Annotated in this window: 107 protein-coding genes, 2 tRNA genes, 5 pseudogenes and 1 other annotated feature (2 of these 115 cut by a window edge); of the genes and pseudogenes, 46 read left to right on the top strand and 68 right to left on the bottom strand. The window is 38.9% G+C overall.

The window, feature by feature from the left end; genetic code table 11:
- A protein-coding gene (gene alr / locus PS1M3_RS13420) for an alanine racemase (RefSeq protein WP_203984856.1) crosses the window boundary here: on the top strand, nucleotides 1–320 show its 3' portion. Its footprint begins 760 nt before the window's first position; 320 of the gene's 1,080 nt are visible here — the last part of the coding sequence; its start codon lies off the left edge, out of view; its stop codon occupies nucleotides 318–320.
- Nucleotides 321–334: 14 nt separating this feature from the next.
- Here the strand turns inward: alr and PS1M3_RS13415 are convergent, their stop codons facing one another.
- On the bottom strand, nucleotides 335–574 hold the full coding sequence (locus tag PS1M3_RS13415) for a DUF2960 domain-containing protein (protein WP_006793714.1): 240 nt from the start codon (nucleotides 572–574) through the stop codon (nucleotides 335–337).
- Nucleotides 575–682: 108 nt separating this feature from the next.
- On the opposite strand from PS1M3_RS13415, the gene PS1M3_RS13410 reads away from it, so the two are divergent.
- Genes PS1M3_RS13410 through PS1M3_RS13400 form a run of 3 tightly spaced genes read left to right on the top strand, consistent with a single transcriptional unit; the run spans nucleotide 683 to nucleotide 2,402 of the window.
- Nucleotides 683–934, top strand: coding sequence for a YkoF family thiamine/hydroxymethylpyrimidine-binding protein (locus PS1M3_RS13410; RefSeq protein ID WP_006793713.1), 252 nt, complete (start codon nucleotides 683–685; stop codon nucleotides 932–934).
- A gap of 34 nt (nucleotides 935–968) precedes the next feature.
- Nucleotides 969–1,592 carry a nicotinamide riboside transporter PnuC gene (gene pnuC / locus PS1M3_RS13405; RefSeq protein WP_008131932.1) on the top strand — a complete coding sequence of 208 codons (624 nt, stop codon included), beginning with the start codon at nucleotides 969–971 and terminating at the stop codon, nucleotides 1,590–1,592.
- Between the two features lie 3 nt (nucleotides 1,593–1,595).
- Nucleotides 1,596–2,402: a phosphotransferase gene (locus tag PS1M3_RS13400; RefSeq protein ID WP_203984854.1), complete on the top strand. Its 807-nt coding sequence runs from the start codon at nucleotides 1,596–1,598 to the stop codon at nucleotides 2,400–2,402.
- On the opposite strand, the gene PS1M3_RS13395 is transcribed toward PS1M3_RS13400, so the two are convergent.
- Complete coding sequence (locus PS1M3_RS13395) at nucleotides 2,399–2,581, bottom strand: hypothetical protein (RefSeq protein ID WP_006793710.1); 183 nt, start codon at nucleotides 2,579–2,581, stop codon at nucleotides 2,399–2,401. The genes PS1M3_RS13400 and PS1M3_RS13395 overlap by 4 nt on opposite strands.
- Before the next feature lie 401 nt (nucleotides 2,582–2,982).
- Here PS1M3_RS13395 and PS1M3_RS13390 point away from each other — a divergent pair.
- The 6 genes from PS1M3_RS13390 (at nucleotide 2,983) to PS1M3_RS13365 (ending at nucleotide 8,645) form a co-directional block, all read left to right on the top strand.
- Nucleotides 2,983–3,059: transfer RNA gene (locus PS1M3_RS13390), tRNA-Arg, on the top strand.
- Nucleotides 3,060–3,281: 222 nt separating this feature from the next.
- Nucleotides 3,282–4,304, top strand: coding sequence for a site-specific integrase (locus tag PS1M3_RS13385; RefSeq protein ID WP_203984841.1), 1,023 nt, complete (start codon nucleotides 3,282–3,284; stop codon nucleotides 4,302–4,304).
- 547 nt (nucleotides 4,305–4,851) lie between these two features.
- Nucleotides 4,852–6,402, top strand: a complete 1,551-nt coding sequence (gene istA, locus PS1M3_RS13380; RefSeq protein WP_008466912.1) for an IS21 family transposase — start codon at nucleotides 4,852–4,854, stop codon at nucleotides 6,400–6,402.
- Nucleotides 6,403–6,413: 11 nt separating this feature from the next.
- Complete coding sequence (istB, locus tag PS1M3_RS13375) at nucleotides 6,414–7,169, top strand: IS21-like element helper ATPase IstB (RefSeq protein WP_203984839.1); 756 nt, start codon at nucleotides 6,414–6,416, stop codon at nucleotides 7,167–7,169.
- Nucleotides 7,170–7,267: 98 nt separating this feature from the next.
- Nucleotides 7,268–7,789 carry a hypothetical protein gene (locus PS1M3_RS13370; protein ID WP_203984831.1) on the top strand — a complete coding sequence of 174 codons (522 nt, stop codon included), beginning with the start codon at nucleotides 7,268–7,270 and terminating at the stop codon, nucleotides 7,787–7,789.
- Nucleotides 7,782–8,645, top strand: coding sequence for a plasmid recombination protein (locus tag PS1M3_RS13365; protein WP_239104458.1), 864 nt, complete (start codon nucleotides 7,782–7,784; stop codon nucleotides 8,643–8,645). The genes PS1M3_RS13370 and PS1M3_RS13365 overlap by 8 nt, the downstream gene beginning before the upstream one ends.
- 46 nt (nucleotides 8,646–8,691) lie before the next feature.
- Here PS1M3_RS13365 and istB (PS1M3_RS13360) read toward each other — a convergent pair whose 3' ends face one another.
- The 6 genes from istB (PS1M3_RS13360) to PS1M3_RS13335 all read right to left on the bottom strand — a co-directional run bounded on the left by istB (PS1M3_RS13360) (nucleotide 8,692) and on the right by PS1M3_RS13335 (nucleotide 14,500).
- A complete protein-coding gene (gene istB, locus PS1M3_RS13360; protein ID WP_008108712.1) occupies nucleotides 8,692–9,444 on the bottom strand; it encodes an IS21-like element helper ATPase IstB in 753 nt (250 codons plus the stop codon).
- Nucleotides 9,437–10,930, bottom strand: coding sequence for an IS21 family transposase (gene istA / locus PS1M3_RS13355; protein ID WP_203984280.1), 1,494 nt, complete (start codon nucleotides 10,928–10,930; stop codon nucleotides 9,437–9,439). Before istA (PS1M3_RS13355) ends, istB (PS1M3_RS13360) begins: the two co-directional genes overlap by 8 nt.
- A 425-nt stretch (nucleotides 10,931–11,355) precedes the next feature.
- Entirely contained in the window at nucleotides 11,356–11,817 is a 462-nt protein-coding gene (locus PS1M3_RS13350; RefSeq protein WP_203984829.1) for a hypothetical protein, read from the bottom strand.
- Nucleotides 11,810–12,343 carry a type II toxin-antitoxin system MqsA family antitoxin gene (locus PS1M3_RS13345; protein WP_203984827.1) on the bottom strand — a complete coding sequence of 178 codons (534 nt, stop codon included), beginning with the start codon at nucleotides 12,341–12,343 and terminating at the stop codon, nucleotides 11,810–11,812. Before PS1M3_RS13345 ends, PS1M3_RS13350 begins: the two co-directional genes overlap by 8 nt.
- Before the next feature lie 16 nt (nucleotides 12,344–12,359).
- On the bottom strand, nucleotides 12,360–12,677 hold the full coding sequence (locus PS1M3_RS13340) for a type II toxin-antitoxin system MqsR family toxin (RefSeq protein WP_203984825.1): 318 nt from the start codon (nucleotides 12,675–12,677) through the stop codon (nucleotides 12,360–12,362).
- A 603-nt stretch (nucleotides 12,678–13,280) separates the two neighbouring features.
- Nucleotides 13,281–14,500 (bottom strand): IS3 family transposase gene (locus PS1M3_RS13335; RefSeq protein WP_223230517.1). Its coding sequence is split into 2 segments (ribosomal slippage): nucleotides 13,281–14,212 and nucleotides 14,212–14,500, totalling 1,221 coding nucleotides; the frame shifts between segments, so codons are not numbered across the junction.
- Nucleotides 14,106–14,222: a sequence feature (AL1L pseudoknot), on the bottom strand. (Overlaps the previous gene by 117 nt.)
- A gap of 133 nt (nucleotides 14,501–14,633) precedes the next feature.
- On the opposite strand from PS1M3_RS13335, the gene PS1M3_RS13330 reads away from it, so the two are divergent.
- The 3 genes from PS1M3_RS13330 to PS1M3_RS13320 all read left to right on the top strand — a co-directional run bounded on the left by PS1M3_RS13330 (nucleotide 14,634) and on the right by PS1M3_RS13320 (nucleotide 17,650).
- Entirely contained in the window at nucleotides 14,634–16,100 is a 1,467-nt protein-coding gene (locus tag PS1M3_RS13330) for an N-6 DNA methylase (protein ID WP_203984816.1), read from the top strand.
- Nucleotides 16,100–16,408 carry a restriction endonuclease subunit S gene (locus PS1M3_RS13325; RefSeq protein WP_203984809.1) on the top strand — a complete coding sequence of 103 codons (309 nt, stop codon included), beginning with the start codon at nucleotides 16,100–16,102 and terminating at the stop codon, nucleotides 16,406–16,408. Before PS1M3_RS13330 ends, PS1M3_RS13325 begins: the two co-directional genes overlap by 1 nt.
- A 61-nt stretch (nucleotides 16,409–16,469) precedes the next feature.
- Nucleotides 16,470–17,650 (top strand): IS3 family transposase gene (locus tag PS1M3_RS13320; protein WP_086007400.1). Its coding sequence is split into 2 segments (ribosomal slippage): nucleotides 16,470–16,728 and nucleotides 16,728–17,650, totalling 1,182 coding nucleotides; the frame shifts between segments, so codons are not numbered across the junction.
- Here the strand turns inward: PS1M3_RS13320 and PS1M3_RS13315 are convergent.
- Entirely contained in the window at nucleotides 17,644–18,180 is a 537-nt protein-coding gene (locus PS1M3_RS13315; protein ID WP_203984807.1) for an Arm DNA-binding domain-containing protein, read from the bottom strand. The genes PS1M3_RS13320 and PS1M3_RS13315 overlap by 7 nt on opposite strands.
- A 464-nt stretch (nucleotides 18,181–18,644) precedes the next feature.
- Between PS1M3_RS13315 and PS1M3_RS13310 the strand changes: the two are divergent.
- Nucleotides 18,645–19,371: pseudogene (locus PS1M3_RS13310) on the top strand (HD-GYP domain-containing protein).
- Here PS1M3_RS13310 and PS1M3_RS20080 read toward each other — a convergent pair.
- A complete protein-coding gene (locus PS1M3_RS20080) occupies nucleotides 19,331–19,654 on the bottom strand; it encodes a hypothetical protein (RefSeq protein ID WP_074210155.1) in 324 nt (107 codons plus the stop codon). The pseudogene PS1M3_RS13310 and the gene PS1M3_RS20080 sit on opposite strands and share 41 nt — an antisense overlap.
- A 284-nt stretch (nucleotides 19,655–19,938) precedes the next feature.
- Between PS1M3_RS20080 and PS1M3_RS13305 the strand changes: the two genes are divergently transcribed.
- Entirely contained in the window at nucleotides 19,939–21,216 is a 1,278-nt protein-coding gene (locus PS1M3_RS13305) for an outer membrane protein transport protein (RefSeq protein WP_039038442.1), read from the top strand.
- Nucleotides 21,217–21,327: 111 nt separating this feature from the next.
- Here the strand turns inward: PS1M3_RS13305 and PS1M3_RS13300 are convergent, their stop codons facing one another.
- The 3 genes from PS1M3_RS13300 to pepA form a co-directional block, all read right to left on the bottom strand.
- Nucleotides 21,328–24,183, bottom strand: coding sequence for a valine--tRNA ligase (locus PS1M3_RS13300; protein ID WP_203984805.1), 2,856 nt, complete (start codon nucleotides 24,181–24,183; stop codon nucleotides 21,328–21,330).
- 53 nt (nucleotides 24,184–24,236) lie between these two features.
- Nucleotides 24,237–24,683, bottom strand: a complete 447-nt coding sequence (locus PS1M3_RS13295; protein ID WP_203984798.1) for a DNA polymerase III subunit chi — start codon at nucleotides 24,681–24,683, stop codon at nucleotides 24,237–24,239.
- Between the two features lie 149 nt (nucleotides 24,684–24,832).
- A complete protein-coding gene (gene pepA, locus PS1M3_RS13290) occupies nucleotides 24,833–26,344 on the bottom strand; it encodes a leucyl aminopeptidase (protein WP_010557831.1) in 1,512 nt (503 codons plus the stop codon).
- Nucleotides 26,345–26,653: 309 nt separating this feature from the next.
- Between pepA and lptF the strand changes: the two genes are divergently transcribed.
- Nucleotides 26,654–27,766: an LPS export ABC transporter permease LptF gene (gene lptF / locus PS1M3_RS13285; protein ID WP_006793703.1), complete on the top strand. Its 1,113-nt coding sequence runs from the start codon at nucleotides 26,654–26,656 to the stop codon at nucleotides 27,764–27,766.
- Entirely contained in the window at nucleotides 27,763–28,830 is a 1,068-nt protein-coding gene (lptG, locus tag PS1M3_RS13280; protein ID WP_203984796.1) for an LPS export ABC transporter permease LptG, read from the top strand. The genes lptF and lptG overlap by 4 nt, the downstream gene beginning before the upstream one ends.
- A 78-nt stretch (nucleotides 28,831–28,908) precedes the next feature.
- On the opposite strand, the gene PS1M3_RS13275 is transcribed toward lptG, so the two are convergent.
- Nucleotides 28,909–29,409: an RDD family protein gene (locus tag PS1M3_RS13275; protein WP_006793701.1), complete on the bottom strand. Its 501-nt coding sequence runs from the start codon at nucleotides 29,407–29,409 to the stop codon at nucleotides 28,909–28,911.
- 327 nt (nucleotides 29,410–29,736) lie between these two features.
- Between PS1M3_RS13275 and PS1M3_RS13270 the strand changes: the two genes are divergently transcribed.
- Nucleotides 29,737–29,821: transfer RNA gene (locus tag PS1M3_RS13270), tRNA-Leu, on the top strand.
- Between the two features lie 218 nt (nucleotides 29,822–30,039).
- Here the strand turns inward: PS1M3_RS13270 and PS1M3_RS13265 are convergent.
- Both PS1M3_RS13265 and PS1M3_RS13260 read right to left on the bottom strand, forming a co-directional pair.
- A complete protein-coding gene (locus PS1M3_RS13265; RefSeq protein ID WP_203984794.1) occupies nucleotides 30,040–31,932 on the bottom strand; it encodes an EAL domain-containing protein in 1,893 nt (630 codons plus the stop codon).
- A 12-nt stretch (nucleotides 31,933–31,944) separates the two neighbouring features.
- A complete protein-coding gene (locus PS1M3_RS13260) occupies nucleotides 31,945–33,075 on the bottom strand; it encodes an FIST signal transduction protein (RefSeq protein ID WP_203984792.1) in 1,131 nt (376 codons plus the stop codon).
- A 268-nt stretch (nucleotides 33,076–33,343) separates the two neighbouring features.
- On the opposite strand from PS1M3_RS13260, the gene PS1M3_RS13255 reads away from it, so the two are divergent.
- From PS1M3_RS13255 to PS1M3_RS13245, 3 genes are all read left to right on the top strand, one after another.
- On the top strand, nucleotides 33,344–34,345 hold the full coding sequence (locus PS1M3_RS13255) for a fatty acid desaturase (RefSeq protein ID WP_203984790.1): 1,002 nt from the start codon (nucleotides 33,344–33,346) through the stop codon (nucleotides 34,343–34,345).
- 227 nt (nucleotides 34,346–34,572) lie between these two features.
- Entirely contained in the window at nucleotides 34,573–35,862 is a 1,290-nt protein-coding gene (locus tag PS1M3_RS13250) for a M20 family metallopeptidase (RefSeq protein ID WP_203984788.1), read from the top strand.
- Nucleotides 35,863–35,970: 108 nt separating this feature from the next.
- Entirely contained in the window at nucleotides 35,971–36,384 is a 414-nt protein-coding gene (locus PS1M3_RS13245) for a GFA family protein (protein ID WP_010557825.1), read from the top strand.
- An 83-nt stretch (nucleotides 36,385–36,467) separates the two neighbouring features.
- On the opposite strand, the gene PS1M3_RS13240 is transcribed toward PS1M3_RS13245, so the two are convergent.
- Together PS1M3_RS13240 and PS1M3_RS13235 are read right to left on the bottom strand one after the other, a co-directional pair.
- Nucleotides 36,468–38,528, bottom strand: a complete 2,061-nt coding sequence (locus tag PS1M3_RS13240) for a TonB-dependent receptor (RefSeq protein ID WP_203984779.1) — start codon at nucleotides 38,526–38,528, stop codon at nucleotides 36,468–36,470.
- A 98-nt stretch (nucleotides 38,529–38,626) separates the two neighbouring features.
- A complete protein-coding gene (locus PS1M3_RS13235; protein WP_203984777.1) occupies nucleotides 38,627–39,310 on the bottom strand; it encodes an ABC transporter substrate-binding protein in 684 nt (227 codons plus the stop codon).
- 119 nt (nucleotides 39,311–39,429) lie between these two features.
- Here PS1M3_RS13235 and PS1M3_RS13230 point away from each other — a divergent pair, with 119 nt between their 5' ends.
- The 3 genes from PS1M3_RS13230 (at nucleotide 39,430) to PS1M3_RS13220 (ending at nucleotide 41,225) form a co-directional block, all read left to right on the top strand.
- The gene (locus PS1M3_RS13230) at nucleotides 39,430–39,678 is read left to right on the top strand and encodes a TIGR03643 family protein (RefSeq protein ID WP_006793686.1); all 249 of its coding nucleotides are present in this window, start codon (nucleotides 39,430–39,432) and stop codon (nucleotides 39,676–39,678) included.
- An 81-nt stretch (nucleotides 39,679–39,759) separates the two neighbouring features.
- Nucleotides 39,760–40,125, top strand: coding sequence for a hypothetical protein (locus tag PS1M3_RS13225; RefSeq protein WP_203984775.1), 366 nt, complete (start codon nucleotides 39,760–39,762; stop codon nucleotides 40,123–40,125).
- A 23-nt stretch (nucleotides 40,126–40,148) separates the two neighbouring features.
- Entirely contained in the window at nucleotides 40,149–41,225 is a 1,077-nt protein-coding gene (locus PS1M3_RS13220) for an endonuclease/exonuclease/phosphatase family protein (protein WP_203984773.1), read from the top strand.
- Here the strand turns inward: PS1M3_RS13220 and PS1M3_RS13215 are convergent.
- The 3 genes and pseudogenes from PS1M3_RS13215 to PS1M3_RS13205 form a co-directional block, all read right to left on the bottom strand.
- Nucleotides 41,213–41,410: pseudogene (locus PS1M3_RS13215) on the bottom strand (IS3 family transposase); the annotation flags it as partial. The gene PS1M3_RS13220 and the pseudogene PS1M3_RS13215 overlap by 13 nt on opposite strands.
- Before the next feature lie 43 nt (nucleotides 41,411–41,453).
- Nucleotides 41,454–42,430 (bottom strand): annotated as a pseudogene (locus PS1M3_RS13210) (IS3 family transposase); the annotation flags it as partial.
- An 83-nt stretch (nucleotides 42,431–42,513) separates the two neighbouring features.
- On the bottom strand, nucleotides 42,514–42,762 hold the full coding sequence (locus PS1M3_RS13205; protein WP_010557819.1) for a hypothetical protein: 249 nt from the start codon (nucleotides 42,760–42,762) through the stop codon (nucleotides 42,514–42,516).
- 352 nt (nucleotides 42,763–43,114) lie between these two features.
- On the opposite strand from PS1M3_RS13205, the gene PS1M3_RS13200 reads away from it, so the two are divergent.
- Nucleotides 43,115–44,071 (top strand): IS110 family transposase, encoded by a 957-nt coding sequence (locus tag PS1M3_RS13200; RefSeq protein ID WP_203984765.1) that lies wholly within the window; start codon nucleotides 43,115–43,117, stop codon nucleotides 44,069–44,071.
- On the opposite strand, the gene PS1M3_RS13195 is transcribed toward PS1M3_RS13200, so the two are convergent.
- Together PS1M3_RS13195 and PS1M3_RS13190 are read right to left on the bottom strand one after the other, a co-directional pair.
- Nucleotides 44,068–46,176, bottom strand: a complete 2,109-nt coding sequence (locus PS1M3_RS13195) for a triacylglycerol lipase (RefSeq protein WP_239104457.1) — start codon at nucleotides 46,174–46,176, stop codon at nucleotides 44,068–44,070. The genes PS1M3_RS13200 and PS1M3_RS13195 overlap by 4 nt on opposite strands.
- Nucleotides 46,164–46,343: a helix-turn-helix domain-containing protein gene (locus PS1M3_RS13190; protein ID WP_203984756.1), complete on the bottom strand. Its 180-nt coding sequence runs from the start codon at nucleotides 46,341–46,343 to the stop codon at nucleotides 46,164–46,166. The genes PS1M3_RS13195 and PS1M3_RS13190 overlap by 13 nt, the downstream gene beginning before the upstream one ends.
- A 211-nt stretch (nucleotides 46,344–46,554) precedes the next feature.
- On the opposite strand from PS1M3_RS13190, the gene PS1M3_RS13185 reads away from it, so the two are divergent.
- From PS1M3_RS13185 to PS1M3_RS13170, 4 genes are read left to right on the top strand one after another with little or no spacing between them, the layout of a single operon-like run.
- A complete protein-coding gene (locus PS1M3_RS13185; RefSeq protein WP_203984754.1) occupies nucleotides 46,555–47,529 on the top strand; it encodes a transposase in 975 nt (324 codons plus the stop codon).
- Nucleotides 47,530–47,561: 32 nt separating this feature from the next.
- Nucleotides 47,562–48,296, top strand: a complete 735-nt coding sequence (locus PS1M3_RS13180; RefSeq protein ID WP_203984752.1) for an ABC transporter substrate-binding protein — start codon at nucleotides 47,562–47,564, stop codon at nucleotides 48,294–48,296.
- A 25-nt stretch (nucleotides 48,297–48,321) separates the two neighbouring features.
- The gene (locus tag PS1M3_RS13175; protein WP_203984750.1) at nucleotides 48,322–49,296 is read left to right on the top strand and encodes a transposase; all 975 of its coding nucleotides are present in this window, start codon (nucleotides 48,322–48,324) and stop codon (nucleotides 49,294–49,296) included.
- Nucleotides 49,297–49,328: 32 nt separating this feature from the next.
- Nucleotides 49,329–50,087, top strand: a complete 759-nt coding sequence (locus tag PS1M3_RS13170; RefSeq protein ID WP_203984748.1) for an ABC transporter substrate-binding protein — start codon at nucleotides 49,329–49,331, stop codon at nucleotides 50,085–50,087.
- Between the two features lie 239 nt (nucleotides 50,088–50,326).
- Here PS1M3_RS13170 and PS1M3_RS13165 read toward each other — a convergent pair whose 3' ends face one another.
- Together PS1M3_RS13165 and PS1M3_RS13160 are read right to left on the bottom strand one after the other, a co-directional pair.
- Entirely contained in the window at nucleotides 50,327–51,475 is a 1,149-nt protein-coding gene (locus PS1M3_RS13165) for a hypothetical protein (RefSeq protein ID WP_203984747.1), read from the bottom strand.
- Nucleotides 51,476–51,822: 347 nt separating this feature from the next.
- Nucleotides 51,823–52,068, bottom strand: coding sequence for a DUF4235 domain-containing protein (locus tag PS1M3_RS13160; protein WP_203984745.1), 246 nt, complete (start codon nucleotides 52,066–52,068; stop codon nucleotides 51,823–51,825).
- Between the two features lie 286 nt (nucleotides 52,069–52,354).
- Here PS1M3_RS13160 and PS1M3_RS13155 point away from each other — a divergent pair.
- Nucleotides 52,355–53,188, top strand: a pseudogene (locus tag PS1M3_RS13155) (mechanosensitive ion channel family protein).
- Between the two features lie 163 nt (nucleotides 53,189–53,351).
- On the opposite strand, the gene PS1M3_RS13150 reads toward PS1M3_RS13155, so the two are convergent.
- The 4 genes from PS1M3_RS13150 to PS1M3_RS13135 form a co-directional block, all read right to left on the bottom strand.
- Entirely contained in the window at nucleotides 53,352–53,567 is a 216-nt protein-coding gene (locus PS1M3_RS13150) for a helix-turn-helix transcriptional regulator (RefSeq protein ID WP_008128810.1), read from the bottom strand.
- The gene (locus PS1M3_RS13145; protein ID WP_008128811.1) at nucleotides 53,567–54,106 is read right to left on the bottom strand and encodes a DUF2975 domain-containing protein; all 540 of its coding nucleotides are present in this window, start codon (nucleotides 54,104–54,106) and stop codon (nucleotides 53,567–53,569) included. The genes PS1M3_RS13150 and PS1M3_RS13145 overlap by 1 nt, the downstream gene beginning before the upstream one ends.
- Nucleotides 54,107–54,120: 14 nt before the next feature.
- Nucleotides 54,121–54,972 carry an alpha/beta hydrolase gene (locus PS1M3_RS13140; protein WP_008128812.1) on the bottom strand — a complete coding sequence of 284 codons (852 nt, stop codon included), beginning with the start codon at nucleotides 54,970–54,972 and terminating at the stop codon, nucleotides 54,121–54,123.
- A gap of 177 nt (nucleotides 54,973–55,149) precedes the next feature.
- Nucleotides 55,150–55,626: a YqhA family protein gene (locus PS1M3_RS13135; protein ID WP_006794802.1), complete on the bottom strand. Its 477-nt coding sequence runs from the start codon at nucleotides 55,624–55,626 to the stop codon at nucleotides 55,150–55,152.
- Nucleotides 55,627–55,724: 98 nt separating this feature from the next.
- Between PS1M3_RS13135 and PS1M3_RS13130 the strand changes: the two genes are divergently transcribed.
- Entirely contained in the window at nucleotides 55,725–56,312 is a 588-nt protein-coding gene (locus PS1M3_RS13130) for an ACP phosphodiesterase (RefSeq protein ID WP_203984743.1), read from the top strand.
- Between the two features lie 51 nt (nucleotides 56,313–56,363).
- Here PS1M3_RS13130 and PS1M3_RS13125 read toward each other — a convergent pair whose 3' ends face one another.
- Entirely contained in the window at nucleotides 56,364–56,672 is a 309-nt protein-coding gene (locus PS1M3_RS13125; RefSeq protein WP_006794804.1) for a hypothetical protein, read from the bottom strand.
- 363 nt (nucleotides 56,673–57,035) lie between these two features.
- Between PS1M3_RS13125 and PS1M3_RS13120 the strand changes: the two genes are divergently transcribed.
- Together PS1M3_RS13120 and kynU are read left to right on the top strand one after the other, a co-directional pair.
- A complete protein-coding gene (locus PS1M3_RS13120) occupies nucleotides 57,036–57,878 on the top strand; it encodes a S9 family peptidase (protein WP_203984741.1) in 843 nt (280 codons plus the stop codon).
- The gene (gene kynU, locus PS1M3_RS13115; RefSeq protein ID WP_203984739.1) at nucleotides 57,875–59,110 is read left to right on the top strand and encodes a kynureninase; all 1,236 of its coding nucleotides are present in this window, start codon (nucleotides 57,875–57,877) and stop codon (nucleotides 59,108–59,110) included. The genes PS1M3_RS13120 and kynU overlap by 4 nt, the downstream gene beginning before the upstream one ends.
- A gap of 74 nt (nucleotides 59,111–59,184) precedes the next feature.
- Here the strand turns inward: kynU and PS1M3_RS13110 are convergent, their stop codons facing one another.
- Entirely contained in the window at nucleotides 59,185–61,173 is a 1,989-nt protein-coding gene (locus PS1M3_RS13110; RefSeq protein WP_203984736.1) for a methyl-accepting chemotaxis protein, read from the bottom strand.
- A gap of 282 nt (nucleotides 61,174–61,455) precedes the next feature.
- Between PS1M3_RS13110 and PS1M3_RS13105 the strand changes: the two genes are divergently transcribed.
- Entirely contained in the window at nucleotides 61,456–62,766 is a 1,311-nt protein-coding gene (locus PS1M3_RS13105) for a hypothetical protein (RefSeq protein ID WP_203984734.1), read from the top strand.
- A gap of 83 nt (nucleotides 62,767–62,849) precedes the next feature.
- Here the strand turns inward: PS1M3_RS13105 and PS1M3_RS13100 are convergent, their stop codons facing one another.
- The 6 genes from PS1M3_RS13100 to PS1M3_RS13075 all read right to left on the bottom strand — a co-directional run bounded on the left by PS1M3_RS13100 (nucleotide 62,850) and on the right by PS1M3_RS13075 (nucleotide 68,367).
- The gene (locus tag PS1M3_RS13100; protein ID WP_008128829.1) at nucleotides 62,850–63,386 is read right to left on the bottom strand and encodes a hypothetical protein; all 537 of its coding nucleotides are present in this window, start codon (nucleotides 63,384–63,386) and stop codon (nucleotides 62,850–62,852) included.
- Entirely contained in the window at nucleotides 63,383–64,276 is an 894-nt protein-coding gene (locus PS1M3_RS13095) for a hypothetical protein (RefSeq protein WP_235591583.1), read from the bottom strand. The genes PS1M3_RS13100 and PS1M3_RS13095 overlap by 4 nt, the downstream gene beginning before the upstream one ends.
- A gap of 79 nt (nucleotides 64,277–64,355) precedes the next feature.
- Entirely contained in the window at nucleotides 64,356–65,747 is a 1,392-nt protein-coding gene (locus PS1M3_RS13090; protein WP_203984732.1) for a transglycosylase SLT domain-containing protein, read from the bottom strand.
- Between the two features lie 13 nt (nucleotides 65,748–65,760).
- The gene (locus PS1M3_RS13085) at nucleotides 65,761–66,537 is read right to left on the bottom strand and encodes an ETEC_3214 domain-containing protein (RefSeq protein ID WP_138740146.1); all 777 of its coding nucleotides are present in this window, start codon (nucleotides 66,535–66,537) and stop codon (nucleotides 65,761–65,763) included.
- Nucleotides 66,538–66,606: 69 nt separating this feature from the next.
- The gene (locus PS1M3_RS13080) at nucleotides 66,607–67,185 is read right to left on the bottom strand and encodes a hypothetical protein (RefSeq protein WP_010555722.1); all 579 of its coding nucleotides are present in this window, start codon (nucleotides 67,183–67,185) and stop codon (nucleotides 66,607–66,609) included.
- Between the two features lie 285 nt (nucleotides 67,186–67,470).
- A complete protein-coding gene (locus PS1M3_RS13075; protein ID WP_203984731.1) occupies nucleotides 67,471–68,367 on the bottom strand; it encodes a LysR family transcriptional regulator in 897 nt (298 codons plus the stop codon).
- A 181-nt stretch (nucleotides 68,368–68,548) separates the two neighbouring features.
- On the opposite strand from PS1M3_RS13075, the gene PS1M3_RS20075 reads away from it, so the two are divergent.
- On the top strand, nucleotides 68,549–68,647 hold the full coding sequence (locus PS1M3_RS20075) for a hypothetical protein (RefSeq protein ID WP_010555724.1): 99 nt from the start codon (nucleotides 68,549–68,551) through the stop codon (nucleotides 68,645–68,647).
- A gap of 105 nt (nucleotides 68,648–68,752) precedes the next feature.
- Here PS1M3_RS20075 and PS1M3_RS13065 read toward each other — a convergent pair whose 3' ends face one another.
- The 15 genes from PS1M3_RS13065 to PS1M3_RS12995 all read right to left on the bottom strand — a co-directional run bounded on the left by PS1M3_RS13065 (nucleotide 68,753) and on the right by PS1M3_RS12995 (nucleotide 87,706).
- Nucleotides 68,753–70,933, bottom strand: a complete 2,181-nt coding sequence (locus PS1M3_RS13065) for a response regulator (RefSeq protein WP_203984730.1) — start codon at nucleotides 70,931–70,933, stop codon at nucleotides 68,753–68,755.
- Between the two features lie 361 nt (nucleotides 70,934–71,294).
- Entirely contained in the window at nucleotides 71,295–71,849 is a 555-nt protein-coding gene (locus PS1M3_RS13060; protein ID WP_203984728.1) for a hypothetical protein, read from the bottom strand.
- 5 nt (nucleotides 71,850–71,854) lie between these two features.
- Nucleotides 71,855–72,340 carry an RNA polymerase sigma factor gene (locus tag PS1M3_RS13055; protein WP_010555728.1) on the bottom strand — a complete coding sequence of 162 codons (486 nt, stop codon included), beginning with the start codon at nucleotides 72,338–72,340 and terminating at the stop codon, nucleotides 71,855–71,857.
- Nucleotides 72,340–73,047 (bottom strand): hypothetical protein, encoded by a 708-nt coding sequence (locus PS1M3_RS13050; RefSeq protein ID WP_203984726.1) that lies wholly within the window; start codon nucleotides 73,045–73,047, stop codon nucleotides 72,340–72,342. The genes PS1M3_RS13055 and PS1M3_RS13050 overlap by 1 nt, the downstream gene beginning before the upstream one ends.
- Before the next feature lie 114 nt (nucleotides 73,048–73,161).
- Nucleotides 73,162–73,953, bottom strand: a complete 792-nt coding sequence (locus PS1M3_RS13045; RefSeq protein WP_203984724.1) for a hypothetical protein — start codon at nucleotides 73,951–73,953, stop codon at nucleotides 73,162–73,164.
- 163 nt (nucleotides 73,954–74,116) lie between these two features.
- Nucleotides 74,117–74,632 carry a DNA starvation/stationary phase protection protein Dps gene (gene dps, locus PS1M3_RS13040; protein WP_058428400.1) on the bottom strand — a complete coding sequence of 172 codons (516 nt, stop codon included), beginning with the start codon at nucleotides 74,630–74,632 and terminating at the stop codon, nucleotides 74,117–74,119.
- Between the two features lie 239 nt (nucleotides 74,633–74,871).
- Nucleotides 74,872–75,234 (bottom strand): DUF2237 family protein, encoded by a 363-nt coding sequence (locus tag PS1M3_RS13035; protein WP_006791812.1) that lies wholly within the window; start codon nucleotides 75,232–75,234, stop codon nucleotides 74,872–74,874.
- Nucleotides 75,235–75,437: 203 nt separating this feature from the next.
- A complete protein-coding gene (locus PS1M3_RS13030) occupies nucleotides 75,438–76,217 on the bottom strand; it encodes a DUF2189 domain-containing protein (RefSeq protein ID WP_006791813.1) in 780 nt (259 codons plus the stop codon).
- A 225-nt stretch (nucleotides 76,218–76,442) separates the two neighbouring features.
- Complete coding sequence (locus PS1M3_RS13025) at nucleotides 76,443–77,204, bottom strand: DUF6515 family protein (RefSeq protein WP_203984722.1); 762 nt, start codon at nucleotides 77,202–77,204, stop codon at nucleotides 76,443–76,445.
- A gap of 275 nt (nucleotides 77,205–77,479) precedes the next feature.
- Complete coding sequence (locus tag PS1M3_RS13020; RefSeq protein WP_203984720.1) at nucleotides 77,480–78,559, bottom strand: methyl-accepting chemotaxis protein; 1,080 nt, start codon at nucleotides 78,557–78,559, stop codon at nucleotides 77,480–77,482.
- A gap of 175 nt (nucleotides 78,560–78,734) precedes the next feature.
- Nucleotides 78,735–79,805 carry a cytochrome-c peroxidase gene (locus tag PS1M3_RS13015; protein ID WP_203984718.1) on the bottom strand — a complete coding sequence of 357 codons (1,071 nt, stop codon included), beginning with the start codon at nucleotides 79,803–79,805 and terminating at the stop codon, nucleotides 78,735–78,737.
- Nucleotides 79,798–82,476, bottom strand: coding sequence for a TonB-dependent receptor plug domain-containing protein (locus tag PS1M3_RS13010; RefSeq protein ID WP_203984715.1), 2,679 nt, complete (start codon nucleotides 82,474–82,476; stop codon nucleotides 79,798–79,800). The genes PS1M3_RS13015 and PS1M3_RS13010 overlap by 8 nt, the downstream gene beginning before the upstream one ends.
- Nucleotides 82,477–82,489: 13 nt before the next feature.
- Nucleotides 82,490–85,234 carry a cadherin-like domain-containing protein gene (locus PS1M3_RS13005; protein ID WP_203984712.1) on the bottom strand — a complete coding sequence of 915 codons (2,745 nt, stop codon included), beginning with the start codon at nucleotides 85,232–85,234 and terminating at the stop codon, nucleotides 82,490–82,492.
- Nucleotides 85,235–85,428: 194 nt separating this feature from the next.
- The gene (locus tag PS1M3_RS13000) at nucleotides 85,429–86,121 is read right to left on the bottom strand and encodes a hypothetical protein (protein WP_239104456.1); all 693 of its coding nucleotides are present in this window, start codon (nucleotides 86,119–86,121) and stop codon (nucleotides 85,429–85,431) included.
- 655 nt (nucleotides 86,122–86,776) lie between these two features.
- Nucleotides 86,777–87,706, bottom strand: coding sequence for an AMP-binding protein (locus PS1M3_RS12995; RefSeq protein ID WP_371816581.1), 930 nt, complete (start codon nucleotides 87,704–87,706; stop codon nucleotides 86,777–86,779).
- On the opposite strand from PS1M3_RS12995, the gene PS1M3_RS12990 reads away from it, so the two are divergent.
- Complete coding sequence (locus PS1M3_RS12990; protein ID WP_024600859.1) at nucleotides 87,676–88,437, top strand: IS5 family transposase; 762 nt, start codon at nucleotides 87,676–87,678, stop codon at nucleotides 88,435–88,437. The genes PS1M3_RS12995 and PS1M3_RS12990 overlap by 31 nt on opposite strands.
- A 29-nt stretch (nucleotides 88,438–88,466) precedes the next feature.
- Here the strand turns inward: PS1M3_RS12990 and PS1M3_RS12985 are convergent.
- A pseudogene (locus PS1M3_RS12985) lies at nucleotides 88,467–89,540 on the bottom strand (AMP-binding protein); the annotation flags it as partial.
- A gap of 183 nt (nucleotides 89,541–89,723) precedes the next feature.
- Between PS1M3_RS12985 and PS1M3_RS12980 the strand changes: the two are divergent.
- Nucleotides 89,724–90,128 (top strand): NUDIX hydrolase, encoded by a 405-nt coding sequence (locus PS1M3_RS12980; protein WP_138740154.1) that lies wholly within the window; start codon nucleotides 89,724–89,726, stop codon nucleotides 90,126–90,128.
- Here the strand turns inward: PS1M3_RS12980 and PS1M3_RS12975 are convergent.
- From PS1M3_RS12975 to PS1M3_RS12960, 4 genes are all read right to left on the bottom strand, one after another.
- Nucleotides 90,118–91,206, bottom strand: a complete 1,089-nt coding sequence (locus PS1M3_RS12975) for a polysaccharide lyase family 7 protein (protein ID WP_008128874.1) — start codon at nucleotides 91,204–91,206, stop codon at nucleotides 90,118–90,120. The genes PS1M3_RS12980 and PS1M3_RS12975 overlap by 11 nt on opposite strands.
- Before the next feature lie 104 nt (nucleotides 91,207–91,310).
- On the bottom strand, nucleotides 91,311–92,267 hold the full coding sequence (locus tag PS1M3_RS12970) for an alpha/beta fold hydrolase (protein WP_033025313.1): 957 nt from the start codon (nucleotides 92,265–92,267) through the stop codon (nucleotides 91,311–91,313).
- A 46-nt stretch (nucleotides 92,268–92,313) separates the two neighbouring features.
- Entirely contained in the window at nucleotides 92,314–93,108 is a 795-nt protein-coding gene (locus tag PS1M3_RS12965) for an ABC transporter substrate-binding protein (RefSeq protein ID WP_008128880.1), read from the bottom strand.
- A 69-nt stretch (nucleotides 93,109–93,177) separates the two neighbouring features.
- Nucleotides 93,178–94,179: an AraC family transcriptional regulator gene (locus PS1M3_RS12960; RefSeq protein ID WP_203984708.1), complete on the bottom strand. Its 1,002-nt coding sequence runs from the start codon at nucleotides 94,177–94,179 to the stop codon at nucleotides 93,178–93,180.
- Nucleotides 94,180–94,273: 94 nt separating this feature from the next.
- On the opposite strand from PS1M3_RS12960, the gene PS1M3_RS12955 reads away from it, so the two are divergent.
- Nucleotides 94,274–94,726, top strand: coding sequence for an SRPBCC family protein (locus PS1M3_RS12955; protein WP_033025315.1), 453 nt, complete (start codon nucleotides 94,274–94,276; stop codon nucleotides 94,724–94,726).
- Entirely contained in the window at nucleotides 94,716–95,561 is an 846-nt protein-coding gene (locus tag PS1M3_RS12950) for a sterol desaturase family protein (protein WP_008128886.1), read from the top strand. The genes PS1M3_RS12955 and PS1M3_RS12950 overlap by 11 nt, the downstream gene beginning before the upstream one ends.
- Nucleotides 95,562–95,603: 42 nt before the next feature.
- Here the strand turns inward: PS1M3_RS12950 and PS1M3_RS12945 are convergent, their stop codons facing one another.
- The 3 genes from PS1M3_RS12945 to PS1M3_RS12935 form a co-directional block, all read right to left on the bottom strand.
- On the bottom strand, nucleotides 95,604–97,793 hold the full coding sequence (locus PS1M3_RS12945; protein ID WP_008128887.1) for a fasciclin domain-containing protein: 2,190 nt from the start codon (nucleotides 97,791–97,793) through the stop codon (nucleotides 95,604–95,606).
- A gap of 131 nt (nucleotides 97,794–97,924) precedes the next feature.
- Nucleotides 97,925–98,302: a hypothetical protein gene (locus PS1M3_RS12940; protein WP_008128889.1), complete on the bottom strand. Its 378-nt coding sequence runs from the start codon at nucleotides 98,300–98,302 to the stop codon at nucleotides 97,925–97,927.
- A complete protein-coding gene (locus PS1M3_RS12935) occupies nucleotides 98,293–98,667 on the bottom strand; it encodes a hypothetical protein (RefSeq protein WP_008128891.1) in 375 nt (124 codons plus the stop codon). The genes PS1M3_RS12940 and PS1M3_RS12935 overlap by 10 nt, the downstream gene beginning before the upstream one ends.
- Nucleotides 98,668–98,862: 195 nt before the next feature.
- Between PS1M3_RS12935 and PS1M3_RS12930 the strand changes: the two genes are divergently transcribed.
- On the top strand, nucleotides 98,863–99,282 hold the full coding sequence (locus tag PS1M3_RS12930) for a VOC family protein (RefSeq protein ID WP_006791832.1): 420 nt from the start codon (nucleotides 98,863–98,865) through the stop codon (nucleotides 99,280–99,282).
- 52 nt (nucleotides 99,283–99,334) lie between these two features.
- Here the strand turns inward: PS1M3_RS12930 and PS1M3_RS20070 are convergent, their stop codons facing one another.
- The 6 genes from PS1M3_RS20070 to PS1M3_RS12905 form a co-directional block, all read right to left on the bottom strand.
- Nucleotides 99,335–100,066, bottom strand: coding sequence for a GGDEF domain-containing protein (locus PS1M3_RS20070; RefSeq protein ID WP_239104455.1), 732 nt, complete (start codon nucleotides 100,064–100,066; stop codon nucleotides 99,335–99,337).
- Nucleotides 100,029–100,523: a 7TM-DISM domain-containing protein gene (locus PS1M3_RS20065; protein ID WP_239104454.1), complete on the bottom strand. Its 495-nt coding sequence runs from the start codon at nucleotides 100,521–100,523 to the stop codon at nucleotides 100,029–100,031. The genes PS1M3_RS20070 and PS1M3_RS20065 overlap by 38 nt, the downstream gene beginning before the upstream one ends.
- An 80-nt stretch (nucleotides 100,524–100,603) precedes the next feature.
- Entirely contained in the window at nucleotides 100,604–101,359 is a 756-nt protein-coding gene (istB, locus tag PS1M3_RS12920; protein WP_008108839.1) for an IS21-like element helper ATPase IstB, read from the bottom strand.
- A 14-nt stretch (nucleotides 101,360–101,373) separates the two neighbouring features.
- Complete coding sequence (gene istA, locus PS1M3_RS12915; protein WP_024600838.1) at nucleotides 101,374–102,918, bottom strand: IS21 family transposase; 1,545 nt, start codon at nucleotides 102,916–102,918, stop codon at nucleotides 101,374–101,376.
- 187 nt (nucleotides 102,919–103,105) lie between these two features.
- Complete coding sequence (locus tag PS1M3_RS12910) at nucleotides 103,106–103,570, bottom strand: hypothetical protein (protein WP_239104453.1); 465 nt, start codon at nucleotides 103,568–103,570, stop codon at nucleotides 103,106–103,108.
- Nucleotides 103,571–103,621: 51 nt separating this feature from the next.
- The gene (locus PS1M3_RS12905) at nucleotides 103,622–104,506 is read right to left on the bottom strand and encodes an AraC family transcriptional regulator (RefSeq protein ID WP_008128897.1); all 885 of its coding nucleotides are present in this window, start codon (nucleotides 104,504–104,506) and stop codon (nucleotides 103,622–103,624) included.
- Between the two features lie 184 nt (nucleotides 104,507–104,690).
- On the opposite strand from PS1M3_RS12905, the gene PS1M3_RS12900 reads away from it, so the two are divergent.
- Nucleotides 104,691–105,836, top strand: coding sequence for an iron-containing alcohol dehydrogenase (locus PS1M3_RS12900; RefSeq protein ID WP_008128900.1), 1,146 nt, complete (start codon nucleotides 104,691–104,693; stop codon nucleotides 105,834–105,836).
- 71 nt (nucleotides 105,837–105,907) lie between these two features.
- Here PS1M3_RS12900 and PS1M3_RS12895 read toward each other — a convergent pair whose 3' ends face one another.
- Complete coding sequence (locus tag PS1M3_RS12895) at nucleotides 105,908–109,009, bottom strand: beta-galactosidase (protein ID WP_203984698.1); 3,102 nt, start codon at nucleotides 109,007–109,009, stop codon at nucleotides 105,908–105,910.
- Between the two features lie 112 nt (nucleotides 109,010–109,121).
- Between PS1M3_RS12895 and PS1M3_RS12890 the strand changes: the two genes are divergently transcribed.
- On the top strand, nucleotides 109,122–109,949 hold the full coding sequence (locus PS1M3_RS12890; RefSeq protein WP_008128904.1) for an AraC family transcriptional regulator: 828 nt from the start codon (nucleotides 109,122–109,124) through the stop codon (nucleotides 109,947–109,949).
- A 5-nt stretch (nucleotides 109,950–109,954) separates the two neighbouring features.
- Here PS1M3_RS12890 and PS1M3_RS12885 read toward each other — a convergent pair whose 3' ends face one another.
- Nucleotides 109,955–111,190 (bottom strand): TMEM143 family protein, encoded by a 1,236-nt coding sequence (locus PS1M3_RS12885; RefSeq protein WP_138740516.1) that lies wholly within the window; start codon nucleotides 111,188–111,190, stop codon nucleotides 109,955–109,957.
- A gap of 197 nt (nucleotides 111,191–111,387) precedes the next feature.
- On the opposite strand from PS1M3_RS12885, the gene PS1M3_RS12880 reads away from it, so the two are divergent.
- From PS1M3_RS12880 to PS1M3_RS12865, 4 genes are all read left to right on the top strand, one after another.
- Entirely contained in the window at nucleotides 111,388–111,972 is a 585-nt protein-coding gene (locus PS1M3_RS12880) for a YqaA family protein (protein WP_203984696.1), read from the top strand.
- A 70-nt stretch (nucleotides 111,973–112,042) separates the two neighbouring features.
- Nucleotides 112,043–112,951 (top strand): GGDEF domain-containing protein, encoded by a 909-nt coding sequence (locus PS1M3_RS12875; protein WP_033025318.1) that lies wholly within the window; start codon nucleotides 112,043–112,045, stop codon nucleotides 112,949–112,951.
- 147 nt (nucleotides 112,952–113,098) lie between these two features.
- On the top strand, nucleotides 113,099–114,460 hold the full coding sequence (locus PS1M3_RS12870; RefSeq protein ID WP_008128909.1) for a hypothetical protein: 1,362 nt from the start codon (nucleotides 113,099–113,101) through the stop codon (nucleotides 114,458–114,460).
- Between the two features lie 117 nt (nucleotides 114,461–114,577).
- Nucleotides 114,578–115,343, top strand: partial view of a DUF2339 domain-containing protein gene (locus tag PS1M3_RS12865; protein ID WP_008128911.1) — the beginning only. 1,901 nt of this gene lie beyond the right edge of the window; the window shows 766 of its 2,667 coding nt (coding positions 1–766); the start codon lies at nucleotides 114,578–114,580; the stop codon falls past the right edge of the window.

Raw genomic sequence — 115,343 nt, 5'->3', positions numbered from 1 at the left:
ATGGTGGGCGTTGGAAAAGCGATAAAGCGACTCAGTTAGCTGTGGTTGCTATGGGATATGGTGACGGTTACCCGCGACATGCAAAAGAGGGTACACCAGTGGTTATTGGCAAGCAGCGCTATGGTATTGTGGGTAGTGTGGCAATGGATATGATTAGCGTAGACATAGGCCAAAACGAGCACAACATAAAAGTAGGCGACAGAGTCACAATGTGGGGCCCAGAGCTACCAGTAGAAGAAATAGCACAGTGCGCCGATACCATTCCTTACGAGCTTTTGTGTAATATTACACCGCGCGTAAGTTATGAGTATCAGCCATAATTAAATAGTGGTAGTTACTCTTTAATAAAGTAAATATCACTAAAGCCCATGCGGGCAAACTCTTGATCACGAAAGTTACGAACAGAAGCTGACCCTTTAGAGGTCATTTCTATTTGCTGTACCATGCTTAAGTAATTCGTTAAATCAATGCCTTCGGCAGCAGCAATTGCTTGATACATGTCGTGGTATTTATCTTTAGCAAAATTTATTTCGCGCGGTTGGTTTTTAAATTTATAGGTTATTCTGCGTGCCATATTACGCTCATTGTAATTGAGTATTAAAGCGATTTTACACTGTATTTAGTAGCGGCTCTAGCATTGAATGACACGATATAACTAGGCACTCAAACCATAGGGTTAATAATGAAATTATCAGTAGAGATTAGTAAGTACCCACTTCACCAAGATTACATTCCTTTTATCAAAGGCTTTATTGATCGATTAAACGAATACGATGGTTTAAAAGTGATTACCAATACACTATCGACACAAATTTTTGGCGATTATGATTTAGTGATGCAAGTACTCAATACCGAAATTAAACGTTCATACGAAGAGTTTGGCAAAGCTATTTTTGTATGTAAGTTTTTGTCTGGCGATTTATCGCCTCAGTAGTTTTTTCGCCACAATTTAACGGTAACAACACACTATGGAATTTATAACAAAAACGTTAAGCGGTTTTACTGCCATGTCGCACTGGGAATATATTGCGGTTGTGTTATCAATTGCTTATTTATTGTTGGCGATAAAAGAAAGCCTGTGGTGCTGGCCTGCTGCGTTTTTTAGTACGCTAATTTATACTATTATGTATTGGAATGGCGCATTGCTAATGGAGTCATTACTCAACTTTTATTACATGTATATGGCTGTATTTGGCTGGGTTGTGTGGCGAAAAGGCAAAGCTAATAATAACAACCTGAGTATTAGTTCTTGGTCTATGGAACGTCATGCGCTTTTAATCATACTTACCTCTATTGCGGCAACAGGCATTGGGTATTTTATGACTAACTATACACATGCTGATTTTGCCTACCTCGATAGCTTTACAACCTGTTTTGCCGTTGTGACGACTTACTTAGTTGCCAAAAAAATCCTTGAAAACTGGTTGTATTGGATAGTCATAGACGCAGCGTCTATGTATTTATATTACGAAAAAGGCTACTACCCAACATTAGCGCTTTTTGTGTTTTACACCATTATGGCAGGGTGGGGATTTAAAACCTGGTATGAAGAATACGAGCAAAGCCAAGCTAAGCCACTCGCACAGCTTTAATTTATGAGTGATTACAATGCACTTATAAACAAATGCCGTGCGTTTATAGCACCAAGTAGCGTTATTTCATGCGTGCCTTTATCACAAGGTTTAAGTAACGAAAATGTGTTAATAAATACGACTCAAGAGAAGTATTTATTAAAGCGTTACAAAGACCATTGGCCAGAATATGCCTTAGAGGCACAGCGTCGCCTGAGTGCGTCAAATATATGCCCTTCCCCTGTATGGCTTGATAAACAAAATCAACTGGCTGTGTTTAATTACTTTGACGGTAGTACCGCAAATAGTCTATCAATTGACGACGTGATTAAAAAACTTGCTACTGTCCATGCTTACTCAGTTAGCACTGAGCCAATGAACATAGCCCAAGAGCTAAGCTGTTATAAATGTTCACCAGTGTATTTGGAGCATCAGCAGCTAATTAGTGCAGCGGTTAACTTTATTACGGCCATGCCTATCGAGCTTGGTTTTTGCCACAACGATTTAATTAAAGATAATTTAATAGTGAATGAGTCAGGCAGCTACTTAATTGATTTTGAGTACGCTAAAACTAACGACGTGTATTTTGATTTAGCGGCGCTAAGTGTTAGCTTTGAGCTAAATAAAAATAATGATGATGCGTTATTAAATAGTTACGCTAAATATAAAGATAAAAAGGTAGGGTTTGTAACATCAACCGATAAGCTTAATTGTTATAAGCTGTTATTTTTGGTTTTAAGTATTGGTTGGTATGAGCAGCGCGACATAAGAGCTCCAGCAAAAAAATTACGCGCGCAGCTGCTAAAACTTATTGCAGCATGTGGCTTTTAAAGGCCACCAAAACGCGCTGCTAACTCTTTATATTTTGCTACTTCATCTGCATCAAACTGCGGTTCGCCGTTTTCATCTTCTGACTTAGCGATTAATAAACTTTCACGTGCAAGACGTTTTACGCGCTCTTCTTTTACACCTAAAAATTCTGCAACTTGCTCCGTAGACATCAAACTCATTATTAATTCCTCTTTTAAATATTTTCATTACTGTGACAATGATAGTTAAAATGTTGCTAAAGCGTAACTATTTTTATCCAATATTAATAAATAACGCGTTTTTATAAAATAGTCACATGTTTTATTCAAAAGTGCCTAATTAGTAATCATATAAACTAATGTCGCTAGCATTTGTGTAAAGATGGCTTTATCATTAGCGCATGCTAACACATTGATATCGCGAGTTGATGTGGAGGCAACAAATGTGCTCTCGTGGTGAAATGGATATCACGTGGCCCTCCGGAAGGAGAGCTATAAGAAAGCGGGAGTACAGTAATAGTGGGCTTACAATACATTTTTGTAAGTTCACGTTACAACTAAAAGTTAGTACCCCTTAACTTTAAAGTCCTTGTTTTTATTGACCGCCCGTAGCTCAGCTGGATAGAGCGCACCCCTCCGGAGGGTGAGGCCAGAGGTTCGAATCCTCTCGGGCGGGCCATCTTCTCTTATAGTCCTTGGGACAGTTTAGGGACACTCAATATTGAGTGTCTTACATTGTCATCATTATGGACATTCTATGTTTTATTCAAAATTAATGCCCCAACACATATTTTTATTAATTGTTTGGGCAAATTTCCAGCTTTTTTTGCCCCAGTATTCCTTTCTTATTTTTGCGATGATTCTCTCTATCGGTTTGGTCGCTTGGTTTGGGGATTTATAAATGGCAACTATTAAAAAGCGTGAAAATGGTAAGTGGCAAGCAAAAATTAGGCGTAAAGGATATCCCGCGCAATCAAAGACGTTTGTAACTAAAAGTGAAGCGACAAAGTGGGCTAGAGATATTGAGTCTGAGATGGATAAATCTACTTTTAAGTCAACAAGCTTAGCTGAACAGAAGAAAATGTCGGATGCACTTGAAGATTACTGGACAGAGGAACTTACGGAAAAAAAATCAGCTAAAACTATTCGTTGTATGATTAATAGACTAAAGCGAGTTTTTGATGGATTAAGTTTACTTGATGTAACTGTACATACTATACGTGAATACAAAGCTTATCGACTTGAAAAGGCGAAAGGTGACACAGTAAGAAAAGAGATGGCACTGATAGGCCGTATGTTTAAGTATGCAATGAATGAGTGGCAAATATACTTACCAAATGGTAACCCCGTAACTTCAGTTTTACTCCCCCCCAAAGGCAAGCCGAGAGATAGGCGCTTTAATACTGGTGAAGAAGAGCGATTACTTTCACATGCTAAAAAGTATCAAGGTATTATTCATGACATTATTATTCTAGCAATCGAAACTGGTATGCGGCGTGGTGAAATGGCTAATGCGCGAAATAAACAGGAACTTGAAAAGTCTGGATATTGTTGCATTTGCTGGGAAGGGTTCAATGCAAAAGATTCAACTCTTTTTTTAAAAGATACAAAAAATGGTGAAAGTAGAGTTGTGCCCTTGTCGCGACGAGCCAAAGAAATCATTTTAAAACAACCTAGAAAACTAAACGGGCCTATTTTTGATATTTTAAGTGACTCTGTAGGGCATGCTTTTAACAAAGTGACTGAGCGAGCTGGAATTGATGACTTTAGGTTTCATGATCTTCGGCATGAAGCAACAAGCCGCTTGTTCGAAAAAGGTCTGCAAATGATGGAAGTCTCAGCTATTACTGGGCATAAAGATTTAGCGAGCTTAAAGCGCTATACACATCTGAGAGCGACAGACTTGGTTAAGAAGCTGATGTAATAAATATTATAACCGAGTGATTACCAAGTCTTACAATTGGATATTCTCCAGCATACTTAAATATTGTGTTACCGCCTTCCGCTTTTTAGTAATTAAAAATGATTTATGTTACATCACATATCTTTTTTAATTTATTAACTGTGTGATCTTTTAAAAATTTAACCCACTAAAGCCTATTGCATAGGCCGCTATGCGGCGGGTTTTTGCTATGCAAAAAAAGTACAGCTAAAAAAGTAACGAAAATGGATCCTGTGATATATATGTAATGAGGATAAAGGAGATACTTATGATAAATAGCACAATAAACGATGAAAGTTTTCGTTTGAAAATTGCATATTCTCTCCAGCTTTGATCACCCAATTGCATTAACTTTGATCGCTTATTCTCATTAAGCTTTGATCACTAAAATCACTTGTAAATGATCACATTTATGCTCTTAATGATTTTGCCGATCAAAGCTTAATACCACTCGTAACCGAGTTCACGTTTTATCATTTTTGTAGGTGTGTTAAACCGTTATCTGAATCGTTTGATGAGGATAACAACAATGACAACAAGACCTATATCTATGAGTAAATTACATTCCATTTTACGGCTGAAGTACTCAGCACAATTATCCCATCGAGAGATTGCCAGAAGTTTAAATATTTCACCTGGTACTGTGGCTAATTACCTTAAAAAGGCCAATGAGTTAGGCTTAAATCAATGGCCAATACCAGAGGATAAACAGCAAAATACATTTTTCAACACCAAACTCAAGCGCTTCTCAACGCGTAAAAAAAGACACCCAACGCCTGACTGGTTAAATATCAATAAAGACTTAAAACAACATAAACACCTAACATTACAGCTCGTATTTGATGAGTTACTTGAAAAAGTGGGTGAGCCTTATTACAGCTACAGTCACTTCTGCCGAGCTTATAAACAATGGTTAGGTACCCAGCGACTCTCAATGCGTCAGCAGCATAAAGGGGGTGAAAAGCTGTTTGTGGATTATTGTGGCCCCACAATTACCATTACTTGTCCGACGACACAAGAAAAGCGCACTGCTCAGATATTCGTTGCTGTACTAGGTGCATCAAATTATACCTATGCTGAAGCAACGTATAGTCAGCAACTTGAAGATTGGGTAATGAGTCATGCGCGTTGCTTTGAATTTTTAGGCGGCGTTCCTGACGTTGTTATTCCCGATAATCTCAGAAGTGCTGTCAGTAAAACCTGTCGCTACGAGCCTGATTTAAATCCGACGTACCACCAGTTAGCCGAGTACTTTAACGTTGCTGTCATTCCGGCTAGACCTTATAAACCCAAAGATAAATCGAAGGCTGAAGTCGGCGTACAAATTGTTGAGCGTTGGATCATGGCACGCTTACGTAACCAAACCTTCCACAGCTTAGCGCAACTCAATCATGAAATAGCAAAGCTACTGGATATGATGAACAATAAGGTGATGAAGCAATATCAACAATCACGCAAACAGCTATTTGATATGGTGGATAAAAACGCATTAAAGCCATTGCCTGAAAAGCCCTATCAATATACACAAATCAAAACAGTACGTGTGCATATTGATTACCATGTTGAAATAGAAAAACATTACTACAGCGTGCCTTATCTGTGGGTTAAAAAACAATTACGCGCACACATATCCAATCAACTCGTGCAGCTTTATTATGACGGCACTTTAATAGCACAGCATCCTCGCTCAAACCGTTTAGGCGGACATACGACACAGACACATCATATGCCAAAGGCGCATCAAAAACAGCATGAGCAGTCACCGATAAATTTACGCTCATGGGCATTGAGTATCGGTGATTATACTCATCAAGTCGTTGAATTATTGCTTAATAGCAAACGTCATCCAGAGCAAGCTTATCGCACCTGTTTAGGGGTATTAAGTTTAGCTAAAACGTATTCAAAAGAACGCCTCGAGCGAGCATGTTACCGAGCAATTTGCATGAATACGACCACACACAGATCTATTAAGCAAATGCTGCAAAAAGGGTTAGACCAACAACCATTACCCACACTCCAAACAGAGCCAGAAAAGCCAATTACACACAGCAACATACGTGGCACAGATTACTACCATTAAGGAATGTAAACATGATAGAAACAATTAATCAGCAACTTCAATTGCTCAAGTTATCGGGTATAAAGCAAGCACTCAAGCAGCAGCTTGAACAGCCAAACCTATATCAAGAACAAAGCTTTATAGAGCGCGTCAGTTTATTGCTAACGCATGAAATTGATACGCGTAACCAAAGAAAAATAGAGCGACTGGTGCGACAAGCAAAATTCCGCGTACCGGGTCAGTTAAATCAACTCATTTACTCGCCGAAGCGTAATCTAGATAAAGCACAAATACGCGGCCTCAGCCAAAGCACCTGGCTGAGTTTACATCAGAATATATTAATTACAGGCGCCACAGGCTGTGGCAAAACCTACCTCGCGTGTGCATTGGGTCACGAGCACTGTTTACAAGGAAAAAGTGTCTTCTATATTCGATTAAAAGAATTACTTGAAAGTCTATTTCTAGCACAGGCCGATGGCAGTTATCGAAAATTATTGGGTAAACTCATTAAATACGACTTACTTATTTTAGACGATTGGGGGCTAGAGCCACTCAGTGCTCAGCAACGAAGCGACTTACTTGAATTAATCGATGCTAGATATGGTTATAAATCACACATCATCATTAGTCAGTTACCACAGGAAAACTGGCACCAAATGATCGGCGAATCAACGCACGCTGATGCTATTTTAGATAGGCTGATTCATGGTGCAATTAAGTTGAATTTAAAAGGAGAATCGATACGAAAACAGTTAAATGAATTGACTGATGATGATCAGTTAAGTTAATTTAAAAATGGCTCTACAAAATGATAAATCAAGCGATCAAAGCTGATGAGAATCGGTGATCAAAGTCATGAGAATACGCAAAAATCACAGAAATAGGGTTGAGAAAACTTTTGATAAATAAGGGTTCTATCGAAGTTTTATCTTACATTACTTCTCTATATGACGAGAAAAATAATGAATACATCAAACTTACAGATGCTAAAAAAGATGAGTATTTATTTAGGCATCTTGAGTTAAATAAATCACGCGAAATACATGATCAAATTGAAAAAGATAAAGTGTACCTTGGTAAAAACTCAGAAAATAAAACTAAATTGATTGAAAAATGGATATTTCATTTAAATAAAATGGTAATACCTACGCTAAAAATGAGAGCTATTTTAATCTGCTCTAAGCTATGGATTGATGAAAGCGTAGAACTAGATTTAAATGAATTAGTTTATGTTTGTCATTCTTTTAAATTAATATCAACATGTGCTTTATGCGAAAATGGTCAGTTTATTGGTGATGGTAATTACTGTAATAATAAATTTACTAATTGCTTAGCTGACGTTCCAAGATCTACTGAGCTTTATGAGAAGTGTACATCGTTTGAGATGAGGCACATTGAGAATGAATAGACAAAAGCAGAGAGCTTTTGCGGCTGTTCGTACTCACTATTACAAAGTTGATAAAGCATACAGTATTTTAGATCACTCAAATGCGAACAGGAACGGGTTTACATGTTCAGCAAACGTAAACCCTAAATTTAGCCATGACAACGTCGGTTTGTATGCAAAAGGCTGTAAGAACGGCACTGAGGCTCTTAATAAAGCATGCGCTCGTTATAAGGAGGTAACGGGTAAAAAAGCTCGAAAAGATTTCAATTTGTTGTTTGAACATATTGTTATACTAACTGAGTGCCAATACATTAAAATTGAGAAAAAATACGGAAAAAGCGAAGCGAAGCAGCTTTTAGTTAATTACTTACGTAAATATGCGGTTCAAATAAAAAAGGAGTTTGGCTTTGAGCCTTTAGGAATTGATTTACATTTAGATGAGGGGCGGTATGAGGGAGGACAGTTTATTCGTAACATTCATGCTCATGTGTCTTTTTTTAACTACGACTTTAAAAACAAAGTAGCTCCTTTACGGCACTTAATGGCAAAAGGAAAAGACTCAAAATCAAGAACTAATCAGCTAAATCCAAATTTTGAAAAGATGCAAGATATTGTTGCTAATACATTTTCACCGTTAGGTTTTGAACGTGGGGAGTCTAAAAATGTAACTGGTCGAGAACATTTACAAAAAGAGAAATTTGTAAAAGAAAAGCTCAATGAAATGACGCAAACAGTCGAAGTGCTTAATAGTCGTAATCAAGAGCTTGAAAGTCAGTTAACTTTACAAAAACATAAGTCAGATCAGCTCTCAAATGAAATTCAGATACAAGAAACCAAAAAGAGTTGGTTAGAAAGTAAAATATCTAGCGTCAATTAACTTGGCCGGTTCCGCGTCAATTATCTTGGCCGGTTGATACCGAATTTTATTTACTCTTATTGAGCGCTGTTTTGCGTCGGTAGCTGTCACCTTCACAATGAATAATCGTGGCATGATGAACCAAACGATCGATTGCCGCGACTGTCATCGTTGAATCTTCAAATAGTTCATCCCATTGCTCAAATGATTTGTTTGATGTGATGATCATGCTGTGTCGCTCATAGCGATGGGCTATCAATTCAAACAGCACGCTCGTTTCCTGTTCAGTTTTTCGAACGTAACCAACGTCATCAACGATTAATAAGCTGTATTTATCGAGCTTTACAAGTTCGTCTTGCAAGCGTAAATGTCGCTTTGCTTGCTGGAGTTGTTGAACAATCGCTGACGCGGCAACGAACTTAACTTTATGGCCCTGCTCGATAAGGCCATAACCGATGCTACTGGCGATATGCGTTTTACCAAGACCACTGGCGCCAAATAACAATATATTGCCACCGTGCTTCAACCAATCCGGCTGATTTATTAAATCAGCAACAAGGGGCTTACTAACCCCATCAACAAGGGTAAAGTCGAAGCTGCTAAGGTGTTTACCCATTGGCAATTTTGCATCTTTTAAAAGCCGCTGAAGGCGTTTGTCATCGCGTGTCGCAAGTTCAACATGGCACAGCTCAGACAAGTATTGCTGCGGGCTCCATTGTTCTTCCATCGCTTTTTTTCCCAGGGTATTCCACTGTTGAAGCATGGTGCTAAGCTTTAATTGTTTCAGCATTAAAGGTAACGAGGCCGTGAAGTTATCCATGTAGACCTCCCGGTATCATGCTGCTATAAGCGCTCAAGCTGTGTTGCTTTATTTTTATTGTGGGTATGTTTGATGCAATCACTAAAAATTGCGCTTCACATTCTCGGATGGCCGGTAATTGTCGCTGAGTAATTGACACTGCTACAAATCGTCCTAATTGACGTTCACACCCACTTTGTTTTGCTAAATGGAGCAGTTTTACCATGTAATAGCTCGCTTCATCCGCTAAAAGATGAGTATTAACGTATTCCCAAATAGCTTTGTAATTGTCGCTTGGGAGTAAGTCGTCACGTAGTTGTGAGTAGCGAAATGCCAATGGTTTTTTAACCAATGCGTCAATAACATGCAAGTAACTAATATTGCGTGCACGGCACCCTTTAGAAGCATAGACACGCGCTAACGTTTGAACTAAATCGCTGCCATAGCGCAGCTCTAAGCGGTTGTCATATAAACGAACAAGTAATCGGCTACCAATAAGGCGTGACGGGACGCTATAGGTAACACGTTTCAATGAAATAGTACTCGTACGTGACACCGTTAGATAATGCTCGGTGTAATTGACGCTCATCGTCCGTGGTAAAGCGTGTAATTGTCGCTGCTCTACTGCGTACTTATCACTTACACGGCGATTACGGCGAGCAACAATGTCTGCAACAAACGATTCATAGACTTCTCTTGTCTGAAAGTCATAACTACCACGGATTTTTAATGCTTGCTCCAGTTGCGATTTAAGATGCCCATGAGGGCTCTCAATAGCCCCATTTTCATGCGCAATACCGCGGTTATTACGGGTCGCTTTAAAGCCATAATGGATAACTAGCTCATTAAAGCGCTCTGTAAAATCATTATCATTAGTATGATTACGATAGGCGGCACTGAGACTGTCTGTACGCACTTCTTTAGGCACACCGCCGGCTGCTTTAAATGCGTTTTGCACACCATCAGAAAAAGCAGCAAAGCTTTCACCGCCGTAAATCACTTGGGCGTAAGCCCAGCCACTGGCGGGCATACGATAATGAAACAACATATGCTTAAGGGGTTCACTAGCAATGGTAACGGGTGACTTCACATGTGTGAAATCACATATACCTAATAGGCCATACTCGTGTGTTTGCAGGAATACGACCTCTTTGCTTGAGCCATACAGTGCCCGCCATTTATGAATTCGACGCTCTAATGTACGCCGTGAGCTCGGGTTAAATTTGTCGGTGTGAAACTCGCAAAGATGATCAAAAATTCCCACTGGAGTTAACGTAGCATCACCTTGAAGTAGAGGGACAACAATACTGTCCCAGATAGATTCAAGTGGATCTATACGTGTTCGCCATTGGCGTTTATTAGACAATGGCTGCTCATCCAGTTTATCAATGCGCCTTGCTGAACGTTCAGAAATACCTGCTTTCGCAGCCGCGATAACTTGGCTATTACGCTTTCTATGTTTCATATAAATAGTGACCTGCTGATCAGTGATTCGTGTTCCCGGCACAGTGAACTCCTCCGTTCTGCTGTACCGAACCTTATCAGATCAACCGGCCAAGATAATTGTCGCTAGACCGGCCACCGTAATTGTCGCTTAATAGTAAAATTAGCAATCTTACTAATATGGCCGATGAGCTTGAGTTGGCAATTAAAAAGCGCTGTAAAAAAACACTAAGCTTTATTTCTAGAAAGGTAGCAAATACTTACAAGTCACCAATGATAAAAAGATAAAGGTTTCTAGTTGTGATGCTATAGAAAGAAGTAGCTTATGTGATTCTCTGCCAGGTTTAATTAATAGAAATCAAGTCAGACAGGCGCATAAGCTCTAATTGTGAATACTTGTAACGCCTCATTAATAGACAAATAATTGTTGGCTATAATTTGGAGCGGAGTGAAACCGGGGAAAGGTTACTTCTACTTTTACACTATTCGTTAGTCCTCTTTTCGATTAGGTTTGTACAAAGAGATAATTGGTGTCGGTAGTTTTGCTTGTGCGGCTGTTCTAAAAGCATGTTCTCTCCAAAAGGGCCAAACATTGTGAACTACATTAAATTTCATAAATTCATTTATAGCTTCTTCTGAAACTTCATTAGCTTGGTGATATTTGGCTACAAAACAAGCTTCAATTTCAGCCAGGTTTGTAACTTCAGAATCGGCATTTTCAAGAATAAACTTTAAACCGAATTCAACTTTTGCGTGTATAAGCCTAGCTGATTCTTTTTCGTCTACAGGTTCAAAAAACTCAGCACTTATAGATACCTTATTTTGCTGAGACATCTCATCAGGGTAATGCTCCGCATCGATATCTTCAAATCGCTTGACAGACATGGAATAAAGATAAATATCCATCAATTCTAAAGATCTTATAGCTTCTCTAATTAACTTCTTATCCATATGCGACGTCTCTTAATAATTCTATAGATTTAACGGGTTTAAAGCGCTCTTGATTAGCTGCTTTCCGTTTAGGATACTGAACTATATTGTCTTCATAACAAAGTTGATTACTGCGTGCTGGTAATCCTGCACTTACCTGTAATTCATTAAAAATATTCGAATGCTTCAAGCAGACTCGTATTAACTTATCCATGGCTGCACTTTGCGTTACTTCTGCTCTTTCGTATTTAGAAAATGCATTTTTACCACCACCGAATACCAGAGAAGCCTGCTCTTGGGTTAACCTTAGAGCCATTCTTGCCTCATAGATTTCGGTAGATGTAAGCATTCCATCTGCAACTTTCTTAGCATCACGCACACGAGCGTCATTATTCAAAATTTGCTGCTTTGAGACAAACTCTCTTTCACAATCATCACAAATAGAATATTCCATAGATACAGATAAAACCGTTCCTTTATAGGTTATATTTTCTATATCAATAAATTGATTAATATTTTCAGATTTACATATTTTGCAATTAGTCATACCAACTCTCCTCAAGTTAATACTGAGGTAAATGAAACGAAGCTAGATCAATAACCAGACAGCCATCGATTAGACAAAATTTGACATATAGTTCGTCAAATTCTTCTTCTTCAGGATCTTGTTTATAGCGGCAGATATATTCATCATCCGGAAGTTGATTCCCATAAGTGTGAGTTTTACGAAAGTCACTAGGATTTAGCTGGCATAGACATGATGATACATCATTTAGGTCATACCCTAAGTTAGCGATATCCCTGCTAACTTTACGCCCTCTATATTCAATATCTAGATTATGAGCTGCTGCCTTTACCTTTTCTAAATCGTATTCAGCCACACACTCTCCATGTAACCATAATGGTTAGTTTAACGGATGTTATCATATTTGCACAATATTTGAATAGTTTTAAATGACTAATGGCGTATTACGGAGACCCCCCGTTAACACTCAATGTGCAGTTAAAAAATGATCGGCATACGCCTTAAATAATCTAATTATTAATAACTTACACATAGACTAGGGCATTACGATTGTTTTATCTGCTTCATAACTGAAAATACACCCAATTACTAAGCGAGAATTTAGCATAAAAAATGGATTAAATATTGATGACTTTCACATGTAGGAAAGTTTAATGAGATATCACTTTAGCTCAATTATGATTAAATACTTATAAAGTGTTATTCCTCACTTACTTTCAATATAATCAGTACAACGCTCAAAGCTGCAATTACTGACCATGATGTAATAAATGTATTTAGTACTTTAATAGCAATTCTCTTTAGGCTTAACCACTTGAATTAAAGTAACGTACTGGGTAATGTTGATAGGCAAAATAAAACCATCGGTTATGTTGCTCAAGCATGGATGAGAATACTAAATACCACTTAAAAGCCTTTATGAATCGCCCCGAGTTCATCGGAGACCAGTTTGTTTAAGTCAGGCCACTTTACCTGACTCGTTTAAATTATCATAGTAGTCTGTTTCATATTGAGCTGGTGAAATATACCCAATTGAAGATAATAAGCGTTGATTATTAAACCAATTGACCCACTCTAACGTTGCGTATTCAACAGCATCAACATTCTTCCACGGGCCATTTCTGCGAATAATCTCTGTTTTAAATAATCCATTTATTGTTTCAGCCAATGCATTGTCATAAGAGTCACCCACACTGCCTACAGACGCTTGAATTCCAGCTTCAGCAAGTCGCTCAGTGTATCGTATAGACAAATATTGGCTGCCTCTGTCGCTGTGGTGAATTAACCCTTCGGGGTTGCCACGATGCCAAATAGCTTGCTCTAACGCATCAAGAATAAGCTCTGTGTGCATTGTCGTTGATACACGCCAACCTACAATGTATCGTGAAAAAACATCTATCACGAAAGCGACATAAACAAACCCACTCCATGTGGCAACATAGGTGATGTCAGCTACCCAAAGTTGATTTGGCTGCTCAGCAGTAAATTGACGATTAACTAAATCAAGTGGCTTATCTTGTTGCTCGTCAGGTATCGTTGTCTTATGTGCTTTACCCCGACGAACACCTTGAATTCCCATAACTCGCATCAATCGTTCGACTGTACAGCGGGCGACTTGATGGTCGTCAAGCTGTAGCTGCTTCCATATTTTTCTTGCACCATAAACTGACATATTATCCTCCCACACTTCGCGAATGAGTATTATCAGCTCAGCATCACGCTTTTTGCGGTTAGACAGTCGCTCAGGCTCTCTTTGTATCTGTTTATGAGAATAATACGTTGATGGTGCAATCGGCAATTCCTTGCAAATTGACTCGACACCGTAATGCTCTCTGCAAGCATCAATAAAATCCACTATTACTTCTGTTTGCGGTCGAGCTCCGCTTGGGCGAAAAAAGCGGCAGCTTGCCTCAGGATATCATTCGTTCGCTTGAGCTCTTTATTCTCGCGCTCTAAGACGGCAAGGCGTTCTTCAGTTGATTGCGTATTAGAAGAGGGTTTAGACGGTTGAGCTTGAGATTTCTTGACCCATGCTCTAAGTGTTTCTGGGGTACATCCCAGTTTATCTGAAATCGATACTAGCGCAGCCCAAAGAGAAGGGTATTCATGCTGTTGTGTGGTAACAAGCCTAATTGCACGTTCACGAAATTCTGATGTATAGCGATTTGATTTTTTCATAGTTCCAGTTTCTCAAGTTATTGAGTCTCTGGCAAACACGGGGCGATTCATTAACGCATCAAATAGTAAGTGGCTAAAATAATTATATAAACATTTAAATAGGCTTTACAGCCTATGCAGGGATAAAACAATAATGTTTGAACAAACCTTTAAAAACATCGACGACATTTTCCATAAAGACTCAGGCTGTTCCAGCGAACTAGACTACACCGAGCAATCGTCGTGGATGCTATTTTTAAAATACCTTGATGATTTAGAGTTTACAAAGTCTCAAGAAGCCGAGCTAATGGCAGAAGACTACCAATACATTATTGATGTAGACTTCCGCTGGAGTTCGTGGGCTGCACCTAAAACCGCTAATGGTGAGTTTGATCACGACAAGGCCTTAACCGGTAGCGACTTGATGGATTTTGTCGATGGCGAGTTATTTCCTTACCTTAAAGGTTTTAAACTACGTGCCAAAGGCCCTGACACCATTGAATACAAAATTGGTGAGATATTTAGCGAGATAAAAAACAAAATCCAAAGCGGTTATTCACTGCGTGATGCGTTAGAGAAAGTAGACGAACTGCGTTTTCGTTCACAAGAAGAAAAGCATGAGCTTTCACATCTGTACGAAGTAAAAATTAAAAACATGGGCAACGCTGGCCGCAACGGGGGCGAATATTACACACCACGCCCATTGATCCGCGCGATGATCGACATATTACAGCCACAAATTGGCGAAACCATATACGACGGTGCCGCAGGCTCGGCAGGTTTCTTATGTGAAGCCTACGACTACCTTCGCCAAGGTGGTGCCAGCAACAAGCAGCTTTCAACTAGCGATTTAAAAACCCTGCAAGAAAACACCTTTTACGCCAAAGAGAAAAAGTCTTTAGCGTACGTTATCGCTATTATGAACATGATTCTACATGGCATTGAAGCACCTAACGTTATTCACACCAATACACTGGGCGAAAACTTACAAGACATTACTCCAAGCAACCAGCACGATATTGTATTAGCTAACCCGCCGTTTGGTGGTAAAGAGCGTAAAGAAGTTCAGCAAAACTTCCCGATTAAAACCGGTGAAACCGCTTTCTTGTTTTTGCAGAACTTTATCAAAATGCTCAAGCCCGGTGGCCGTGCGGCCATTGTTATTAAAAACACCTTCTTATCCAATACCGATAACGCCGCCATTGCCTTGCGCAAAGAGTTATTAGAAAACTGTAACTTACACACCGTACTCGATTGCCCAGCAAAAACCTTCTTAGGAGCTGGGGTAAAAACCGTAGTGTTGTTTTTCACCAAAGGAGAACCGACACAGAAAACATGGTTCTATCAGCTTGACCCTGGCCGCAGCTTGGGTAAAACCAATCCACTCAACGACAAAGACTTAAAAGAATTTATCGAGCTACAAAAGGGCTTTGAAGACAGTGCTAAGTCTTGGTCATTGGCGACAGCAGATTTAGATGATGCAACTTGGGATTTATCGGTTAAAAACCCGAATCAAGCAGAAGAAGCGCCACTGCGTGAACCGCAAGCCATTATCGAAGAAATCATTGCGCTTGATAAAGAGAGCGAAGCAATTCTGGGTAAGATTCAGGAGTTGTTGTGATGGGGTGGCCAGTACTAACTCTTTCGGAAATATGCAGTAGCGTATTTGCTGGAGGTGATGTCCCTAAAGATAGATTATCTAAGTTTAGAACTGCTGAATTTACGGTGCCTATTTATTCAAATGGTGAAAAAAATAAGGGACTGTATGGCTTTACTGATATAGCCCGCGTGACGGAGCCTAGTATTACCGTTTCAGCCAGAGGGACAATAGGCTACTCAGAAGTTAGATTCGAGCCGTTTCTACCAGTTGTGAGGTTGATTGTATTAACACCAAATCTTGAATTGGTTGAATTTGTAGTGGTACAGTGATTTTGGCCACCCATTAAGAAAGAAATGTTATGCTAATAAGCATACAAATTTGGGTGAAAAAATGACGAAATTAAAACGCGCAACGTATTCTGCGGCAATCAAATTAGAAACAGCTCAGCTTGTAGTTGACCAAAGTTATACTCAAGAAGAAGCAGCCAAAGCGATGGGGGTGGGTAAATCAACCGTCAGTAAGTGGGTTACTCAATTAAAGCAAGAGCGGAGTGGCCAGACACCATCTGCTTCACCAATGACGCCCGAACAAATTGAAATCCGCGAACTTAAAAAGCAAATCCAACGCATTAAATTAGAAAAGGATATATTAAAAAAGGCTACCGCTCTCTTGATGTCCGACTCCCTGAACAATTCTCGTTAATTGAGAAACTAAATCAACGAGAGCGTTACCCAATTAGCGTGCTGTGTAACGTATTCAATGTGCATCGTAGCAGCTATAAATATTGGGCTATACGGGATACAACGCCGACGCCAGAGCAAATAAGGCTAGAAGCTGAAGTTAAAGCCATACATGCAATGAGCGGCGGCTCAGCTGGGGCGCGGACAATCGCGGCAATAGCAACGAACAATGATTTTGAATTGAGTCGTTATCGTGCTGCTAAGCTAATGGTTAAATTAAAGCTTGAAAGCTGCCAAGTACCTCAACATTCATATAAACGCGGTGGTAATGAGCACCTTGAAATTCCAAATCTGCTTGATAGACAATTTGATGTTGTTGAGCCAGATACCGTGTGGTGCGGTGATGTGACGTATATTTGGACAGGCAATCGCTGGGCCTATTTAGCGGTCGTTGTTGATTTGTTTGCACGTAAAGTCGTTGGTTGGGCAATGTCGTTGTCGCCAGATACTAACTTAACGCTAAAAGCGCTTGAACTCGCGTATGAAAGCAGAGGTAAGCCAAGTGGACTGATGTTTCATTCAGACCAAGGTAGTCATTATACAAGTTTAAAATATCGTCAACGTTTATGGCGCTATAAAATTACACAAAGTATGAGCAGGCGCGGAAATTGTTGGGATAATGCGCCAATGGAGCGATTTTTTAGAAGCTTTAAAACGGAGTGGATGCCAAAGGTTGGATACGAAAACTTTAAAGATGCTAAATATAGTGTGAGTGATTATATCAACGGGTATTACAACAACGTTAGGCCACATCATTATAATGCCGGTTTAGCGCCAAATGAATCTGAGGTTAGATACCAAGATTCTAAAGCTGTGGCCAAATTTTATTGACCACTACACATAGCCTTTAGAGTTGTAAGCATTTTATCTCTCACTACAGCGCTGTGCTTAGTTTCTATTAATTCTAAATACTTATTAGCTTCACCATGATTGAAGTCTTTTAATAGTATGCTTGGTAATTTGGGATATGTTATTTTTTTAATGTTTAAATGGCGCTCTATAGATTCAAATGATGACTTTTTTATAGAACCTGCCTCAAACCGTGTAGTTATATAAGCAAAGTATTTATCAATAAATGAATAGATAGTTTCCTCTTTAGCATTAAGTTCCTTCCCTTCTTTTATGCTTATAAATATTTTTTGAGCTTTTTCTCTCATCTCTGCAATTGAGTATTCAGGGTAATCACCTAATTTTACCGTTCTTACACGACCATTTATCTTTTTATATAGCTTAAAAGATTTACCTCTCTTACCGATTGCTATTATCAAATAGGGCACTTTGGTATCGAAGTATCTTATCTCGCCACCGCCCGATAAAGGTAAGTTATCTAATGCTGATTTTGTAAAATTAAATGAAGTCATTCGTATTAACTACTTTTTAGCTACTTATTAGAAGTAATTTACGGTAATTTTTGGTAACTTGCAATGATATGATATTGAGGGTTTTAAAAGTAAAGTTATGATATTTAATGTTTATTTGTGTTTTTAGTACAAATCGGTAACTTCTAGTGACTATAAGTCTGATCCCTACCGAGAGCGCCATTTGCGTTTAAAGTATCATTTCCTGTTTCTTCCTCAAAATACCTACAATTATTTAAATTAGTCCGCTGCCTTACATTATTTAATTTTCGATAATAAAATATGTAGCAATCTATTTTATACCTTTAGGCGTATATTCATTGCTGAGCTTATGGTTTATTCTTGCTAGTGCGTATAATTATTGATGTTAATCATTTATTATTACCCTGAACTCAAAAGCTAGACTTTTATAGCTAAATAATGCTATTTAAAGTATATATTCATTAATTATAGAAACCCTCATTTTTATGCTAATCACCTTACCTATATCAGAACTCGTTCCAGGCATGTACGTAAATAGCGTTACTAAGCAGCAGGAGAGTGTGGATGGCATAAAAATTAAAACCAGTGGTTTGGTTCGTGATAAATCAATCATTCAGCGTTTAATTACCGAAGGGGTGCTTGAGCTTCTCATCGACTTTACAAAAAGTGATGTCGCCGTGCCTAGGGTTATTAAAAGGTGGGAAAGGTATCACCTCTTTAATGTTAGATATGATTGTAAATCATCATGAGCGTCTTGATGGTTCAGGCTATCCAAGAGGTGTAGATGGAAGCAAATTAAGCCGCCCAGCTCGGATCATTGCGATTGTAGACGTATACGATGCATTGACAGCAGATAGACCGCATCAAGAGGGTGATGAGCCAATTAATGCGCTTCGCTATTTGTTAGCTAACAAACAGCTGTTTGATGCAGAGTTAGTACAGTTATTTATTAAGTGTTTAGGTGTACACCCAGTAGGGACTATTGTTAAGTTAACCAATGAGCGATTAGCGTTGGTGCTAGAGGGCAATCATTCAAACCCTATTAAGCCAAAAGTTAAATTATTTTATAATGCAAAGCATAATCATCACGTAACGCCTAAAGATATAGATTTGAGTACCGACAACCAAGAGCTTAAAATTTTAGCGAGTGTAAAGCCCATGGATTATCAAATTAACTTATCTCGTTTGTTAAAAGATCATCTGCTCGTTTAGCCTTAATACATCGGCGCTTTTGGTTTGCCTGAGCTGATATAAACGCGCCTAAAAAGCAACTTCCCATTAGTACCAACCACAACAAAGTGCCAAGCTCTACATGTAAAGCTGTGCAGCAAAATATGAGCGATACAACAGCATTTAACATAGCGCCTAGCCAGTAACGATTAACAGGGTTGTCGCATTGTCCGGCCTGTGTGCACGCGCAGTAATTTGCCTTATAAAAGAAAAATACACTGGCTCCACAAAAAATGAGACCCACCATAATTAGAACGATCAGCACAGTTTTAACCCGTTGGTTATTTTAAAAAGAGTTTAAAATGCGGCGTAATCCATGTCAATCTAAATGATAATTAATTACATTTAGAGCAATTACTCTAATAACATATTTCTTGTCCGATGAGTTTTAAATAGTTGTTAAAATGTAGTTAAAAAACGTGTTTTTTAGGTGTTTTTGGTGTGATCATGAAGTTTTTTTCAAAAAATTAATGTAGTGTAGTCGGGTTTTGAATATAAGTAACAACACACATAGCTACCCAAACAGTGAGTTTGGTTAAGGACACAACAATGAAATTTTCTAAAACGCTTATCGCAGCCTCGCTTGCATTTGTTTCAGCTGACTCTTTTGCAGCTGCGTTTCAATTAGCTGAGCAAAACGCATCAGGTTTAGGCCGTGCTTATGCTGGTGAAGCATCTATCGCAGACGACGCGTCTGTTGTTGCACGTAACCCTGCTTTAATGACTTTATTTAAAGATAAGCAACTAAGTGTTGCTGCTATAGCCGTTGTTCCAGATGTTAGCCTTGAAGGCACTGGTACAAACAATGGCATCGACCCGAATGCATTAGATGACGACAGCATTGCGCCTAGCGCCGTTATTCCAGCAACTTATTTCACAATGCCAGTAAACGACAGAGTATCAGTTGGTTTTGGCGCATTTGCTAACTTTGGTTTAGCAACAAAATTTGATGACGACTACGCGGCAGGTCAAATTGCCGGCGAAACAGAAATTGTAACCGTAAATATGAACGCAAGCGTTGCCTATAAAGTAAGCGAGCAGTTCAGCTTTGGTATTGGCTTAAATGCAATTTATGCAGAAGCTAAAATTATTCGTAAGTTTGGTGCTTCAGCTTTACCAATCCCTGCTTCAACAGATGCAGTAAACCTTGAAGGTGATGATATTGGTTACGGCTTAAATGTTGGTTTAATGTACCAATTAGACGAAAACAGCCGTTTTGGTTTTAACTACCGTACAGAAACTGACATCACGTTTGAAGGTGAATACTCAAACGAGCTTCCTTCTGCATTTATTCCTGGTGGATTAGACGGACAACTTGAACTTCCAGGTTCGGTTGAAATAACGCTACCTGCTATTGCTGAGTTTTCTGGTTCACATCAGTTAGACGAAAAATTAGGCTTACATTACAGTGTATTGTGGACTGGCTGGAGCAGCTTTGATTCATTGGAAGCACAAGTAACAGCACCAACGGGTGATAAGTTTAGCGCATTTGAAAAAACAGAAGATTTCTCTGATGCACTTCGTTACTCAGTAGGTACTGACTACCAGTACAACGAAAACCTATTGTTACGTGCAGGTATTGCGTTTGACGAGTCGCCTGTATCACAACAGCATTTATCAATCTCGATTCCAGACACTGACCGCTTTTGGTTCTCTTTTGGTGGTAACTACATCATCGATAAAAACTCAAACGTTGATTTAGGCGTGAGTATTATTCGTGGTAAAACACAAAACTACACTGAAAAAGATAACTTAGGCTCGCAGTGGTCTTTTGAATCTAAAGGTCATGCTACGCTTATTGGCGCGCAGTACAACTACACGTTTTAATGTAGAAGTGCCTTTAGCTTAGTCATTAGGCACAAAAAAGCCGCTCACTTTAATTAAAGTGAGCGGCTTTTTAATGCCTGCTAAATTGCTTTAGCAGGTATGTGACTAAAATTATAAGCTTTCAATCTTCGTTTTTTGCTCAAGCAGCTTAGTTTTAGCATCGGTGAATTCAGCTAACTTAGCGTTTTCTTTTGCAAGAACAGCTTCTGGTGCATTGTTTACAAACTTTTCGTTAGCGAGTTTGTTTTGCACTTGCGCTAGGCCTTTTTCTGCTTTTTCGAGTTGCTTGTTGATACGTGCAAGCTCTGCTTCAACATCAATTAAGCCCGCCATTGGGATCATAATTTCAAGGTTGCCAACATAAGAGGTTGCACACGCTGGTGCGTCGTCTTTGTTTTCAAGCATTGTAAACTCTTCAAGCTTAGCCAATGATGCCAAGAACGATTTATTTTCTTCAATACGGCGCACATCTTCGCTCGATGCATTGGCAAGTAATACGCTCAGTGGCTTGCTTGGGCTAATATCCATTTCACCACGAATGTTACGAATAGCTAAAATGAATTGTTTAACCCACTCTAAGTCTTCCATTGCTTGTGCATCAACGCTTGCTTCATTATAAACAGGGAAGCCTTGTACCATAATGCTAGTGCCCGCTGTTTCAAGGCCTGCAAGTGGTGCAACACGTTGCCAAATAGTTTCTGTGATGTATGGCATCATTGGGTGCATTAAGCGCAGTAGGCTTTCTAGTACCGTAATGAGTGTATTACGTGTACCACGTTGCTGTGCTTCATTACCTTTAAATAATACGGGCTTAGTTAGCTCTAAGTACCAATCACAGAACTGGTTCCAAGTGAATTCGTAAAGTGTGTTAGCAGCTAAATCGAAGCGGTAGTTATCAAGGTGTTCAGTGTACGTTTTAACGGTGGCTTCATATTGGCCTAAAATCCAGCGATCTGCTAGCGAGTACTCTTTTTGTGCATCGTTTGCAAAACCACAGTCTTGCTCCTCTGTGTTCATTAATACGTAACGGCTCGCGTTCCATAGTTTATTACAGAAGTTACGGTAACCTTCAAGGCGGTTCATATCCCAGTTGATATCACGACCGGTAGATGCCATTGCTGCAAGGGTAAAGCGAAGCGCATCGGTACCGTGTGCTTCAATACCATTTGCGAATACTTTGCGCGTGTCTTTTTCAATTTTAGCGGCAAGTTTTGGCTGCATCATGTTGCCAGTACGTTTTTGTACTAAGTCTTCAAGTTTAATGCCGTCAATCATGTCTAGCGGGTCAAGTACGTTACCTTTTGACTTAGACATTTTATCGCCGTTGTCGTCACGTATTAGGCCAGTAACATACACTGTTTTAAACGGCACTTGTGGTTTACCATTTTCATCTTTAATAAAGTGCAGCGTCATCATGATCATGCGCGCAACCCAGAAGAAAATAATATCAAAACCTGTTACTAACACGTCAGACGGGTGGAAGGTTTTTAAATCATCGGTGTTTTCTGGCCAGCCTTGCGTTGAGAATGTCCAAAGCGCTGACGAGAACCATGTATCAAGTACATCTTCGTCTTGGCTAAGTGCTACGCTATCTGCAATGTTGTTATCGCGGCGAACTTCCGCCTCATCGCGGCCAACGTATACGTTGCCTTCGCTGTCGTACCAAGCAGGAATACGGTGACCCCACCAAAGCTGACGTGATATACACCAATCTTGTACGTCGTTCATCCACGAAAAGTACATATTTTCGTATTGCTTAGGCACAAATTGAATGTCGCCGTTTTTAACTGCATCTTTAGCAGGTTCTGCAAGTGGCGCAACACGTACATACCATTGGTCGGTAAGTAGTGGCTCAATAACCACACCTGAGCGGTCACCGTATGGAACGGTTAGGCCGTGGTCTTCAATTTTTTCAAGTAAGCCTAGTTCTTCAAATTCAGCCACAATCGCTTTACGCGCAGCAAAACGATCAAGCCCATGAAAACGCGCTGGAATAGGCGCATCAAGCTCAAGCTCTTTGCCGTCAAAGGTGTAAGTTTCACCTTGCGTTAAAATAGCGGCGTCTTTATCGAAAATATTGATCATTGGCATTTTGTGACGCTTGCCAACTTCGTTATCGTTAAAGTCGTGAGCTGGGGTTATTTTTACACAACCTGTGCCTTTATCTTTATCGGCGTGTTCGTCAGCAACAATGGTGATACGGCGATTAACGATAGGTAATAAAATGTCTTTACCAATTAAATCTGTGTAGCGCTCGTCATCTGGGTTTACTGCAACACCTGAGTCGCCTAGCATAGTTTCTGGGCGCGTAGTTGCGACTACAATGTAGTCTTTACCGTCTTGTGTTTTAACGCCATCGGCTAGTGGGTAACGTAAGTTCCACATGTGGCCTTGTTTGTCTTTGTTTTCAACTTCAAGATCAGAAATAGCAGTGTGTAATTTTGGATCCCAGTTTACTAGGCGTTTACCACGGTAAATTAGGTTTTCTTTATGAAGGCGAACAAATACCTCTTTAACCGCTTCAGATAAACCATCGTCCATCGTAAAGCGTTCACGGTCCCAATCAACTGATGCGCCAAGACGACGAAGCTGTTTAGTAATTGTGCCGCCCGATTCGTTTTTCCATTCCCAGATTTTATTAATAAAATCTTCGCGGCCTAAATCGTGGCGTGTTTTACCTTCTTCAGCATGCAGTTTACGCTCAACCAACATTTGCGTTGCAATACCTGCGTGGTCAGTACCTACTTGCCATAATGTGTTGTTACCTTGCATACGTTTAAAACGCGTAAGGGTATCCATTATTGTATCTTGGAAAGCGTGGCCCATGTGTAAGCTACCCGTGACATTTGGCGGCGGGATCATAATAGAATACGGTACGCCTTGGCCAGATGGCTTAAAGTAGCCTTTTTGTTCCCAGTCTTGATATAGAGACTGTTCAATATCTTGCGGATTGTAGGTTTTATCCATTACACAGAACCTTAAATAAGTACTTAAATTAGTTGGTTAGTTTGCCTGAGTGGCTAGCTATTAATATCTTGCGTGGTGAGATTGGCACCGAGTTGGCGTAGCTTTTTAAAACGCTCGCGGGCTGCTTGTTTAGCAACAGGTTCTACGGGGACAAAATCAAAAACTTGGTTAAATCGGCGAATGTAATCAGGTAGCTGAGTGGCCAAGTTTATTAAAACTTTTCGGTTGCCAACAGGTGGCGTAATACCAATTTCAACAGGGGCTCCGCCTTTAGGGCCTTCACCTTGTAAATTATGTGGTACAAAACTGTCTGGGTCGAATGCCCAAATAATTTCATCAATGGCACAGGCTGTATTGTTATCGTTTACACAAATAAATACACGTTGCCCATTACGATACTGATCGGCCGCTATTTGTGCAGCCAAAGCAAAATGATCATCAGCCTGGGCTTTAGACTCATCATGTTGCTTTAGAACGAAAAATTTAGCGTTCATGTTCATTGTATCGGGCTTTCCCATGACATTGAATGTGCACTAGGTTAATACACATAAATTAAGAGGCAGATTTTGCCATATAACGGGGTTTGCTTCAATTAATACACAAATAAATAAGGCGCCTAATGGCGCCTTATTTTGAACTAAACAGATAATTAATCGTGTGCTGCTTCGCTTACACCCGCTCTGTTCAATAAATACTGAGTTAGCATAGGAACGGGGCGTCCTGTTGCGCCTTTATTTGCACCACTTCGCCATGCAGTACCCGCTACATCTAAATGCGCCCAATTATATTTTTTGGTGAACTTAGATAAAAAACACGCCGCTGTAATTGTGCCTGCCGCGCGCCCACCTAAGTTAGTAAAATCAGCAAATGGGCTTTCTAGTTGGTCTTGATAATCGTCCCACAGTGGTAGCTGCCATGCACGATCGCCACTTTGCTCAGACGCTTTCAATAAGTCGTGGGCAAGGGGGTTATGGTTTGCAAGCAAACCTGTTGCATGAGCACCTAATGCAACAATACATGCACCTGTAAGGGTGGCTACATCTATGACGGTATCTGGGTCAAAACGCTCCACGTAGGTTAACGCATCGCATAATACTAAACGACCTTCAGCATCGGTATTAAGTACTTCAACCGTTTGCCCCGACATCGTTGTTAAAATATCACCTGGTCGGTAAGCATTTGAACTTGGCATGTTTTCACAACCAGCTAAAATACCTATTACGTTTATAGGTAATTGCATTTGTGCCAAAGCGCGCATTGCACCTATAACACCTGCAGCACCGCCCATATCGTATTTCATTTCATCCATGGCTTCGCCAGGTTTAATTGAAATACCGCCTGAGTCAAAGGTTAAACCTTTACCAACTAACACAATTGGCGCTTGCTCGTCGCTTGCACCTTTGTAGTTAATAACTGACATAACAGATTCGTTATCACTACCACGGCCAACCGCTAAATATGAGTTCATTCCCAGCTCTGCCATTTTTTCTTCGCCAATAATATCAACGGTGATGTTATCAAAATTGGTAGCTAGCTCTTGCGCTTGTTCGCCTAAATACGCTGGGTTACAAATGTTGGGTGGCATGTTAGCAACGTCTTTACACAACTTGCTGCCAGCAGCGATAGCTAAACCGTGCTCAATCGCACTTTCACCAATAGTGAGTTCGCGGCGCGTGGGTACGTTAAATACAATTTTACGAAGTGGACGACGCGGGTCTACTTTTTTACTTTTAAGTTGATTAAACGTGTATAAGCAATCTTGCGTTGTTTCAACGGCTTGGCGTACTTTCCAATAAGTATCTCTGCCTTTTACGTGTTGCTCTGTTAAAAAGCATACCGCTTCCATAGAGCCTGTATCGTTTAGGGTATTTATTGTTTTAGAGATAATTTGTTTGTATTGCTTGTCATCAAGCTCGCGCTCTTTACCGCAACCTACAAGCAAAATACGCTCGCTTAATACGTTAGGGACATGGTGCAATAATAAAACTTGGCCAGGTTTACCCTCTAGGTCGCCACGGCGAAGTAAATTTGAAATATAACCATCACTGATTTTATCGAGTTGTTCACCAATGGGGGATAACCTGCGTGGTTCGTACACGCCAACGACAATACATGCGCTGCGTTGTTTTTCTGGGCTACCACTTTTTACGCTAAATTCCATTGTTGCTCCTGGTTGTGAGTCATTTGAGCTAATAAATAAGGCCAAAAATAATATTTTCTAGTCTTAGTAGCTAAGCTTATGTAGAGATAATACTCATTTTAGCTGATTTTTACCGACTCTTACTGTGTAATTGAACTTTATATGCTTAAGGGCTACTAATGCAACATTATATCTTGCACTTAGGTAGGATAATTAATTTTGATGGCTTATAATAATAGCCTATTTGTCGGTATAAACTGTGCAAAATAGCTATTTAACTATTCGACACTCACTATTGTAGTGAAATACTAAGTTTAACAGGGGCGAGCATTGCTTATTTTTCGTTATTTGACCGCTGAGGTTTTAAAATCGCAGGTCGCCGTATTTTTAACTTTAATGACCATTTTTTTATCACAAAAGCTGGTGGTTATTTTAGGTGACGCATCAGAGGGCAGCATTCCTGCTCAATTAGTGCTGTCGATGATTGCGTTAAAATTACCACAACTTGCCTCGTTAATTCTTCCATTGAGTATATTTTTAGGCATTATTTTAGCGTATAGCCGTATTTACGCCGACAGCGAAATGACGGTATTAAAAGCATGTGGTGTGAGTGAATGGTATGTAGTGCGTGTAACTTTAATATCAAGCGCAGGTTTAGCGCTTTTGGCTGGCGCATTAACTATGTACCTAGCACCGTGGGCCAGTGAGCAAGAGTATCAATTAAAAGAACAAGCTAAAGCTGACGCTGGGCTGTCAGCATTAAGAGCCGGTCGTTTTCAAGAAACAGGTAACGAAAAAGCCGTGGTGTTTATTCATAATATTGAAAATGGTGGCAAAGAGCTAAACAAAGTGTTTGTTGCACAGCTACCAAATAGTGATAACGATGAATTAGCTCGACTAGTATACGCAGAGCAAGGCGTGGTAATTGAAGCGCAAAACGGTGAGCAACAGTTAGTGTTAACCGATGGAAAACGATACGAAACCGACGCAACAACACCAGCATTAAACCTGACCGAGTTTGATGGTTACAGTGTGCAAATTCGTGAACAAGAAATAGAACACCAACGCCGTAAGTTAGAAGCTGTGCCGACTAATCAGTTGCTTGCTATTAATACTCCTGAGTCTATTGCTCAATGGCAGTGGCGTATTGCTATTCCTCTTTCTATTCCACTGCTTACTTTACTAGCAGTGCCGTTAAGTGTGGTTAATCCTCGTCAAGGTAAATTTGCTAAATTAGTACCCGCTATAAGTTTGTATCTTGGGTATTTTATTTTATTAAATGCCGCAAAATTCGCGATAGAAGATGGCAAAATACCGCCGTCAATTGGGCTTTGGTGGATTCACTTAAGTGCCTTATTTATTGGTGGCTTATTAATTATTAAAGGCCGCCCAATAGGCGCTTTGCTTAAAGCTGTTGTCACTAAGCGGGAGTTAAGCTCATGATGAAAACACTCGACTGGTATTTAGGCCGCAGCATCTTACAAACAACAGGCTTTGCTTTGTTGGTTTTAGTTGGCATCAGTACCCTAATTAAATTTATTGAACAGTTAAAATCGGTAGGGCGTGGTAGTTACGATTTGATTACCGCCATGCTGTATACGCTATACAGTATTCCTGGTGATTTAGTGGTGTTTTTCCCTATGGCTGCGCTCATTGGGGGCTTAACAGGGCTTGGTGCGCTTGCTTCAAATAGTGAATTAGTGGTTATGCAAGCAGCGGGTATGTCGCGGTTGCAAATTATTGGTTCGGTGATGAAAACCGCCATGTTTATGGCCATTTGTATGATGGCGCTTGGCGAATGGGGAGCACCAGAGGCACAGTTACGTGCAAAAGAAATGCGAAACCAAGCTATACATGGCGGAGATGTGTTTAGCGCACAAAAAGGGGCTTGGGCGAAAGATGGAAATAACTTCATAAATATAGAAGATGTGGATGAAAGCGGTAAGCTTAACGGTTTGCACATGTACTATTTTGATAGCTCACTTGAACTTACTCAAATTACTAAAGCTAAAGAGGCAATTAGCCGAAAAGATGGATGGCTTTTACGTGATGTAAACAAAGTCATTATTACGGATGAGTTAATTACGACTGAACTACACCCAGAAGAGTTTTACCCATCGCAACTAACCGCTGAAAAGTTAGGCGTTGTATCTGTAAAGCCTGAGTCGCTTTCGTTTACAGGATTATGGTCGTACTTAAGTTACTTAGAGCAAAATGAGCAAGATACCAGTACTTATGATCTTGCTCTTTGGCGAAAGTTCATGCAACCCGTGTCGGTTGCGGTTATGTTATTGGTTGCGCTTTCTTTTATATTTGGTCCATTACGCACTGTAACTATGGGCGCACGAATAATTATGGGTGTTGTAACAGGCATTGTATTTCATTTAACAAACGAGATATTTGGTCCCGTGGTAATGGTTTACCAAATACCTGCCATAATTGGCGCCGTGCTGCCTAGTGTTATTTTTATAGGATTTGCGACCTACTTAATGAATAAACGGGTATAAGCGATTACATCTAAAAACAAAAAAAGGGTGACTGTAGTCACCCTTTTTGTTTTTAGAGGTTTTATTAGTGTATATACATTAATCGAGCTCGCGGTATATACGTTTGTTCTCTTCTTTTGAAAGAGCAACAACCTCTGTTTTAGATAAGTAATCTTGTAAGGCTTTTTTGTTTTTAAAATCAACTAACACAACTAAGTTACCTAAACCAAGTAACGCGCCCATGCAGCGAATAACTGATTGCGACCAACTAATTAAATTGCCATCGTTAGTTTGTACTCTTAATCGCCACGCTCGCATACCAATTGTTTGACCGCTTTTGGTCCAAAAGTAACTAAAAAATATAACATTTACGCCCACAAACAACGCACTGCGAATGCCATCTAGTAAAGGTGAATTTTCTATAAATGCAGCAGGGTCTTGACCTTCGGTTTGTTCAATAAGGCCCGTAGAAATTAAAACTTGAATTGCAGCAAAGTACAAAATAGCGGTTAGCATAGATAATGAAATGACGACTAAAGAGTCGTATATTAGCGACGCAAAACGGCGCCAAAAACCAGCACGTGGAAACTCACCCGACATAAAAATACTCTCACTGTTAATGTGTGGCTAGTTTAGCAAAAAAGCGCAAAAATACTAAGCGCTATAGTATGTTGGTATCATTTAACTATTGGTTTAAATAATATCTGTATTTTTAAAGTGCTTTATTTACATGACGCTTTAATTTTTTTAAATGTTAAGAGTTGCCTAAATGTTAAGCGGTTGATCATGCTTATGTAATAAAAGGCTTGCTGCTAACCCTATTGTTTGTATAATGCTTGGCATAGAGACGAAGGCACATAAATAATCCTAAGCTCTAAAGTGGTTTTTCTTTATCTTCTCGTGTTTAGAAGGTTAAAGAAAAATGATGCCAGCGTGATGAAATTGGTAGACATGGGGGATTCAAAATCCCCTTCCGAAAGGAGTGCCGGTTCGAGTCCGGCCGCTGGTACCACTTTTTATAACCTCTGCTAGATTTAGCAGAGGTTTTTTTATGTCTAAAATTTGTGATGACGGACTCGAGCGGCACTCAAGTGCGCTGCTATAAGTTAAGGTCCGGCCGCTGGTACCACTTTTTATAACCTCTGCTAGATTTAGCAGAGGTTTTTTTATGTCTAAAATTTGTGATGACGGACTCGAGCGGCACTCAAGGTGATATTCTAAATAGTCATATCACTTTGCGTGGCTGTTTTTTCGTATTAGCTTTGTAAATGAATCAGAGGGCATAGGGCGGTACATAAAAAAACCTTGCGCCATTTCGCAGTGAGTCTTTGATACGTAATCAAGCGTTTCTTGATCCTCTATTCCCTCTGCAATAATAGCTAAATCTAAGTTATGACCAATATCGATAATACACTTGGCAATGGCAGCGCTTTGTTCATCAGTAATGACATTTTGTAAGAACGATTTGTCTATTTTTAAGTAATCGATAGGCAATAACTGTAAATAACTAAACGACGAGTAACCTTTACCAAAGTCATCCAATGCAAACGCAACACCATAGTGTTTGAGCTTATGCATGGTTTTACTCATCTTCTCTTTATTTTCCATAAAAATAGATTCAGTTAACTCAATAATTAATTGATCGCCACTAATTGATGAGTTTGAAATACTTTCAATAATGTAATCAATAAAATGCTCGTCCTGAAATTCAATAATTGATAGATTAACCGCAAGCTTTAAAGGCGCGATGCCCTCTAGTTGCCATTGCTCTAATAGCGATATAGCCGAGCTAATAGCAAACTCACCTATTTTTTTTATTAATCCAGTTGATTCAGCAATAGGAATAAATAAATCGGGCGGTATAGACTCTCCGCTAGCCGTAAACCAGCGCATCAACACTTCAGCCCCCAAAATCTGATTGCAGTCTAAACCTATTTTAGGCTGTAGATATATTTCTAATTCTTGGTTGTCAATCGCTTTGCGAAGTTCGCGCTCAATATCCATTTGTTCACGGGCATGAGCTTCTAATTTCCTATGATAAAAACGGTAGGCATTTTTGCCATTATTTTTGGCATCATACATCGCCATATCGGCGTTACTAAGCAAGGAGTCGGGCGTAATACCATCTTGTGGATACAATGCAATTCCAATACTTGATGATACATATTGAGGTCGACTATTTATAATAAATTCTTTACTTATTGTCTCTAACAACGCCTCGCACAAGTTTTCAATATTATTTTTTGACTTAACAAGCTCAACAAGTATTACAAACTCATCACCACCTATTCGGGCGAGTGTGTCTTGCTTTCTTAAACGGTGGTTAATACGCTCTACCATTTTGATTAGTAGTTCGTCGCCGCCTTTGTGGCCCTCAGTGTCGTTAACTCGCTTAAAGTTGTCTAGGTCTAAAAAGAGCACTGCGGTCATCGAATCATCGCGTCTTGCGAGTGTTAGTGAATGCTCAAGACGGTCCATAAATAATTGACGGTTTGCTAATCCAGTTAGGGCGTCATGGTAGGCTTGAAAATGAATGATTTCTTCATGTTCTTTTTCAACGCTGATATCACGAATACAAAATACACGACCAATAAGTTGGCCATTTTTAAGCTGAGGGAGTGAGCGGTAACTATAATGTTTGTCGTCGATAGATTCAAACTCGCCACTCAATGCCTGTTTTGAGTCTGCTTTTAATTGCGCGATAATATCGGCGCTTTTGTTGCCTTTTTTTATTACTTTATCTATTTGGCTAAAGTAATTATATGCGTTTAAATTAAAGCGCTCGAAGAACTCTCTGGCCATTATATTGGCGCTCACAACGTTACCTTTTAGGTCTAGCACAGTAACTTGTTCGCCTATAGCGTCAAATGTTGCATTAAGCACGCTAATTGAATGTTCTAATTGTTGCTGTGTATCAGAAAGCTCATTAAGCTGGTTTTTAAGTAAATCATTACGTTCGTTTAATTCGTTAGACGTAATAAATAATGAGCGCTCTAAAATATTGATTTCGCGCTCATTCAGTTCATAAGCATCAGATACCCGCGATATAATATCGGCATACTCTTGAACAAAGCTTTCATCCACCTTACTACGTTTTAACTGGCGTGCTAACAGTTTATGCAACTTGTAAACCTCCTAGTCTTCACTTAATAAAGTCAGGGTCATGGTTTGATTATGTAAATGACACGGCCCCAGTGGTACATGAGGCGATAACTCGCCGTAAGAGTAAAAGCCGGTTCTAGTACAGTTTTCGGGAAGTAAGTCTGCAATTGTTTCAAGCTCTTCTTCAATTAATTGGTCGAGTATTATTCGTCGGCCAACACAACTCACTAAAAGCGCAAGGCTAGGCTGGTTGCTGCCCATCATTTGTATGGCTGCTTCACCTGCCTGTTGTGCTCCATCAATCAGATTTTCGTAGTTTGCGCGCATTAGTTGGCATTTAGCACCTTCAGGAAGATTACCTGCAAAGGTCATGCTTTTTTTATCTTCATCAATACTTAAAATGGTTCTGACTACGGATTGTTCTTCACCAACTTCTTGCATAGATAGCGGGAATAATAAAGCAGAGCTTGGCAGCCCGTCAGCGTATTCACCTAGCATCGTTTTGTACAATTCCAGTGAAGGACTGTGGTCTATTTCATAAAGGGTATTTTTAGTTGATTTGGTAATTTCGCGTATAGGGCCAAATGGTTTCCACCCGCCCATGGTGCCATGGCTAATATTTAACTTTTCGCCATAAAACCCAACAAGAACTACCAAGCCTTTAGTTACGTTATCATTGTGCCATACTATGGTTTCTTTAAAGCGAGCCTGATCACCCGCTAAGCCACCAGTTACAAGTACGTTTTTAGGTAATGCGCCAGTAATACTCTCAATGAGCTCGCTGCCATTTATAAGCTGTCCATCAGAAACAACAAACACATAACGTAAGCCATTATGATCTAATTGATTTACAAGTGCGGTGCCCAAAGAGCTTGAGTCGGCATAGTTACTAATGTTATCTGACTTGGCAACAACATGACTTTTCTCAAAGTGGACGGCGGTCAGCGCTATGCTTTCGTCGTGTATTTCACTACCTTGAATTTCTCCGCTGGTAGAGCACCCTAAGATTTCAGCCTCAGGGAAAGATGATTTTAATTGAGACAACATGTGTGATGTTGCCATGGCATGTCTGTCACCAAAAGCAAATACTAATGCAGCATCAGATTTTTTAGGTAGCGACGTTTGCCATTTGCCTTCTTTATAAATAGATTGAAAAGTGTTCATAATTTAAAGGCTTTCCCGCACAGCTATGTTATTAATAATATAGATTATAGGGTAAATGCAGGTAAATTCACATTTGTTACGTTTAATTAACGCTCTTTTGAAGTGCTTACCACTTTATATATTAAGTATTTAACCCTTTTAGATAGGAAATTAGACTTAACATTTAAAAGTTGATTTTTTGCTTAAATACAATGAAATCCAACTTAAATGTTTTAGCGTATAATGTAATTAAGTATCATGTTTACAACACGGTTTTAAGAACGTTCATATGACTCAGCTAAGTGCCAAACAAAATATTCAAGCAATTGTTAAAGCTATAAAAGCCGAAGAGGCAGTACTTCGCCAAAAATACCCTTTGCTTGCTCATCAAAATACCATTGGGCTTGTTATATTATTGCTCTCGTTGAGTGCTTTAATTGGTGTTGGTGTTTTGTATTACCTTGCCATTATACCTGCATGGGCTTGTATTATTTTGGCAGCTATGGCGGCTTCGATTTCTCACGAACTTGAGCATGATCTCATTCATAAACAGTATTTTAGTAACCAGCCTTTAATCCATAATTTTATGATGTTAACTGTTTGGTTAATGAGGCCAAACACCATTAGCCCATGGTATCGCCGCAAAATGCATTTACATCATCATAAAACATCAGGTACGGAGCAAGATCTCGAAGAGCGCTTAGTGGGCAATGGCATTAAAAATCCATTTATGCGTGCGCTTGTTATTGTGGACGGTTTACTCGGTTTAGTTATTAATACCAAACGTTTTAGTAAAGAAATTAAAGGATTTAGTTTTTTAAGCGTGTTTAATGCGGGCTTTCCAGTAACAACTACATACTTCATTATTTTGTATAGCGTAATTATATTTCACACAGTTAACTTTTTTGTACCCATTGAAGCAAGCACTCCGGCACTAGCGTTAGAGGTTTTAAATGTGTTTGAATTTATGATGATTGTGTTAATTGTGCCTAATATAGTGCGTTCAAGCTCGCTTAATTTTGTCACATCAAGCATGCATTACTATGGCGGCGTTAATAACATGCTAGAGCAAACTCATGTACTAACAAGCCGTTTATTTATGCCGTTTCACTTGTTTTGTTTTAATTTTGGTAAAACGCATACCATCCATCACTTTGTACCAAATCAGCCATTTTATTTACGCCAAATGTTAAGCAAAAAAATACTCGACGTAATGCGCCAGCATAATGTACGGTTTAATGATTTTAACAGCATTAAAAATGCCAATGCTTATAAAGCCCAAGCTAATTAATGCAAAAGCAATTTGAGCTTTATTTTTAAAACCAATCGTATTTGCGATTGTTTTTTTTTAATTACATTTACCAATTTAATTAAGTTGTAGTATCGCAGAGTAAATCTATGTCGTCTGTGCGATTTAAGGATAGTGCATTTAAAATGGTGTAGGCTATAACTCAACAGCACTTTTCGATAACACTAAATCGGTTGTTGGGCTTCATTAAAATAATAAAGGAAAACAGGATGAAAAAATCACTACTTTCAGTGGCATTAGGTTTTGCTGCACTTGGTACGGTTAACGCGCAGGCAAACCTTGATCAACACGTTAAAAATGTAGAGCAGCAGGTAATTGAATGGCGACGTGACTTTCACCAAAACCCTGAGCTTGGTAATCGCGAAACACGTACCGCAGGCATTGTGGCTAAACACTTAAAGTCGTTAGGTATGCAAGTACAAACCGATATTGCTTACACCGGTGTTGTGGGTATTTTAAAAGGCGCAAAGCCTGGTCCTACGGTAATGCTACGCGCCGATATGGATGCACTACCGGTAACAGAAAAAACAGATGTGCCATTTAAATCAACCAAAACCACAAATTTCCGCGGTGTAGATGTGGGTGTAATGCATGCCTGTGGGCACGACACGCATGTAGCCATGTTGATGGGCGCAGCACAAGTATTGGCCGATATGAAAAGCGAGCTGCACGGTAATATTATGTTTGTGTTTCAGCCAGCTGAAGAGGGCGCACCTATTGGCGAGGAAGGCGGTGCAGAATTGATGCTCAAAGAGGGGATATTTACCAAATATAAACCCGACGTGGCATTTGGTCTTCACATAACATCGAGCTTACACAGCGGCAAAATTGGTTACAGAAGCGGCCCTGCTATGGCCAGTTCTGATAGGTTTGAAATTACTGTTAATGGTCGTCAAGCACATGGTTCAGCACCGTGGACTGGGGTTGACCCTATTGCAGCGGCTGCACAAATTGTAACGGGTGTTAATCATATTGTGAGCCGCCAAGTAAATATAACCAAAGAGCCCGCAATTGTGTCGTTTGGCAAAATAGCAGGTGGAGTGCGCAATAATATAATTCCTGAAAAAGTTGAAATGGTAGGTACAATTCGCAATTTTGATATGAATAATAGAGCACAGATTTTTGAAAAAATAAAAACAACGGCTACACATATTGCTAAGTCGTCGGGAGCAACTGCCGATGTGCATATTCATGAAGGTTACCCAGTAACGGTGAATAACCCTGAGCTTACTGCGCAAATGCTGCCAACCCTCGCAAAAGCGGCGGGTAAAAATAACGTAGTGGAAATGAATAAGATTACAGGTGCAGAAGACTTTTCGTTTTATGCATTAGAAGTCCCAAGTGTCTTTGTATTTTTAGGTGGTACGCCAAGTAGCCAAGATTTAAAAACGGTACCAAGTAATCATTCACCTTATTTTTATGCTGACGAATCATCGTTTAAAGTAGGGACTAAGGCATTAAGCCTGCTCGCTGTAGATTACTTAGATAGTAAAAAGTAGGCTGCTAACAATTGAGTTAGTAAAAGTCATAAGCTAACTCAATGTATTTTAAGCGCAGTACGTAAAGATGTGTGAAGGCTCTATAGGCCTATGTTAGAGGATTACTATATGAAAATCACAGGAAGCTGTTTTTGTGGCGATATAACTTATGAGGCCACCACACAAAATAATAACGTAGTAGTATGTCATTGCAGTGATTGCCAACGGATGTCGAGTGGACCATTTAGAGCCGTTGTAATTGCAGATCCTAATTCGGTTGATTTTACAAAAGGACAACCGAAAGAGTATGTAAAAACAGCGCAAAGTGGCAATAAGCGAGCGCAAGGTTTTTGTGCAAATTGCGGTACGTCACTTTATGCAACAAATGAGTCTCCTATCGATCGTATATATGGGTTGCGTTTAGGTTCGATTGATCAGCGCGATTTGTTTAAACCTTCAATACAAATTTGGACAAAGTCAGCATTGCCTTGGCTTGATGATTTACATCATGTTGATGCATTTGATAGCACCCCAAAGAATTAGTCTTATAAATGCTTTAAACCTCATTCCTGCAGTAAATAAAGCGACTTATACGTATATAAGCCGCTTTATTTTAATAGCTTTATTTACCAAGTATACGATGCCGATAACATGGCATTGCGTGGTTTACCCGGAAAATATCTATCGCCAGTAAAACTGGTGTAATCAGCTCGCTCTGCATACGCTTTATTGGTCACATTTATAATACGAGCCATAACTTCAATATTTTTTGTTGCTTGCCACTGGGCGCGTAAGCTAAGAACCGAATGGCCTTCGTATTCATTTAAGTTCTCAGGGTCTGTGTAGTAATGGCCAACATGATGCCATTGAAGTGCAAATTGGGTGTTGTTACGTGCTTGCCACGTAATATCAATATTAGCAATGTTGCGTGGTGCGGTATCTATGTCGTTGCCATTTATGTTTAGGCCGTTAATAACTTGGTTGTTAGTGTAACTATGTTTAGCATGTGTACCTGCAAAGTTAACCGACACGTTATTGGGTAATTGATAATTAAGTTCAAGTTCCACACCTCGATGGCGAGAGCTGCCATCATTTACAGTGAAAAAGTCGCTATCACGGTAAATAGTATTGTGTTTACTCATAGCATATACAGATAAGCTGTAATTAAATGCACTGTATAATCCTTTTATACCAAACTCAGCGTTATTAGCTATTTCTGGGTTTAAATTAGCGGTGGTCTGCTCGCGTTGTAATTGATATAACTCAGCAGCTTGTGGCGCTCGGTAACCGCGAGAAAAGTTAGCGTAAAACGTGTTATTACTGTTGTATTGGTAACTTATTCCAAGTTTAGGTGAGGCATTACTAAAGCTATTTTTAGTGCTGGCAGGACGACTGTATCGGCACCCACCAAACCCGCACTCGCTACCATCTTCTTTTGTTCTGCCCGCAAGCATATTATTTGTGTAGTCGTACTGCATGTGCTCGTAACGAACCCCGGCCGTTAATAGCCATTTATTTAATTGCCAATTCACGGATGCAAATGGTGCATAAAGTGTGGCATTGACGTTGTAATCATAATGTTTACCCTGTGGCACGGTAGCCACTAAAAATGCCGAACCTTGCGTTGCCTCGTTTTGACTTTGTAAAAAGTCGGCTTGGGTGTACTCGCCATCTAAGCCTAAGTTCAGAGTTACATTGTTATTTATACTGTGCTTATAAAGCGATTGAACACCAATACCTGTTTGGCTGTTTTTTTCAAGCGGTGTACCTGGTAAAAAGTGCTTAAAAAAGTCCATACTTTGATCGCGCATATACACAGTGGTAGAAAGTACATCGTTATTGGCTAATTGCCATGTTGCATTGCTCCACGCTCGCAAAGATGTTGCCTTTCTAAATGCATCAGGATCGAAGTTTTGCTGTGCTATATCTTCATTTTTATAGCTTTCAAACCCAGTAATAAAACCAGCTGTTTGCTGATCTAAATGTGTATAAGTTATACCTGATGTGAGCAATAGATTATCGCGCTCTAGACGATGGCGTATATTTACTTTTTGTTGCTTAACACTTTCATCATCACGGTACCCTGTATCGTCAGTAATACTGGCGTTTATGCCAATTCCGCTGTTTCCATAGTCTTGCCCTGCACGTAATTTAACGCGTGCATAGCCATATGAGCCATAATCTACGCCAAATAAGCCGCCGCCTTGAGTTGTGTCGGGTGTTATTACATTAATAACACCATGCACAGCATTTGAGCCGTATAAAACTGAGCCCGGCCCTTTTAACACCTCAATACGTTGGGCCATTTCACTATGCGATTCAAAAAGCTCATTTATATTACAAAAGCCCGCAGCGCGAAGAGGAATACCATCTTCTAAAGTTAGCACACCACCACATGCGCCAGCCCCAGACAAAACTGGCGAGCGAAGCGCAGGCAAATATTCTTGTCCATTGCCGCGCTGTACATTAGCACCAGCAACGCGTTGCAGGGCTTCTTCAATGTGAGTGGGTGCAATGCTCTTAAGTTGCGCCTCGGTTAGGGTAGAAATAGACAATGGAAGGGGTGTAGAAAGCGCTTCGACCCTCGATGCTGTGGTGGTAATGACTTCAATTGAGTCTGTACTTTTCTGATCAGCTACAACAGTTTGGCTAAACGGCAAAATGAGCGGCAAACAATAATATTTCATACATACCTAAAACGTTTGGGGAAATAGCTTGGTTAAATGATATGTGGTTTTTATAGGCTTTTAAACTTGTTGCGTTAAAGTGCATGTATAACCGTAAATTATTGTTCGTAATATTGCTTTATTTGCTTATCAATTAAATTTATATCGACTACACCCGGCTTAAATGCAATATAAACAGGTAAGCTGGATTCATGGAACTGACGAGCGTGAATGCCGACACTATTTTTTGCAAACCAAAGCCCAGCTTGATAATTAGTGATTATAAAATCAACACGCTTTTTTTCTAATAACTTGAAAGAATCTGACGTTGAAAGTGCATGCATTATATTTTTAGGCAATATTTTGTATTTATCAGCTATTTCATTAGGTAAGGCAACGCCTCGGAGCATAGCTATTCTAGTGCTAGAAAAGTCCTTGTTATTTAGGGTACTTTTATCTAAAGCAAATAATCCAAATTTGGTGACATGTGTAGGGTGCTGAGTAAACTCTAAATGCTTCTCACGTAGGGTATTTGTTGCTAAAGAGAAATAACAGTCGTAATAGTTAAGGGTCATTTCTTTTTTTACGCGTGCCCAAGGTAAGTGTATTACTTTAATGTTTAAGCCTAAACTTTGATTTAAGTAATTTATCAGATCAATGTCTGAACCCGTAAATGTGTTTTTTTGCTCATCAAAAATAGTATAAGGCGGGTAGTGAGTTGTAACGCAGCGTAATGTTTTACCTGACTCGGCAACTGCTAACGATGACGCCATTAAAGCGAAGATTAATAAAATAAAACGCATGACTAGCAAATCCATTTTCTTTTAAGTATATAAGCTATTTTTAAATTTTAAAGTGAGTGATGAAATTGATGATCTACGCGTTTTTAAGTCGCGTATAAGATTAATTTTTGGAACACACCATGTTTAACGCAGAGCAGCAATCACGCATTATAGAAATGGCGTGGGAAGATAGAACGCCATTCGAAGCCATTGAACAACTATACGGATTAAAATACCCTCAGCTCGTCGTTTTTATGCGAGAGCACATCTCTAAAGGGAGCTTTAAAGTGTGGCGTAAGCGCCACGCAGGGCGTAAAACTAAGCACTTAAAGTTACGCGATCCCGCTATTATGCGCAGTCATTGTAAAACTCAGTACAAACACCGTTAACACCGTAAATTTAAGCGCTATTTCATTTGATGTTCATCCTAGCTTGTTAGTCTTAGATGACTATTAGCACTGGAGATACTTATGAAAGCAGCTATTTATATCACACTCATCACACTTGCGCTGTCATCTGTTGGGGCACAAGCTAACCCAAACAAAGACAATCATGGCCAGCACCAAGGTAAAAAGGTTGGCCATAAAAAGCACAAGCATCATGATCATAACTCTCTTTCTAAAAAAGAGAAAAAGCAGTTACTTCGTGCAGGGTGGACTCCGCCAGGGTTAACTAAGCGTTACCATAGAGGCGATTACCTAGACCGCAACGTATATAAACAAGGCCGCGTTATTGAACGTTCTAGAGATAATGGTACAGTAAGTATAAAAATAGACAGTACAGTTATACACATGGTGCACGATACCCGAGAAATACTTTCAATTTTAACTCGTTAAGTACAATTTATAAGGATATTTAAATGCTCATTGCACTGGCTATAATCATTGGCTTTTTTTTATTAGTGACCTTGTTACCTATGTCGTACAGTCAGCACTACTTAGTGCGCAGCTGCGACTTCGTTCGACTACAGGTATTTTATATAGCCAGCGCTGTTGCAATTATATCGTTGTATTTACTGTGGCAAAGCGGCAATAGCGGGTATTTGTATACTGCTTTAACCGCATTACTAACCATGGCATTACAAGGTAAGTGGATATTTCCATACACTTGGCTTGCTAAAAAAGAAGTTAAAACGGCCTCAGTGAGCGAAGCTCACAGTGTTAGAATCATGTCGGCTAATGTGCTTATGTCAAACCATAATAGTGAGCAACTAATCTCACTGGTTGATAAACACCAGCCCGATTTATTAATTACCCTTGAAAGCGACAGCTGGTGGGAAAATAAATTAGCTGTTCTTAAAAAAAACTACCCCTATTATATTGAATGCCCTAAAGACAACCGCTACGGCATGCATTTATACAGTAAATTTAAAATTCTTGATGCGCAAATATGTGAGCTCATTGAAGATGATATTCCTTCAATTCATATCCTGTTCGAAAACAATGAAGGTCTTGAAATGCAAGGGCACTTTATACACCCCGCGCCACCAAGCCCAACTGAAGAAGATTCATCGCGCCCACGCGACTCAGAACTAATAATGGTTGCCAAAGCAGTTAAAAACCCAACTCGTCCAACAATCGTAGCGGGCGATTTAAACGATGTAGCATGGTCGCGCAGTACGCGATTATTTATGCAAATAAGTGGCTTTTTAGATCCTCGTAAAGGTCGCGGCTTTTATAACACATTCCACGCTGGTTACTTTTTTATGCGCTGGCCGCTCGACCACCTATTTCATAGCCAGGGTTTTAAGGTTAAGCGTATTGAGCGCTTAGCTAAATATGGCTCAGACCACTTTGCGCTGCTTACCGAGCTTTCTTATGAAAATGCCAGTCAGCAGTCATTAGAGGACAAACCCGACGAGTTAAAGCAAGAAGAAGTAGCAGAACTTACCATGAGCAAAGCCGATAAGCGAAAAGTCCCCAGGTTTGAAAAATAGTAATTGTTATTAGGTATATAGGTCGGATAAGCGAAGCGCCAACGACTAAGCATTAACAGATAAATATCTAGCGCCTCGGCAACGTCCTTTGACATGACATCGTCTCATAAGCTTAGTTCGACTGCTTTAATTTTGAAGTTAGCTGGGTAAAACCATGCTTTTCTAGATTGAGTATACCTAGGCATTTTAGCCTCCTCAAAGTAATGAGGAGGTGTCCACTAAAACGGGTGAGGAGCAGTTTTTGCTAGCCAAATACTTTTGTACAACGTGAGCACGGTATTCTGCGCCTCGGTCAGTGTGAAATAATACACTTTCTGTTGGCTGTCGTTTTTTTATCGCAAGCCTTAGGGCCTTTAACGTAAGCTCCGTTGTTTTGTTTTTACCAAACGCCCAGCCGATTACTCGCCGTGAATATAAGTCGATAACCACTGCAAGGTAATGCCAACGAGCACCGACTTTTAAATACGTAATATCGCCAGACCACTGTTGGTTGATTGCCGTGGCCTTTTCACTATCTTTGCGTTTATTTTCTATCTCTTTATAAAAGAACTTAACCTTCGCCGGTTTGCTGTAAGTCTTAAGCGCCCTAGCTCTTAAACCGTTTTCTCGCATTAAGCGGGCAACACGTTTTTGGCTTGTGTTTACACCTTCTTTTTTTAGCGCATGAAATACGCGTGGGCTACCATAGGTTTGATGATTGACATTGAAGACGTGTTTTATCTTCAGCAACAAATTAGCATCTGACAGCGCTCTAGCTGACACTGTACGCTCACGCCAAGCATAAAACCCACTACGCGACACATTAAGCCAAGAACACAAGTATTTGACGCCTAAGGCTTGTCCGAACTTTTGGATGAATCCAAATCGTTCTGATGTACTTCCGCCAGATACCGTTGCCACTTTTTTAGCAGGTCATTCTCCTGCTTGAGACGCTCATTTTCTTTCTTAAGCTTTTGAATGTTATCCAGCTCTTTTTTTGTTGGGAGTTTACTCATTGTTTTGTTGTTGCTTTGATAGCGCGGCGTGTTTTTAAACTTACCTTCTCGATACTCTTTTCGCCAACGACTAAGCATTAACGGATGAATATCCAGCGCCTCGGCAACCTCCTTTGACATGACATCGTCTCGTAAGCTTAGTTCGACTGCTTTGATTTTGAAATTAACGGGGTAAAACCATGTCTTTCTAGGTTGGGTATATCTAGGCATGTTAGCCTCCTCAAAGTGATGAGGAGGTGTCCACTAAAACGGGTGAGGAGCAAACCTCCTTGAAATTCCTTGTTATGTTTACACTACTTCCATGGAATCCATGATTTTGGTGCATGACCTGTTACCGCAACTTTTAAAAATAATAGAAAGCAATAAGGAGCTGATAACATACCGAATACATCCCTAAAACCTAGGTTATCAAAATTGACATTACCGCGTTCAAAAAGTGCAAATAACAAGCTACAAAAAGCAATAAGCCCACAAATAATAAATATTATTGCCAAAATTCTAATAAACAAACTAACTTTTTCACCGTTCCATGGTGCTTCCATAAAACCTCCTTCTAAACATAACGCCCGCTTCAGCTGCGCCGGAACCGGAGTTTTTTTGTGTTAATGTTTGAGCGCAGCGAGTAACACAAAAACACGGAGGTTTTGGCGTCAGACTGGAAGCGCTTGTATGGATAATACATCCATCTTAATTACTATTTAAACCCCTTTCGGGTAATGTGAGACCCAGGCTTAAGCAGCAACTTAAGCTTTCCTTGTCGTAGTTCGATTGAGCAAAGGCTCCTCTGTTGAGAGACCGATAACAAGAACGAACGCGACAAAGGACTCCAAGCACCACACTCGAATAGTCTACTGGGTCTCGAACCCGCATTATGCAAGTAAGAGTTAGCTTATTATGAATACAAAAACAAAGCAAAACATAAACGTAGGTGTTGATACCGGAAAGTACCAACTCGATATTTATATCCGTCCATTGGACATTTACTTCACTGTTCCAAATGATGATAAAGGCATTAAAGAAGCCGTCAAAACGATTAAGAAATACAAGCCTGAGCGCATCGTAATTGAAGCCACTGGTAGGCTTGAAATGCCCTTTATTTTGGCTTGCGCTAATGCCAATTTACCTTTCACAATCGCTAACCCTATTCATGTTAAACGGTTTGCGGGAGCAATAGGTCAACGAGCCAAAACCGATAAGCTTGATGCGCAATTAATTGCGCATTATAGTGAAGCGATTAAACCTAAATTATCACAGCTTAAGCCAGATACCATGCAGGTAATGAGTGATTTAGTGACTCGACGTAACCAGTTGCTTACGATGCAAACAATGGAGAAAAATCGCTTACAAATAATGCCCAAAGCATTGGCGATGACAATCAAACCAGTACTAACTTTATTTAATAATCAGATAAAAAAGATTGAAGAAAAAATCGTTAAACTCATTGAAAGCTGCCCTGAGTACCAGGCTAAAAATATGATATTACAGAGTATGACTGGTATTGGAAAAATAGCTGCTGCATCAATCATCAGTAACCTACCTGAGCTGGGTTACATCAGCAGCAAACAAGCAAGTAGCCTGATTGGTGTTGCCCCAATGAACCGAGAAAGTGGTCGATATAAAGGCCATCGAAAAATTCAGGGTGGTCGACCTCAAGTGAGAACGGTTTTATACATGGCGATGATGTCAGCGATGCAATCAAACCCAGTTTTCAAAGTAACATATCAACGTTTATTAGCAGCAGGGAAACCCAAAAAAGTAGCCATCATCGCCTGTATTAGAAAGATGATTGTGATATTAAATTCGATGCTAAGAGACGGTGTAATGTGGGAAGCGCCAAAAGTTAATAATTAACTATTGACGCCATAGTCTCTTGTTATTTCGGTAAATTGCTTATTTTTTCGTGTACAAAACTCAGGCTGTTTAGCTAAAGCTTCAATGTGAAATAAAGCTTCTTTCGTTGAAATAGGTGCTACATTATTAAGTAATATCCAAGCAAGTTTACTTTTGCCTTTTGTATATAGTTTATATAACAGCCCATTTTCACTTAACCAATCATTAACGATGATTTTAGCTTCTTCACATTGAGGTAGGTAGCCTAGTCTCCTAGAAAATGACTTTAATAATCGCTCGTTTGTAGATTCATTAAAGTTACTGGAAATAATAGCGGAACTTATATTTTCTAACGCATATTTGGCTAACCTATTAGCAATAGGGTGGGGTAATACAGCCATCCACTTACTACGTTGCTGAACTAAGTTTCGACGTTTTAGTTCTATAGCCGATTCAAACATAGTTTTTGAAGGTATTTCTGATAGGTTACTGAGAAATGTAATATCATCACTATATAGCTTATCACTATTAATTTGGAATGAATAAACTAGTGAAAGATATTGAGCTGCCTTTTCGAGTGACTTTTCATTGGTATGGCGTTGATAAAATAGCCTTCTAAATAGTTCTTCATCCCTTAGACTTGAAATGTTTTCGTCTTTACCTATTGTTTCAGCCAAAGCCAAAGCTATTCTTGAGTTGCCGCCTGAAAATTCACTAATTGTTCTAGAGTTTTGCTGACCTAGGTGCTGATATCTAGCGTTAAGTATTTTTTCTATAAGCTCGATTGAAGATGGCTCTAAAGAGAATACTTCAGTCTGCTCTGGTTGGTCTTCTCTTAAATCATATTCGACAGTCAGTAAGTTGGTGTTACTGCTTTCAACGCTGCATAAGGTTGTAAGAGATCTATGTAAGTCAGGTGGGCAGTTATCTATAATTAAAACTGCTTTACGGCCTTCTCCAGCGATTTTTTCTGCTAGAGCTTGTGGCGTTGGTGTTGGAGTGTTGGCCATATCAGTATAGAATACAGCCCTATGGGGTAATGGATTTTCACCAATACGCTCATCAAATAAAGCTTGCACAAATCTAGTTTTTCCAACACCAGATAAACCGACAAGTCTAATAGATGCTTTTTTTCCTAGTAATTTACCGCGAATAAGGCTTAAGCCGTCTAAACCTTTATGTCCTTCATTATTGTTTGACGATGAATCAAGTAACCTAACCTGTTCATCAAAGAAATATTCACCGGATGTTCCATGGGGGCAATTTGCCCAGTTACTATATCCTTCCCATGAGTTTGTATCGTTATAAAACCTAGAATTTATCCATAGCTCATGAAATTCTCTTTTTTTTTGAGATATAAAGCCTTTTATATGAGTGTAAATCTCGTCATTTTTATCATTTGGCTTACAAATGTTTTCATGGCTAACAGCAATAGGAATAGCTCTAACTCCTGCTATTCCTGGATCGGAACTGTCAGGTTTAACAACAGTGATAATACCAAACATTTTTTCAGTTTCTGTTAGGATAAGGTGCCTGATTGCTTTGTGCTGGCACCAACCTCGATACCAAGTATTTAATTCTCTTAGGTTAGGGTCATTTCGACTTAAAGATGCAGCAACAATAGATGGCTGTTTAAAAGTTAGGCACCTTAATAGGCCTTTGGCAATAATATTATGACCATGAGTCGCAATATCTGCACCTAGGTGTGGGGTGCCTAAAAAAGCTACTCCAGAAACTCTGCCCAAAAATTTTTGTGCTTCTTCTCTATCAGTTTGATCATTAGCAATTCGAAGTATTTGCTTTGTAATTAGTCCACCAAGGCTATGACAAACAAATATTATTTCTCCTTCCGCTAATTCGGAGACTCTTAATATGTGTTCAAATATATTTATAGCAAGATCTGGAATACCCATTCCTGAGCTATTAAATTTTAGTTTGGGAGCGTCATATTCCACTGTCCATATATTTAGGTCGCAATTATCTTTAGCTAACCAAATTGGCCAAGCTTCATCTTTAGAGCCATTTTTAAGCCACGTGCCATTTGCGTCCCCTCCTAATCCATGTAGAAAAATAACATGAATATCTTTTATCTCATCAGAATCTGACCTAAGTACTATTTTTGCCACTGTTTTTTCTCTTCAATCCATTGTTCAATATCTACACGCTTAAAACGCCAGCTACCATCAGCTTTAAAGCCAGGGAGTTTACCTTCGCTAGCTAACCGGTACGCCGTTTTTTCGTTGAGTTCTAAATAGATCGCTAACTCTTGAGTAGTGAGTATATCGTCAACCATTCACAATGTCCCCTTAACTTAGATTAATCCTATCATATGAGAAACTAAAGGGGTCACCCATTAGAAAGTACCGGTCAAGCAGGCCGCTGTTTTTTTTGGTCTGTTTATTCAAAACTAAGAACCAAAGGGGTCAAGAACCAAAGGGGTCAAATCTTGACTTCAGACATTAAAGGTCTAAATTTATAATTTACTACTTTTTGAATTGATTGCTATGTCTAGGCCGTTGCGAATAGAGTATGAAAATGCGTTTTATCATGTGATGAATCGTGGAAGAGGGCACGAAAATACCTTTTTGAGCGATGACGACTTTAAGTATTTTTTATACTGCATTGAGCAAGCAAGCCTTCGGTTTAATATTGAAGTGCATTCGTATTGTTTGATGACCAATCATTATCATCTGATAATAAAAACTCCCGATGCTAACTTAGGCCGAGCCATGAAACATATTAATGGCCTTTACACTCAATACTTTAATCGAACACATAACACAGATGGTGCAATGTTCAGGGGCCGATACAAAGCCGTGTTGGTGGATGCTGATAACTACTTATTGCATGTTAGCCGGTATATTCATCGTAACCCAATTGAAACGAGCACCCCATTGGTAGATGACCTTGCTAAGTATAAATGGTCTAGCTATTCAGCTTTTATTAAAAGTGGTGCGACACCTACATGGTTGGTTCGAGATTTTATATTTTCGCTGCAAGGTAAAAAGCGTAAGTATGTTGCGTACAAACAGTTTGTTGAATATAAGTGTAATGAAGAGATAAGCGCTTTTTATGGTGCTAAAAAGTTATTGTCGGTGCTAGGCAGTGATGACTTTATTGAAAGCATTAAAGGCTATATTGCAACATCGAACTATGAAAGCAAGCTTGTTAGTAAAAGGCACTCAGTGAATGATGTAATTACCTACTTGGCTAACCACTTTAATGTTGAGGTAGATGATATAGTAATGGTTAAAAAGGGACGAAAAGAAAAAAACTTACCCCGATGGTATGCTATTAAATTGTGCCAAGATTTAACGGGATTAAATTTGCAGGCATTAGCAGATGTTTTTAATGTTAAACACTATTCTGCCATATCACAAGCTGTTGGTAGATTAAATGCATTAATTATTGAAAATAAGCAGGTTAAATTACAGTGGGAAGCGCTTCGAGGTTGTTTGATGTCTGAAGTCAAGATTTGACCCCTTAATGAGATCTTTAATAAGAGGTTACTATGATTTGTAGGGTGTTTATTTTACTTTGCATTTTTTGCTTTAGCATTGGCTCGTTAAATGCCAGTGAAAAGGGTAAAACCATTACGTTTGCGGTTGGTCACGATCATGACAAAATGCTGATGGAGAATTACCCAATTTATCGTGCTAGTTGGCAATTTTTAAATCAAAGTTTAGCTAAATTAGGATATGAAGTAGACGCCATTATTTTACCATGGGCGAGAGCTAACTATTATACTCAATTAGGAAAAGCTGACGGTCTATTTTTAGCTGCTAACCTGCCAGGACGAGAGCAATGGGCGGTTTTATCAAACCCAATTGGAATGGGAGTATTTGGTGCTTTTTATCATAAGGATAGAAAAGACGAACATGCTATTATTGCGGGTGTTCGTTTAGGTGTGCATGACAAAATATTAACTGGCTATAATACTTATGAGTTGTTAGAAGTTGCCACAGCTCAGCAAGGGTTTAAACTGCTTTTTAACCAAAAGGTAGACCGCCTAATTATGTCAGAAAGTTATGGCAAGTATTTGTTGAGCACTGAGTTAATTGAATTTAAAAACGACATATTATTTGACTCCGATGTAATTGAAAAACGTTCAATTCATGTTGCATTTGCAAAAGATATTGCTGAAAGTTTGAAGGCTATGGCGGTAGTGAATAAAGCGATTGATTTAGGTATGAGAAACCAAAGGGGTCAAATCTTGACTTCGGACATTAGTGATCTAGATTTATAGCTTACTGCTTATGGAGTGAATTGCTATGTCTAGACCATTGAGAATAGAGTATGAAAATGCGTTTTATCATGTGATGAATCGTGGAAGAGGGCACGAAAATACCTTTTTGAGCGATGACGACTTTAAGTATTTTTTATACTGCATTGAGCAAGCAAGCCTTCGCTTTAATATTGAAGTGCATTCGTATTGTTTGATGACCAATCATTACCATCTGCTAATAAAAACTCCCGATGCTAATTTAGGCAAGGCCATGAAGCATATTAACGGCCTTTACACTCAATACTTTAATAGAACACATAACACAGATGGTGCACTGTTCAGGGGCCGATACAAAGCCGTGTTGGTGGATGCTGATAACTACTTATTGCATGTTAGCCGGTATATTCATCGTAACCCAATTGAAACGAGCACCCCGTTGGTAGATGACCTTGCTAAGTACAAATGGTCTAGCTATTCAGCTTTTATTAAAAGTGGTGCGACACCTAAATGGTTGGTTCGAGATTTTATATTTTCGCTGCAAGCTAAAAAGCGTAAGTATGCTGCATACAAACAGTTTGTTGAATATGAGTGTAATGAAGAAGTAAGCGCTTTTTATGGTGCTAAAAAGTTATTGTCGGTGCTAGGCAGTGATGACTTTATTGAAAGCATTAAAGGTTATATTGCAACATCAAACAATGAAAGCAAGCTTGTTAGTAAAAGGCATTCAGCGAATGATGTAATTACCTATTTGGCTAACCACTTTAATGTTGAGGTAGATGATATAGTAATGGTTAAAAAGGGACGAAAAGAAAAAAACTTACCCCGATGGTATGCTATTAAATTGTGCCAAGATTTAACGGGATTAAATTTGCAGGCATTAGCAGATGTTTTTAATGTTAAACACTATTCGGCCATATCAAAAGCTGTTGGTAGATTAAATGCATTAATTATTGAGAATAAGCAGGTTGAATTACAGTGGGAAGCGCTTCGAGGTTGTTTGATGTCTGAAGTCAAGATTTGAACCCTTAATGAGATCTTTAATAAGAGGTTACTATGATTTGTAGGGTGTTTATTTTACTTTGCATTTTTTGCTTTAGCATTGGCTCGTTAAATGCCAGTGAAAAGGGAAAAACCATTACGTTTGCGGTTGGTCACGATCATGACAAAATGCTGATGGAGAATTACCCAATTTATCGTGCTAGTTGGCAATTTTTAAATCACAGTTTAGCTAAATTAGGATATGAAGTAGACGCCATTATTTTACCATGGGCGAGAGCTAACTATTATACTCAATTAGGAAAAGCTGACGGTCTATTTTTAGCTGCTAACCTGCCAGGACGAGAGCAATGGGCGGTTTTATCAAACCCAATTGGAATGGGAGTATTTGGTGCTTTTTATCATAAGGATAGAAAAGACGAACATGCTATTATTGCGGGTGTGCGTTTAGGTGTGCATGACAAAATATTAACTGGCTACAATACTTATGAGTTGTTAGAAGTTGCCACAGCTCAACAAGGGTTTAAACTGCTTTTTAACCAAAAAGTTGACCGCCTAATTATGTCAGAAAGTTATGGCAAGTATTTGTTAAGCACTGAGCTAATTGAATTTAAAAACGACATATTATTTGACTCCGGCATGATTGAAAAGCGTTCTATCCATGTTGCATTTGCAAAAGACATTGCGGAAAGTTTAAAAGCAATGGCGGTAGTGAGTAAAGCCATTGATTTAGGTATGAGCGACGGTACATACCGTGACGTTATGATTAAAAATAAAGTACCTGAAAGTATGTTTTTGCCTAGCCTTGATAAATAGTAATTATATTTTATGTGTTTTTAAGAAAGCCCCGTTGGGTCAGTTTTCTGCTGTTTAATGAGTGAAAATGTAGACTTGCCCTTAGTAACTCTATTTAACCGTCCTGTTGAAGTAAGAGTTGATTAAGAATCTCATAAAAAATATTTTTCTATTTAACGACCCATAAGCAATTTTTAACTAGTTATAAAAAAGGGCAATAATATTGCCCTTTTTTACGCGCTTAAACTTATTTTGATAACTTATAGCGCGACTAGGCTTTGCTCTAGCATTGCCTTTATTTGGTTTACTATTTTAGCTTCTGTTTCGGGTTCGAATTGTTGTATACGTGGGGTATGAATATGCCCTGTAGGTATACTTGAATTAAGCGCATCACGAAGGCGAATACTTCGGTACGATATTTCGTTAGACAAGTATCCACCGCCGCCGCCATTAACCGCAATACTGTTTTTTAGCTCGCCATACGAAGGCGCTTTATAGGTTTTTTCAAGCGTGGTGACTTCACGATTGTCGATAACTTTATAGGGGCCTTTGGCTTGTTGCATGTAATTTACAGGCAAGCTAAATTTTACAAACTCGTTGCCTGGGAGTGGTCGGCCATTAAGTTTTGGTATTACTGGGCTTGTTTGTGTTCCGCCATACACAATATTAGCGTTATCGGGCGCGGTTACACTTCGGCGTTTACCCGGAAAGTGCTCTAAATCAAATTGTGTTCTGCCCATACTAACGGTTACAACCATGTCTACATTATTAAGTGCGTAGTAGGGGGCAAGCAGTGATTCTATTATGCCTTGATCGAAGTCTTCGTAGCGCACAGGCACCATAACGGTGTTAATTTCTGCGCTTATGCCGTTGTAATTAATAACTTGCCCGTCGAGTAATAACGCTGCAACACCTGAGGGGTTACTTTGGTTTATGTTTCTATCGAGTAAAAATGGGTCAAAGCCTGTAAGTAATATTTTTTTAGTGCTGCCTGATGAAAAAGTAAGGTCGGTGCGGCCTCTGCTGCCTTCCTCAAGTAGGGTTAGTAACGTATTGAGTTGAGCCTGCGTAATTGAAAATTTAGGCGGTGTTGTGCGTATTACTTTACTTGAAAGCAGGCGTGCCCAGTAGAGCTCTCGGTCGTCGTAGTTATTGGTATTTATTATGCGTTGCTTGGCGTTTTCCCACAGTTCAAAGCTAAAACGTTGTACTAATGTTTTTGCACTTTTAAAGTTGTTAAGTTCTTTAAATTGTTGCTCAAAACTTGTTACCTGTGGGGTAAATGCTTTTAAAACATTGGGCATTGCCGATTGGGCTTTGTTGATACGCTGTTCTTCAACAGTTAAAGGATTACTTAAAGCAGCGAATGAAGAGGCGATTAAGCTGGTCGCTAATAATACTTTGATCATAATATTCCTAATATAAGGCTGTTGTTTTATATGTAATTTACTATCCTACGATTGCTAGCTTAGAGCAACCTATTAACGTTGAATCGACAGATATTTGCTTTTGTGATTAACTCACTTAGGTTACTGGATTTATAAAGCCAGCATTGAGTCTTTTTTATAAGAAAGTAATTGTGATGGTTACCTTTTACTCAGGTCATATAAATTATGTGGGTAATCGTACACAGTCTATTACAGGAATATAGTAAGCGTTCATATCTATATTGTTTAGGGTAATTATGGCTGGTGGAGTGATAGGAAGGTTAAACCTCTTGTAAACACTAATATTACAAGAGGTATTAATTTAAATCTTATTTGGATTGACGTTTGTCGAGAATATAACGCACTGCCATTCTTGCTACGCCGGCTCCAATGCCTGAAACTACCGCCCATGTTACTGCTTCTTTAAGATCGGTATTTTCACTTGGCTTGTCTTTTGGGGCTGGTTCGTTGGTAACCTTTTCCCACGATTTTTGTAAAGTTTTCCTTGTTAACATACCGGCAGATGCAGCAGCAAGTCCTATACCTAAGGTCGTAATTAGTTGTTTATTACTCATAATGTTCTCCTTTTAATAACTATAAATAGACGTTATTTATGTTTAATTTTTAAAGTATGAACATGCGTAACAGCAAGTTACGTTCCGAAAGGCAACATTGCCTATATTAAGTCGTGTTGAATATTGTTTATATAGTAAATACTTTTGCCCTATGAAAACTTGTTTTGTTAAATGTCATGCACCTACAGTCAAAAAATAATAATTTACTATTTTTGGTTGATGAAAAGTTAACAAAGTGGCTTTGTAATGACTGGGATAATTTACATTTCATGACACAGGAATAATAATGAATGATTTAATAAACGATATTGATGTTAATCAGTATCTACCCGCCGCACTTGAATGGTCTACTAATATTTTACTCGCAATTGTAATACTGCTAGTAGGTTTATGGTTTGCAGGAAAGGTTAGAAATTTAATTGTTGGCTTATGCCATAAATATACTCATTTAGATGATACGCTATTTCGCTTTTTAGGCAGTATGGCCCGTTACATTATTTTAGCGTTTGTGTTTATTGCAGTGTTAAATCGTTTTGGTGTACAAACGGCTTCAATTATTGCGTTATTAGGCGCTGCAGGTTTAGCAATTGGTTTAGCACTACAAGGTGCTATGTCTAACTTGGCTGCAGGTGTAATGCTATTAATATTTAGGCCTTATAAGGTAAATGATTTTATTGAAGCCGCAGGTCGTTTTGGTAAAGTAACATAAGTGGATATGTTTACGACTATTTTGCAAACGTTCGACAATCAACAAGTTATTATTCCAAACAGCCAAATTTGGGGTGCACAAATTATTAACCACTCGCATCACCCTATTCGTGGCGTAGATATGCATTTTGGTGTGGCTTACGATGAAAATACAGATGCAGTGCGTAGAGTTATTGATAGCGTGTTAGACAGCCATCCACATATTTTAAAAGATCCGGCCCCATTTGTTGAAGTTGAAACACTTAACAATAGCTCTGTCGACTTTTTAGTTCGCCCTTTTTGTAAAGGTGAGCACTACTTTGAAATTTTATATACTGTGCCAGAGCTAATTAAAAAAGCACTTGATGAAAACAATATTGAGATTCCATTCCCTCATCGTAAAGTTATATTAGTAAACGAAAACAAAGATTAGTTAACCAGTAAGCCAATTTTAAAGTGCTTTTTAAGTGTTGAGCCTGGCTTACATAATAACAGTTGATAAAAAATAAAAGCCACTTTGCTAATAAATTTAAACAAAGCGGCTTTTTTATTACTTATTAATAACAAACTCTAATAGCCACTCAGTTTGTTTAGGGCTATTGCACTTCTTCGTCAGTGAATCTAAGTATATCGCCCGGTTGGCAATTTAAATGCTTACAAATGGCATTTAACGTGGAAAACCTGACTGCTTTTGCTCGTCCTGCTTTGAGCACTGATAGGTTTTGTGCCGTTATGCCAATAGCGTGCGCAAGTTCACTTGATTTCATTTTTCGTTTAGCAAGCATTACATCTAAATCAATAATAATAGGCATTAAATAACTAATTCTTGGTCTTGTTGAAGTTTATGGGCTTGTTTCATTATCCATCCGATAACGTAAATAATTAACCCCGATATAAGGCCTATTATATCGGTATCGCTAATTGAAACTACACGCTTAAGCTCTACGTCATCAATAATATTAATGATACTGAAAATTAAGGCAGGGTATAAGGCGACTATAAAAAACTGTAAAACCATTACTGCGCCTAACCATGAAAAACATTGACTATTCTTAGGGCCAAAAATACTGCCATTTCGATACAAGCTAAAAAGGCGTATTAAAATCGCATTTACCAGCAGTAAGAATGCGACTTGAACAAGTCCCAAAAATATAACAGGGTTGTAATTATTGCTTTTAAGGTATGAGGCTGCCTGTTGCCATGAGCCACTTACTTCTAGACCAATCCACATTTTTGTACCACTTTCGCTGCTATAATTTAATAGCTCTGTATTGCTCATTAATACCATGGCACTGCTGACCAACGTTATTAAAAAACCAAAGGCTAATAAAGTTAAAATAAAATTACTCATATATGTGATCTTTTTCATTGTGGTACGTTATTTTTTGTTATTTGAGATAATAGTACAGCATATTTTGATTTTAATTCAGCCCCTTTTAATGCATTACCGTGATGCATCCCTTTTGCTATATATAACTGTTTTTGACTCGATATAGCCTCTTTGTAGAGCTCCTTGGCTAATGAAATAGGTGTTTGCATGTCATTTTCACCCGTCATTATTAGTAGTGGTGATTTATAATCTTGCACCATTTTTAAATTGTTGATGGTTGTTAACTGTTTTGAAAAGTTAATATTTATAAATGGCTTTGCATACCATGGTATACGTGCGCTGGTCATTTGCTTTACGTTTGTAATACTGCCTTCAAGGACCAGACCATCAACAGGGCGCTGTGTTGCAATGTAGCCTGCAATCATGCTGCCCAGCGAGTGACCATGTAAAACGATTGGTATATTGCTTTGTTGTTTAGCAAAGTCGTAAATATCTAGCGCATCTTGTTTCATATTTTTTATGTTAGGTATGCCACTACTTTGCCCATACCCGCGATAATCTAACATTAAGATATTTACTTGCTGCTCGATTAGAATAGTGGCGGGTCCAGCGCTGTTTCTCTGAATAGTAAATTCGTTACCACCAAAATACACAACAGTAGCTTTTGGGTTTGCAATACTTAAATACGTGCCGCGAAGTGTATTTCCATCGTGTGCAGATATTTCGATAGGTGTTATTTGTACTGAATTATTGATGGCTGAAAGTGTGCTTAACGTTATGTTTTTATTTGGTTTAATAAAGTGGGACTCACTAATATTAATTGTTTTACATGCTGTTTGGCTAAGTATTAGTAGTATCAAGATGATTAAATGTAAGGAGTGTTTCATATTTAGATCCATTAAATTAAAACACTAAAATGGCATTTTTATTATTGATAATCAATGTTTAATTATCGTTATTCGATAATTAAATGGTGCAGCTTTTATGATGGGTGGAAATTTTGTTACTTGCCACAGTATTTATACACTTAATATTCTATGAAGCGTTTTTAACATTATTTATAGCTAGTCTTTCATTGAACGCCATGCAAATGTTGAGGCAGCTATAACAATTGCAATGGCTATTCCTAAGTACAGGGTTTCTATTGTGCCGCCAAATTCAACTGCATGTTCTAAAAATAGTATGACAAGAACAACTGAGGTTACTTGTACGAGGGTTATTTTTAAATCATGAAAGTCTTTAATATTAAAAGCGGCTAAAAACTTACTTTCTTTTGATTTAGCAGGCGATATGAATAAGCGGTATAAGCTAATGGCAATTACTTGTAGGGTAATACCGATTAATAGTAAATCGAGAATTTTAAGTAGTTCAACTATGAGGGCTTTACCTGCTTTTGCAGAATCTGGTAGGTCGAGAATGGTTGAAACCACTATATTAAAAACAATATTAATACACGAAACATAAACAAGAAGCGATGATAATGCTGCGGTAATAACCGCGATGACAACTAAAAAACGACTGGTTTGGAATATATTTTCCATGCTGCTCAACTTTATAATTAGACTTAACTTATACGAAGCATAGTATATGTTAGCTCCCTAAGTTACTATTTAAACAGAGTAACTAACGCGAGAACATATTGAATTACTTAGCCCATCTTTATTTTGCAAAGCCAACGGCTGATTCTCATTTTGGAAACTTATTGGGCGATTTTGGTGGCCACAGGCATGTGGCGCAACTGAGTGAGCCTGTAAAAAATGCGCTTAGTAATCACTATTTAGTTGATAAATTTACCGACTCTCACCCAATTGTTAAAGAAGCAAAACAGTATTTTTCACCAATGCGCAGGCGCTTTGCTGGTGTGGCAGTAGATGTTGTGTTTGACCACTTTTTAATTATGCATTGGGAACAGTTTAATGATCAGCCCTTGAGTGATTTTAAACGTAACAGTTTTGGGCTTTTAAATCAGCGGTTAGCGCACATGCCGCCGCGTATGCAGCGGGTTGTTACTAGCATAACTAAACACGATTGGTTTAAAGATTACGAAACCATTAATGGTGTGGGGGATGCGTTGGATAATATTGCTGATCGTATTCGTTTTGCCAACCAATTTACTGGCGCTGCTGAAGATATAAAGCGCCATTACAACCAATTAGATGCCGCTTTTTTAGCGTTTTTTCCAGAATTAATAGCGCATGTAAAAGAGTTTAATACTGAACGCACTTGAGCCTAGAGTGCTTTATTTGTAATTACAGGCAAAGGTTTTTGTTAATGCTGTTTAGTCGTCTGGGCCGTTTAAGGTAAATTTTAGATGCTTTCGCATATCTTTTAAAATAACGCCTTTTTTAAGCATTGCGCCGCTTAATCGTTTTTGCCATTTTAATATGTCAGGCTCGGCAGCATCGAGGGTTTGCTGGTTTTCAAACTGAAAGCACATAAGTAACGAGCCCGGGAATAAGTGATACTCCACGTCAAACCAACATTGCAGCATACCGGGTAGTTCGGCTCGGCCTTGCTCTTCTATTTTATCGGCAACGTTAAGCACAAGCGCTTGTTGTTTTTCTTGCACTTTAGATAGTTTTTTCATTGTAGTGTTCCACTTGAGGGCATAATAATAGCCAGAGTGAGTCATTATACATAAGCTTTTAATGGCCAACACCTTAAAGCTAAGTTAATAATAATTTAGGTATAAATATAAGCTTAAACGCAGTAACTTTACTCGCTGCTTTTAGCATGGTTAACTTGGCGCTGCTTTGTAAAGTGGGGTAAACACGTAAACAATGGTCATTAATTACGCCTGTTTTGTGTATAACAATAATAATTGCAGCCACTAAAGTGTTATTAATTAATGATTAAGTGACGTGATAACGCAAGTTAAACGTAACGCTATGGTGGCAGCTTTAATATGTATAAAGGCGTTGTTTTTTAAATTTAAAAAGGAAGTTGTGTTGTGAAAAATATGGTTGTTTTACTTTTAGGTATGTGGTTTTTAAGCGGGTGTACGACTACTAACAACATTGAGTTTCCTGTTGTTGAAAACAATGTTGCTTACTCTAAAGTAGCGTCGCTTAGTTTTGTAAATGCTAATGAAAAAGTACCTTACGGGAGTGATGAATCACAATTTGCATTACTGTGGCGCGCCACGCAAGCTGAGCAAAGTACATCAAAGCCGTTAGTTGTATTGCTACATGGTGGCTGTTGGCTAAGTGCATACGATATAAAACACAGCTATGCATTAAGCACAGGCTTAGCACAAGCAGGATTTAATGTGTGGTCGATGGAATATCGCCGCAGTGGTAAAAGCGGTGGCGGCTGGCCTGTAACTTTTGACGATATTAAAGCTGGTATTTTAGCATCCAGTGTCTACAACAGTGGCGAATTTAAATTGAATAATACAGTGGTTATTGGGCACTCGGCTGGTGGTCATTTAGCGTTACTAGCGGGTGGACAAATGAGTGAATTAAAAGGCGTCATTGGCCTTGCCCCCATTACCGATATTAAAGCCTATGCGGCAGGTACAAATAGCTGCCAAAAAGTCACTAAAGATTTTATGCAAGGTATGCCAAGCGATAAACCTAACGAATACACTCAGGCCAACCCAAGTGAGCAACCATTGCATCAACAAAGCATTATTTTACAAGGTGCGAATGACAGTATTGTTCCTGCGTATAATTTAGAGCAGCTTAATCGACCAGTAGATTTACTCGAAGGGGTGGGGCATTTTGATTGGATACACCCAGGTTCTGCTGCTTTTGGTACCTTAGTTAAACATTTAAACGGAATCGATAAATGAATTTTGATGATATTGTAGCGCTTGATAAAGCTGATGTGCTGGCAAGCAAGCGTGATGAATTTGATTTACCCGCTAACACTATTTATTTAGATGGTAACTCACTAGGTGCTTTACCTAAGGCGGTTAAAACCAGAGTGGCACAAGTAGTGAGCGAGCAGTGGGGAAGCCATTTAATTAGGAGCTGGAATGATCATCAATGGATTGATTTACCTACTCAGGTTGGTGAAAAAATAGCGCCCATAATTGGTGCTGAAAAAGGCCAAGTAATTTGTTGTGATTCGATTTCAATAAACTTATTTAAGCTTTTAAGCAGCGCGCTTATGTTAAACACTGGCCGCAGCAAAGTGTTGTCGACAAAAGATAATTTTCCGACCGATTTATACATGGTGCAAGGTTTAAGCGATTTATTAGGTACTGACTTATGCCAATTAAAACTAGTTGAAGAGCAATATATTGAACAAAACTTAACTGACGATATAGCGGTATTGTTACTTACCCAAGTTAACTTTAGAACTGGTAAGCTTTTGAATATGCAAAAGCTCACTGAGCTTGCCCATCAAAAAGGTATTTTAGTAATATGGGATTTAGCACACAGTGCAGGTGCATTGCCGGTTGAGCTGGATAAATGCAACGTTGATTTTGCAGTAGGCTGTGGCTACAAATATTTAAATGGTGGTCCTGGCTCACCTGCCTTTTTATACGTTGCCAAGCGCCACCAAAGTGCCGTTAAACAGCCATTGAGTGGTTGGATGGGGCATGCAAAGCCATTCGCGTTTGATGCTCAATACGAGTGTGCAGCAAGTATTAATCAGTATTTATGTGGTACGCCAAGTGTGATTGCTATGAGTGCGTTAGACGCTGCACTTGATGTGTGGGAAAGCGTAAAAATAAGCGATGTGAGGGCTAAGTCGATTGCTTTAGCCGATGTGTTTATTGCTTTAGTGCATTCGCATGCTAGCTTGGCTGATTTGCGCTTAAGCTCTACTGAAGATTCAATCCAACGCGGAAGCCAATTGGCTTTTTCGCATAATCACGCATTTGCTATTTGCCAAGCATTAATAGAAAAAGGCGTTATTGCTGATTTTAGAGCGCCTAATATTTTACGGTTTGGTTTTACGCCTTTGTACACCTCGTTTGAAGATGTGTGGAACGCGGTAAATACGTTAGTTGATGTAGTTACAACAAAGTTATACGCCGAGCCACGGTTTAACTTGGCGGGTAAAGTAACTTAATAAAGCGGGCTAATTGCTTTGGTTTATTTTGCTTAAGCAATTAGCCTCTAGCAGTATTACAAGGTTGCTAGTAACTATTGAAACTTAAAGTTTTTCATTGTGTGTTGCAGGGTTTCAGTGTTGAGTCGCATTTCATTAAATATTTCTTCTTGCTTACGTGCTGCTTCAACTTCGTGGTTGGCGTATTCAAATACGCTTGCAGCATCCACTGCTATATTTGACGCAACTGCCGACTGTTGTTCTGCGGCTGATGACACGTTCATGGCTAAGTTTTCGAGTACTTTACTTTGTGCATGTACTTGCTCGGATACCGCTCTTGCTTGATCAAATCGCTCTAAAGTGGCTTTTGATAATTTAGTACTTGCTACAATAGAGCTAACTACTTGGTCGCTGATAGACTGTAACTCGCCGAGCAAAGACGAAATTTTTTCTGATGATTCTTTACTGTTTCCTGCAAGGCTTCTTACTTCGTCGGCAACAACGGCAAACCCTCTACCATGCTCACCTGCTCTTGCTGCTTCAATAGCGGCATTGAGCGCGAGTAAATTAGTTTGCTCGGCAATGCTACTAATTGAATCTAAAATGGACGATATGCTCGCTACCTGCTGATCCATTTTACTTACCACTTCTTCTACGTCAGACATCCCCGTTGCAAGCTCAGTAATTGAGCTTTGGCTGAGTTTGTTATCTTCTATCAATAGACTGGCTTGTTTGTTTAACTCGTCACTAGAGCTGAGAGTTTCAGAAGCTGAGCCTGCTATTTCGCGGCTTGTTGCGGCCATTTCTTCTATTGCGGTGGCTATATTACTCGCCATAGCCAATGTTTTGTTTGAATCATCAAGGACTGTTTTTGTTGCATTACTCATATCGTCACTGAGTTTTGAGCCCGAATTTATTGAGTGGTCGAGCCCTAATAGCAGGTCTTTAAAAGCGAAAATAGTATTGTGGATAGCATTTGATATTTCGCCGAGTTCATCTTTACTTTTGAGCCTTATATCTATTGTTAGGTCGCCTTTTTCGGCTTTAAGTAAGAGTGACGTTAGTTGGCTTAGTTCCTTTTTGAGAGTACTTAATAAATGAAAGTTTAAGTATGCGATGATCACAAGTGTAACCAAAAAGTAGATAATAGTGAGTGTAAGCGTTGTATCGGCCGCTTCTTTTAGTTCAAGGCCATCTTTGTCAACAGTACTCCATTGGCTGTCTAGTACTTTTTTAATTTGAGTTATTTGTTGTGTTGCCATAGGAAACCACACAGAGGCTGCCGGCAAAGCTGTAAAGTTGGGCGATTCTGTGTTGAGCAATGTGTTTGTTATTGCATTAATTTTACGTGAGTCAGCACTTTGTATAATGCTGTTAAAGCTTTGTAATTGTTGGCCTTGCAAATTAGCTATTAAATATTGGTTGAGTAAATCTATTTCTGAATTGTATAAGGCAATATTTTGCTGTGTAACACTCGTTAACTGCTTTTTAGCTAAAGTGCCATTTATTTTTCCCCTATTTTGGCCCAAACGTTCTTTATATTGCGCGAGCAAAAAAGCAATATTTAGATCTTTAGATAATACCGGATGCTTTATTTGGCTACTCAGGTTAGCCGCTACATCGAGTGCAATTTGATTTAATTTACTGTAAAACGCGAAGGCACCAGGGGCTGCTTGTTTATCAACCTGGGTACGTAATGCCGCTTTTTTTGCATTGTGATCAAAAAGAATACTTAAATTTTTAGAGACCTTTGTAGAGTTTTTAGTTAGTTGATCACTTACCGACTTTAAATGCTGTATTGAACTATCTGCTTTTTGGCGTTGCGCGAGTACTTTGTTTTTAGCCTCGGCTGAACCACTTCCTAAAAATCCTGCAGTTAAGCCTCGCTCTACAGCATGGTTATGTGCCACTTTTTCCAGTGCATCTAACAAGCTAATTAATGCAATATCTTGCTGTAGTGTTTGCGACTCCTGCCATTTATTCGCTATGTTTTGTATCAACAATATAAAAATAAAAACCATTAATATGATTGATGTTAATAAAGAGAGCTGAATGATAGATAGTCGGCCAAGTAAGCGATTCATAGGGTTAGTCCTGTTGTGTATTTATCTCGGTATTTTGGCTAAACAAGGGTTAAGCAAATAAATAGTCATTAACTATTTAATACATAAAGCGTAGTGCAGTTTTTAATAAATTCACTTGAACAAGTGAGTTAATTTAGTAAATGGTGTTATGTGTGAGGTACTTAATCGCGGCTTGTTTACAAATTATTGCAATTTTGTAACCGTTTTGGTGGTGGCTATCTTGTTATTGCTTTTGCTAATTAGAGATAATGCTAGGTGAACCAATTTAACGGACTAATTAAAATGAATAAATTTATACTTACCCCGCTTGCTATTACACTTTCTTTAACGCTTAGCGCATGTGGTGGCTCTTCATCAGAAAGTAGCTCTGGCGGCTCGTCAAGCGGTGGCAACACTGCCCAACTTCAAACTATTGCTTTACAAACATTAACTCGCGAATGCGGGGCTGATTCTGCGTATCAAGCAGATGTTGTTTTTCATAATGATGATGGCGGTGCTATCGGTTCTGTTAAAACCGATGCAGAAGGTAAGTTTTCAGGTGAGTTACCCTCAGGCACCAAGCATGTATCAGTATTAGGTGATGTGTTTGATGAAGAAGACGGTGGTTATAAGCAAATTATCACTGAGCTTGATATTGATAATAGAACTAATTTAGGCACCTTTTATTTTAATGACTTCACAGGTGACTGTGGATGTACTGAATATAGTGTTGATACAACAGCGCTAAGTACGATTGCGTCTGATTACACAATATATCAATCACAAGGTAACGAAGTTTCGGGGTCTGTAAATGTTTGCCCGAATGATAATAAGCTTTATTTAACGGCGCTTTCTAGTTACTCAGTTGATGCAAAAGCTGCCGTTATTGATATACCGGTAAACTCATCAGTTATTACCCTAACAGATGAAGATTTTATTCATGACGGTGTTGAAGTTCCTGTTCAATTAGATATTGATGCTGATTATGCTAGTACTCGAGGTTATATAGAAGCTGATAATGCGTATAGGTTTGTTCAATATAGTGGTTCTGAAATATCAAACACGCTTTTTGTATTCCCAACAGTAACTGAGCATAATTTTTATGTGCAACTTGATTTTATGTCAGACCTTATGAATGTAGATGGTGTTGATGTTGAGTTTCAAAGCTATGCCCGAAGCGCAGTAGATACTAATGGTGATTATCAGCTGACCACACTTCCGATCGTTACTGACGATTTAGGGTTTAGTTTACTTCAATTTGCTGAAAACAATGATTCAAGTTTTGACTTTGGTAATGTTGACAATCGGTTTGCTCGCACAATATGGGGTTACAGCTTTTTAGTTGATGATTCTGCTGAAAGCCGATTTGATTGGACAATAAAAGCGGGCATAAGTGGTCAAATTCCAGATTTGTCTTTTGGTAGTGTGTTCCCTGAACCCACTGATGAGGTTATTTTAGAAGAGTTAACGGTATTGCTTTATGGCTATGCCGGTAATGCAACCGATGCAAACAGTTATGCAAAACTTTTAGATACGATGTCTGAAGGTGGGCATTTAACTAAGCCAGAGTTTAGTAATTATGTATATACATTTGTGAGTGCTGAAATATATTAGTCATTGCGTTTAGTTATGTATTAAAAGGCCACACTTGTGGCCTTTTAAAAATAATGTTTTAGCTTTCGGTCGACGTAAAAAGTTTATTGGGTAAAATCAATATTCTCAATTAGGTGTACCGTAACATCAGCACTGCACGTTACTGTTAAGTTACTTGCTTTAGTTGGTAGTGTTTGGCATTGCAAGTTTTTTACTTGTGCAATTCCAGCTGTTTGTGCGACGGCCTTTTCAGAAAAATCCTGTCTTGAATAGCGTGTGTTACTTTTGTTTGAGTCAACATTAATAACAGTCGTATTAGTCTTCGATGTTGAAGCAATAACAACACCGTTTACTTCCTCTGTAGCTAGTTGAACTATTTCTTTTTTGGCGCGTTCTCTTAAGCTTTTTACAGTTTCCTCATCATTACCCATCACCGTGGTAGATCTGTTTAATGTTTTAACGATAGGGTTATTATTAATATCTTTTTTGTAATGTATTTTAAAGCTACCACTCGATTTTTCGGTTTGCTGAGGTTTTATTTTATTGCTTTCAGCTAAAGGAATAACGATGTCGTATTCATTATTTTTACTGGAAGCACACCCCGCTAAAAAAGTAATTAGGATTAGCGGTAATATTTTCATTTTAGGCCTCTTTGTTTTTTATGCGCATCACTTAATACTTTGTAGTCTTCCACCTCTTTTATTGAATCAAGAATATCAAAGTTTCTAGGATCAATAAGATTCGCTTTTGTCATTAAGTCATAAGCTTCTGTATGTTTGCCCTGCATTAATTTTATTAAACCTTGGTTGTGAAGGGCTATGGCTTGATCTTCAATTGAATTACTATTTTGAGCAACTTGTTCAAAAATACTAAAAGCTTGGCTTAAACGGTCTTTTTTTACATACTCTATACCTAAATCAATATTTTCATCTTCCCCATTTAGGTAATTAAGTTTTACTAAAGAACGATATGGGGAAACTTGTTTAACAACAAAGTCAGCCGCCTTTTCTATTAAAAAGTCAGCAACTTCAGAGTCGGTCCGGAGCTTATCTTTTGCTTTACTTCTATTTTCGCTTGAGCTTTTTTCTTTACTGTAAGTAAATGTTTCAGAGGCACTATTTAGTGTTTGCTGGCCATAAATAACGTAATAAGTTAGGGTTAAAGTTTGTTTAACCGATGCATGATAGCTGTACCACGTTTCTTTTTTTCCTTCATGCTTTTCACTCCATGAATTACGCTCTACTCGAGATGGTGAGATTTCACCAACCAGCTTATAGGGGGAATTGGCATGTACCTTTACATATCCATGCCTCATTAATTTAGATTTTATTTTTGCCGAAAGCGCATTTCCCTTAATGTTATATTTATCGCCGTTAAAACCAACTACAGCAATATGATCAAGAGCAAGGCCTGACTTACTAGGCATATTCATTGTTGAATCAATTTCAACTTTTGAAGCGCAGCCAGTAAGTACAGCCAATAAACTAAAAAAGTATAATGAATGTGTGAATGTTTTTTTAATATTTAGCATCGCTTTTTCCATTTCCATGTTGAATGTGAAACTAACGCCTTTTTTGCTGGAAAGGCAATTAATCACCCGATAAGTGGTTTTAAATTTGGTCCATAGACTTATAAATAGGTTGACGCTCTAGCACCTTTTGTAAATACTTTTTTGTTTCTTCGTATGGAAGGTCTCTAATAAGCTTGTTATAGACCTCTTCAGGCGTCATTTTATTTATTATGTTAGAAGCTTTATTGATATTTCTTGAGTTATCGGTGTTAAAGGCTTTAGCTACGTTCCCTGCACCGGTGTTGTAAGCTGCAATCATGCAATAAAACCGACTTTGCTGATTACTTATTTTAGCCAAATAGCGTGTGTTTAAAAGGTGCATATATGCAACACCTGTTTCAATATTATTCTTTGGGTTGAATAAATACTCCTTGCTCATGATGTTCTTTTTCTTATGTAAAAAAAGATTAACATCAGCTCCTGCACTTATAGGCACAATCTGCATTAAACCAAAGGCGGGGATTGGAGATTCTGCTTGAGTATTAAAGTGACTTTCAGTATGGATAATCGAAAAAAGCAAACTCTCGGGCAACCGCCAATGCTTACTATGCTTACTAACGATATTTTTATAGGGGGCTGCTTTTTTTATAAAACTGCGATGGGCAAGCGGTATGGTGTAGGTGGTAACTCGTTTATTTTTTAGCTTTTCTCTTTGTTGCATCGCGTTAGCTCCTACTTGCGACGCTTTTAAGCTTTTTATACGCTGTGTTTTTTCTGATTCTATTTTTGCTATTTCTGAAGTCAATTTCTTTTTAGCGAGTGAATTTTCGCTATCTAGCTGAACAGGTGATGATACTTGTAAAGACATATCAAACACTTTTTCAACTTGTTGGCGAGCTTCAATAGCTTGCTTATTTATTTTATTAATTTCTTTTTCTATCAATGCTTCAGGCTGTGTAATCAATTCAACCTGCGTTTCAACGGGAGAGATATTTTCTATATTTTTTTTAAGTATCTTAAATGAAGTGCTATTTATTTTGCTCGCTACCACTTCATTAGTATTTAACGCACTTTTTAGAGCGTTACTGATATCTTTTGTAGAAACATGTTCTTGCTCGTTGTGCAAAATGCTAATACTTATCTGGTCATTCTCATAGTCAATAGTGGTTTTTGCTTTGTTATCAGGGCTATAGTAGGTCGTTTGACTAGAAAGCTGAGGATCTGTTTCACCCCACGTGTTAATGAGCTTGTCGCGTATATCATCAAGTTTTTTAAAATGTTTGCGTCTAAAATCTTGATATTCAGATAAGTAGGTTTCTTTCCAGTCGTTAAACTCTTTTAGTTCTTCTGCACTGCCTTCTTTTTCTAAAGCGGCCATTTCTTGCTCTAGCTGCTCAAATGGGTCATTTGTTTGTTGAGCTGAAACTTCCGTTACATTTAGCATTAAGGTGGTAAATAGTGGTACATATAAATTAAGTTTGAATAAACTCATAAAAAAACCTTTATCAACTTTTTGTTAATGTTTGGTACTCAAATCGGGTGAGTAAGGACTCTGCAACAATTTTGCTCTCTAATTCACTGACTGCATAATAGTTGGGCTTTATCTTCGCTCGTAATGATTCAACTTCCTTTTTCAACTCATTAAGGTTATCTGAATAGGTAGCCAAAGAATCCATCGTGTTAATACTTGTTTTTATTGTTGCTAAATACTTCTCTGGTACTTTTACGGAGCCAGGAACTGCGGCGTAGCCAATAAACCCTTTGGATAAAGAAAGAAACATTTTTTCTTTACCAAGATTTTGAGATTCTAGATAATAAGTCAAGTTACGATTGTCAAAGCTGTATTCAAATTCACTTGAATTTTTCTCTAAAATTGTTGATTCGCCCAGTGGGCCCGAGAAAGGTATCTCAGGAGAAAAATCTGAAATACGTGACACTACGGAGTAACCATTAATACGCTTGTCAGAGGTGATGACAGTAAAGATAAACTTTTTTCTAATGTAATAGTAAAACTCAACATCAATATCTATTCGTGACCTTTTTACTGCGTTAGGCTCCCCTAGAAATGTTTTGATGTAAGCGATGCTATTACCTATGTTAACTTTATCTATCTGCTTATACTGAACTTTATGTGTAAAGTTCTCTACGAACGCAGAGTAAGCACTTTTAAGAACATCTTTTGTATCACCCCACTGTCCAATAGAAATCAATATAGCGGCTATCATTAAGATAGAGCTTTGTACTTTTTTCCAGGTTGATGTTTGATTATTATTTTCTGTCATATTTTTACTTATAATAGAAAACTTCACGCATAGTAATTTGGTGAAGTTTTTTGACCGACAACTATGCAATTAATTGGTTAGTTTTTTTATTTCTTGATCTAGGTCGTTTTCGGCTTTTTTGGCTTTGAATTCTTGATACAAAAACTTTTCGTCAGCGGGGTTTATGGTTCGTTGACTTTGTTTAAGAATGTCATTGAATAAGGATTTTGTTTGATTTGGTTCAAGGGCTGTAAGTACACAAAAATGATCTTTTCCAGATATATTAACAATATCCGATTTTATTAGCCTAGAGCCCTGCAATTTTTGCTTGGTTAGTTGCTTTGAAACAGAACTAAAGCTTGTACCAACAGTAGTATCGTCGTTTGCGTCTGTACGATTGCTATATGTTTTTTCAAGCCCTTCAATACGTGTTTCTATTTGTTGTGCTAGCGCTAGACGACTGTTTGCTGTTGCGAGTTTTTTATCAATAGATAAGTTGCCTGAGAACTTCACACAATCTGTCGCGGCAATGCCTTCACTTACATGAGGGTTTAAAACCCAGTCAGGTAGATTTGAAACAGGTGTACTTGCGCTTTTTTCTGCAACTGTATTACAGCCAGCAATAACAACAACGGCAACAGATGTTAATAATGTGCGGGATATTTTCATATAGTCACTAACCTTGTAGTTAATTTAGGTGAAAATTTAAGCAGACACTAATTGTATGTTTGTAGAATAGTTTTATTTGTGTAAAGGAGGGAATGAAAAACTGCATTATTTGATTGCCTCCATGCTTAAATCGCTAGTTTTAAAGAATAAACCAAATTATTAATAATTAATATAGATTAGTGTTTTTAAATAATTTTTAATACGCACAGGTATTTAAATTCTTTAACAGAAACAACTTTATGTTTTTAAGTACTATACCTAGTTGAAAGTTTAAGAGCGTGCCACTTACGCCGTTTCCCAATATGGGATTTCGCCATAATACTTTATAAAAAAGTCGATAAATGCACGTACTTTTGGTGCAAGCAATCGGGAGCTTGGGTATACAGCCCAAATAGCGGCATTAGAATCCATGGGGTAATCTTTCAGTATTTGAACTAGGGTGCCTTCTTTTAATGCGTTTTGGGCGCACCAAATAGACGAAATAGTAATACCTGCATCATTAATACACGCATCCCTGATCGACTCTCCATTATCAATACGAATACTGCCTTTTATCTTAACTTTTTCAATGCCATTTGGCGTTTTAAAGCTCCAGTAGTCAATCCCAATTAATTTAATACAATTATGGTTGAGAAGGTCCTGTGGTGTTTTTGGTTCTCCGTGTTCTGCTATGTAGCCTGGTGAGGCGCATATAATTCTATGGTCGCGGGCTAACTTTCTGGCTACGAGGGTTGAATCGTTAAGCTCGGCATTTCTGATAGCGATATCAAAACCACCTTCTACCATGTCTACAATACTATCGCTTTGTCTTAAATCCACTTTAAGCTCAGGGTGCTGATCAACAAAAGCTTTAAGTGCGGGCACTATATGCATACGACCAAATGAGGAAGGGGCTGCAACACGAATCGTGCCTTGGGGGGTAAAAGAGCCTGCGCCTACAGCTGCTTTTGCACTATTTATAGCATTTAATATTTCTTCAGCGTGAGGTAAAAACTCTCGGCCTTCTTCAGTTAAAGATACTCGCCTTGTTGTACGGTGAATTAGTTTTACACCAAGCGATTCCTCAAGCTTAATAATATGCATGCTAGCTACCGGCGGCGAAAGGCCAAGTTCCGCGCCTGCTGAACTAATATTGTGTGTAGAGGCGACTCGAACGAATAACTTTAGGTGTTCATTGTTCATTATTAAAGCCTATTATTAATTAAATTTTAAAACTAGCTGTTCATTTGAGTGTATTATCATGGGTATCTCTTGTAAATATACTGGCTGTTTAAACTAAACAAGGGGGTACCGTAAATGCCAGCAGCATGGCGAAATACTAGCTAACCCTGCAACAATTATTGATGAAGGGCGCCTATTGCCTGTGTTAGACAACATTGAATTTAATCTTGAGGATGCAGGTAAAACGCATGATGGCCTTGCTAGTGGTGAAGGTATGGGGAAAGTGGTTATTTCACTATAAATTGTCGTGTCGGCTTAAGCCGAGCACTTATTAAATGTGCCCGGCTTTTTTATTATTTATAGGCAAAATTACTCTACAAAGGTTTACGGTTTAATAGTCATAAGTTCAATTGAGATCTATTTGTTTTGATAAAAATAACGTAGTTAAGTCTGTTATTTTTATCAGGGCTTCTTTATCTGCGTGGGTCCATGATATTTTCGATCCAATACTTTCACAGCAAATCACGCCTAGTGCCTTATTATCTTTAAAATAAATGTAGTCAAGTAGTGAGTAAATATCGTATGGCTCAAAATAGCTTTTGGTAAAGCCTTTTGTAACTTCGTGATTTCTTGCATCGGGGGCATCAAGTATTTGGTGGCTTAGTATGTAGTTAAAGTAATCTGGGTAGTCTTTTGCTGTTAATACTGAGTCAAGAATGACTTCATCGTTCTCATCAAGGCACATTAAGCAATTTATCTCAGAGTATTCTTCATTAAACAGCCATAAGCTGACTCTGTTGGCCGCAGGTATTAATCTTTTTAGTTCACGGCATGTTTGTTTAAGTTTATGTTCTCTTTTAATGCTCGGGTCACTAATTTTTATTGCTAAGTCTTTGAGATTTTCGTTGTTTGGATTGTAAACATTAAGCAAGCTGTTCAAGCTATCTTTATTAAATGGCTTAGTTAAATAACCGTCCATGCCAATATTTAGGTAATGCTCAATATCTTGTTTCATTGTGTTGGCAGTCATGGCAATGATAGGTATTGATTTACCGTTTTTCAGTGCTCTTATGGCCTTGGTTGCTTCAACTCCATCCATTACTGGCATTTGAATATCCATAAAGATTAAATCAACGTGGTTGTTAACAAAGTAATCAACACACTCTTTACCGTTTTCAGTAAAAATCACTTGAGTGTTGTGCGCTTTTAACATTTTATTGACGACGATTTGATTTATTTTATTATCTTCCGCAACTAAAATAGCACAGCCTTGTAAATCAGTTACTTCTTTGTTTTTCTTTAGCAAACTATCTAAAATCGATGCTTCAAAGCTTTGCTGATAAATAAATGTAGAGCCTTCATTTTCTTGGCTGGTAAAACTGATTTTCCCACCCATTAAATGACTTAACTTATTACAAATGGAAAGGCCTAACCCTGTACCACCAAATTTACGAGAGGTAGATGAGTCAGCTTGATGAAATTCTTTAAATAAGTTTGCTTGTGCTGCTTTGTTTATCCCTATACCTGTATCTATGACCTTAAATGCTATGTTCTGTGTATTTAAAGAGTGGCCTTTTAAGTTAATTATTAAATCAACGTGCCCAGCTTGAGTAAATTTAATTGCATTTGAGCATAGGTTATTTAATATTTGCGATATTCTTAGTGGGTCACCTTTTAATGTTTCAGCCACTTTTTTATCTATTGATACATTAAACTTTATACCTCTATCAGAGGCTTGTTTTTTTAGTGGCTCAATTACACCATTAACAACGTCTTTAAGGTTAAAGTCGATATGTTCAATATCTAATTTTCCAGCTTCTATTTTTGAAAAATCTAAAATATCATTCACTATATTGGATAAAATATTGGCTGAGTTTAGAATACTTTTTAGCGCAATATCTTTTTCACTATTACTGCTGTCAGATAAGCCAAATTCGGCCAAGTTTAAGATACCGTGAAGTGGTGTTCTTAGCTCATGCGACATATTAGCTAAAAATTTACCTTTTAAATTATTGGATGTATCTGATTCAGCTTTTAGTTTTTCAAGCTCTTGAATATGAGTTTTTTGCTGTTCTAATGCTTTACTTAGTTCTCTGTTTTTTAGCCTTAACTCTAATTGGGCTATTACCTCTTTACTTAAAATAGTTAACGCACTAATTTGTTTTTTAGTTAATTTTTTAGGTTTATCACTAATTACACATAAAGTACCAATTGTACTGCCTTGCGGTGTGATAAGGGGGGCACCTGCATAAAAGCGAATGTTTGGATCGTTGGTTACTAAAGGGTTGTCGTGAAAACGCTCATCAAGTAAAGCATTTTGTATTTCAAATACTTGGTCTTGCAAAATAGCATGGGAGCAAAACGCAATATCACGCTCTGTTTCAGTCGCATCAATACCGTATTTTGATTTAAACCATTGTCTTTGCGGATCGACTAAGCTTATAAGTGATATGGGGGTATCACATATATCTGAGGCAAGTTGAGTTAAGTCATCAAATACTTTTTCTGCTTCTGTATCTAATATTTCGTACTCATATAATGCTTTTAATCGAGATTGTTCATCCGCTGGAATTCGCGCTTTTTGCATAGTAATACCTAATGTTTATATAGCGTTACTATAGAAGTAAAGTGAACTGAATGACAACTTTTAACTACAAGTTACAATAAAGAGACAAATATTCGTTAGCTTTATTATAGACAGCCCGCCATTTACAAAAAGTTATTGATTTACATTAAGCTCAATAAAATAAGTTGAAAGGTTAATTAATCAGTTATAAAAATTTACGGCCCCTTATTAGTGACAAGAACGGTAAGCACTGTACCTTTGAAATTAAACCAACCAAGCATTCATATATTGTTTATTTTAATGAATTTTAAATGTCATTAGATATTTCATTTAGTTTACAGTTTTGGTGTAACCCCTTATTGAGTAATTTAAGTTGGCAAATCTACTTTAAACTTTCAATTAGCTTTAGCTTACTTTTAAAATTTAACTTTACATGAATGTAGCGAGCTAGTGTGGCAATTAGTACCAAAGTGCCAATACCTACTTGTGTGAGCCATATTGTTGTGTAGTTGTACATTAAAATGCTCACGGCCGCAGTGATGCAAAGTGCTGCCCACAAAATGGAACAGCCTATAAGGTTTAAGCGCCAATAGTTTATTTGATTAATGAGCTGCTGCTTTTTAAAAAGTAGTAAACCATTAACATCTAGGGTGTGTGTTTTTATTAGCTTTTTGCGCTGAATAAATGCCCATACTGAAAACCCAATTGGTAACGGAGTTAAAATTGCATATAACACTTGCTCAAGAGTGCTAGTTGCTTCAAAAACTAATGCATAGATACAAAATAAGCTAACAAATGCGCCAGCAACAAAGTCTAACCATGCTTTAATTGATTGTTTTTTTCTAGCCGATGTAATTTGGCTCAGTAGTGCGGCAGTATCCAGTTTTGGAGTCGCATTTTTATAGTCTTTTTGCCATTGTTCTAATAGTGGATCCATAATTATTATTGCTCCATTAGCTTTTGAAGTTGCACACGTGCGCGGCTAGCGCGCTTGGCAACGTTCGCTTCGTTTAGACCTAACGTATGTGCTATTTCGGCTTGGTTAAAACCTTCTAATTGAAGAGAAATAACTTGCCTAAATTTTAATGGTAGCCGTCTCATCGCTGTCATTAAATCATACGTGTTATCGCTGTGTTGGTGAGAATCAGTACTAACCAAGTCAAGTAAAGGGTCGCTTAAATTATGACGATCTTGGCGACGTGTTTCTTTTAAAACATGATCGACAGCACGGTTGTGTGCGACCCTAGCAATAAAGGTCTTCATACTTGAATCGCCTCTAAAGTTTTCTACTGCATGCCAAACAGCTAACGATATATCTTGCAGTAGGTCTTCTCTAAGTGCTTGGTCTGCTTCATGTGTTGTAGCAATACGCGCCATTAAAGGTGCGTATTGCAATAGTATCTCATGAATATGATCCCTTTTTTCCACTAGTCTTCCTTGTTTTTGATAAATACACTTCTATAAGCAATATAGCTTATACACGTGAGTATAGGACCCGTAATAATCGCACTTAATAAAAAAGTATAAGGAGCTAACAATAGACTTAAGAAAGAAATTAGCGCGATTAAACACATTGGTTTAAACGCATAGAAAAAAGCATTTAGGCTACTTTTTAATGCTTGCAGTACATTTTTATCACCAAGTAAAACACAATAGCCTGCAAAACTGACAGGCAGTGTAACAGGAATAACCGAGGCAAAAATAATACCTAGTTGCCATTGGGTAACTTCAGTAGGCTGCGAAAATAAAAGTAAATTTATGCCATCATTTCCTAGTAAAAGCTTTGCTACAAATAACTGAATAAAAAAAGCAGATGCTAAAATTGCTGAAAGCGGAATCATGCTTAGCCAGTTTTTAGCTTTAAAAATCGACTTCAATGAAAATACTTTTTGAGTGGCCAAATGGTGAATGACGATAACAGCGCTACTGCCCACAAAAGTGGCAGCCCATTTGGAGGCTAGCATGCCATAAGGGGCGGGTAATATTTGAAGAATACCTTCAATAATTAAAGGAAGCAGTAAAAATAAAAAAAGTTTTACAGGTGCTTGCTTAAAAAGTGAAAAACCGTCTTTAAGCCATTGATTAGCTTTATTAGCGGGTAAACTATGTAGTGGAGTTACTGTTAATGTATTCATAATTACTCTCCTTTTGATTGTTATGTTATTAGTCGATAACAATGAGAATAACCTGACATTTTATTTTTAATTAAAGTAAAAAATTTAAAACACAAAAATAGATTTATAATTAGATTAACTTACACCACAAGCAGGATATAAATTAAGCACTTCAGTAACTACTTGACCAAATAGAGCTTGTTCTTGCTTTGACAAATTAATAGTTGGGTCAAATTTCATGATATCTGCGGGTCGTGAAGTAATTATTTCTGAAAAAGTCATTGCTGTTAATACATTGCCTGCATAAGAGGCATGGTTGCCATCATCCATATGTAGTTTTGCATTTGGCATTAACACTAAAAGCCTGTTCCAAACAAGGCCAATAGGAGCTACGCAGCTAGGTTGTTTAGCGCTTATTGATAAATGTAAGTCGTATACACGCTGGCCTTCTTCAGGGTTGCCTCTTTGTGGGTGTTCAGGAAATAAAATAGGTGTGATATTTTGTGCCTTAGCTGATGAAATTAAATGCTCAGCGGCATCAGTAGGGTAAGTTGTTAAACCAGACTGAGAGTATTTTTGGCCTTGAAAAATGGCATGGCTTAGATTTTTGTTTTTAAGTTTGTCTACGTTTGCCCTAATACTCACAATATTATCTAAAAAAGGTCCCGACACTGTGGTTGTTTGAACTGACTTATCTGGGTATTGGTTTTCGATTATATGCTCAATGATCCGCCCTAACTGACTGCTGTGACTATTGCCATAAATAATAATGTTGTAATTATCTTCGATATTGTTTTGTGTAATTGGAGTCGGACTTTCACTTGTATTTGATTGCGGAACTTTGGTATTACTGCTGCCTGAACCGCAGGCTGATAAAAATATTAAAGAAAAAAGCCAAAATTGTTTAGGGGTATTAAAACTTATCATACTAATTTGTACCAATATTGAAAACTACTTACTGATACTAGTAGGTTAATTCTTATGCCACAAGTTCTTGCACGGCTCAAATACCTTAGTGATATTTTGTTTTATGATTTAAACAAAAAGCCCAGCAAAAATGCTGGGCTAAGGTACTTAGGTAATAAAGGTATTATTGCGTTAATTCACCAGTAGCTGACTCTATGTGTGCTCTTACAAACCACTGAAATTGCTCAAGATCGGCAAGTTGGCTTATTAACATATCTTCAGATACTGGGTCTAAATCTGATACCGTTTCGATGGCTTTACGGTGATCGGCATTAATGCCGTTGTACACTTTATCTAACGCGCCTAAATGCTCGGTAACAAGTCCTTTACCTAATGAATATTCGTTCCATGTACGGCGGTCAACAATTGACTTAGGTGTCCCTACTGGTATGCCGCCTAAAGTGGCAATACGCTCGGCTATTGTATCTGTCATTTCGCGCACAGCTTCAACCTGAGGGTCTAGCATTTCATGCACACCTATAAAATTAGGACCAACAACATTCCAATGAATATGTTTTAGTGTTAATTGAAGATCTATAAGTGCAACCATGCGGTTATCTAAGGCTGCGATAGTTTTTTCAGCTGATTCGTTGCTCATACCTGGTGCAGTAAATTTAGCTTGCTTATTTGTATTGCTCATAACTTCTCCTACTTAACTATTTAATATTTTCACGTAGTCCTTTACGTAATAAATACGTGATAATTGTATGAAGCAATCAATATGCCGAAAGTTAAACTAAATAAAATTGTTTTAAATCAGTTGCTTGTGTTTTTGCTTTTGTTTGGTTTTTTATTAATATGAGGTGGTTATGAAAAGTCTGCATCTTTTTGTAAAATTTGCAGACCAAACAGATTTGCTGAAACTAAACTAGAATATTTTTAACGGGTGTATTCATGTGCCTTTAGTAATTCAAGCGGTATTACTTCAAGCGATTTTTTATTAGTGGCCTGCAAGATTACTGGCGGCGCAACGTTTGCTTGTTGCGCATGGAGCCATCTTATTGCGCATAAACACCATTTGTCGCCAGCTTTTAAGCCTTCAAAATCGTAAAGTGGATTGGGCGTTATGAGATCATTACCTTGTGACTTCGAAAACTGTAAAAATTCTTCGGTCATAATTGCACACACACTATGATTACCGCGATCAGAGTCTGGTACATAGCAAAAACCCTCGCGAGTATACCCGCCATTCCCACAGCATAACTGTAACCGGGTATCCAGAACGTTAAATTGATTTGCCATTAGGTGCCTTAAGTCATTATGTTTAATACAGTAAAAATTACTTTATCAGGCGCTAAAAAGTATAGCTACTAAAGTGAGGATGTTTAATTATGACTTTTTAAAAAAATCGGGGCACTTAAATGCAGGGAGGAGGGGAAAAGTATTATTTGTGCCACAAACTAATTTCACTAGATCGTGGCACAAGTTAAGCTAAAGTTTGTTAACTATTCGTATTTTCTGGCTTTTTTAGTTTTGATTACTGCAATGTATGCGTGCCAGCTTGCATAGCTAAGTAGTGGCATAATCACAATAAACCCAACAGCCCCAGTTACAAAGCCAAGCGCAACCATTAGGAAAATGCATATTGACCAAACAACCATTGGCGCAAAATTATTTTTAACGGCATTAATAGATGAGACGATAGCTGTCATTATGTCTACGCGTCTTTCCATCATAATTTGTGGTGTAAATGCAGACACTGAAAAAACAGACACGAGTAAAACGCCACCTGCAATTGTACCAAGCGTTAAAAATGCTGACAGTTCTTCAAATGTTGGGTTAGCGTAGTTAGGGTATAAAGCATGAACAAGGGCGGCAATGCGCATCCACGCAATCATTATTACGAGTAATAATATTGCAAATCCCCACTCTCCAACTGGGTTTCTAAACATCGACTTTAGCGAATGCCTAAAAGTGGGTTTGTGGCCTTTTTCGAGTTCCCATGCTACGTCGTATAGGCCGGCTGCGAAAGCGGGTCCAATTAAAACAAACGCAACAGTGGCGGGTAAAATTACAAATACGCTTTGTGCAAAAAATGCAGAGTAGATAATAGCTGCAGGAATAATACTAAACACTAGGCCATAAATTACAGTAAGTAACGGGGCTCGGGTCATATCTTTAAACGCAAGTGCTAACCAGTGAAAAGCAGCGAACGTATCTACTTTGTTACACTCTATACAGCGAGCAAATTCGGTATTTTTTTCAATTGTTTTTGTTGTAGGCATAAGTGGAGCTCCTCTATAAAGCCTCTATTTAGGTTTAGGTCATAAACGCTTTATTTACAAATATTAAACATACATACGGAGCTAAAATTAAAATTGTTCACTAAATAAACGTTTTATGTTTTTAGAAGGGGGGATTACAAAAGGAAATTTTATAGGAGGATTGCTGAAATCAATATTAATAAAGTACTACTTAACCTGTAGGCAGGTTAAGTAGTTAAATAATGCTCAGCCTAAGCTGATTGCTAGGTATTGTATCTCGTCACCATTTATTTGTGGCAAAAAGTAAATATCGTTGTATTTAAAATATTGCTGAGAGTTTATGGTAACTGGCTCAGCTGACGATGGTAGTTCATCGTAAACTTGCCCTAAGCTATAGTCGAAGACGTTGCCAATTTTAATAGCTTTGTTGCGCTGGATTATTGGCGCATCTACCACTTTATAGCCGCCGTTATCAGCAATATAAAAAACGTTCTGATAAGCATAATATGTGGTGTTTCGATGTTTCATACGCGAATAATGTCTAGGAAGTTTTTTAATGCGCAGTCCGCGAGGTGGCATCACAGCGTGATAGCCTTTTTTAGCTTTTCGGTAGTAAATGCCGTCATTAAAGCTAAATGAAATTCCATTAAACCAAATAGAGGTACTTCTTCTTGGCAAGTGCCTTATGTATCTATTTTCTTTGTAATAACGCGGCTTATACCTATTAGTTAGGTAGTTATATTTATGATTGTCGAAACGTAGTTGTTTACGCTTTTCTTGCTGCTTTTTTTGCTTGTTCTTTTCTTTTTTACGGTCTTGGCGCTTTTCTTTTTTATGCTCTATGCGTAGTTTTTTTTCATGGCGACGTTCATCGCGCTTATACTCAATGCGTTTAGGGTTTTCGTGCTTATAATTTTTATGATCTTCTCGCTCGTTGGGCGCTGCAATTGCGGTGCTTGAAAGCGCGCTAATGGCAATTATACCCGATAGTAAAAATGTAAGTTTCATAGTGTGCCTCGTTTATGTTGTTACATAACTAGGCTTAATATTAACCTCTGAAACTGAACATTAACTGACCTATTTAATGTTTGGACGTTCCTTTACATTGCTTTACGTAAGCTAAACAGTTTCTTACTTATTATTACAGTTTTAAACAGGGCGCTTTAAACAATCTATACATGTGATAAAAAAAGAGTGCAGGTTAAAATTAAAGACTAACTTATAAGCCAAGCTATTAAAATTTAAATCATTTTAATAGCTTGTTCATTAGTGCTTAGCTGAGGTTAACAAATCTCATCGAGTAAATGCATCACACGTTCGCTGGCTGCTTCCATTTTATGAATATGCTTAATTGCAGATTCTTTATCGCCATTTTGAATTGAGTGCAGAGCCGCAACACCATTTTTATGTACTTCACTATGCGGGTTTTCTAATTGTTTAAATGCATTGGTGTGTTTAAATTCGGCAGACTGCTCTGAACTATACCACTGGCCTAATCGGCACATTGTATGATCGCTAAAGTCATTAACTGACTTGTTGCTTTGGCCATTTGCTACTGCGTAAATGTCACCTTTCCATACAACATGATCTAGTTTAACGGTTTGAATAAACGACAACGTAGCAGCCTGAGAAATCGTATTTTTCATGTTGTTACAAAAATCGATAATTGAAGTGTAATCGGTATTCAGTGCATCAAAATTATCACTTAGGTGCGAACTATTTTCTTTAATACCTTCTACTGATACCACTGTTTCATCTGTTTTGTTAATAATTTCTTTTACTAGGTCGGCCACTTCTTGCGCTGACTTATTCGTGTTTGTTGCTAGCACCCTTACTTCATCTGCTACAACACTAAAGCCTCGGCCAGCTTCACCCGCACGGGCAGCTTCAATAGCAGCGTTAAGTGCTAATAAATTTGTTTGATCTGATATTTTACTAATTGTTGAAACAAACGTACTGATTGTACCGGCCATGCTAGCTAGGCCTGAAATGTTTTCAGTCATGCTTCCCATTTTACTGGTCATTAAATCCATTTCTTTGACAATATGATTTAGCGAGCTATTTGATTTTTCGAGCAGGGTGTTTATCTTATCGCTTACTTTGTTTTCTTCATCAATTTTAGAGTAAGAGCCCAATACGGTTTGTCTTATATCTTCGATTTGAGCAACACCATTGATAGAGCTGGAAAGTAATGAGTGAGTGAAACTATGATCTTCATTATTATTTGGGTTATTTAACTCTTCAATTAGAGAAGTATTTTCATTGATAAGCGTTGTATTTTTATTACGTAAACTCTCAATTTCTTTTTTTAGTTGGTCATTTTCGTTTTTCAATATCGAGTAGGTTGAACTTAAAACAAACATATTTAGACCTTGATTTTTAAAAATAATTTACATTTAGTTATTATTATAGAGGTAAAATTTTATTGAGCCTATATTTATAATCACTGTTTTCTTTCAATGAACTCATATGGTGATAAATTTTTGTTAATTCTCACCATACATTATTAAGTTCAAAGTCCTTGGTTAAAGGTTGTTTTTATAAAATCCGTAAAAATGCCACTAGGTCTGTTTGTTCTTGCTTGGTTAAATTAAGCTTTATAAGCAGGTCGGTGGTTTTAGGGAAGTGTGGGTCGTTTAGTTGGTTTTTTCGTGGTCTTGGTCTAGCTCCGCCATGGTTATACATACTTACGATGCCTGATAAATCTTCAAATAAGCCGTTATGCATCCACGGAAATGTTTGCATTAACCCTAATAGTGATGGGGTTCTAAATTGGCCAATATGCTCAGAGTTGTGGGTGGCATCGTAGCGGCCTTTATCTTCAAAACGGCGGCCGTAATAATGCAGCCCTGTGCCATGGAATTGGTTGTCGCTGAGTAGTGCGCCGTTATGGCAAGTCATGCATTTAGCTTTAGTTCTAAATAGGTGAAGGCCATTTAACTCACTATCACTTAGGCTATTAACTGCTTGTATTGGATTTTTATTAAGCTGCGTTAAAAAAATTTTATAGCGGCTATTTGGCGGTGCTAATGTGCGCTCAAACGCAACTAAGGCTTTTGCCATTTGCTCTGAAGTGAGGGTATTACTATTAAAAGCGCTTTGATTAAATGCACGGTAACTCTCATCTTTATTTACTCGGGCTAAGGCTATTTTTGGATCTAAGTCCATTTCAATTGGGTTTTCTATTGGCATAAGTGCTTGCTGCTCAGCGGTGCTTGCGCGTCCATCCCAAAAAAAACTTTGCCATTGATCAATACCAAAAATAGCGGGGGTGTTACGCGTGCCTACTTGCTCGTCAATGCCTATGGCAGTTGTACGGCCATCATGAAAGCCTTTGTCGCGTTCATGGCAGGTGGCGCAGCTAACGGTATTATTACGTGAAAGCTGCATATCATGAAAAAGCTTATCGCCTAAAGCAACATGCTCAGGTTTTGGCGATGCTACAGGCAAAAGCGACATGGGTTCAACGCTTCTTCCGTCACTGGTTTGAATAGCAGGCCAATGAGCTTGGCCTTTGCTATAAAGTGAGCGTAAATCGTTACTGTTTAAAGCTTTAGAATCAGCCGTAAACAAGAATACAGCAAGGGCTACAAAAATAACTTTAATCATACTTGTAGCTCAGCTCTAACCAAAACACTCGACCAGGCTCAATACCTGATGCGCCCTCTGCAACGGTATACGTTCTATCATTTAATAAATTAGAAATATCAGCACGTAACTCTAAGCTTTGGTTGCTGGTCAGTTTATGTTTGTATTTTAAACTTAGGTTTAGCATTGTCCTGGCACGTATAGTCTGTTCTTGGTAAACATCAAATAAAGTGGAAACAACTGGGCAGCTAGCACAGACATCTTCTATATCAATACTTTCGCTTCCTCCTGTACTTACAGCTGTATCGTAGCTTCCTGAATATGAGATATTTAATCCAGTGCTAAATGAATCGACCCAATCTACGTTCCAGCCTAAGGCTGCTGTAATAGGTGCTCCAAAATTAGTTCGTATCTGAGATAGTTGACTTAATGTGACCAGTGATCCTTCATCTTTTGCATTAACATAGTAAACGAGCTCATCAAGTGGGGTGTTATTTACGGTTGCATTATAATTGTCATTTGATATTTCGTTCTCGGCATACGATGTATTTGCCCATACTGAATGGGCACCAAATTGTGCGCTCCATGCTAGTGAAATACGTTCTGAACTTCCCGTTCCTTCATTACTAATATCAATATAAGTGTACCCATCAAGATCTGTTTCGTCTGAAGTAGTGCGAGAGAACTGCTGATGTTTTTTACGTTTTATGTATTTTAAAGACACATTACCCATTGTCTCAAATGCGTGAGCGATACCCAGTGCAAGTTCATCATCGTAAGGGGTATCCACGTCATTAAATCGATATTTAAAGCTACCAGTGTAATTTGAATCTAACCAGTTTTGTAAATATCCACTTTCGATAGGTCTGTATTGCAGGTACGAAAACTGCTGTTGCTCTTTTATTTTATAACTGATAATTGCAGAGTCGTAATAGCGGTTAAGGCCGGCACTAATAATGGTTTTTTTATTATCAAATACGTCGTAACCTAATGAAATTCGCGGTGCTACATCATGGTTTTGTAAAAAGTCATCATAGCTGTAGCGCATACCTAAATTCACATCCAGTTTGCCATAGTTAATATGGTCGGTAACGTAGAGTGCGTTGCGATTTAAATTTACATCTATGTATTCAGCAGGGCTAACAGTTCGGCCATTAAAAAATTGCGCTGTAGTAGTTATATTATTACTGTATGCGGTGACGTGCTCCGAGTTGTTAAAGTCAATTTCCCCACCTAATTGCTCAGCTAATTCTTCTATAGGGATGAGAGTTTCGAGTGCTTGACAATCAAGTGAATAACCACTGCAATTAAGGGGTGTAGTCGCACTAGACCATATAACAGGCGAACTGTAGTTATAGCCATCTTGAAAACGCTCACGTTCTATTTGCTGATATTTAATTTCTGCACCAGCCACAACTGAGTGGGTTAATCCTAAAGATTTAAAAGTTTCTAGATTAAATGTATTTTTCCAATTGGTAGTAAATTGGCGGTTATCTAACACGCCATAACCACCTTGGCGTGAAAAGCGTTCGTCTGCATCACCTTGGTTAGCGTATTGTCCCCAGTCTTTTCCTTTTGTTTGTAGCCAATTATAAAAATGCGCTGGGCCATCTCGGCTACTATCACTTATGTTAAAGCTTAAATTACTTGCCCATGTTACATATTTAAAATCTTGCTTTAATTGTATTGCGCTACCATAAGCGCCACCTTCTAACTGATAGTCACTATCAAGTGCATCAGTAATAAAACCATTCACCTCGTAGGGAGAGTAGATCATACTTATCGTAAAATTATCAACCCAGCCGTTCTTATAACCATATTTAAATATAGCGTTAATGTTACGGCGGCTTTGGGTTTTTGTTTGCCCTAGTGATAAGTCACTTATATCACTGTTGAGGTAATTTAAACTAAGCATTACACCGTGACGTTTATTAAGTTGCTTTTTACCGCTCAATGAATAGCTTATTTTTTCGTATACTGGAGCCTCTAATTCAGCTTCATCTGTACTGCTTTGCTCAGTTTGATCGTCGGCTTGAATATAATGATAATCAGCCCAATCACTGTGATTCCCGCGTACAGTAAAGCTAAAACTATCTTTGCCAAACGTTTCTTTTGTTTTGGTATCAACAACACCGCCAGAAAAACCACCAAATTCAGCCGGAATATTATGATCGTACACAGTGATTGACTCAACTACATCAGAGTTTACATTCATGCTTTGCACACCGCCTGACACGTCATTACTTGATGATGTTAAGCGGCTACTACTGGCAGGATCAATACGATTATTGTAGTTCATACCATCAAGTGAAAAACCTGTTTGCCAAGGCTGGGCGCCTGAGATGGATATTTCTGGCGCACTTATCTCTGCTAAGCTTTCAATGCTGAATGCCTCATTGCTTAATTGTACGCCAGGTAAAAGGGCAATTAGCTCATTTATGTCGCCATTCCCTTTGGCTGTTGCATCAATAAAACTGCGGTCTAAATACGAACGACCAATAACTTCAGGAACTTCTATTCCTATAAATTGGCCTTTGACTTCAATGTGTTCGATAGCTTCACATAAACTTTTTTTTTCATCAGTGAGTGTGCTGCAATCTTCAGGTGGGGGAGGAGTCTGTTTTTGCTCGGTCGCACCATATGAATTATGGGCAAGCAAAAACAGACACGCATAAATATAACGTGTCTGCATTGTTTTCTCTTATTTAGTTGCCAATTGGAGTGCTGTCTTCGCTATCAGCAATACCATCGTTGTCAGCATCTTCATCGGCTGTTAAACCCGAAGCGGTAACATCTTCATCAGTTACATTTGCTAAGAAGAAGTTTGGAAGCCCGTCGTTATCAGTATCAACACTGGCAACACGGTTATCTCTAAAGTCATCTTTGCTTGCAATTAATTCAGCCATTGTGGTGTAAAGGTCAAGTTGGTCGGCTTCACCATTTACCTCGTTAGTGACAAGCGCTGTCGCTTGCTCGTATTCGCCAAGTAAGGTATGTGCTTCGACTAAATCTTCCATGGCATCAATAATGACAGTATCGGCTTGCGCTAAAATAAGCGTTTCAATATCAGCGAGAAGTGCTGAGGTTTGTGTTTTCACACTACTGTAAGTGCTGGCAAAGTCAGTAATACTGCCGGCATTAGCCCCCATGCTAGAAAGCATGCTGTAACGCTCCCAAAAGCCAGTTGCAGACGGACTAAGTAGTATTGTTTCGTTTTTTAGTGATTCGAGTACTTCAAGTAGTTGGTTACTTGTTAACGTGCTTAAATTTTCGTTTACTTCAACTATTGCACTATTAAATGTAGTTAAGGCTAAGTCGGTAAACCCTGCGCTTACTAAATAGCCTAATGTTTCTAATCGGTATTCGAAGCGGTCTTCAATGTCATCTAATACACTAATTTTACTAAGTAATTGCGTGTTTATTGCGGGGATTTCGTCAGTTAAGCCTGCGCGGTCAAGTGATACCATTACATTGCTGTGAACAACAATTGCAGAAGTGTCGGTTAAAGTTCGTAATGTGCCTGTATTTAGTTTATTTAACATGGTTAAACAGCGATTTGCTGCAGCAGCAGTATCTGCGCCGACTTCTCTACTAATGGTGACTAGTAAACCACAGCCTTTATAGCCAGCTAAGAAAGAAGTAGATGACTCTGCACTTATGTATTCGTCAGATGCAATAAACTCACCCGCATACGTTAATACGTCTTTCGCTTGTTCGGTATACCCGTACTGATATAAAATTTGCACTGTGCCTGCGTTGTTGTCTGTTTCGACTAAACTTCTAAAAAATTCATTATAATCACCTTCCTCGGTAAAAAAGGTAAAGGCCTCAGCGGCTGCATCGTCCACTGAAGAGCCCGACATAATGCTTTTAGCTACGCTAAAGCTATACATAATTTGATTAGCACCACTGATATCAAAATCAGATGAAAGTAAGGCAAACGCAGGGTTTTCCTCAAGATCGTACAGGCCTTCTAGTAATCCGGCCAGAGTTTGTAGTGGGTAAGTATAAGTACCTAAATTGGCCTCAGTGTATTCTGAAGCAGCAAAGTCATAGTTGCTATCTATGCCCGTTACACCATAAAACGACAACGCTAGATTGACGTATTCTCGAGCTAACTCAAGCGAGTTTGCACGAAATAAAATCTCTGCTGCCCATGCGATATAAAGCGCTTTTAGTCTTTGTGTTTTTTTACCTTTAAATTCACCGCTTTTGTGAATTTGGTAACCTGTGTTACTCGAAATGTTTACCAGTGCAGCAGCGAATGTTTGTGCTGTAAGCTGATTGGTATCAGTTGGGTCAGCTGCATATACGTCTAATGCACCTTCGGCTGCATTTTTAAACGCTGTTTGAAAGTAACCATACGTTTTTGTGTACTCTTCTTCACGTACAATCTCTGCGTAGCTGTTAATGGTATTTAGTAGGGTTTCTGCTTCTTCAGTTTGCCCTACATCCATATAATCATTTAATAAACCAAGTAACCAAGACGCATCACTACTGTTTATATTTTCAAAGCCCTTTTCAGCTAAGTACTGGTTGTAAGCGGCTAAAGCGCGTGAGCGATATTGTGCACCTTGCTCTTTTTCATTGATGCTATCTAACGCAACACCTACATCTCTTAGGCCTCCAGCAAGAGCTGTTTGCTCGTTAATGAGTAATAAATAGTCTTCGGCTGTATCTAAAAACCCAGCACGTGCATACGCCGCTGCTTGAACTTGGTATACGGTATAACGTGAAATTTCATCGTTAATGCTTTCGTTTACAATATCGGCTTGTTTTAAGTGTGATTTACTAGAGCTGTAGTAAAAATTACGTTTGTCTTCATTTGTAACATAAGAAGGGCTTAGTGTAATACTGGCCGTAATTGGTTCATCAATTACGCCATCCGTATAGCTTATTACGAATGCTTCATTAACTGAACTTAATGTTTGCGCTTCAAAGATAAACTCGCCCGTGCTTTCGTTTATTGTAATTACACCATTTTCAGGGGAGGTTATCAGCGTAAATGTTATTTCATCTCCATCGGCATCAACTACATTAATAGTCCCCTCTGTTGTTGATGATGAGGTAACAAATACGTTTGTTGTTTGTAATACCGGCGTATCATTAACATTTTCGACCGTAAAGTTTAGCGTTACATTTGAACTAAGAGAGCCATCGCTAACTGAAATTGAAGCACTATCGCTACCAAAAAAATCGACGTTAGGGGTATAGGCAAACTTACCATTTGCTTCTACCTGTATAGTCCCGTTACCTGGTGCATTGGCAAGCGTGTAGCTTAAGGCGTCATCGTCGGTGGCTGTTACTTGGCTTGAAAAAGTGGTGTCTTCGTTTACAGTAAAACTTAAATTAGGTTGAGAAAACTGTGGAGCAGTATTACTAGAGCCACCGTCACAACCTGCCAACGCAAGCGCGCATAATATTGGGGTAAATTTAATTAGCTTGTTCATTATTGTTAATATCAAAAGTTAATGATGTTGCGAATGATAATGCATATCAATTAGATTTTAAAGTGCGAAGTGTTTGTCATACTAATAGTGAGTATCCATAAAGCACTTATAAGGCAGCTAAAACACAAAACCCTGCTATTAACAGGGCTTTATTGTGAGTAAAAATGAGATTAGTAAAGAGAGGGGGGGGGTTATTAGTTTAAGTCGCTAATAATAAGCAGCGGAAAATTTTTAACTGAACGAGGTTGCCAATTATTATAGCTAATATTGCTAATTCCAAAATAGTTAAGCACCTTAGGTGAATACGTCCAGCCACGCGCATGTTGCTTTATGGCGGCGCTGCGTAAACTGGGTTTTAGCCCTACAGTGAGTAGGTCGTGATTTACATTTAACTTTGTGTAAAAGGCTTTTTCGCGCAGGCTTGCTTTATTTATCACCTCATCGTAATGGGCGCGTAATGTCTGCCATTTTTGGCTTTTTTGTGGCTCTTTTAAGTGCTTTACCATGGCATCAATATCACTATCTAACCATTTAGCTGAGGCAGCATCCCCATGCCAGCCGATAATCGTATTGGGCTCAATTGTAGTAGGGTGCCCAGCAAGCAACACATAATTAGCACACGACGAAAAGCAAAACTGCTTTATGTTTACCGTTAGCTTATGCGCCAAAATTAATTCGGCTAAGTCCATCCCTAAATCTATGTTTCCGCCGCCGCTGGTAATCGTAAATGTATTAATTGTAGGGTCAGTTTTTAAAAGCTCAGCTGCCGTATTGTTATTTTGTTTGTTGATTTGGCCACTATATATAATTGTTTTATCACTTAAGGTTACTTGGGCCTGCAATAACGTGGGGAGTATTAAAAAAAGGGTAAAAATTAATTTATGCATATGAGTTTTAAGTGAGTATTTTTGCCAAAGGCTACGTAATTTGGCTAAAAGTGGCAAATACTAATTTGGCTAAAGTAAGTTAACCCCTTTTGACCCATCCTTAATCCTTGGCCTAATACACTATCTGTAATGATTTAAATTAGGCACAGTTAAATGGTTTATTTTAAAAAGCGGCTTTACGTAGTGAACGTTAAGCCGCTTTTTATGATTATTAGTAGGGCGTATTACTTATAATACCAACCTGCAATAATACTTAATCATTTTGAGGGGCTAAACGAGTCGCTATCTGCGTTAAAAATACTCTCATTTACGATTACATGGATACAGAAGGTAGAGCAATGCATGAGCAATTACCGAGAACAACTAAATAGCGAATTTTTTGCCTAGCTATCACCACGTTTTTCCATCCTCAAAATAGATCATTTAATTAAGCATATTGTTAATTCAATGTGAATACGTATGCACTTATATTTAGACAAAAAATACACTCGCATACAGTTTATAAATCGCGGTGCTATTGCCTAACGCCGCGTTTAGATTATTTCTAAGTTAAATTGTTTTTAATACTGTAAAACTAATAGGCCTTAGTTTATTTAAAAGAATAAATAAAAAGCCATTATAAAATGGCTTTAGATAATTAATAGGTTGGTTGGGTTTAACGCAGGGTGAGTTGTTGGTTTATTTCATCAAAAATACCGGCGTCGTCTATGGTTGAAGGGATTTGCAGTTCGTCGCCATCAATAAGTTGGCGTAAATTTTTACGTAGTATTTTTCCGGAACGAGTTTTAGGTAAGCGCTCTACGCTAACTATATTTTTTAAACACGCTATGGCGCCGATTTGATTGCGCACAGAGGCAATAAGTGCTTTTTCGACTTCTTCGCTTGACCCTGTAAAGTCATTTTTAAGTACAATCATGCCCATTGGGAGCTGTCCTTTTAGTGGGTCGTTAACACCAAATACAGCGCATTCGGCAACCGCAGGATGAGCCGCTACAATTTCTTCCATTTCGCCAGTAGAAAGTCTGTGGCCTGCAACATTTATAACGTCATCAGTGCGGCCCATTATGAATAAGTAGCCGTCTTCATCTATATATCCGCCATCGCCAGATAGGTAGTAGCCCTCGTATTCACTTAAATAACTGGCTTTAAAGCGGGCTGTGTCTTGCCAAATAGAGGGTAAGCATCCGGGTGGTAAAGGTAGTTTTATAACTACGGCCCCTTGTTCGTTAGCTGCGCACTCATTACCGCCCATGTCGAGTATACGAACATCAAATCCCGGTGTAGGTACGGTTGAGCTGCCAGGTTTGGTTGTTAATGTTTCTATTCCTACTGGATTACACGCAATGGCCCAGCCTGTTTCGGTTTGCCACCAATGATCGAGTACCGGAAGTTGAGTTTTCTCTTTTAGCCAATTGTATGTGGGCGGATCGAGGCGTTCGCCTGCTAAAAATAATCGTTTTAAACTAGGGCGTGTTGATCTTTGTGGTATGAAAAACAAACAGCATGAAGATAAGGTATAATTGAATTCGCCAGAAAACTTTACACCGAACCTACATGCCAAGATTAATGCTAACAGACGGGACATGGAATGTCTTATCAAAAGTAATGTACTTAAGTGGTCGAATTTATAATAAGCCCGACCATAGAAAAACGCTCGAAGGCATACTGTATAAGATGCGCACAGGTATTCCATGGCGAGATTTACCTTCTGATTTTGGCCGTTGGAGTGCTATCTACAGACGGTTTAATTTATGGTCCAAAAAAGGGATTTTGAATGAACTGTTTCGCGCATTATCTCGTGATGCGGACATGGATTGGGTCTTCATTGATGGCAGTATTGTCAGGGCTCATCAACATAGTTGCGGTGCAAGAACTGCTGACAATGAATCAATTGGAAAGAGCCGAGGTGGAAATTCTACGAAAATTCATCTTGCAGTCGATAGCGGAGGGTTGCCTGTTTATTATGAATTATCCTGTGGAAATACGCATGATATCGTCCATGCAGAGTCACTCGTAGCTAATTGCCCAACAAGTAATATGGTTGTCGCAGATAAAGGCTACGACAGTGAAAAACTGAGAGCGTTTGTTCGTGATAATAACGCTACACCCGTTATTCCACGTAAGGGCAACAGTTTAGTAGGCAATGAAGATATTGACTGGTGCATGTATAAATATCGGCACTTGGTTGAGAATGCATTTGGCCGTATTAAGCAATATAGAGGGATAGCCACGCGGTATGAAAAGCTTGAACGAAATTATCATTCAATGCTCGCTTTAGCATTTACTATGATGTGGCTACCAATGTGGGCTGATTGATATATGTACTACAAAGATCAACAGCCCCTAGAGGTATTATATTTTTTAAAGCCTTCAGCATTAGGATCTTCTTTTTTGATTGCTCTAAATGCTGTGGGGGCACTAAATAAGGCGCTTACTTTATATTCTTCCACTACTCGCCAAAAAGCAGTGGCGTCGGGAGTGCGCACAGGTTTGCCCTCATATAATACGGTTGCACATCGGTACATTAATGGTGCATACACAATATAAGAGTGCCCAACTACCCAGCCAATATCTGAGGCGGCCCAAAATACCTCGCCCGGCTCCATACCGTAAACAGTTTTCATACTGTAGTTCATCGCTACGGCGTGCCCGCCATTTTCACGTACAACCCCCTTTGGGGTGCCTGTTGTACCTGAAGTATATAAAATATAAAGTGGATCGTTGCCATTTAAAGGTGTTGGATCTGCCGCCTGTGCGGTTTGCATTGCGTGTGTCCAATCAATATCGCGTTCGTTGACCATATTGGCAGTAACTTGGTCGCGCTGATAAATAATACAGTGATCTATTTTATGATTGGCAAGCTCTATGGCGTCATCAATAAGTGGCTTGTATTCAATGATGCTATCGACCTCTACACCGCAAGAAGCGCTCAGTATCAGTTTAGGTTTTGCATCGTCTATACGCACAGCTAGTTCATGCGCTGCAAACCCACCAAATACTACGGAGTGTATAGCGCCTAAGCGAGCACAAGCTAACATACCAATAACAGCTTGTGGGATCATGGGCATGTAAATCACTACACGATCGCCTTTTTGTACACCAAGTGCTTTTATTACGCCTGCAAATTTAGCGACTTCTTGTTGTAGTTGATTGTAAGTATAAGTTTGCTTTGTATTGGTAACAGGCGAGTCATAAATCAGCGCAGTTTGGTCACCAAAGCCTGCAATTACGTGTTGGTCGAGCGCTAGAAAGCTGGTATTTAATTGTCCATCGCTAAACCAATGATAAAGGCCGTCTTTATCCTGCGTATATGCTTGGTTTGGTGTTTTGTACCAGGGGATGTTTTTACTTTGTTCTAGCCAAAACTGGGCTGGGTTTTGTTTAAAGCTCGTGTATTGCTGTTTATACAGGCCTGACATAATAGGCTCCTAAAACTAAATATGTATGAGAGACCTTACAAAAGGTAGGCTTTTTTATGTGCCTAGGCTATTCGACCTTGGTCGGCTAAAAGTTAATCACATGGTTAATACGCAGCAGCAGTGAGTTTGACAAATTAAGGCGCGCGGCTCAGCATGGCCTAATATTTGTAAGGAATTAATTGTATGAGTAACGACGTTAGAGTGGGTGTTGCCGTAATTATTATGCGACAAAACACTATTTTATTAGGTGAGCGAATTGGTGCGCATGGTGCAAATACATGGGCAACGCCGGGTGGACATTTAGAATTTGGCGAAAGCGTTGAGCAGTGTGCAATACGCGAGGTATTTGAGGAAACAGGGCTGAATGTTAGTCAAATAACTAAGCTTGATTTTACTAACGATATTTTTAGTGCTGAAAACAAACACTACATTACTTTGTACGTAAAAGCTGATTACGATGGTGGTGAGCCTGTGCTAAACGAGCCAAATAAATGTATACAGTGGCGCTGGTGCGATATTAATAACTTACCTTCACCACTGTTTACATCACTTAAAAACTATTTAACTACAGCAACACTTACGGCTTAGTTGATGGGCTTAATATTAACTTTTTAAAGCTCACTTGAGCGTAGTCACCGTTTTGTTTGTCGAGTGCCCACTCGCCTGTGCCTAAACAGCCAGGGTACCAAATACCTTTAGACGATTTAGTACTACATTGGTTATAAGCACCAGCCTTGAAATAATGCCAATCGGCAGCATAACCATGCGGGTGATCTTTGTCGTCCACTTTGCCGTAGGCATCAACATTGTTTCCTAAGTTAATTGAGTAGTTAACATCCTCTTTGCCTTTTGCGCTAAAGGTAAGGTGCATTACATTACCATGTACGTTTACGGTATAGCTAAAATCTTCACCAAGCGCTATACCTTCAACACCCGGATCATTAGGGTTTTCCCACGTGTTTCCCCATACTGGGTATGTAATATCAGTTCGGTTAGGATCTGTTTTTGGTAAGTTACGTTCGTAGTTCCAAAAAACGGAGCCCATTTTATGGCCGGGCCATTTTTTGTAATAAATTTTAAGTGGTTCGTTACCCCAGCCAAAACCCAGTTTTGTATCTATTAGGGCTTGATCTTTACCTGCGTGAATTTGCCCTACCACCACAGAATAAGCGGCTTTTTTATTAGGATCGTTAGCGCGAAGCGCGACATGATCCACCTTTAGCGTGGCTTCCATTTTTCCGCCTACCGAGCCAAAGCGCTCCGATAGAGGGTGTACAGCTAGGGCAAAGTTATTCTTTGAATTTTTAGTTTTTATTTTGGTATTGGTGCCGCGGATCATTTGTCTTAGTTCACTGCGGGTATTAGTAGAATTGGCGCTGGTAAGCGCTTTATTTGGCGAGGTAAATACCATATAACCTTGATCATCAAGGTAGAAAAAATCAGGGTGCGCGTAAGTTTGAATTTCTTCAACATCAATTGTGTCTATTTTACCGTCGTTGTTTAAATCAACAGGTACGTTTATTTTCCATTGTGATAAATCAAACTTTGATGCAGGAACAGGTGTATTGCTATCAATAGGTGTGCTTGTATTTGCGCAGCCCATAAACAGCAACGGAGTAACAGCAGCCAGTGCTGTGAGTTTAAAAGTAGATGTTAGGTTTTTCATTGTTGTCTCTGTGTGATGATGTTAATGAAGGACAATATCGACCTTGATTAACGTTAATCTAACATACCAATTTAAAATATCAACATTACCAATTGCTGTGTTTTTTATTTTTTACTTTTATATTTGGTTATACCAATGTGGTTTTTAAGCTTTTTTTTAATGTATTTACGTTGTGCCTTTTTAATATGCTTTGTGAGCCATTTTGTCATTTTTGGCATGAGCTCTGGTGCAAAATTATGACCCATACCAGGCACTATTTTTAGTTTTGCCTTTTTTATTAGCATGGCCGTTTTTTTACCTTCATCCACACTAATGACTACATCATGACTACCATGAATGACCAATGTAGGTGTTTTAATTTTTCGAATTAAATGTTGCCTATCTTTACTGGCAGCCATTGCAATGAGCTGGCGTTTGTAGCCATTAGGGTTGTTTGAACGCTCAACTATTTGTGTTGCATGAAGCCGAAGGGCGGCTTCTGTTTGTGGGTAAGCTGGGCTGCCAATTAGTTGGTTTAGTTTAATGTTGTAATTAATTGCTTCATCACGGCTTGGTGTTTTTGGTTTTAATTTGGCAAGCTTAATAAATACGCCAATGCTTTTGGCACTCAGCCTTGGCAAGCTTGAACTTGACATAATAGCGGTTAAGCTCAGTACCTTTTTTTTATGTTGCGCCGCAATTAGCTGGGCAATCATTCCACCCATGGATGCGCCAACAAAATGGGCTTTTTTAATTTTAAGGGCGCTCATAAGCGCCAATACATCGTTTGCCATATCGTCGAGCAAATAAGGAGTTCGGCTTTGTATGGGAAGGCGCTTACTCAGCCAAGATTTCATTAAACTAGGAGAGGGGTAATGATCCAAATGAGTCGACAGTCCGCTATCACGGTTATCAAAACGGATAACTCTAAAGCCATTGTTAACCAAACCATAGTATAGTGAATCTGGCCATACGGTCATCTGAGCACCCAAACCCATTATTAGAATAACGGTAGGAGAGTGTTTATTGCCTTCATCTTGATAGTTAAGCGTTATACCGTGCGGTGTTTTAATTGTTCGCATAGCCAAGTTAGGTTATCAGCTTTACTAAAATTGTAGTGCGTATTTATTACAGTTTATTGGCAGTGGTAGGAAGCGGAAGTTTCCATTTGTTTAAAATTGCTTCGTACTCACCGTTTTGCTTAATTATTACAAGTGCTTGCGATATGGCGTTGGCTGTACTTTCTTCAAGCATTTTATTACTGGCAAAATAAAGCATTGAAGGAAAGTCATCTAAGTGAATGCGCTTGGTGATAAGGTTTGGATCTAAGCCCGACATTTTTAACTCGTTTTCTAATGTGAGTGTATTCATTAAGGCAAAGTCGATACGTTTTTTGTAAAGCATTTGCCAAAGTTGCTGGTAGTAGCTCACCAATACTAAATTTTTGTCTTCTTTAAAGCCCATTTGCTTTAAATACTTAGCACTTGAGTACCCGCGAATAGTGCCTATTTTATAAAACTTAGTGTGGTTTAAGTGTGTGGCTTGTGCTTTATTGCTTTTTAAGCTAACCACGTAAGCGTCGGTAAAATAAACACTGCCTAACCATTTAAAGTTATTTGTGCGCGTAGGAGTTTTTAATAAAGAAAGTAAAATAGTGTTTGGATTACTTTCAAGCTCGTGAAATGCGCGCGCCATGGGCATTATTTCAAATTTAGCGTTTAATGGTGTGATTTTTAAAACGGCTTTGGCTATATCAACAAGTGCGCCATCGGCTTGGCCATTCTCGTTTTTAAAGTGATAAGGGTGCAAATCTTCGGCAATAAAGTTTACTGTACTCATTGCATTTACCGCAGTACAAAACATAAATACAAAGGCGCTAATTACAACACGCAGGTACATAAAAAAGTCTTTTTTAGCCAACATTGGTTGAGTTTAAATAATATTGTCTGAAATATAAACTTAAATGTTTAATAAAAGTAAATCAAAGTAAAATTACCCCTTCTTCGTTTTAAAGTATTCTAGTGGGCTGCACGAATACCAGCGTTTAAAAGCACGATTAAAAGAGCTTTGATCTTTAAATCCGAGTAGCAATGCTAGCTGTGCTAAATTAGGTTTATTAGGCAGTTCGTTAATACGTCGCTTTCGCTCGTTTTCAAGCATGAGGGCAAACGTTGTACCGTGCAATTTTAAGTGCCGTTGCAAGGTGCGTGGTGTCATACTTAGGGCATTTGCAGTGCGTATTAACGTACAGTTTTGTAAATCGAGCTTTGCCATTAAAATTTGGCTGACATTTTCAGTTATATTTTGCTGGTTAGTAAAATGACTTAATTGCTGATCAGATACTTGCTTTAGTGCTAAATAAATAGCAGCGTTATCAGTTTTAAAGTTCAGGTTTAAATAGCTACTCGGAAAACAAATTTCGTTGTGTTTTGCATTGGTTAAAATTGGGCAATTAAACCATGTTGCTAGCGTATTTATTTGCGCTTGAGTAAAGTGATATTGAAAGCTAACTTGTGTCGGTGATAATTCGTTATTGAGTAATTGGCGTACAACACTCACCCAAGCTGTCATATTTCTTAATACTACTTGTTCATTACATTTAGCATGGGGAAACCAGCGGATAGTTGCCTGGCTTTTTTGTTGCTCAAATTGTGCTTGACCTATATTGGCCACTAAGCGGTCGTAATTTAAAAGCGCTTGTATAGCGTTGCCTAATCCGTTACTTGACTCGACTAAATATCCCAAAACGCCATAGTCAGCCGTACGAATATGCTGACCTAGTCTAAAGCCAAATAAAGGATCTTTAAGTGTATTTTGAGCATAATTAAGCAAGGCGTTATAGCTTTTTAGGCTTATGCGTGGTGATAGTTGTTGTTTTGTGCGATTACTAAATTCAGTAAAATTAATTGCCTTTAGAGCATCTTGATTATTTAAACCTTGGCTTTGTAAATAATCAAGAATACTAGAAAAGTAATGATCGGCAATGGTTTGCATTTGTCGCCTAAAGCTAAAAAATGATCGCGTATGAGCAAGTTTGCCACGTTAAATTTTATTATGCTAGAGGCCTTATTTTAAGTATTGGTCACTTATGGTTTCTATAAATTTAAAATGCACTTTATTTGCTCCGCCTGAGAAGGTGGCGGCTGTATTGCTGGAACATGCCTATTTAGGGCGTTTTTTTAATGCTCAATTTTCACAATTAAAACCCCACAATAAAGGTGAAATGAAAGGTGGGGCAGGTGCCATAAGGCAAGTTAAAACGCCGCTTGTTGCTTTTAATGAACAAATTATACACGCCAGCAGTAATCATATTTGTTACCGCATAATGGGTGATAAGCCGGTGGAGAATCATCAAGGAGACATATATTTAACTCCCATTGAGTATGAAGGTAATACAGCTACAGCGCTTAGGTATTGTATCGCCTTTAGGCCACCATGGTGGATGCCGGATAGCTTAATAAAGTTACTTGTTAAACATGATATATCGCAAGCACTTAAAAGATTACAGCATTATTTTAAGAGGGCACAATATGACCATTGAAGTAATTTTACTTGCACTTAGTCCCATTTTTTTAGTATTTGTTAGTGTTGAATTTATTAAATACAGGCGTTTTTACGATATAAAAGACAGCATGGCGAATACGGCCTTGGCGTTATTGCACCAAGGTGCTGATGCGGTTTCTTTAATATTACTGATGCCATTATTTAATTGGTTATATGAATACCGCGTGTTCGATATAGAGCTCTCGGTATTTACTGTTTTGTTTGCCTTTATATTTCAAGACTTTTTGTATTATTGGTTTCATAGGGCGTCGCATAACATTCATTGGTTATGGGCTGCACATGTTGTGCATCATAGCTCTACAAAAATGAATTTTACAACGGCATTTAGGCAAAGCTTAATGTATCCCTTAGCAGGTATGTGGGTATTTTGGTTACCTATGATTTTAGTCGGCTTTGATCCTATAACGGTACTTACAGTTGTTGCGTTAAACTTGGCATATCAGTTTTTTGTGCATACACAAATAGTTAAAAAACTTGGGTGGTTTGAAAGCGTATTCAATACGCCGTCGCATCATCGTGTTCATCACGCTATAAACCGAGAATACTTGGATAAAAATTTTGCAGGCGTACTTATAATCTGGGATAAGTTGTTTGGTACATTTGTTGAAGAAGACTCTAATAAGCCATGTAAGTATGGCATTGTGGGGCAGTTAAATAGTAATAATCCAGTCACAATTACATTTCATCAATGGTGGCATTTAATTAAACAAACTTATACAGCAAAAGGGTTTAAAGCTAAGCTAAGTATTTTATTTGGCTACCCAACTAGTTCGCAGAAAAACAATGATAATGACGTGAGTTATAAAAGTTAAGAGTGGTTATCCACTCTTAACTTTGTTGTCTCAGGAAAGAAACTATTGTGCAGTAGTAATGACTGTATCAATCAAGTGAACCACGCCATTGCTAGTGTATATGTCGGTAGTTGTTACGTTACTACCTGCAACTTGCAATGAAGTTGCAGGTAAGCTTACTTGCCACCAAACATTGCCTACACCTTGGCCATTTTCATCGCCAGGAGCAGTATCGCCTGAGTAGGTGTATAATGGACGACCTAGATATGCAACCTGCATAGTGCTATCTGCACGAGCAATAAGTGATAAACCCGGTATGTTTTCAATAGAGTCCGCTGTGCCCAGCACTGGTGGCCACGTTGTAGCACATGTATCTTCACATACGCTCATTGACTCACCTAAGTCGTTGTCAAAAACGTAAAGCGTTTTACCCGCAGTGCTATCAGCCATGCCTGTTACTAAGCGTGCGTTGTCTGCATCGTATGCAACACTGTCTGTTGCAGCATTGGTGGTACTAGTAAAGTCGACAATGTTTACACTTATCATGTTTTCAGCAAGCGTAGTGACCATTTTACCGTTTGTTGCAAACGCATCTGTACTACCTACTTGAGCACCTAAAACGTGCTGCGTTAATACGCCGGTTAATGCATCTGTATCAGCGAGTAGCGCGTTTAAGGTATCCGTTGGGATTTTATTAAATGCGGCGTTTGTTGGAGCAAATACGGTGAACGATTTTGTCGTATCATTAAACGTATCAACTAAGTTAGCAGCTTGTAAGGCTGTCACTAATGTTGAAAGTGCGTCTGTTTCTGTTGCAACAGTAGCAATTGTTTTGGTAGGTGTGCCTACTTCGGCTGGTGGCATAATAACCTTATTGAGTACATGAATTACACCATTATCGGCTGTTACATTTGCCGTAGTGACGGCAGAGTCGTTGATAAACAGTGCGCTGTCTACGTATGATAGGGCGGCCATATCGCCATTTGCCATTTCCACTTTATTATTTTCGCTATTTGCAATGGTGACTGCTGCGTCAGATAAAACGCTTGCATCAGCAACTACATGGTAAAGTAAAATATCACGAAGTGTATCAGTGTCTGCAAGTAGTGCATCAATAGTGTCTTGGCCAAGCGCTGCAAAAGCGTCATCGGTAGGAGCAAATACTGTAAATGTATTGGTAGGATCAGCAACTAAAGTGTCTAACCCTGTAGCACCTAGTGCGGCAATCAGTGTTGTAAAGTTACCATTATCGCTGGCAACATCAGCAATTGTACCAAAGCTTTCTGGCAGTGTTACATCAGCCACAATAACTGAATCGATTACATGAATCACCCCGTTAGTTGTAGCAATGTCTTTAACCACAATATTGGCACCGCCAAACATTAGCATGTCTGTTTCGGCATTAATTGTAATTGGAAGAGCGTTGCCTAGCAGCGTTTCTGCAGATTGACCATTTAATGACATAGCAGTTACCGAATCAACCGCGCCAGTCAAAACATGTTGCTTTAAAATGTCGCCAAGTACATCTGGGTTTGCTAAAAGCGTATTGATCATTTTGCTACCAACGGCTTCAAAGGCCGCGTCGGTGGGTGCAAAAACAGTGAACTGTGCTGATTCGTCGCTTAATGCTGCTGTTAAACCCGCAGCGTCTAATGCAGCAAGTAACGTGGTGAATCCACCTGCCTGTTGTGCTGTTTCGACGATATTGGTAGTTGGTGCTGCTTCAGCAGTGGCGATAGGCATAAGTACTGCATCAATTACATGAATGATGCCATTGTCAGTTGCAATGTCAGTCATGGTTACTGTGCTTGTGTTTATTAACAAGCTATCGCCATTTAACGATAAAGCGACTTTGCCGCCGTTTACAGTGTCAACCGTTGTACCAGCAAGACCAATTGCTGCTTCAGCGTTAACGCTACCTGAAACTACGTGATAAGTAAGTATTGAACTAAGTGTATCTGTATCTGCTAGCAATCCGTTTATTGTGTCTTCGCCAAGTAGCGAAAAGGCATCATCGGTAGGAGCGAAAACAGTAAATTCTTGGCTAGTGTCGGCAAGAGTATCGTCTAAACCTGTTGCCTCTAATGCTGCAACTAAAGTGGTAAAGTTACCCGCGTCTCTTGCTACATCAACAATGGTTGAAGATGATTCGGGCTCAACTTGTACAGGGGTGTTATCGTCATCATCGTCATTACACCCTTGTGCTAGCAACAAGGGAAATGTAATGAGGCATACCTTCAGTAATTTGTTCATGACCTGATCCTTCTGTGTGAGATGTAATTAACAATCTCGTAACGTTACGGGCGTTTTTTTACAATGGATCAGGTTTTTTTGGGTGTTTTTTGAACGTTTGCATCTGTGGAGTTTGTTAGGGATTAAACTATTTATCGCTTTTTACTACGTGGCGCCCCAAATAAAATAAATATATGACAAGCACATACAGATAAAAAAGCACTAATACCCAGTGCTCCGCCATAATTATTAATTTTAGGAACTAAATATTCAAAGAAGATCGCAAAAATCATTGCTGCACTGGTTATTGTATACACACCAAAACGCTTTGGCGCACTCATACCAATAAACGTACCACCAAAAAAAATGGCACTATAAAGCTCGGGTTGTAAGTTAAAATAATAAAAAAAATAGTAAGCAATTATAGATAAGCTGGAAGAGGCGCTAACAGGGCTAAAAGGCTTATGTTTGGCAAATAAAAATGTTAGTAAAGCGCCGCAAAATGCAATGGCAGGGTATTCTATTGCCATAAAAAAGAACCTTTAGCTAGAGCAAATACAGCAACGCTTACAAATGCAATACTTCCTAATTTCCCCCCAAAGCCAGAAAATAAATTTAAAGTAAGTACATACAAAAATGCGCCTATAAGTGAAATAAACCCCAGTTCCCAGTAGCTGCTAATTAAACTCGATGAGCACATGCCTGCAAAACTCCCTGCATAGATAGCAGCGCTCGGGTGGTTTTTAAATAACTGAGAAAAAGGAATAAATGAGCCCGCAAGCCCTACTGAGGATGCAGCAATAACTGCAGGTATATTAAATACAGAGTGCAATACAAAGCACAGTAAGCAGCCAATAAAAAAAGCGATGAATTTTACGAGGAAGAATTTAAGCATAGGGCAATTAGTTTAAAGTAACTCGGGAATGTTTAAAAGCAGTGCTTACTATTGCGAGTGAATAGTTAAAAAAATCAAATAAAGCTACCGTAAGGTTTAAATATGCTCAAAAAAAGTGTTTTGTGTAATGTAAATTACAATTTATGTATAATATAGAAAACTTATTAAAGATTAAGAAATAACCAAAGGTAATTTATGTCTAATTGTTTGCATTTGGCAATTCCGGCCGGCGACTTAGAAGTAGCTAAAACATTTTATTGTGACGTACTCGGTTGTAAAACCGGTAATAGTGAAGAGGGTCGTTGGGTCGACATCGACTTTTGGGGTAACGAACTTACATTACACCAAAGCGTTGAACGATTACCTACTGTTCGCCATGATGTAGATATGGGGGCGGTGGCGGTTCCTCATTTTGGCATTCACTTATCTGAAGATGAATTTAACAATTTAAAAAAACGTATAGAAGATGCTGGCTTAGAATACCTAGATAAGCCATATCGTCGATTCATTGGCGATGAATTTGAGCAAGAAACATTTTTTATCGAAGATACTAATGGCAATGTGCTCGAAATGAAAACCATGGTTAACCCCGAGGTTTTATTTAAAAAAGTATAACTTTTATAAAAGCCACTTTTAGTGGTTTTTTTATGTGAAAAATTTGACGATTTTATAAATCGACTAACGTAAGCGGTGTTGCTTTTCTTTTTAGCTTTTCATGGTACATAGCAGCATCGCCAGCTTTTAAAAGGTCATCAATATTTCTAGGTGGGTCACTAAATACAGCACTACCAACACTCGCTTTTATGGCTAATTGTTCAGTATTATGATCAATAAAGAGTTTGGCTAATTCAGTTTTTAAAAAATGAACTTTTGGACTTACCTGAGCCTTAGTATAAAAGTGCGCTAGCACTACAAATTCATCACCTCCTAAACGCCCTATGGCATCGTTACTGCGCACAATAGCTTTTAAGTGGTGAGCAACTTTACACAGTGCTTGGTCTCCAACGGCGTGACCGTGATTGTCATTTATTTGTTTAAAGTCATCTAAATCTATATAAATTAAACAGAGCACACCGCCACTTTTTATATGATGCTCTATTAAATCTGCCGATTTTTTACACCACCCCCTACGGTTTAAAATACCGCAAAGGTGATCATAATCGGCTTCGGTTTCGGCGCGTTTTTTTGCAATCCTCATCCGACTAATACGCCTTGAAACCGCCACAGCGAGTAAAAACGACTCTACAGCAAAAGCTATAATTAACCCGTAGCGACGCATAAATGGACTTTCGTCTATTAATAATATTCTAAAAACCATACTGACAAATACAAAGCTTAGAGCAATAAACACCAGTGTTGCTTCACGAATGCCTTTGCGTGCTTGCAAAGCAGAAAGCACAAAAAAAACACCCTACAATACAAAGCGTTACATAGCCTGTAGCTTTACTTAAAAGAGCCCATACTTGAGGGGTTTTAAACAGTATTTGTAAAACGCTAAATAACATGACAACTGCAGCAAAACACTTTAAGGCAGTATCTACTTTTGGCCAGCTTGTTTTGATTTGTAAAAGAGCGCAAATAAACCATGTCGCGCTTAGAACACATAGGCCAATAAATAAAAGGTATATGTTAAATAAACTGCTACTGTGCTGCGAGGTTAAAAATAAATACAGCTGCCCTTCTTGCATAAGAATAAAGCCACCAATACAAAAAATGTATAAGCTGTAGAGCTTAAATGTATCGTCGTTAAGGCGGCTCCCCATAATTAATACATACAATATAAGGGTGATACACAAGCCGTAAAACAGCCCTAAAATTAGGTTTTGTTGTTGGCTTTTTTGTATAAATACAGGCATTGCGTATTCCGGTGATGGTGAACACCGATTCCGGTTTTATCGTGAACACTTAAATTCCACGCATTGGGTTCATGACATTTTTAACCTAAGTGTTCACGATGGTCAATTTTAGATTGAATTTTTCTCATAGACTCCCCCTTTAATTTTATCCGATGAGCATTGTGCATTAGTCGATCTAAAATGGCATCGGCTAAGGTATTATCGCCGATGGATTGATGCCATTCTTCGGTGGGTAATTGACTGATGATGGCGGTTGATGAACTGCCGTGCCTATCATCCATGATCTCCATTAAGTCATTTCGTTGTGCCGCTTTAAGTGGCTCAAGCCCCCAATCATCTAAAACGAGTAAGTCGATCTTAGCGAGTGACTGTAACATTCGACTGTAAGTGCCATCTGCTTTGGCTTGTGTCAGCGCAAGCATCAACCTTGAGAGTCGGTAATATTTAACGCTGTAGCCTTTCATGCATCCTGTATGCGCAAGCGCACAAGTGATATAGGTTTTACCGCTACCGCAAGGGCCTGTGATCAGTAAGTTTTGTGATTTATTCAGCCAATCACATTGCAGTAGCGATGCCATCATCGATTGATTGAGACCTCGCGGGTGATGATAATCTATGTCTCTGGCGTTAGCGGCTAATTTAAGTTTTGCCGCTTTAAGTAAGCGTTGTTGTTTTCGGCTCTCTCGGTCTTGGGCTTCACTGTCTGCTAGCAGTTGTAGTCGCTCATCGAAGGACAACCCTTCATAAGTACTTGGTTGTTCCATTTGGCTCACTAAGGCGTTGGCCATACCACTGAGTTTGAGTTGACGAAGCTGAGTTATCGTTTGTTCTAACATAGAATTTCCTTACCTTAATGGAAGCTTTTAGGACCACGGATATTTTCATGGGATTGTGGCAATAACGTCGACGGCTCTTCTTGCGTTCGCGGCAATTTATCTTGGTTGCTACTGAGTATGTCTTTGATATGTTTTAACCGATATAAACTGTATTGATTGGCTATCGCACAGGCGTTATTGAGCCGATCGGCGGGATAGCTTCTTGATAGGTTGAGTAAGCCTAAGCACACACGATACGCTTGTTCTTCATGTTGTTTCTGTGCCAATTGTGCTTTCACCCAGAGCAAAACGTCATCTCCAATATCTTTCGCCCAATTCATTAAACGCCCTGGTGACCATTTATGATGCTTCTCATGCTTTACAGGCATGTGCTCGGATGTGGTGGTCATGCCCGGATGATATTTTCTCGGGTGACTGGTGATGCGTTTATGCTTGAAATAAGCCTCAATCAAGTTGTCTTTGGCATGAAGTTCAAGCTTTTCACCCACCAAGTGATGGGGTACCGAGTAAAGATGGTTATCATACTGAACGTGATAATCAATATTCACTTTGACGTGTTTAATATCCGTGAATTGATAAGCTAGTTTGGGCATAGGCGCGAGGGCGGGTTTGTCGATTGACTCGAACCATGATTGTCGTGTCCCACTCAGTTGCTTAAAGGGCTTATTATTGACCTCAAGCAGTAAGGCTTTGATGCAATGGTTTAGCTCAGCTAATGAGAAAAAGGTTTGGTGTCGTAACTTGGCGAGTATCCAGCGTTCAATGATTTGCACGCCCACTTCGGCCTTGGCTTTATCTTGTGGTTTTCTGGGACGAGCAGGCACAATCACGGTGCCATAATGCGCGGCCAATTGCTGATAACTCGGGTTAACATCAGGGTCGTAGCGACACGCTTTACTGACACCACTGCGTAAATTATCGGGGATAACCATGTCAGGTATACCGCCGATAAATTCAAATGCTCGCACGTGACTGCCGATCCAGTCGGGTAGACTTTGGCTCCAGGTTGCTTCACAAAATGTATAATTTGATGCGCCCATCACCGCCACGAATATCTGGGCGAACTTCACTTCACCCGTCGCATTACAAACAATGGGCATCGTTTGACCCGCATAATCGACAAAGAGTTTTTCTCCTGCTTTATGCACTTGTCGCATCGAACGTTTTTGCTTTTTAAGCCAGGTCATATAGCGATCGCAGAACTGAGAATAGCTGTAACAACGATTCGGATATTGCTGAGTATATTCTTCCCAGAGTAAGTTCTTGGTGACGCCTTTGCCCGTTAATTCTTTTCGAATGGCTGGCCAATCTGGCACTTCAAATCGCTGGGATGGCCGAGTGTCGGCGCGAGGATAGAACTGACTAGCAAGCACAGAATCATCAAGCTCGTCGGGCAGTGGCCAACTTAACGATAAAGCTCTGGCTTTAGTGAGTAGTTTTTGAATACCACCGACACTGATCTTAGTGCTGGCACTTATTTTTCTGACACTGAGTTGGGCAGCAAAATGTAGCCTCAACACTTCTCGAATTTTACGCATTGTGATCCTCTTAGTCGCCATATCCCTTCCTCAGTAATACAAAAAGGAAATAGCTTAACAAAGTAATTAATAATCAATGCGTTGAAATTGTACTGGTTTGGTGTGAACACCGATTCCGGAAAATCAGTCAAAAGTGTTCACGATAAAACCGGAATGAGCGTTCACGCTAAAACCAGAACGGGTGTTCACGATGGGCCGGAATCACTGTTCACGATGCTCCGGAATATGCAGGCATTGGTTGCCACTTAAATACCGGGCGAAACTCGACTGGAGAATACAAAGTTAATAGGGCGGTTGTTGCACCTGAGTCGATAAAATAAGCTGGTTTGTTGTATCTAATTGGGTTGTGTATTTCATCGTTTTGACGCCACTCAAAGCGCTCAAGGGTAGAGCGGTTAAAGCTAAGAACACCAGCTTGCTGTAACTGGCAATTTACAGCGTATTGAACTCTGCCAGATTGAATTTTTAGTCTTAAAGGCGTTTGTTTATTTAATGTGTTTACTGAAGTGATTTGTGGACTAATTTGGTTAATTTCACAATGTTGATTTGCAAATGCAGACTTATTAAATAAAAGATTAGAAAAAACAAAAATAAGACCTAACAGCAAATACCTTTTTAGTTGCGTTTTAAGAGTGTTAGGTAGAAAAAGTGCATTAAACTTTTTGTAAGCCATAGGCGCAAGATAAAAATACTACATAATTTTATATTAGCAGAGCCCACTCATTTAGCTATTTAATTGAGGTACGACCTCGCTTGGCGTTTTATTAAAGTGGCGCTTAAACTCACGGCTAAACTGCGAGGGGCTGGTGTAACCTACCTTTAATGCGGCCTCATTTGCTTTACTACCGTTGTTTGTAATGAGTTCTTTTGCTTTTGCTAAACGTACCTTTTTTAAGTATTGCAATGGCGATTCAAAGGTCACTTGTTTAAAGGCACGATGAAACGACGACACACTCATATTTACCTCTTCAGCCAAGCCTTCAACCGTAATTTGATCTGCATAGCTTTTATGCATAGTAGAAAGCGTTCGTGCTATTCGGGCGTAGTGCCCATCGTGCATAGCAAGGCCAATTAAGGTATGACCCTGAGGGCCACAAAGTACACGGTATACCAGCTCTTTTATTATGTCTTGCCCAAAAATTTCGGCCTCTAAAGGGTTATTAAGTGCGCTTAATAAACGATGAGTTACTTGCTCCATAGCACCATCTATTTTTGCTGATTGTACACCGCTCATTTGCCCAGAAGTAAACGGGGTATATTCGCCCATTTGGTTTACTAACTTATGCAATGTTACTGGGTTTATATCTATTACTACGCCCATTACCGGTAGGCCATTATCAGTAAAGGCTTCGCACTCAAGGGGGACGGGGACACCCAAAACAAGGTAGTCGCCTGCACCATATTTTATTTGATGATCAGGAAAATGAATAATTTTATGCCCTTGACCAACTAAAATAATACCAGAGTTATAAATGAGTGGCTGACGAGGTGAGCTTTTACTCGCACGATGAAAATAAACACCGGGAATAATCGTTTTCGTTACGCCTTCAAAGTTGAGCAAATCATTTTGTTCGGCGTATTGCTGCAACATACTGGCTATAGTGGGCATTAAAAAACCTTGTGTCGTACAAATTTTGCGTAAAATAACAACATTGGCAGTATTAGGCAAGCTTTAGGCATTTATTAGGCTTTTTTAATGTTTGTTTTGCCACTAATATGCACTCATTGAAATTTAGTTTAGTGAGTAACTAAGTACTCTACTTAGTATTTAACCGTCACCTAGGAGCAAAATAATGAAATTTAGCTACGTAAATCCAACACTTATTCAGTTCGGCCAACAGCAAATTGCATCACTAACTGATTTGATCGCAAAAGATCAAAAAGTATTAGTCGTTTACGGCGGTGGTTCTATTAAAAAAAATGGCGTGTACGACCAAGTTGTTGCCGCACTTGAAGGTTTTGATTGGGTCGAGTTTTCGGGCGTTGGTGCAAATCCAACTGTTGAGGTACTAGATCAAGCCGTAAACATTTGTAAAGAACAAGATATCGACTTTGTATTAGGTGTAGGCGGCGGCTCTGTAATTGATGGCGTTAAATATGTTGCAGCGGCCGCATTATACGACGGTGAAGGCTGGGATATATTAACGGGTAAATACAAAATCACAAAAGCTCTACCTCTGGGGGCTGTACTTACGTTACCTGCAACGGGCTCTGAATCAAATCAGAACTCGGTTGTTAGTAAAGAAGCGACACAACAAAAACTACCGTTTGCATCACCTGAAGTACTGCCTAAATTTGCGATTATGGACCCAGATGTAATGAAAACATTACCGCAGCGCCAACTTGTAAACGGGTTAGTTGATGCGTGGGTACATACCTGTGAACAATACTTAACTTTCCCACAAAATGCGTTAGTACAAGAAGGTTATGCAGAGGCACTTTTAAGAACGCTTAAAACGCTGGGCGATAACTTTGAAAACCAAGACGATGCATGGCGTGCAAACTTAATGTGGGCTGCAAACCAAGCACTTAATGGTTTAATTGGTTCAGGCGTTTCACAAGATTGGGCAACACACATGATTGGGCACGAGCTTACAGCCGCTTACGGTGTTGACCATGCACGTTCACTTGCTATTGTTCAGCCTTCTTTGCTACGTAACCAGTTTGACGTTAAGAAAGCGAAGCTAGAGCAAATGGGTAAAAACGTATTTGGCCTAGCGCAATCTGATGATTTAGCAGAGCAAACAATTCAAGCAATTGAGGCGTTTTACCACAGCTTAGATGTAGCCACTGTGCTTACTGAACATGGCGATGACAAAGCCGCCGCTATTGACAATATTATTGGTAAACTTGAAGCGCATGGCATGCTAGCACTTGGTGAAAACCAAGCAATTACGCTAAAAGAAAGCCGCGAAATTTTAGAGCAAGCAGTTGCTTAAGCACTTATAAGTATTATAAAACTAAAAGCCGCTAACTTTTATGTTAGCGGCTTTTTTTATACTAAAAATCTTTAGTCTTTAGCAGAAAAGGTAAGTGAATAACTGTACTGTTTTTGCTCTAGTAAATACTCTTTATGGGTACTTGGGCTCCACGAGTCATCGCCGCCAACCCCCATATGTTGATGGTCAATATGTACATGTAAGCAATCATCAGCTACTAGCTCATTGGTGTGCTTTGCTTGTGTAAGCATGCTTTGAGAGTATTCACTGGCGGCAAATAAAAATGTACCGGTTACGGTTAAATTATTAACGCTAAGTAATTGGCAATCACTACGCACGCCGTTATCGGTTGGAAATATATACGGTGTATGCAGCTCATTAAGTTGCGCGCTGTAATAACCTAAACGCGCAGCCGCTTTGCGATCTGGGTAGTTTTCAAATGGGCCTAAACCAAGCCAATTTATTTGTGTATCGCTTTGTTTATTAAGCGTTGTACTTAACCCTATGCGTGGCATAGGTGGCAAAGTATCGTTTAGTTGTACATCAACATTTAAGCTAATTTCACCGGTATTATTAAGTGTATAAAGCCAAGTTGTTTTTGCTTGTACTGCGCCATTAAATTCATAACTAAATACACATTTAATACGTATATCTACTTTTGATTGCACTACTTCAAACGAGCGACATGTACGCTGCCACTGCCCAATACCCGCTCTTAACCAGCGTGCTTCCCATGCATTAGGGTCTAGGTTGTCTACTTCGCTTACGCCTATGTCGTTATCAAGCGGGGCGCGGTAAAAATTATCAAGCAATGGGCTTTTAATAACTTGGGTTTGATTGTGTAGCCATTGCTCAATAAGGCCTGATTGGCTATTAAACACAAGTTTAAAGGTGCCGCCTTCAATACTAAGCTGTGTGTCGGTTTCACTAATATTTACAGTGCCATGTGCTGAGGCGTTTGCTAAAGCAGGTGAAAATGCATCAGCGCTTAAACTTTGGCAATTTATAAGCTTAAATTGCTCGGTGTTTAATACATGCTCGGCAGTTGCAAAGCTTGAGTCGTTAATTAGTGCTACATCTAAATTAAGGTGATATTGCGCACCTGCTTTAAACACCGTTTTTGTATTAATAGTTAGCGTTTGCGTGCTTTGCGGAGCAATATTAATAACTTGCTCGCCTTGCTCTACACATTGGCCATTTTCTATTAACTGCCAAACCAGTTTTTCGTTATCGGTTGCCCTAAATACATAATCGCTAAATACATCAACGGTGTATTGGTTTTTAGTTTGCTCACGCAGTGTAAATTGTAAATGTTGCTGGCTGTATTTAGCTTCAAACAGGCTTGGATGCGGTGTGCGATCTGGAAATAATAAGCCGTTTATACAAAATTGGCGGTCGTTTAGTTCATCATCAAAATCGCCACCGTAAGCCCAGTAGTGCTTACCGTTTTCATCAGTTTTAGATAAACCTTGGTCTACCCAATCCCAAATAAAGCCGCCTTGCAGGCGAGGGTATTCTCTAAATGCTTGCCAGTAATCATCAAAGCTACCTAGGCTGTTACCCATTGCATGGGCGTATTCACATAAAATAAGTGGACGCGTTTCGCCTGGTAGGCTTAACCATTTTTTAATAGAATATTTAGGTACAGCATCGTCTTTCAAGTCGCTATCGACACGGGCATACATTGGGCAAATAATGTCGGTAGCGGTAGTATTTGCGCCGCCACCTTCGTATTGCACTGGGCGCGATGGATCAAAGCTTTTTGACCAACCGTACATCGCATCGTGGTTGGCACCGTGCCCGCATTCGTTACCCAATGACCAAATAATAATAGAGGCGTGGTTTTTATCGCGCTCAACCATTTGCGTATAGCGCGACATAAATGCGCCAGCCCACTGCGGATCGCTTGCAAGCCTACCCATTGGGAACATGCCGTGAGTTTCTATATTGGCTTCGTCTACTACGTATAAACCTAGCTCGTCACACAGCTCGTAAAAACGAGGGTGGTTAGGGTAGTGAGCGGTACGTACTGCATTAAAGTTATTTTGCTTCATTAGCTTAATATCTTCAATCATGTCGGCGGTGCTTACTGTGTGGCCATTTTCAGGGTGGTGTTCGTGGCGGTTAACACCGCGAATAAGCAGCGGTTTGCCGTTTAAGCAAAGCTGCCCGTTGAGCATTTCTACTTTTCTAAAGCCAATGTTGTAGGCTTCTACGTCTACTGAAATGCCTTGCTCATCTAGCAGGCTTACAACACAGCGGTATAAGGTTGGGGTTTCGGCGGTCCATTTTTTAGGGCTTTGTATATCAATTGTTTGAAAAACAACATCGCTCCAGCCGCCTTTTTCATCAACGCGTTTATTGTTAGTGCTTTGTATTTGTGGCTCACACAGTGCCTGTTCACCATCAAAAACCTGTACTGCTACTTGGTAGTTATTTGGCGCATCTATTGCGGTTTTTATATGCAAAGTGGCATCGCGGTAGCAGGCGTCTAAATCTGGGGTTATAAATACATCGCGTATTTGGTGTTGCGGTTTAGTAAGTAAATTAACATCGCGGAATATACCGCTTAGCCACCACATGTCTTGATCTTCTAAGTAACTGCCATCGCTCCAGCGAATAACCATAACCGCAATGCGGTTGGTGCCAGCCACTAACAGCTCGCTTAAATCAAATTCGCTGGGTAAGCGGCTATCTTGCGAGTAGCCCACCCATTGTCCGTTACACCAAAGGTGAAACGCCGAGTTTACGCCTTCAAAAATAATATGGTTTCGCTGAGCTAATTGCTCCGCCGTAATAGTAAACTCTGTGCGGTAGCAACCTGTTGGGTTATCGCTTGGTACAAATGGCGGGTTTACGGCAAATGGGTATTTAACGTTGCAGTAAATAGGTTTATCAAAGCCATGTAGTTGCCAGTTAGAAGGCACAGGAATACTTTGCCAGTCGCTGGCGAGTGCCTCACTTAGTAATGACTCATCAACCGCTTCGGGTTTATCAAATAATTTAAAATCCCACAGGCCGTTTAAACTTTGTTTTTGTGATTGCGTGTTTGTACGGGCATGGTCAACGCTTTTAAAACCATTAAGTGGGCTGTGTGCTTTTACTTGATTAACTTGCATCGAAATAGGGTTTTCCCAATCGCGGCGGTTAATTATGTGCTGTAGTGAGTTCATTAGTGTCCTATTGCATGTGTGGCAATTATAGTGGCTTAAATATAGCTAAAATAATGTGTTGCGGTTATGCTTAAAGCTCTCTTTTATTTATCCAAAACTATCATTTTAAATTATGCGCAACACCATTTTAGATGTACTCGATATTGGCCCTACTTGTATAGAGCGGTTTATTGACGTAGCGGCTTTAGCACAAGCCTCAGATTTGGAACTTACGCTAGCTGGGTGCTCTAACTTATCTGGGCGATATTGTGTTGCGCGCTCATCGCCTTTGGAGCACACACTGTTTTATACGTTATCAGGTCAAGGAAAGTTGGTTACAGAACATAACCAATATACATTGACAGCGAATACGCTCATTGTGTTACCTGCCAAGCAAGGCTTTGAAGTTAAAATTGATGCTGCGCATTGGGATGTTATTTGGTTAAACCTTGCAAATACTAATCGTTGGAAACACTTAAACTTAGTTGAGGCGCTGGTACTTTATGATCAAAAATTACAGCCGCTGCACTTTGCAATGGAGTTTTTATACAGCGAAAGTAACGCTACTTTACGTGAAGGCGTTATGCCTATTTTAAGTCACTACTTAAACACTACGTTGCAAAGCGAGCCGCAAATAGGCGGGCACAACCGGTTAACTAGTTTGTTTTTAGAGGTAGAAGAGCGCCTGCAGTTTGATTGGACAATCGACGCCATGTGCGAACAAGTACATTACTCAGCACCGCATTTACATAGGTTATGCCAAGCGCAATTTGGTAAAAGTCCTATGCAGCAGCTGATTTATTTACGAATTAAACGGGCTAAAAACTTGTTACTAAATACTCGCTGGCCTGTTGCCCATATTGCCGCTTATGTGGGATACCCTAATATATTTAATTTTTCAAAACGGTTTAAAAAATCAGTGGGTGTATCACCTACTGATTTTAGAAATAAGTCGTTTTAAATATTTTAATTATATTGAAACAGGTTATCCCAGCGCTCATCCAAAATGGTTTTGGCATGATCTAAATTTATTGCGCTATACACATTGTTAGTGCAGGTTACTAAACGCATTCGAGTGAGCTTTTCAAGCGCATCGCTAATTTCAAAGTCGAGTTCGCATTTATACTTTGATTTAAACCATACCTCTATTTGCTCATCAAGCATTTGTGCGCTTAGGCCACTTTTTGATTTTAGTAAAAATGTATAGGCCAGCAGGGCTTCTTTTATGTCTTCTTCTTCGGCGGCGTCGATAAGAGTATGAAAAACACCGGCGTTGTTATCGAGGTTTTTAAAGTAAAGGTTATCGCTTAGGGCTTTCATAAATTTAATTTTACGGTTTTTAAATTTACTCCACTCTTTAAAAATAAAGCTGCCAAATACTCCCATGCCAATAGCAAAGGTAATAAAGTGTTGCTGGGTCATTTCTACGGCTTCACTTCTAAAGCCACCCCAAAAAGCAAACAAAGCAAATAATAATAAAATTGATGCGCCAAGCTTTGTAATTAAAACAACAGCACCGCCAATTAAAGCCGATGAGCCAATAATCACTTTATCAATAGGGCGCATGCGTACTTCGCTATTAGGAAATAGCATTTCAAGATCGGCTTTGGGTACATTTTGAAATAGCTTAACTATGGTCGAGCTTGGCTCAAACCCTAAAGGCGCTTTATTCTTAGCCTCAAAGTAGGCTTTATCTTTAAAACGAATAAACACCGCAACGCGGTCGTAATTGGTAAAGTGCAGCGGCTTTTTACGTAGGCCCCAAAAGCTGGTTATTGTTTCAGTAAGTTGTGATTCGCCACGGCGATAAAAAACAACTTCTTCAAAGTCGTCAAACTCTACCTCAAGACGTACTTTAAATAATGACTCCTCATTTAAAGCATCTTGTAAATCTTCGTTGGTAATGACTTCAAAATTAGCGGCATTTAAAACCTTAGCAAAGTCTTTGGCAAATGCGCGTTGGCACTGCGCTTTTTGATCGCTCGATACAGGCGCTAAAGAGCGTGTATCGCTATTAGGATCAAAGGGCGCATAGTTATTTTTTAGCGACTCAAGCGTTTCGTGATAATCATAATGAATAAGGCTAGCAAGTAGGTCACAAAACTGTTTAAACGAGGTTTTTTGTGTATTACTCTCAAGTTCATTGCTACACATTTCAATAATATCTTGCTTACGAAAGGGGATAAAACGCGCATTTTGCATAAATTTTTAACTGCTTTGGTAGGTATTTAACTGCATGGGCACATAATAAAATATTCTTATAAATATTGCTATTTTGTTAACGCTATTGCTAAGTGATTGTTTATTGCTTTTTAAAGCGTGTTTCAGGTTGTATTAACTTAACTATGTCAATATAAGTACGTAAATACAGGGCAATGGGTAATAAGCAGGAGCGACTTATGGCTTTACAAAAAAAGCTAAAGCAAAAAACACGTAATTTTATAGAGTCAAAGCATATGCTCAGCGGCATTACGATTGCGTCGTTTTTAGAGTCGACTATTGTTCCCATTCCACTTGAGGCTGTAATGGTGCCACTTATGCAGGCACAGCGAGAAAAGCTGTGGCTGATTGCACTAATGGCAACGCTGGGTTGTGTTGTGGGGGCATTATTTGGCTATGCCCTTGGTTATTATTTATTTGATGCTGTTGGCGATTGGGTGATCAGCGCTTTTTCAAGCCCAGAACAGTTCGAAAATGTTAAACAAAAAATGCACAACCAAGGTTTTTGGTTTGTTATTACTTTAGGAATAGTACCCATCCCATTTCAAATAGCGATGCTTGCTGCGGGCGCTACCAAGTACTATCTTGGGTTATTTTTATTGGCCAGCGCAATTGCGCGTTCAATTCGTTACTTTGGGCTTGCTATTGTTGTGTATTACGCAGGAAACCAAGCTGAACGTATAATAAGTAAACATAAAGTTAAAGCCATGATTAGTTTAACTATTTTAGTTTTACTGGGGTGGGGTATTAGTACCTTACTTTAAGGCTAAATTTCTATCTTGTGTTATAATTCTTAAAGATGATTTATTAGCTCAAGTGTAATCTATTTATATGATGAATGTTGAAACTGTCAGCCTTAAGTTGACCCGCTTTACTCGTATAACGCGGTTGAACAAATTACTTATGTTTGCGCTGCTAGTGTTTATAGTGGTTTTCACTATTTACAACTTCACCTATTTCCCACTGGTAGGTGCTAAAAAAAGCATACCTGGTTTTGCTAGTGAGTTCATAAATCTTATTGTCATAATGACGGTTTTTTGGGTTGTGCAGTGTTCTAAATTAGCTAAAAAAGCATACCAGTATGTCACCATTGGATTAATGCTATGGATAGTTGGAATGACTGCCGATGTGCTTGACGAGCTTGTTGTTCAACCACAATGGGTCACGTTGTACATAAAAGACTTATGTATTTCTGTAGGGGTTGTTATTACTGCTTATGGCTTATTTAAAACTATGTTATTTATGCAAAAAATGCACAATAGACTAGCCCAAGAATTTATAGTTGACGATCTTACCCAAGTTTACAATCGCCGATGTTTTTACGAATACGTTGAAAACGAGACAGACGAATCGTATGCAGTAATCATTATCGATATTGATCATTTTAAATCTATTAACGATACCTTCGGCCACGACAAGGGCGACAAGGTGCTTAAAGCTTTTGCTAGTAAAATAGACGCTCTGTTTGAAGACGGCAATATTTTTGCGCGTATTGGTGGTGAGGAGTTTGCAGGCTACCTACCAAACTGCACTTTAGAACAAATGCAGGCGTTTGCTGAGTCGGTGTTAGCGAGTGCTCGCACTATTGAGGTTACCGACGAGCTTTATACTAGTGCCAGTATAGGGGTAGCTAAACGTTTTAAAAATGAATCATTTGACAGCGTAATGAAACGCGCAGACCAAGCTTTATACAAAGCTAAAAATAGTGGTCGCAACCGATTCGTAATCGCAACAAAGCCGTAAATAGCAGGTCCTTATTGTTTGCACATTTACTACACTTTTTTACGTTTTCGTAAGTAAGTGTCAGCTTAGGTAATACTTTGTAAAGCATGAAATTAAATTAAAATGTAAAGGTCGTAGAGGGGATATTAATAATAAGGAATCCCTTTGATGACCAACCCTCTTTTAAAAGTTGCTTTACCTCTTACTTTACTTGGTGTTTTATCTGGCTGTGGCTCTGATGATAGCGCAAGCTCTACAGGTTATATTCAAATGTATAATGGCTCATACAACAGCCCTTATACGCGCTTGTTTGTTGAAGAAACAGAGCGCTCAGGCGCCGACTTTGCAGAAGTCACCACCCGCCATAATTACAGCACTGGCACATTTGATGTTAGCTTTGAATATTTAGACGCTAACGATAGCTACATTACTATTAGCGACCAAGAAATTTCAATTAAAGGTGATAAAACGCAATTAGTTGTCATGAGTGGTGATTTTGCTGAACCCACCTTTACAGAGTTAACGGTGCCTATTAGTAGCGATACGGGTGAGTTTAATCTTGGCTTTTTTAATATTACGGGTGAAGACACCAGCTACGATATTTATCTTGCAACAGACGATGGCGTATTTGAAAGCGCGACATTGTTTGCATCTGCGCAGTACTTAAGTGAATTAGACTTACAAAGTGTAGATGAAGGATATTACACTATTTTTATTACCCCCGCGGGCAGTAGTGATGTAGTTTACGAGTCGTCATCGGTTTATTTGTATGATGAGGCAAGCTACGTAGCGATTATCCGCCCAAGTTATGCCACAGAGCTAAGCGGCATTACGCTTGATGTAGTAACCGACAATAACTATGTTACTGAACTTAAACACCAATCTGCATTAGGGCAATTACGTTTTATTAATACCCTTGATGACTATTCACCAGTTAGCTTCAGTGTAACGCGTGGTACTACAGAAACCCCAACAAATACGGTATCAAGCGATGCGTATACAGATTACATAGAGCTTTCGCCAAACAGTTACAGCGTGGCGATGTTTGATGAGCAAGGTAATAAACTAGCCGATAACTTTTTAATGACGCTTGAACGTGAACAAAGCGCGGTTGGCATTTTTTATAACGATATCGACAATGGCCTACGAATGATGAGTGTAGAAGAGCATTTAACACCAAGCAGTTATAGCCATACCGTATCGGTTGTTAACCTTATTGAGAGTTACGCAGGGCAGTCGGTGACCGACATTGATGTGTACTTTACCCTTGATGGAGAAACGGTCGACGACACCAGCAATGTAGTTGATGGCATAGACCGCTACGATCAAGAAGAGCAAGTAGTTGATAACGAAATTTATACAGTTTACGCAGTTTATGAAGATAACGGACAGCAAATTGTACTTATTCAACAAAGTGATATGGATTTTACTCAAGAGGGAAATTACATATTAATTTTAGAGCATGACGAAACCACAGCAACGGGTTATAAAATGTCTTTAGAGCGCACAATTACAGACAGTGTTGAATAATAAAATGAGAGTTAAAAGCCTAAATACAGAGTGTATTTAGGCTTTTTATTGAACAAAATTTAACGGCTTAGTAATAATTAGGTACACTCATGACATAATAAATAATAAGAGTGTGCCATGGATGATTTTATTGGGTTAATAGTGATAGTCATGCTGATTATTGCAACCGGTGCTTTGTGTGGATTAATTGCATTAATACAAGTAAACGGCCTAAAGCAAGAAATCGCGATTTTAAGGGCTAAAGTAGTCAAGCTGCAGGCAAGCCCAAGTGCTGATCATTCTGATACAAAAATTTTTTCATCCTCAAAACACGTTGCGCCTTTAAGTGCACAATCTACTGCTTATGAAGTAGAGCCCAGCTCAGTACCAAAAAGTAATTCAGCGCAAAATGAGCCAGTAAATACGGTTGTAACGCCTAACGTTAAATCAATAAAAGCGAACCCCGCTATCCCTTTATTTATTGCCTCCGTGTTTGAAAAACTACGCACCGGGTTTGAACAAAATTGGATGACCTGGATTGGCGCAATAGCGCTTGCTTTTGGCGGCATATTTTTAGCTAAATACAGCTTAGAAGCAGGGCTTTTATCACCCATAATGAGGCTCAGCTTAGGTGGTTTATTTGGGGTAGGTTTGATCATAGCTGCAAGCTATTTACACTATAAACGTATTATTTTTGAAGGCTTTAATAACTACATACCTGCAGCACTTGCCAGTGGCGGGTTTATAACTTGTTTTGCATTAACGCTTTTAGCTTACAGTAGCTATGAAATGCTTAGCCCTACAACTGCTTTTATTGTGCTAGCTATTATTGCCATAAGTGCGAGCATAATGGCAATAACACTTGGGCCATTGCTAGCGGTGTTAGGAATTATTGGTGCTTACA

The organism is Pseudoalteromonas sp. PS1M3 (assembly GCF_016865405.1).
GTDB classification, from domain to species: domain Bacteria; phylum Pseudomonadota; class Gammaproteobacteria; order Enterobacterales; family Alteromonadaceae; genus Pseudoalteromonas; species Pseudoalteromonas marina.
Note: the sequence above shows the minus strand (reverse complement) of the source record. Positions and strands in the feature narration are given on the sequence as shown.

Coding starts and splice junctions, on each gene's coding strand:
- PS1M3_RS13415 (WP_006793714.1), bottom strand. CDS start 574: ATGGCACGCAGAATAACCTATAAATTTAAAAACCAACCGCGCGAAATA.
- PS1M3_RS13410 (WP_006793713.1), top strand. CDS start 683: ATGAAATTATCAGTAGAGATTAGTAAGTACCCACTTCACCAAGATTAC.
- pnuC (WP_008131932.1), top strand. CDS start 969: ATGGAATTTATAACAAAAACGTTAAGCGGTTTTACTGCCATGTCGCAC.
- PS1M3_RS13400 (WP_203984854.1), top strand. CDS start 1,596: ATGAGTGATTACAATGCACTTATAAACAAATGCCGTGCGTTTATAGCA.
- PS1M3_RS13395 (WP_006793710.1), bottom strand. CDS start 2,581: ATGAGTTTGATGTCTACGGAGCAAGTTGCAGAATTTTTAGGTGTAAAA.
- PS1M3_RS13385 (WP_203984841.1), top strand. CDS start 3,282: ATGGCAACTATTAAAAAGCGTGAAAATGGTAAGTGGCAAGCAAAAATT.
- istA (WP_008466912.1), top strand. CDS start 4,852: ATGACAACAAGACCTATATCTATGAGTAAATTACATTCCATTTTACGG.
- istB (WP_203984839.1), top strand. CDS start 6,414: ATGATAGAAACAATTAATCAGCAACTTCAATTGCTCAAGTTATCGGGT.
- PS1M3_RS13365 (WP_239104458.1), top strand. CDS start 7,782: ATGAATAGACAAAAGCAGAGAGCTTTTGCGGCTGTTCGTACTCACTAT.
- istB (WP_008108712.1), bottom strand. CDS start 9,444: ATGGATAACTTCACGGCCTCGTTACCTTTAATGCTGAAACAATTAAAG.
- PS1M3_RS13350 (WP_203984829.1), bottom strand. CDS start 11,817: ATGGATAAGAAGTTAATTAGAGAAGCTATAAGATCTTTAGAATTGATG.
- PS1M3_RS13345 (WP_203984827.1), bottom strand. CDS start 12,343: ATGACTAATTGCAAAATATGTAAATCTGAAAATATTAATCAATTTATT.
- PS1M3_RS13330 (WP_203984816.1), top strand. CDS start 14,634: ATGTTTGAACAAACCTTTAAAAACATCGACGACATTTTCCATAAAGAC.
- PS1M3_RS13325 (WP_203984809.1), top strand. CDS start 16,100: ATGGGGTGGCCAGTACTAACTCTTTCGGAAATATGCAGTAGCGTATTT.
- PS1M3_RS13315 (WP_203984807.1), bottom strand. CDS start 18,180: ATGACTTCATTTAATTTTACAAAATCAGCATTAGATAACTTACCTTTA.
- PS1M3_RS13305 (WP_039038442.1), top strand. CDS start 19,939: ATGAAATTTTCTAAAACGCTTATCGCAGCCTCGCTTGCATTTGTTTCA.
- PS1M3_RS13300 (WP_203984805.1), bottom strand. CDS start 24,183: ATGGATAAAACCTACAATCCGCAAGATATTGAACAGTCTCTATATCAA.
- PS1M3_RS13295 (WP_203984798.1), bottom strand. CDS start 24,683: ATGAACATGAACGCTAAATTTTTCGTTCTAAAGCAACATGATGAGTCT.
- pepA (WP_010557831.1), bottom strand. CDS start 26,344: ATGGAATTTAGCGTAAAAAGTGGTAGCCCAGAAAAACAACGCAGCGCA.
- lptG (WP_203984796.1), top strand. CDS start 27,763: ATGATGAAAACACTCGACTGGTATTTAGGCCGCAGCATCTTACAAACA.
- PS1M3_RS13275 (WP_006793701.1), bottom strand. CDS start 29,409: ATGTCGGGTGAGTTTCCACGTGCTGGTTTTTGGCGCCGTTTTGCGTCG.
- PS1M3_RS13260 (WP_203984792.1), bottom strand. CDS start 33,075: ATGAACACTTTTCAATCTATTTATAAAGAAGGCAAATGGCAAACGTCG.
- PS1M3_RS13255 (WP_203984790.1), top strand. CDS start 33,344: ATGACTCAGCTAAGTGCCAAACAAAATATTCAAGCAATTGTTAAAGCT.
- PS1M3_RS13250 (WP_203984788.1), top strand. CDS start 34,573: ATGAAAAAATCACTACTTTCAGTGGCATTAGGTTTTGCTGCACTTGGT.
- PS1M3_RS13245 (WP_010557825.1), top strand. CDS start 35,971: ATGAAAATCACAGGAAGCTGTTTTTGTGGCGATATAACTTATGAGGCC.
- PS1M3_RS13240 (WP_203984779.1), bottom strand. CDS start 38,528: ATGAAATATTATTGTTTGCCGCTCATTTTGCCGTTTAGCCAAACTGTT.
- PS1M3_RS13235 (WP_203984777.1), bottom strand. CDS start 39,310: ATGCGTTTTATTTTATTAATCTTCGCTTTAATGGCGTCATCGTTAGCA.
- PS1M3_RS13230 (WP_006793686.1), top strand. CDS start 39,430: ATGTTTAACGCAGAGCAGCAATCACGCATTATAGAAATGGCGTGGGAA.
- PS1M3_RS13225 (WP_203984775.1), top strand. CDS start 39,760: ATGAAAGCAGCTATTTATATCACACTCATCACACTTGCGCTGTCATCT.
- PS1M3_RS13220 (WP_203984773.1), top strand. CDS start 40,149: ATGCTCATTGCACTGGCTATAATCATTGGCTTTTTTTTATTAGTGACC.
- PS1M3_RS13205 (WP_010557819.1), bottom strand. CDS start 42,762: ATGGAAGCACCATGGAACGGTGAAAAAGTTAGTTTGTTTATTAGAATT.
- PS1M3_RS13200 (WP_203984765.1), top strand. CDS start 43,115: ATGAATACAAAAACAAAGCAAAACATAAACGTAGGTGTTGATACCGGA.
- PS1M3_RS13190 (WP_203984756.1), bottom strand. CDS start 46,343: ATGGTTGACGATATACTCACTACTCAAGAGTTAGCGATCTATTTAGAA.
- PS1M3_RS13185 (WP_203984754.1), top strand. CDS start 46,555: ATGTCTAGGCCGTTGCGAATAGAGTATGAAAATGCGTTTTATCATGTG.
- PS1M3_RS13180 (WP_203984752.1), top strand. CDS start 47,562: ATGATTTGTAGGGTGTTTATTTTACTTTGCATTTTTTGCTTTAGCATT.
- PS1M3_RS13175 (WP_203984750.1), top strand. CDS start 48,322: ATGTCTAGACCATTGAGAATAGAGTATGAAAATGCGTTTTATCATGTG.
- PS1M3_RS13170 (WP_203984748.1), top strand. CDS start 49,329: ATGATTTGTAGGGTGTTTATTTTACTTTGCATTTTTTGCTTTAGCATT.
- PS1M3_RS13165 (WP_203984747.1), bottom strand. CDS start 51,475: ATGATCAAAGTATTATTAGCGACCAGCTTAATCGCCTCTTCATTCGCT.
- PS1M3_RS13160 (WP_203984745.1), bottom strand. CDS start 52,068: ATGAGTAATAAACAACTAATTACGACCTTAGGTATAGGACTTGCTGCT.
- PS1M3_RS13150 (WP_008128810.1), bottom strand. CDS start 53,567: ATGCCTATTATTATTGATTTAGATGTAATGCTTGCTAAACGAAAAATG.
- PS1M3_RS13145 (WP_008128811.1), bottom strand. CDS start 54,106: ATGAGTAATTTTATTTTAACTTTATTAGCCTTTGGTTTTTTAATAACG.
- PS1M3_RS13140 (WP_008128812.1), bottom strand. CDS start 54,972: ATGAAACACTCCTTACATTTAATCATCTTGATACTACTAATACTTAGC.
- PS1M3_RS13135 (WP_006794802.1), bottom strand. CDS start 55,626: ATGGAAAATATATTCCAAACCAGTCGTTTTTTAGTTGTCATCGCGGTT.
- PS1M3_RS13125 (WP_006794804.1), bottom strand. CDS start 56,672: ATGAAAAAACTATCTAAAGTGCAAGAAAAACAACAAGCGCTTGTGCTT.
- kynU (WP_203984739.1), top strand. CDS start 57,875: ATGAATTTTGATGATATTGTAGCGCTTGATAAAGCTGATGTGCTGGCA.
- PS1M3_RS13110 (WP_203984736.1), bottom strand. CDS start 61,173: ATGAATCGCTTACTTGGCCGACTATCTATCATTCAGCTCTCTTTATTA.
- PS1M3_RS13105 (WP_203984734.1), top strand. CDS start 61,456: ATGAATAAATTTATACTTACCCCGCTTGCTATTACACTTTCTTTAACG.
- PS1M3_RS13100 (WP_008128829.1), bottom strand. CDS start 63,386: ATGAAAATATTACCGCTAATCCTAATTACTTTTTTAGCGGGGTGTGCT.
- PS1M3_RS13095 (WP_235591583.1), bottom strand. CDS start 64,276: ATGCTAAATATTAAAAAAACATTCACACATTCATTATACTTTTTTAGT.
- PS1M3_RS13090 (WP_203984732.1), bottom strand. CDS start 65,747: ATGAGTTTATTCAAACTTAATTTATATGTACCACTATTTACCACCTTA.
- PS1M3_RS13085 (WP_138740146.1), bottom strand. CDS start 66,537: ATGACAGAAAATAATAATCAAACATCAACCTGGAAAAAAGTACAAAGC.
- PS1M3_RS13080 (WP_010555722.1), bottom strand. CDS start 67,185: ATGAAAATATCCCGCACATTATTAACATCTGTTGCCGTTGTTGTTATT.
- PS1M3_RS13075 (WP_203984731.1), bottom strand. CDS start 68,367: ATGAACAATGAACACCTAAAGTTATTCGTTCGAGTCGCCTCTACACAC.
- PS1M3_RS13065 (WP_203984730.1), bottom strand. CDS start 70,933: ATGCAAAAAGCGCGAATTCCAGCGGATGAACAATCTCGATTAAAAGCA.
- PS1M3_RS13060 (WP_203984728.1), bottom strand. CDS start 71,849: ATGGATCCACTATTAGAACAATGGCAAAAAGACTATAAAAATGCGACT.
- PS1M3_RS13050 (WP_203984726.1), bottom strand. CDS start 73,047: ATGAATACATTAACAGTAACTCCACTACATAGTTTACCCGCTAATAAA.
- PS1M3_RS13045 (WP_203984724.1), bottom strand. CDS start 73,953: ATGATAAGTTTTAATACCCCTAAACAATTTTGGCTTTTTTCTTTAATA.
- dps (WP_058428400.1), bottom strand. CDS start 74,632: ATGAGCAATACAAATAAGCAAGCTAAATTTACTGCACCAGGTATGAGC.
- PS1M3_RS13035 (WP_006791812.1), bottom strand. CDS start 75,234: ATGGCAAATCAATTTAACGTTCTGGATACCCGGTTACAGTTATGCTGT.
- PS1M3_RS13030 (WP_006791813.1), bottom strand. CDS start 76,217: ATGCCTACAACAAAAACAATTGAAAAAAATACCGAATTTGCTCGCTGT.
- PS1M3_RS13025 (WP_203984722.1), bottom strand. CDS start 77,204: ATGAAACTTACATTTTTACTATCGGGTATAATTGCCATTAGCGCGCTT.
- PS1M3_RS13020 (WP_203984720.1), bottom strand. CDS start 78,559: ATGTTTGTTTTAAGTTCAACCTACTCGATATTGAAAAACGAAAATGAC.
- PS1M3_RS13015 (WP_203984718.1), bottom strand. CDS start 79,805: ATGATTAAAGTTATTTTTGTAGCCCTTGCTGTATTCTTGTTTACGGCT.
- PS1M3_RS13010 (WP_203984715.1), bottom strand. CDS start 82,476: ATGCAGACACGTTATATTTATGCGTGTCTGTTTTTGCTTGCCCATAAT.
- PS1M3_RS13005 (WP_203984712.1), bottom strand. CDS start 85,234: ATGAACAAGCTAATTAAATTTACCCCAATATTATGCGCGCTTGCGTTG.
- PS1M3_RS13000 (WP_239104456.1), bottom strand. CDS start 86,121: ATGCATAAATTAATTTTTACCCTTTTTTTAATACTCCCCACGTTATTG.
- PS1M3_RS12990 (WP_024600859.1), top strand. CDS start 87,676: ATGCCAAGATTAATGCTAACAGACGGGACATGGAATGTCTTATCAAAA.
- PS1M3_RS12995 (WP_371816581.1), bottom strand. CDS start 87,706: ATGTCCCGTCTGTTAGCATTAATCTTGGCATGTAGGTTCGGTGTAAAG.
- PS1M3_RS12980 (WP_138740154.1), top strand. CDS start 89,724: ATGAGTAACGACGTTAGAGTGGGTGTTGCCGTAATTATTATGCGACAA.
- PS1M3_RS12975 (WP_008128874.1), bottom strand. CDS start 91,206: ATGAAAAACCTAACATCTACTTTTAAACTCACAGCACTGGCTGCTGTT.
- PS1M3_RS12970 (WP_033025313.1), bottom strand. CDS start 92,267: ATGCGAACAATTAAAACACCGCACGGTATAACGCTTAACTATCAAGAT.
- PS1M3_RS12965 (WP_008128880.1), bottom strand. CDS start 93,108: ATGTTGGCTAAAAAAGACTTTTTTATGTACCTGCGTGTTGTAATTAGC.
- PS1M3_RS12960 (WP_203984708.1), bottom strand. CDS start 94,179: ATGCAAACCATTGCCGATCATTACTTTTCTAGTATTCTTGATTATTTA.
- PS1M3_RS12955 (WP_033025315.1), top strand. CDS start 94,274: ATGGTTTCTATAAATTTAAAATGCACTTTATTTGCTCCGCCTGAGAAG.
- PS1M3_RS12950 (WP_008128886.1), top strand. CDS start 94,716: ATGACCATTGAAGTAATTTTACTTGCACTTAGTCCCATTTTTTTAGTA.
- PS1M3_RS12945 (WP_008128887.1), bottom strand. CDS start 97,793: ATGAACAAATTACTGAAGGTATGCCTCATTACATTTCCCTTGTTGCTA.
- PS1M3_RS12940 (WP_008128889.1), bottom strand. CDS start 98,302: ATGGCAATAGAATACCCTGCCATTGCATTTTGCGGCGCTTTACTAACA.
- PS1M3_RS12935 (WP_008128891.1), bottom strand. CDS start 98,667: ATGCTTAAATTCTTCCTCGTAAAATTCATCGCTTTTTTTATTGGCTGC.
- PS1M3_RS12930 (WP_006791832.1), top strand. CDS start 98,863: ATGTCTAATTGTTTGCATTTGGCAATTCCGGCCGGCGACTTAGAAGTA.
- PS1M3_RS20065 (WP_239104454.1), bottom strand. CDS start 100,523: ATGCCTGTATTTATACAAAAAAGCCAACAACAAAACCTAATTTTAGGG.
- istB (WP_008108839.1), bottom strand. CDS start 101,359: ATGTTAGAACAAACGATAACTCAGCTTCGTCAACTCAAACTCAGTGGT.
- istA (WP_024600838.1), bottom strand. CDS start 102,918: ATGGCGACTAAGAGGATCACAATGCGTAAAATTCGAGAAGTGTTGAGG.
- PS1M3_RS12910 (WP_239104453.1), bottom strand. CDS start 103,570: ATGGCTTACAAAAAGTTTAATGCACTTTTTCTACCTAACACTCTTAAA.
- PS1M3_RS12905 (WP_008128897.1), bottom strand. CDS start 104,506: ATGCCCACTATAGCCAGTATGTTGCAGCAATACGCCGAACAAAATGAT.
- PS1M3_RS12900 (WP_008128900.1), top strand. CDS start 104,691: ATGAAATTTAGCTACGTAAATCCAACACTTATTCAGTTCGGCCAACAG.
- PS1M3_RS12895 (WP_203984698.1), bottom strand. CDS start 109,009: ATGAACTCACTACAGCACATAATTAACCGCCGCGATTGGGAAAACCCT.
- PS1M3_RS12890 (WP_008128904.1), top strand. CDS start 109,122: ATGCGCAACACCATTTTAGATGTACTCGATATTGGCCCTACTTGTATA.
- PS1M3_RS12885 (WP_138740516.1), bottom strand. CDS start 111,190: ATGCAAAATGCGCGTTTTATCCCCTTTCGTAAGCAAGATATTATTGAA.
- PS1M3_RS12880 (WP_203984696.1), top strand. CDS start 111,388: ATGGCTTTACAAAAAAAGCTAAAGCAAAAAACACGTAATTTTATAGAG.
- PS1M3_RS12875 (WP_033025318.1), top strand. CDS start 112,043: ATGAATGTTGAAACTGTCAGCCTTAAGTTGACCCGCTTTACTCGTATA.
- PS1M3_RS12870 (WP_008128909.1), top strand. CDS start 113,099: ATGACCAACCCTCTTTTAAAAGTTGCTTTACCTCTTACTTTACTTGGT.